122 protein-coding genes and 3 other annotated features (2 of these 125 cut by a window edge) are annotated in these 115,343 nt (G+C 41.8%); of the genes, 21 read left to right on the forward strand and 101 right to left on the reverse strand.

Features of this window, described 5'->3' with window-relative positions; translation table 11 throughout:
- Nucleotides 1-387, forward strand: partial view of an iron-containing alcohol dehydrogenase gene (locus NR125_RS10250; RefSeq protein WP_256815261.1) — the end only. It extends 813 nt beyond the left edge of the window; only the last 387 of its 1,200 coding nucleotides appear in the window; its start codon lies beyond the left edge, outside the window; it ends in the stop codon at nucleotides 385-387.
- Between the two features lie 55 nt (nucleotides 388-442).
- Here the strand turns inward: NR125_RS10250 and NR125_RS10255 are convergent, their stop codons facing one another.
- The 11 genes from NR125_RS10255 to NR125_RS10305 form a co-directional block, all read right to left on the reverse strand.
- Entirely contained in the window at nucleotides 443-577 is a 135-nt protein-coding gene (locus tag NR125_RS10255) for a hypothetical protein (protein WP_019382515.1), read from the reverse strand.
- A gap of 340 nt (nucleotides 578-917) precedes the next feature.
- Nucleotides 918-1,586, reverse strand: a complete 669-nt coding sequence (gene modB / locus NR125_RS10260; RefSeq protein ID WP_009333585.1) for a molybdate ABC transporter permease subunit — start codon at nucleotides 1,584-1,586, stop codon at nucleotides 918-920.
- Between the two features lie 216 nt (nucleotides 1,587-1,802).
- Nucleotides 1,803-2,330 carry a GNAT family N-acetyltransferase gene (locus tag NR125_RS10265; protein ID WP_251174975.1) on the reverse strand — a complete coding sequence of 176 codons (528 nt, stop codon included), beginning with the start codon at nucleotides 2,328-2,330 and terminating at the stop codon, nucleotides 1,803-1,805.
- 158 nt (nucleotides 2,331-2,488) lie between these two features.
- Complete coding sequence (corA, locus tag NR125_RS10270) at nucleotides 2,489-3,445, reverse strand: magnesium/cobalt transporter CorA (protein WP_009333583.1); 957 nt, start codon at nucleotides 3,443-3,445, stop codon at nucleotides 2,489-2,491.
- Between the two features lie 262 nt (nucleotides 3,446-3,707).
- Nucleotides 3,708-3,947, forward strand: a binding site (T-box leader).
- A gap of 88 nt (nucleotides 3,948-4,035) precedes the next feature.
- Nucleotides 4,036-4,479, reverse strand: a complete 444-nt coding sequence (locus NR125_RS10275; RefSeq protein WP_009333582.1) for a GNAT family N-acetyltransferase — start codon at nucleotides 4,477-4,479, stop codon at nucleotides 4,036-4,038.
- Between the two features lie 27 nt (nucleotides 4,480-4,506).
- On the reverse strand, nucleotides 4,507-5,316 hold the full coding sequence (locus NR125_RS10280) for a GNAT family N-acetyltransferase (protein WP_256815265.1): 810 nt from the start codon (nucleotides 5,314-5,316) through the stop codon (nucleotides 4,507-4,509).
- A 17-nt stretch (nucleotides 5,317-5,333) separates the two neighbouring features.
- Entirely contained in the window at nucleotides 5,334-6,275 is a 942-nt protein-coding gene (locus tag NR125_RS10285) for a hypothetical protein (protein WP_009333580.1), read from the reverse strand.
- A gap of 111 nt (nucleotides 6,276-6,386) precedes the next feature.
- The gene (locus NR125_RS10290) at nucleotides 6,387-7,064 is read right to left on the reverse strand and encodes an NAD(P)H-dependent oxidoreductase (protein WP_019382509.1); all 678 of its coding nucleotides are present in this window, start codon (nucleotides 7,062-7,064) and stop codon (nucleotides 6,387-6,389) included.
- Nucleotides 7,065-7,168: 104 nt separating this feature from the next.
- Nucleotides 7,169-7,639, reverse strand: coding sequence for a GNAT family N-acetyltransferase (locus NR125_RS10295; RefSeq protein WP_251264797.1), 471 nt, complete (start codon nucleotides 7,637-7,639; stop codon nucleotides 7,169-7,171).
- Entirely contained in the window at nucleotides 7,639-8,493 is an 855-nt protein-coding gene (locus tag NR125_RS10300; RefSeq protein ID WP_009333577.1) for an alpha/beta fold hydrolase, read from the reverse strand. The genes NR125_RS10295 and NR125_RS10300 overlap by 1 nt, the downstream gene beginning before the upstream one ends.
- 5 nt (nucleotides 8,494-8,498) lie before the next feature.
- Complete coding sequence (locus NR125_RS10305; RefSeq protein ID WP_009333576.1) at nucleotides 8,499-8,900, reverse strand: VOC family protein; 402 nt, start codon at nucleotides 8,898-8,900, stop codon at nucleotides 8,499-8,501.
- 129 nt (nucleotides 8,901-9,029) lie between these two features.
- Between NR125_RS10305 and NR125_RS10310 the strand changes: the two genes are divergently transcribed.
- Entirely contained in the window at nucleotides 9,030-9,659 is a 630-nt protein-coding gene (locus NR125_RS10310) for a flavodoxin family protein (RefSeq protein ID WP_009333575.1), read from the forward strand.
- Nucleotides 9,660-9,715: 56 nt separating this feature from the next.
- On the opposite strand, the gene NR125_RS10315 is transcribed toward NR125_RS10310, so the two are convergent.
- The 7 genes from NR125_RS10315 to NR125_RS10345 all read right to left on the reverse strand — a co-directional run bounded on the left by NR125_RS10315 (nucleotide 9,716) and on the right by NR125_RS10345 (nucleotide 16,552).
- Complete coding sequence (locus NR125_RS10315) at nucleotides 9,716-10,747, reverse strand: STAS domain-containing protein (RefSeq protein WP_009333574.1); 1,032 nt, start codon at nucleotides 10,745-10,747, stop codon at nucleotides 9,716-9,718.
- Nucleotides 10,748-11,001: 254 nt separating this feature from the next.
- Nucleotides 11,002-12,417: a sensor histidine kinase gene (locus NR125_RS10320; RefSeq protein ID WP_256815267.1), complete on the reverse strand. Its 1,416-nt coding sequence runs from the start codon at nucleotides 12,415-12,417 to the stop codon at nucleotides 11,002-11,004.
- On the reverse strand, nucleotides 12,407-13,093 hold the full coding sequence (locus NR125_RS10325; RefSeq protein WP_009333572.1) for a response regulator transcription factor: 687 nt from the start codon (nucleotides 13,091-13,093) through the stop codon (nucleotides 12,407-12,409). Before NR125_RS10325 ends, NR125_RS10320 begins: the two co-directional genes overlap by 11 nt.
- A gap of 71 nt (nucleotides 13,094-13,164) precedes the next feature.
- Nucleotides 13,165-14,178, reverse strand: a complete 1,014-nt coding sequence (locus NR125_RS10330) for a hypothetical protein (protein WP_256815269.1) — start codon at nucleotides 14,176-14,178, stop codon at nucleotides 13,165-13,167.
- Nucleotides 14,179-14,320: 142 nt separating this feature from the next.
- On the reverse strand, nucleotides 14,321-15,691 hold the full coding sequence (locus NR125_RS10335; protein ID WP_256815270.1) for an MATE family efflux transporter: 1,371 nt from the start codon (nucleotides 15,689-15,691) through the stop codon (nucleotides 14,321-14,323).
- Nucleotides 15,692-15,809: 118 nt separating this feature from the next.
- Complete coding sequence (locus tag NR125_RS10340) at nucleotides 15,810-16,136, reverse strand: ArsR/SmtB family transcription factor (protein WP_251174982.1); 327 nt, start codon at nucleotides 16,134-16,136, stop codon at nucleotides 15,810-15,812.
- Nucleotides 16,136-16,552: an SRPBCC family protein gene (locus NR125_RS10345; protein WP_251174983.1), complete on the reverse strand. Its 417-nt coding sequence runs from the start codon at nucleotides 16,550-16,552 to the stop codon at nucleotides 16,136-16,138. The genes NR125_RS10340 and NR125_RS10345 overlap by 1 nt, the downstream gene beginning before the upstream one ends.
- Before the next feature lie 172 nt (nucleotides 16,553-16,724).
- On the opposite strand from NR125_RS10345, the gene NR125_RS10350 reads away from it, so the two are divergent.
- Both NR125_RS10350 and NR125_RS10355 read left to right on the forward strand, forming a co-directional pair.
- The gene (locus NR125_RS10350; RefSeq protein WP_033196598.1) at nucleotides 16,725-17,525 is read left to right on the forward strand and encodes a DUF169 domain-containing protein; all 801 of its coding nucleotides are present in this window, start codon (nucleotides 16,725-16,727) and stop codon (nucleotides 17,523-17,525) included.
- A 99-nt stretch (nucleotides 17,526-17,624) separates the two neighbouring features.
- Nucleotides 17,625-18,227, forward strand: a complete 603-nt coding sequence (locus NR125_RS10355; RefSeq protein ID WP_019382499.1) for a class I SAM-dependent methyltransferase — start codon at nucleotides 17,625-17,627, stop codon at nucleotides 18,225-18,227.
- Between the two features lie 740 nt (nucleotides 18,228-18,967).
- On the opposite strand, the gene NR125_RS10360 is transcribed toward NR125_RS10355, so the two are convergent.
- From NR125_RS10360 to NR125_RS10390, 7 genes are all read right to left on the reverse strand, one after another.
- A complete protein-coding gene (locus NR125_RS10360; RefSeq protein ID WP_256815272.1) occupies nucleotides 18,968-20,140 on the reverse strand; it encodes a phenylacetate--CoA ligase family protein in 1,173 nt (390 codons plus the stop codon).
- Entirely contained in the window at nucleotides 20,140-20,928 is a 789-nt protein-coding gene (locus NR125_RS10365) for an ABC transporter ATP-binding protein (RefSeq protein ID WP_009333564.1), read from the reverse strand. The genes NR125_RS10360 and NR125_RS10365 overlap by 1 nt, the downstream gene beginning before the upstream one ends.
- Before the next feature lie 237 nt (nucleotides 20,929-21,165).
- Nucleotides 21,166-22,344, reverse strand: coding sequence for an ABC transporter substrate-binding protein (locus NR125_RS10370; RefSeq protein WP_251174985.1), 1,179 nt, complete (start codon nucleotides 22,342-22,344; stop codon nucleotides 21,166-21,168).
- Nucleotides 22,345-22,427: 83 nt separating this feature from the next.
- Nucleotides 22,428-23,489, reverse strand: coding sequence for a branched-chain amino acid ABC transporter permease (locus NR125_RS10375; RefSeq protein WP_019382495.1), 1,062 nt, complete (start codon nucleotides 23,487-23,489; stop codon nucleotides 22,428-22,430).
- 4 nt (nucleotides 23,490-23,493) lie between these two features.
- Nucleotides 23,494-24,378 carry a branched-chain amino acid ABC transporter permease gene (locus tag NR125_RS10380; RefSeq protein ID WP_009333561.1) on the reverse strand — a complete coding sequence of 295 codons (885 nt, stop codon included), beginning with the start codon at nucleotides 24,376-24,378 and terminating at the stop codon, nucleotides 23,494-23,496.
- Nucleotides 24,378-26,279, reverse strand: a complete 1,902-nt coding sequence (locus NR125_RS10385; protein WP_192908963.1) for an AMP-binding protein — start codon at nucleotides 26,277-26,279, stop codon at nucleotides 24,378-24,380. The genes NR125_RS10380 and NR125_RS10385 overlap by 1 nt, the downstream gene beginning before the upstream one ends.
- Before the next feature lie 60 nt (nucleotides 26,280-26,339).
- Nucleotides 26,340-27,110: an ABC transporter ATP-binding protein gene (locus tag NR125_RS10390; RefSeq protein WP_009333559.1), complete on the reverse strand. Its 771-nt coding sequence runs from the start codon at nucleotides 27,108-27,110 to the stop codon at nucleotides 26,340-26,342.
- 668 nt (nucleotides 27,111-27,778) lie between these two features.
- Between NR125_RS10390 and NR125_RS10395 the strand changes: the two genes are divergently transcribed.
- Together NR125_RS10395 and NR125_RS10400 are read left to right on the forward strand one after the other, a co-directional pair.
- Complete coding sequence (locus NR125_RS10395) at nucleotides 27,779-28,243, forward strand: hypothetical protein (RefSeq protein ID WP_256815275.1); 465 nt, start codon at nucleotides 27,779-27,781, stop codon at nucleotides 28,241-28,243.
- A 99-nt stretch (nucleotides 28,244-28,342) separates the two neighbouring features.
- The gene (locus NR125_RS10400) at nucleotides 28,343-28,717 is read left to right on the forward strand and encodes a nucleotide excision repair endonuclease (protein ID WP_019382492.1); all 375 of its coding nucleotides are present in this window, start codon (nucleotides 28,343-28,345) and stop codon (nucleotides 28,715-28,717) included.
- A 201-nt stretch (nucleotides 28,718-28,918) separates the two neighbouring features.
- Here the strand turns inward: NR125_RS10400 and pssA are convergent, their stop codons facing one another.
- The 20 genes from pssA to NR125_RS10500 all read right to left on the reverse strand — a co-directional run bounded on the left by pssA (nucleotide 28,919) and on the right by NR125_RS10500 (nucleotide 53,574).
- Nucleotides 28,919-29,614 carry a CDP-diacylglycerol--serine O-phosphatidyltransferase gene (pssA, locus tag NR125_RS10405; RefSeq protein ID WP_009333556.1) on the reverse strand — a complete coding sequence of 232 codons (696 nt, stop codon included), beginning with the start codon at nucleotides 29,612-29,614 and terminating at the stop codon, nucleotides 28,919-28,921.
- A 223-nt stretch (nucleotides 29,615-29,837) separates the two neighbouring features.
- Nucleotides 29,838-30,956 (reverse strand): CaiB/BaiF CoA transferase family protein, encoded by a 1,119-nt coding sequence (locus tag NR125_RS10410; protein ID WP_009333555.1) that lies wholly within the window; start codon nucleotides 30,954-30,956, stop codon nucleotides 29,838-29,840.
- Nucleotides 30,957-30,976: 20 nt separating this feature from the next.
- Nucleotides 30,977-32,545, reverse strand: a complete 1,569-nt coding sequence (locus NR125_RS10415; RefSeq protein WP_256815276.1) for a fatty acid--CoA ligase — start codon at nucleotides 32,543-32,545, stop codon at nucleotides 30,977-30,979.
- 19 nt (nucleotides 32,546-32,564) lie between these two features.
- The gene (locus tag NR125_RS10420) at nucleotides 32,565-33,716 is read right to left on the reverse strand and encodes a thiolase family protein (protein ID WP_009333553.1); all 1,152 of its coding nucleotides are present in this window, start codon (nucleotides 33,714-33,716) and stop codon (nucleotides 32,565-32,567) included.
- Between the two features lie 12 nt (nucleotides 33,717-33,728).
- Nucleotides 33,729-34,874 (reverse strand): acyl-CoA dehydrogenase family protein, encoded by a 1,146-nt coding sequence (locus NR125_RS10425; RefSeq protein WP_256815277.1) that lies wholly within the window; start codon nucleotides 34,872-34,874, stop codon nucleotides 33,729-33,731.
- A 168-nt stretch (nucleotides 34,875-35,042) separates the two neighbouring features.
- Complete coding sequence (locus NR125_RS10430; protein WP_026041760.1) at nucleotides 35,043-35,810, reverse strand: 3-hydroxyacyl-CoA dehydrogenase; 768 nt, start codon at nucleotides 35,808-35,810, stop codon at nucleotides 35,043-35,045.
- 150 nt (nucleotides 35,811-35,960) lie between these two features.
- On the reverse strand, nucleotides 35,961-36,482 hold the full coding sequence (locus NR125_RS10435) for an RNA polymerase sigma factor (RefSeq protein WP_019382486.1): 522 nt from the start codon (nucleotides 36,480-36,482) through the stop codon (nucleotides 35,961-35,963).
- 33 nt (nucleotides 36,483-36,515) lie between these two features.
- Nucleotides 36,516-38,492, reverse strand: a complete 1,977-nt coding sequence (locus tag NR125_RS10440) for a DUF6449 domain-containing protein (RefSeq protein WP_256815278.1) — start codon at nucleotides 38,490-38,492, stop codon at nucleotides 36,516-36,518.
- On the reverse strand, nucleotides 38,446-39,342 hold the full coding sequence (locus NR125_RS10445) for an ABC transporter ATP-binding protein (RefSeq protein ID WP_256815279.1): 897 nt from the start codon (nucleotides 39,340-39,342) through the stop codon (nucleotides 38,446-38,448). Before NR125_RS10445 ends, NR125_RS10440 begins: the two co-directional genes overlap by 47 nt.
- Nucleotides 39,326-39,724: a GntR family transcriptional regulator gene (locus tag NR125_RS10450; RefSeq protein WP_009333547.1), complete on the reverse strand. Its 399-nt coding sequence runs from the start codon at nucleotides 39,722-39,724 to the stop codon at nucleotides 39,326-39,328. Before NR125_RS10450 ends, NR125_RS10445 begins: the two co-directional genes overlap by 17 nt.
- Before the next feature lie 156 nt (nucleotides 39,725-39,880).
- Nucleotides 39,881-41,671, reverse strand: a complete 1,791-nt coding sequence (locus NR125_RS10455; RefSeq protein ID WP_256815280.1) for an L-lactate permease — start codon at nucleotides 41,669-41,671, stop codon at nucleotides 39,881-39,883.
- 255 nt (nucleotides 41,672-41,926) lie between these two features.
- Nucleotides 41,927-42,703 (reverse strand): IclR family transcriptional regulator, encoded by a 777-nt coding sequence (locus NR125_RS10460; protein ID WP_009333545.1) that lies wholly within the window; start codon nucleotides 42,701-42,703, stop codon nucleotides 41,927-41,929.
- A 44-nt stretch (nucleotides 42,704-42,747) separates the two neighbouring features.
- Nucleotides 42,748-43,527 (reverse strand): fumarylacetoacetate hydrolase family protein, encoded by a 780-nt coding sequence (locus tag NR125_RS10465; protein WP_256815281.1) that lies wholly within the window; start codon nucleotides 43,525-43,527, stop codon nucleotides 42,748-42,750.
- An 81-nt stretch (nucleotides 43,528-43,608) separates the two neighbouring features.
- The gene (locus NR125_RS10470) at nucleotides 43,609-45,786 is read right to left on the reverse strand and encodes a malate synthase G (RefSeq protein ID WP_019382482.1); all 2,178 of its coding nucleotides are present in this window, start codon (nucleotides 45,784-45,786) and stop codon (nucleotides 43,609-43,611) included.
- 235 nt (nucleotides 45,787-46,021) lie between these two features.
- Nucleotides 46,022-47,482, reverse strand: coding sequence for an FAD-linked oxidase C-terminal domain-containing protein (locus tag NR125_RS10475; protein WP_256815282.1), 1,461 nt, complete (start codon nucleotides 47,480-47,482; stop codon nucleotides 46,022-46,024).
- On the reverse strand, nucleotides 47,479-48,837 hold the full coding sequence (locus NR125_RS10480; protein ID WP_256815283.1) for a (Fe-S)-binding protein: 1,359 nt from the start codon (nucleotides 48,835-48,837) through the stop codon (nucleotides 47,479-47,481). The genes NR125_RS10475 and NR125_RS10480 overlap by 4 nt, the downstream gene beginning before the upstream one ends.
- Nucleotides 48,838-50,160: an FAD-binding oxidoreductase gene (locus NR125_RS10485; RefSeq protein ID WP_251174988.1), complete on the reverse strand. Its 1,323-nt coding sequence runs from the start codon at nucleotides 50,158-50,160 to the stop codon at nucleotides 48,838-48,840.
- Nucleotides 50,161-50,221: 61 nt separating this feature from the next.
- Nucleotides 50,222-50,914 carry a FadR/GntR family transcriptional regulator gene (locus NR125_RS10490; protein ID WP_019382478.1) on the reverse strand — a complete coding sequence of 231 codons (693 nt, stop codon included), beginning with the start codon at nucleotides 50,912-50,914 and terminating at the stop codon, nucleotides 50,222-50,224.
- Nucleotides 50,915-51,546: 632 nt separating this feature from the next.
- Nucleotides 51,547-52,872, reverse strand: coding sequence for a C40 family peptidase (locus tag NR125_RS10495; protein ID WP_009333538.1), 1,326 nt, complete (start codon nucleotides 52,870-52,872; stop codon nucleotides 51,547-51,549).
- Between the two features lie 342 nt (nucleotides 52,873-53,214).
- Nucleotides 53,215-53,574: a Na-translocating system protein MpsC family protein gene (locus NR125_RS10500; RefSeq protein WP_009333537.1), complete on the reverse strand. Its 360-nt coding sequence runs from the start codon at nucleotides 53,572-53,574 to the stop codon at nucleotides 53,215-53,217.
- A gap of 181 nt (nucleotides 53,575-53,755) precedes the next feature.
- Between NR125_RS10500 and fdhD the strand changes: the two genes are divergently transcribed.
- A complete protein-coding gene (gene fdhD, locus NR125_RS10505) occupies nucleotides 53,756-54,553 on the forward strand; it encodes a formate dehydrogenase accessory sulfurtransferase FdhD (RefSeq protein ID WP_256815284.1) in 798 nt (265 codons plus the stop codon).
- Between the two features lie 198 nt (nucleotides 54,554-54,751).
- Here the strand turns inward: fdhD and NR125_RS10510 are convergent, their stop codons facing one another.
- The 5 genes from NR125_RS10510 to NR125_RS10530 all read right to left on the reverse strand — a co-directional run bounded on the left by NR125_RS10510 (nucleotide 54,752) and on the right by NR125_RS10530 (nucleotide 60,493).
- On the reverse strand, nucleotides 54,752-55,072 hold the full coding sequence (locus NR125_RS10510; protein ID WP_009333535.1) for a hypothetical protein: 321 nt from the start codon (nucleotides 55,070-55,072) through the stop codon (nucleotides 54,752-54,754).
- A 12-nt stretch (nucleotides 55,073-55,084) separates the two neighbouring features.
- On the reverse strand, nucleotides 55,085-55,990 hold the full coding sequence (locus NR125_RS10515) for an HD-GYP domain-containing protein (RefSeq protein WP_256815285.1): 906 nt from the start codon (nucleotides 55,988-55,990) through the stop codon (nucleotides 55,085-55,087).
- A gap of 225 nt (nucleotides 55,991-56,215) precedes the next feature.
- Nucleotides 56,216-56,782: a helical membrane plugin domain-containing protein gene (locus NR125_RS10520; RefSeq protein ID WP_009333533.1), complete on the reverse strand. Its 567-nt coding sequence runs from the start codon at nucleotides 56,780-56,782 to the stop codon at nucleotides 56,216-56,218.
- Complete coding sequence (gene fdhF / locus NR125_RS10525; RefSeq protein WP_256815286.1) at nucleotides 56,775-59,741, reverse strand: formate dehydrogenase subunit alpha; 2,967 nt, start codon at nucleotides 59,739-59,741, stop codon at nucleotides 56,775-56,777. Before fdhF ends, NR125_RS10520 begins: the two co-directional genes overlap by 8 nt.
- Before the next feature lie 158 nt (nucleotides 59,742-59,899).
- Nucleotides 59,900-60,493, reverse strand: coding sequence for a TetR/AcrR family transcriptional regulator (locus NR125_RS10530; RefSeq protein ID WP_019381197.1), 594 nt, complete (start codon nucleotides 60,491-60,493; stop codon nucleotides 59,900-59,902).
- A gap of 89 nt (nucleotides 60,494-60,582) precedes the next feature.
- On the opposite strand from NR125_RS10530, the gene NR125_RS10535 reads away from it, so the two are divergent.
- On the forward strand, nucleotides 60,583-61,140 hold the full coding sequence (locus NR125_RS10535) for a membrane protein (protein ID WP_026041657.1): 558 nt from the start codon (nucleotides 60,583-60,585) through the stop codon (nucleotides 61,138-61,140).
- A gap of 110 nt (nucleotides 61,141-61,250) precedes the next feature.
- On the opposite strand, the gene NR125_RS10540 is transcribed toward NR125_RS10535, so the two are convergent.
- From NR125_RS10540 to NR125_RS10610, 15 genes are all read right to left on the reverse strand, one after another.
- On the reverse strand, nucleotides 61,251-62,609 hold the full coding sequence (locus NR125_RS10540; RefSeq protein ID WP_256815287.1) for an LVIVD repeat-containing protein: 1,359 nt from the start codon (nucleotides 62,607-62,609) through the stop codon (nucleotides 61,251-61,253).
- Nucleotides 62,610-63,102: 493 nt separating this feature from the next.
- Complete coding sequence (locus NR125_RS10545; protein WP_256815288.1) at nucleotides 63,103-63,774, reverse strand: GNAT family N-acetyltransferase; 672 nt, start codon at nucleotides 63,772-63,774, stop codon at nucleotides 63,103-63,105.
- 20 nt (nucleotides 63,775-63,794) lie between these two features.
- Complete coding sequence (locus NR125_RS10550; RefSeq protein WP_256815289.1) at nucleotides 63,795-64,463, reverse strand: GNAT family N-acetyltransferase; 669 nt, start codon at nucleotides 64,461-64,463, stop codon at nucleotides 63,795-63,797.
- 3 nt (nucleotides 64,464-64,466) lie between these two features.
- Nucleotides 64,467-65,342: a carbon-nitrogen hydrolase family protein gene (locus NR125_RS10555; RefSeq protein ID WP_256815290.1), complete on the reverse strand. Its 876-nt coding sequence runs from the start codon at nucleotides 65,340-65,342 to the stop codon at nucleotides 64,467-64,469.
- Nucleotides 65,343-65,468: 126 nt separating this feature from the next.
- Nucleotides 65,469-65,819: a nuclear transport factor 2 family protein gene (locus NR125_RS10560; protein ID WP_251267140.1), complete on the reverse strand. Its 351-nt coding sequence runs from the start codon at nucleotides 65,817-65,819 to the stop codon at nucleotides 65,469-65,471.
- Nucleotides 65,820-65,922: 103 nt separating this feature from the next.
- Nucleotides 65,923-66,378, reverse strand: a complete 456-nt coding sequence (locus tag NR125_RS10565) for a hypothetical protein (protein WP_251174992.1) — start codon at nucleotides 66,376-66,378, stop codon at nucleotides 65,923-65,925.
- Between the two features lie 142 nt (nucleotides 66,379-66,520).
- Nucleotides 66,521-66,661 (reverse strand): hypothetical protein, encoded by a 141-nt coding sequence (locus NR125_RS10570; protein WP_019381191.1) that lies wholly within the window; start codon nucleotides 66,659-66,661, stop codon nucleotides 66,521-66,523.
- 330 nt (nucleotides 66,662-66,991) lie between these two features.
- Nucleotides 66,992-68,368: an N-acetylglucosamine-specific PTS transporter subunit IIBC gene (gene nagE, locus NR125_RS10575; protein ID WP_256815291.1), complete on the reverse strand. Its 1,377-nt coding sequence runs from the start codon at nucleotides 68,366-68,368 to the stop codon at nucleotides 66,992-66,994.
- Between the two features lie 146 nt (nucleotides 68,369-68,514).
- Entirely contained in the window at nucleotides 68,515-69,774 is a 1,260-nt protein-coding gene (locus NR125_RS10580; protein ID WP_256815292.1) for an exo-beta-N-acetylmuramidase NamZ family protein, read from the reverse strand.
- A 188-nt stretch (nucleotides 69,775-69,962) separates the two neighbouring features.
- Nucleotides 69,963-72,077, reverse strand: coding sequence for a glycoside hydrolase family 3 protein (locus NR125_RS10585; RefSeq protein WP_256815293.1), 2,115 nt, complete (start codon nucleotides 72,075-72,077; stop codon nucleotides 69,963-69,965).
- A gap of 69 nt (nucleotides 72,078-72,146) precedes the next feature.
- Nucleotides 72,147-73,886, reverse strand: a complete 1,740-nt coding sequence (locus NR125_RS10590) for a serine hydrolase domain-containing protein (protein ID WP_192908905.1) — start codon at nucleotides 73,884-73,886, stop codon at nucleotides 72,147-72,149.
- A 337-nt stretch (nucleotides 73,887-74,223) separates the two neighbouring features.
- Complete coding sequence (locus NR125_RS10595) at nucleotides 74,224-75,939, reverse strand: ABC transporter ATP-binding protein (protein ID WP_034296753.1); 1,716 nt, start codon at nucleotides 75,937-75,939, stop codon at nucleotides 74,224-74,226.
- Between the two features lie 172 nt (nucleotides 75,940-76,111).
- Nucleotides 76,112-76,555 (reverse strand): threonine/serine exporter family protein, encoded by a 444-nt coding sequence (locus NR125_RS10600; protein ID WP_009333516.1) that lies wholly within the window; start codon nucleotides 76,553-76,555, stop codon nucleotides 76,112-76,114.
- A 29-nt stretch (nucleotides 76,556-76,584) separates the two neighbouring features.
- On the reverse strand, nucleotides 76,585-77,337 hold the full coding sequence (locus NR125_RS10605) for a threonine/serine exporter family protein (RefSeq protein WP_009333515.1): 753 nt from the start codon (nucleotides 77,335-77,337) through the stop codon (nucleotides 76,585-76,587).
- A 200-nt stretch (nucleotides 77,338-77,537) separates the two neighbouring features.
- Entirely contained in the window at nucleotides 77,538-77,861 is a 324-nt protein-coding gene (locus NR125_RS10610; RefSeq protein WP_256815297.1) for a MerR family transcriptional regulator, read from the reverse strand.
- Between the two features lie 182 nt (nucleotides 77,862-78,043).
- On the opposite strand from NR125_RS10610, the gene fbpA reads away from it, so the two are divergent.
- From fbpA to NR125_RS10630, 4 genes are all read left to right on the forward strand, one after another.
- A complete protein-coding gene (fbpA, locus tag NR125_RS10615) occupies nucleotides 78,044-78,208 on the forward strand; it encodes a Fur-regulated basic protein FbpA (protein ID WP_009333513.1) in 165 nt (54 codons plus the stop codon).
- A 13-nt stretch (nucleotides 78,209-78,221) separates the two neighbouring features.
- Nucleotides 78,222-78,359: a hypothetical protein gene (locus NR125_RS10620; RefSeq protein ID WP_019381184.1), complete on the forward strand. Its 138-nt coding sequence runs from the start codon at nucleotides 78,222-78,224 to the stop codon at nucleotides 78,357-78,359.
- A gap of 150 nt (nucleotides 78,360-78,509) precedes the next feature.
- Nucleotides 78,510-78,818 carry a PadR family transcriptional regulator gene (locus NR125_RS10625; protein ID WP_019381183.1) on the forward strand — a complete coding sequence of 103 codons (309 nt, stop codon included), beginning with the start codon at nucleotides 78,510-78,512 and terminating at the stop codon, nucleotides 78,816-78,818.
- Nucleotides 78,819-78,829: 11 nt separating this feature from the next.
- Nucleotides 78,830-80,020: a chromate transporter gene (locus NR125_RS10630; RefSeq protein ID WP_019381182.1), complete on the forward strand. Its 1,191-nt coding sequence runs from the start codon at nucleotides 78,830-78,832 to the stop codon at nucleotides 80,018-80,020.
- 45 nt (nucleotides 80,021-80,065) lie between these two features.
- Here the strand turns inward: NR125_RS10630 and NR125_RS10635 are convergent, their stop codons facing one another.
- The 12 genes from NR125_RS10635 to NR125_RS10690 all read right to left on the reverse strand — a co-directional run bounded on the left by NR125_RS10635 (nucleotide 80,066) and on the right by NR125_RS10690 (nucleotide 90,384).
- Nucleotides 80,066-81,793 (reverse strand): PAS domain-containing sensor histidine kinase, encoded by a 1,728-nt coding sequence (locus NR125_RS10635; protein WP_019381181.1) that lies wholly within the window; start codon nucleotides 81,791-81,793, stop codon nucleotides 80,066-80,068.
- Nucleotides 81,794-81,816: 23 nt separating this feature from the next.
- Nucleotides 81,817-82,269: a GAF domain-containing protein gene (locus tag NR125_RS10640; RefSeq protein WP_009333509.1), complete on the reverse strand. Its 453-nt coding sequence runs from the start codon at nucleotides 82,267-82,269 to the stop codon at nucleotides 81,817-81,819.
- Nucleotides 82,259-82,912, reverse strand: a complete 654-nt coding sequence (locus NR125_RS10645; RefSeq protein ID WP_009333508.1) for a response regulator — start codon at nucleotides 82,910-82,912, stop codon at nucleotides 82,259-82,261. Before NR125_RS10645 ends, NR125_RS10640 begins: the two co-directional genes overlap by 11 nt.
- Nucleotides 82,913-83,089: 177 nt before the next feature.
- Nucleotides 83,090-83,740 carry a sensor histidine kinase gene (locus NR125_RS10650; RefSeq protein WP_009333507.1) on the reverse strand — a complete coding sequence of 217 codons (651 nt, stop codon included), beginning with the start codon at nucleotides 83,738-83,740 and terminating at the stop codon, nucleotides 83,090-83,092.
- 34 nt (nucleotides 83,741-83,774) lie between these two features.
- Nucleotides 83,775-85,283: a nitrate/nitrite transporter gene (locus NR125_RS10655; protein WP_019381179.1), complete on the reverse strand. Its 1,509-nt coding sequence runs from the start codon at nucleotides 85,281-85,283 to the stop codon at nucleotides 83,775-83,777.
- A gap of 5 nt (nucleotides 85,284-85,288) precedes the next feature.
- The gene (locus NR125_RS10660) at nucleotides 85,289-85,564 is read right to left on the reverse strand and encodes a hypothetical protein (RefSeq protein ID WP_009333505.1); all 276 of its coding nucleotides are present in this window, start codon (nucleotides 85,562-85,564) and stop codon (nucleotides 85,289-85,291) included.
- Nucleotides 85,551-85,862, reverse strand: a complete 312-nt coding sequence (locus NR125_RS10665) for a hypothetical protein (protein WP_009333504.1) — start codon at nucleotides 85,860-85,862, stop codon at nucleotides 85,551-85,553. Before NR125_RS10665 ends, NR125_RS10660 begins: the two co-directional genes overlap by 14 nt.
- 5 nt (nucleotides 85,863-85,867) lie before the next feature.
- A complete protein-coding gene (locus tag NR125_RS10670) occupies nucleotides 85,868-86,059 on the reverse strand; it encodes a hypothetical protein (protein ID WP_009333503.1) in 192 nt (63 codons plus the stop codon).
- Nucleotides 86,049-86,573: a Rieske (2Fe-2S) protein gene (locus NR125_RS10675; RefSeq protein ID WP_256815300.1), complete on the reverse strand. Its 525-nt coding sequence runs from the start codon at nucleotides 86,571-86,573 to the stop codon at nucleotides 86,049-86,051. Before NR125_RS10675 ends, NR125_RS10670 begins: the two co-directional genes overlap by 11 nt.
- A gap of 12 nt (nucleotides 86,574-86,585) precedes the next feature.
- On the reverse strand, nucleotides 86,586-87,146 hold the full coding sequence (locus NR125_RS10680) for a 4Fe-4S dicluster domain-containing protein (protein WP_256815301.1): 561 nt from the start codon (nucleotides 87,144-87,146) through the stop codon (nucleotides 86,586-86,588).
- Nucleotides 87,147-89,315, reverse strand: a complete 2,169-nt coding sequence (locus tag NR125_RS10685; RefSeq protein WP_009333498.1) for a molybdopterin oxidoreductase family protein — start codon at nucleotides 89,313-89,315, stop codon at nucleotides 87,147-87,149.
- Entirely contained in the window at nucleotides 89,302-90,384 is a 1,083-nt protein-coding gene (locus NR125_RS10690; RefSeq protein ID WP_009333496.1) for a hypothetical protein, read from the reverse strand. The genes NR125_RS10685 and NR125_RS10690 overlap by 14 nt, the downstream gene beginning before the upstream one ends.
- Before the next feature lie 237 nt (nucleotides 90,385-90,621).
- On the opposite strand from NR125_RS10690, the gene NR125_RS10695 reads away from it, so the two are divergent.
- Together NR125_RS10695 and NR125_RS10700 are read left to right on the forward strand one after the other, a co-directional pair.
- On the forward strand, nucleotides 90,622-90,951 hold the full coding sequence (locus NR125_RS10695; RefSeq protein ID WP_009333494.1) for a hypothetical protein: 330 nt from the start codon (nucleotides 90,622-90,624) through the stop codon (nucleotides 90,949-90,951).
- 35 nt (nucleotides 90,952-90,986) lie between these two features.
- Nucleotides 90,987-91,217 (forward strand): hypothetical protein, encoded by a 231-nt coding sequence (locus tag NR125_RS10700; protein WP_009333492.1) that lies wholly within the window; start codon nucleotides 90,987-90,989, stop codon nucleotides 91,215-91,217.
- 21 nt (nucleotides 91,218-91,238) lie between these two features.
- Here the strand turns inward: NR125_RS10700 and NR125_RS10705 are convergent, their stop codons facing one another.
- On the reverse strand, nucleotides 91,239-91,553 hold the full coding sequence (locus tag NR125_RS10705) for a hypothetical protein (RefSeq protein WP_019381175.1): 315 nt from the start codon (nucleotides 91,551-91,553) through the stop codon (nucleotides 91,239-91,241).
- 159 nt (nucleotides 91,554-91,712) lie between these two features.
- On the opposite strand from NR125_RS10705, the gene NR125_RS10710 reads away from it, so the two are divergent.
- Nucleotides 91,713-92,225, forward strand: a complete 513-nt coding sequence (locus NR125_RS10710; protein ID WP_009333489.1) for a DUF3231 family protein — start codon at nucleotides 91,713-91,715, stop codon at nucleotides 92,223-92,225.
- 69 nt (nucleotides 92,226-92,294) lie between these two features.
- Here NR125_RS10710 and NR125_RS29905 read toward each other — a convergent pair whose 3' ends face one another.
- The gene (locus NR125_RS29905) at nucleotides 92,295-92,489 is read right to left on the reverse strand and encodes a hypothetical protein (protein ID WP_009333487.1); all 195 of its coding nucleotides are present in this window, start codon (nucleotides 92,487-92,489) and stop codon (nucleotides 92,295-92,297) included.
- Between the two features lie 329 nt (nucleotides 92,490-92,818).
- A complete protein-coding gene (locus tag NR125_RS10720) occupies nucleotides 92,819-93,100 on the reverse strand; it encodes a hypothetical protein (protein ID WP_019381172.1) in 282 nt (93 codons plus the stop codon).
- Between the two features lie 226 nt (nucleotides 93,101-93,326).
- On the opposite strand from NR125_RS10720, the gene NR125_RS10725 reads away from it, so the two are divergent.
- A complete protein-coding gene (locus NR125_RS10725; protein ID WP_009333483.1) occupies nucleotides 93,327-93,506 on the forward strand; it encodes a hypothetical protein in 180 nt (59 codons plus the stop codon).
- Between the two features lie 46 nt (nucleotides 93,507-93,552).
- On the opposite strand, the gene NR125_RS10730 is transcribed toward NR125_RS10725, so the two are convergent.
- Nucleotides 93,553-95,676 (reverse strand): peptidoglycan D,D-transpeptidase FtsI family protein, encoded by a 2,124-nt coding sequence (locus NR125_RS10730; RefSeq protein WP_019381171.1) that lies wholly within the window; start codon nucleotides 95,674-95,676, stop codon nucleotides 93,553-93,555.
- 187 nt (nucleotides 95,677-95,863) lie between these two features.
- On the opposite strand from NR125_RS10730, the gene NR125_RS10735 reads away from it, so the two are divergent.
- On the forward strand, nucleotides 95,864-96,325 hold the full coding sequence (locus tag NR125_RS10735) for a DinB family protein (protein WP_009333481.1): 462 nt from the start codon (nucleotides 95,864-95,866) through the stop codon (nucleotides 96,323-96,325).
- Between the two features lie 188 nt (nucleotides 96,326-96,513).
- On the opposite strand, the gene NR125_RS10740 is transcribed toward NR125_RS10735, so the two are convergent.
- The gene (locus NR125_RS10740) at nucleotides 96,514-97,185 is read right to left on the reverse strand and encodes an SOS response-associated peptidase (protein WP_256815318.1); all 672 of its coding nucleotides are present in this window, start codon (nucleotides 97,183-97,185) and stop codon (nucleotides 96,514-96,516) included.
- Nucleotides 97,186-97,286: 101 nt separating this feature from the next.
- Between NR125_RS10740 and NR125_RS10745 the strand changes: the two genes are divergently transcribed.
- Nucleotides 97,287-97,445: a hypothetical protein gene (locus NR125_RS10745; RefSeq protein ID WP_009333479.1), complete on the forward strand. Its 159-nt coding sequence runs from the start codon at nucleotides 97,287-97,289 to the stop codon at nucleotides 97,443-97,445.
- A gap of 28 nt (nucleotides 97,446-97,473) precedes the next feature.
- Here the strand turns inward: NR125_RS10745 and cdaS are convergent, their stop codons facing one another.
- Nucleotides 97,474-98,073, reverse strand: a complete 600-nt coding sequence (gene cdaS, locus NR125_RS10750; protein ID WP_071155159.1) for a sporulation-specific diadenylate cyclase CdaS — start codon at nucleotides 98,071-98,073, stop codon at nucleotides 97,474-97,476.
- A 129-nt stretch (nucleotides 98,074-98,202) separates the two neighbouring features.
- Here cdaS and NR125_RS10755 point away from each other — a divergent pair, with 129 nt between their 5' ends.
- Complete coding sequence (locus NR125_RS10755) at nucleotides 98,203-98,799, forward strand: class I SAM-dependent methyltransferase (RefSeq protein ID WP_071155157.1); 597 nt, start codon at nucleotides 98,203-98,205, stop codon at nucleotides 98,797-98,799.
- A 47-nt stretch (nucleotides 98,800-98,846) separates the two neighbouring features.
- Here the strand turns inward: NR125_RS10755 and NR125_RS10760 are convergent, their stop codons facing one another.
- Entirely contained in the window at nucleotides 98,847-99,581 is a 735-nt protein-coding gene (locus tag NR125_RS10760; protein WP_251157387.1) for a TPM domain-containing protein, read from the reverse strand.
- Nucleotides 99,578-100,156 carry a LemA family protein gene (locus NR125_RS10765; RefSeq protein ID WP_251157388.1) on the reverse strand — a complete coding sequence of 193 codons (579 nt, stop codon included), beginning with the start codon at nucleotides 100,154-100,156 and terminating at the stop codon, nucleotides 99,578-99,580. The genes NR125_RS10760 and NR125_RS10765 overlap by 4 nt, the downstream gene beginning before the upstream one ends.
- Before the next feature lie 59 nt (nucleotides 100,157-100,215).
- Between NR125_RS10765 and NR125_RS10770 the strand changes: the two genes are divergently transcribed.
- Entirely contained in the window at nucleotides 100,216-100,662 is a 447-nt protein-coding gene (locus tag NR125_RS10770) for a hypothetical protein (protein WP_256815303.1), read from the forward strand.
- Between the two features lie 418 nt (nucleotides 100,663-101,080).
- Here the strand turns inward: NR125_RS10770 and NR125_RS10775 are convergent, their stop codons facing one another.
- The 11 genes from NR125_RS10775 to NR125_RS10825 form a co-directional block, all read right to left on the reverse strand.
- Nucleotides 101,081-102,073, reverse strand: a complete 993-nt coding sequence (locus NR125_RS10775) for an aliphatic sulfonate ABC transporter substrate-binding protein (RefSeq protein WP_251157389.1) — start codon at nucleotides 102,071-102,073, stop codon at nucleotides 101,081-101,083.
- Between the two features lie 16 nt (nucleotides 102,074-102,089).
- Entirely contained in the window at nucleotides 102,090-102,845 is a 756-nt protein-coding gene (locus tag NR125_RS10780; protein ID WP_009333473.1) for an ABC transporter permease, read from the reverse strand.
- Nucleotides 102,829-103,617, reverse strand: coding sequence for an ABC transporter ATP-binding protein (locus tag NR125_RS10785; protein ID WP_217027657.1), 789 nt, complete (start codon nucleotides 103,615-103,617; stop codon nucleotides 102,829-102,831). Before NR125_RS10785 ends, NR125_RS10780 begins: the two co-directional genes overlap by 17 nt.
- 156 nt (nucleotides 103,618-103,773) lie before the next feature.
- Nucleotides 103,774-104,559 (reverse strand): tryptophan synthase subunit alpha, encoded by a 786-nt coding sequence (gene trpA, locus NR125_RS10790; protein ID WP_256815307.1) that lies wholly within the window; start codon nucleotides 104,557-104,559, stop codon nucleotides 103,774-103,776.
- Nucleotides 104,556-105,761: a tryptophan synthase subunit beta gene (gene trpB, locus NR125_RS10795; RefSeq protein ID WP_009333470.1), complete on the reverse strand. Its 1,206-nt coding sequence runs from the start codon at nucleotides 105,759-105,761 to the stop codon at nucleotides 104,556-104,558. Before trpB ends, trpA begins: the two co-directional genes overlap by 4 nt.
- Nucleotides 105,758-106,378 carry a phosphoribosylanthranilate isomerase gene (locus NR125_RS10800; RefSeq protein WP_009333469.1) on the reverse strand — a complete coding sequence of 207 codons (621 nt, stop codon included), beginning with the start codon at nucleotides 106,376-106,378 and terminating at the stop codon, nucleotides 105,758-105,760. Before NR125_RS10800 ends, trpB begins: the two co-directional genes overlap by 4 nt.
- The gene (trpC, locus tag NR125_RS10805; RefSeq protein WP_009333468.1) at nucleotides 106,375-107,169 is read right to left on the reverse strand and encodes an indole-3-glycerol phosphate synthase TrpC; all 795 of its coding nucleotides are present in this window, start codon (nucleotides 107,167-107,169) and stop codon (nucleotides 106,375-106,377) included. The genes NR125_RS10800 and trpC overlap by 4 nt, the downstream gene beginning before the upstream one ends.
- A 1-nt stretch (nucleotide 107,170) precedes the next feature.
- The gene (gene trpD, locus NR125_RS10810; protein WP_217027660.1) at nucleotides 107,171-108,196 is read right to left on the reverse strand and encodes an anthranilate phosphoribosyltransferase; all 1,026 of its coding nucleotides are present in this window, start codon (nucleotides 108,194-108,196) and stop codon (nucleotides 107,171-107,173) included.
- Nucleotides 108,168-108,779 carry an anthranilate synthase component II gene (locus NR125_RS10815; protein WP_009333466.1) on the reverse strand — a complete coding sequence of 204 codons (612 nt, stop codon included), beginning with the start codon at nucleotides 108,777-108,779 and terminating at the stop codon, nucleotides 108,168-108,170. Before NR125_RS10815 ends, trpD begins: the two co-directional genes overlap by 29 nt.
- Nucleotides 108,776-110,170, reverse strand: coding sequence for an anthranilate synthase component I (gene trpE, locus NR125_RS10820; RefSeq protein WP_009333465.1), 1,395 nt, complete (start codon nucleotides 110,168-110,170; stop codon nucleotides 108,776-108,778). The genes NR125_RS10815 and trpE overlap by 4 nt, the downstream gene beginning before the upstream one ends.
- Nucleotides 110,171-110,336: 166 nt before the next feature.
- Nucleotides 110,337-110,579 (reverse strand) — a binding site (T-box leader).
- 196 nt (nucleotides 110,580-110,775) lie between these two features.
- Nucleotides 110,776-111,026: a binding site (T-box leader), on the reverse strand.
- 60 nt (nucleotides 111,027-111,086) lie between these two features.
- Nucleotides 111,087-111,725: an MOSC domain-containing protein gene (locus NR125_RS10825; RefSeq protein WP_217027680.1), complete on the reverse strand. Its 639-nt coding sequence runs from the start codon at nucleotides 111,723-111,725 to the stop codon at nucleotides 111,087-111,089.
- Between the two features lie 174 nt (nucleotides 111,726-111,899).
- Here NR125_RS10825 and bcbE point away from each other — a divergent pair, with 174 nt between their 5' ends.
- Nucleotides 111,900-113,159, forward strand: a complete 1,260-nt coding sequence (gene bcbE / locus NR125_RS10830) for a bacillibactin exporter BcbE (protein WP_019381158.1) — start codon at nucleotides 111,900-111,902, stop codon at nucleotides 113,157-113,159.
- A gap of 37 nt (nucleotides 113,160-113,196) precedes the next feature.
- Here the strand turns inward: bcbE and NR125_RS10835 are convergent, their stop codons facing one another.
- The 5 genes from NR125_RS10835 to NR125_RS10850 form a co-directional block, all read right to left on the reverse strand.
- Nucleotides 113,197-113,976: an alpha/beta fold hydrolase gene (locus tag NR125_RS10835; protein WP_217027663.1), complete on the reverse strand. Its 780-nt coding sequence runs from the start codon at nucleotides 113,974-113,976 to the stop codon at nucleotides 113,197-113,199.
- 94 nt (nucleotides 113,977-114,070) lie between these two features.
- The gene (locus NR125_RS10840; protein WP_256815309.1) at nucleotides 114,071-114,196 is read right to left on the reverse strand and encodes a hypothetical protein; all 126 of its coding nucleotides are present in this window, start codon (nucleotides 114,194-114,196) and stop codon (nucleotides 114,071-114,073) included.
- A 281-nt stretch (nucleotides 114,197-114,477) separates the two neighbouring features.
- Nucleotides 114,478-114,561, reverse strand: a complete 84-nt coding sequence (locus tag NR125_RS29910; RefSeq protein ID WP_226280784.1) for a putative holin-like toxin — start codon at nucleotides 114,559-114,561, stop codon at nucleotides 114,478-114,480.
- A gap of 139 nt (nucleotides 114,562-114,700) precedes the next feature.
- Nucleotides 114,701-114,931, reverse strand: coding sequence for a hypothetical protein (locus NR125_RS10845; protein WP_019381156.1), 231 nt, complete (start codon nucleotides 114,929-114,931; stop codon nucleotides 114,701-114,703).
- 113 nt (nucleotides 114,932-115,044) lie between these two features.
- Nucleotides 115,045-115,343 carry the 3' portion of a DUF2935 domain-containing protein gene (locus NR125_RS10850; protein WP_009333459.1) on the reverse strand. 517 nt of this gene lie beyond the right edge of the window, so 299 of the gene's 816 nt are visible here — the last part of the coding sequence; its start codon lies beyond the right edge, outside the window — the gene reads right to left on this strand; the stop codon is at nucleotides 115,045-115,047.

Genomic DNA, 115,343 nt, shown 5'->3' on the forward strand with positions numbered 1-115,343 from the left:
AGGGCCTATGTTGGCAATGTTCATGCTATTGCCCATACACTCGGAGGTTTTTATTCGGTCCCTCACGGTTTGGCAAATGCCGTCATCCTTCCATATGTCCTGGAGCATTATGGAGAGGCAGTATGGGACCCTTTGGCCGAGCTGGCAGTGGCCGCAGGTATCGGCAATGCGTCAGATTCGGCTGAAGAAAATGCTAAAAATTTTATTCTTAGCATAAAATCCCTAAACAGCAGAATGGGGATCCCGCCAAAAGTAAGCGGAATTCAAGACAGGGACATTCCAATCATGGCTGAACGTGCCTTAAAGGAAGCCAATCCCCTGTATCCTGTTCCGAAAATCTTCAGCAGAGATGATATGTTTAGACTGTACCAGCTGATAAAAGATTAAAAAGGGAAATTCCTGTGCCTTTCTTTATTTAAAAATCAATCTGTTAAAAGTTTATTTAAGAAATACCAGTTTCAATATACCTTCTTATAAACTGCCACTCACCAGGAGCACCTTCGCTCTGAAAAAATACATTGGCTGTTAACAGGCTTATCCCTGTGATAATAATGCTTTCGTATATGTATGCAAGCATTTCTCTCTCCCTTAGCTTGGCTATACGATTCAAGGTTCAACAATAAAGAACGAATGGCTCTCTTATGATTAGATATTGCCTTTCAAGCAAAATCAGCTTGTGTGAATGGCGCTAATCTATTCCCAATAGCGCCCTTTCAGGCTGAATTAACAGCAGTCAATGACGCTTATGAATGAGAATAATGCCTTTTGGACTGAATCATCATCAGCCAATGGCGCTTATCACTAGGAATAGTGCTTTTCAGATAGAATACTCATGAACGAGTGGCGCTTATTGATGTGAATTAATCCAATTGCTCACACAAAAAAAGGCGGTTTGCACATGACTGCATTCCGCCTTTCTAGAAACGTTTCTTAATAAAATTCATGAACACAAGCATGGAAGTTGAAATAAGTAATATAATTGAAACCCACATCCAAGCCAGTTCCATATCCCCTGAATCCATAGCAACGTAGATCGCGGTGGGAAGTGTTTGTGTCTTTCCGGGAATATTGCCTGCAAACATTAATGTGGCGCCGAATTCCCCTATTGCCCTGGCAAAGCTTAATATTGCTCCTGTCATAATGGCTTTAGAAGCCAGCGGCATCGTTACATACAGAAAAACCTTTAAATCTGATGCACCATCGACTCTTGAGGCGTCTTCAATCTCATTGTCAATGGATTCAAAACCAGCCCTGGCAGATTGATACATCAGTGGAAATGCTACAACGGCCGCGGCAATGACAGCAGCCCACCACGTAAAAATGACTGGCCCGTTAAACAGCGATTCAATCCCTCGTCCGACGAAAGATTGCTTTCCAAAAACCACAATAAGCAGAAATCCTACAACGGAAGGTGGAAGGACCAATGGCAAAAGCAGCAAAGTATCTATAATTGCCTGGCCTTTAAACGTCCGATTTGCCATCAGTTTTGCAGCTAAAACCCCTATCACTAAAACAGCGAGAAGCGATATAGAGGCAATTTCCAGTGAGAGTTTAACCGGTGACCAAAAGTATTCGGATTGAATCATTTCAGCAGGTAAGAAAAACCGTATTGCTCCATTTAGACATACCTTGTTCAGATTGCATAAATACGTAGAAAAGCTGTTCCGTATCCCGGTTTTTACTCTCTTTTAATACTCCCAGCTGATTGAAAATAATCATATAAACTCCTTTGTAAATAGAAATACATCTGTAAATATAATATACCTTATCATTATAAATGAAAAATTTAGTGAAGCATTCTATTAACTTGAAGTTTTTGTGTCATAAGTCACGTTTAGATTTTTATAATAAATCACTGTCGCCTCCAGATTGCCTTGTTCAGACTGTGCGAAGCCTGGTATGATGCCTGCTTTAAGATATCCTGCTGATTGATAAAGGATATTGGAAACATCACCTTCTCTTGTATCAAGTACAAGCAGGCTTCGGCCCTCCTGTTTCGCTTTATCTTCTGCCGCTTTTAATAACAATCGTCCCAAACCCTTTCTGCGGATGGAGGGGTCAGTCATTAATTTTGCAATCTCCGCACGATGGCTTCCATTTTCTTTCTGGCATAAATGGAGCTGGATTGTTCCGGCAGCTTTTCCATCCATTACAGCTAAAAACAAAACCACATCATTGTTTTTTAATAAATCCTCCCAATATTCCTCTGCCTTAGCTTGATCAAGCGGAGGCAGAAACCCTATTGACGCTCCCTCATTTACCACCTCAATTAATAGTTTGGACAGCTCTTTTTTATATCCTTCAATGGATTTAACCTCGAAAATATCCATACCCGTTCACCCGTTTCTTAATTTTTCTATCCAATCCGCCTCTGGCGAATCTATTACATTAACATTCCATATAAGTAAAAAGTTCTCCTCCCTTCCTCAAAACAAAACCAATAAAAAAAGCTCTGCCAAAAATTTCAGGCAAAGCTTTCATTATGCTTTTATCGAAACCAGCCCTTCTTCTTAAACCACCAAAACATGCCTAAGGCAATAATAAACATTAAAAACAGCGTTTCAAAGTAACCATATTTCCATGTTAATTCCGGCATGTTTTCAAAATTCATTCCGTAAATGCCCGCTATGAAGGTTAATGGCATGAATATGGTGGTTATCACGGTAAGGACTCTCATCACCCGGTTTGTCTGATGGGAGTTGATCGATAAATAACTGTCACGGATATCGGTCGTCAATTCCCTGTTTTCATCAATCATTTCAGTCAATTTCAACAAATGGTCATGAATATCAGCAAAGTATTCGTATCTTTCCTTTACGCCTTTAAGCCTGTGAGAATTAATGACACGGTATATTAAATCCCGCATCGGAATGACTGTATATCTTATCTGCAATAAATGATGACGGATATCAAATAATTTCTCCAATAATTCTTCCATTGTTTCATCATTTGGATTATCTTCAATGAGACTCAAACGATCTTCCAGGTGATAAACGATGGGAAAGTAATTATCCACTATTTTATCAATGATATGATACATGACCAAATAGGGGTCCCATTTATTGATTTTCTTACTCTGGCTCAGCCTTTCCCAAACATCATTCATTTCTTTGGAGAGCTCATGGTGGTACGATACTATGTAATTTGAACCGATGAAAAAGTTGATTTCCTGCTTATCTTCGTTAATATGATTTAAGCTATGGGTGACAAAAAAGCTGTAGTCTTCATAATAATCCATTTTAGGACGCTGGAGTTTAACAACACAATCCTCTATTGCCAGGGGATGAAAATGAAAAGTCTTGTCGAGTTCAGCTGTTTCCTCCTCGTTTGGCTGATCAAAATCAACCCAAAACCACTTATAACTTTCCCACTCTGCTTTCAGCCTCTCAAATGTAATATCTTTCTGCAGTTCATCTTTCTTATTTACAGCTTGTATTCTAATCATGATTGTCTCCTAGTCTTTCCATTCTGTAAACGTATTTTTTCCACTTTTGATAACGATATCCTAATGAGCACTCTTCCAATTGAATATTTATTATTTACCTCTTCACCTTGCACTGTTAAACAAGAAAATACTTTCTTATTCTAGTCAGTCTACTGTAATAATTCGGTAAATACCTCTATATCCGTCTACTTTAACGCTTTTATCCAAAAAAGTAATTTTAATTAACAAAAAATATTTACTTGTCAACTAATTAATTTCAAATAATAAGTCGCTGACGAGAAGAGTAAGACAGGAATGCTTTTCCAAAGAGAGCCGGCATATGGTGAAAGCCGGTGTCCAGTACCTGATCCGAAGATCATCTCTGAGATGCAAAGCTGAAATACAGTAAGCTTTGACGGGTTTTCCACCGTTACATTGGAACGCGTATGATTGTACGTAGCTGAGTGCTACAGTTTTGAACTGCAGAATTAGAGTGTATCGCGAGTATAGACTCGTCCCTTTCTGGGATGGATGCAAAAGCTTCTTTATAAAGAAAAACCAGGCTCTTAAACAGCCTGGTTTTCCTATTCCTTCACCTCAATTCCCGCTGCCTAGTTGAGAGTTTTCACAAACCCGGTACTGTTTGCCTGATACCCTAAACTTAAATAAAAATGATGAGCGTCTTCACGCTCAGTCCTGTTTCCGCTATTTAGTACGATTCCGGCAGCCCCCAATTGTTCTGCAAAATCTTCCACAGCCAGCATCAGCTTCTTGCCTGCACCAATCCCTCTGTAATTACTATCAGTAACTAAAGCAATAACCCGGATATGAATGCCGTCAGTATTGTATAAAAGACCTGTATGGAATCCAGCCATGCCAATAACCTTATCTTTTAGACATGCCACTAATGTGCAGTAATCAGGATGTGAGCCGATGTTATTAAGTCTTGTTTCCATTTGCTCTTGCGATACAGGATAACCCAAGTCTCCCATTAAACGGGCAAGCTTGGGAATATCCTCAATAGCCGTTTTCCTGATATGTATCTTATGCTTCATTTTGCACCTTCCTGCCTTCAAGCGGTTTTATTCCCTTATCCAAATTGCTTTTGTATATCCAATTTTCAAACCTGCTTTTTCCATATTATTCTGGCTTACCGAACCAAACCTTGCCTGACCAGTCAGCAGCTCGGCATTATTTGTAATCGCTTGGCATATTCGGGCTTGAATAAGCGCGCTGTGGACTCCCATGTTTCTGAAAGAAGGCAAAACAGCCGCGGCCGCAAGATTTGCCACCCCTTCTTCCATAAAAATGACACCTATTCCAGCTGGTTCGTTGTTTACAAATGCTAGGTAAAAGGCCCAGTTTTCATTGCCATAAAGCACCTCATTATTTTCAGCTATCCCCTGGCTAAGGAAACCAGGCATGCCAAATCCCTTTGTATATACCTCGCCGAAAAGATCAAATTCCTTTCTTTGTATCCTGCGTATATCAATGCCAGCATGAATGGGAAGATCCACAAGATCTGAAGGCTCCGCAAACAAAGTGGTATGGAAATCACATTGATAAAATCCTTTTTGATGAAGCAGCTTCAGTAAATCTGATGATCCGTTTGATGGTGTGATCTCCAATCGAATTGGGATTCCTTTTCCCTGGTAGAAATCAACTATTTGATCCAGAACTTCTGTATCGGCTTCCTTAAATCCTTTAACGAGATTGAATGATGGACCCGGAATATTCCTGGCAAAAAAAGCGGTTGTCTGGCCAATTCTTTTAATCTCAACGCCCATTGGGTTTTCATCCCGATTTTTAATAGCTGTCAATCTGGATTGCAGCACATCTGTCTCTGCCTGGTCCAGCCTCTCAGCTAAGTCACTTTTCATCACTAGATTCATAATTTTCACCTCATTTATTAAACGTCAAGCCTTCCAAAAGAATGCAATATTTTATATCGCTTAACTGCAAGTATTCCTTTCCAATGATTGCGTGCAATTTGGAATTCATTATCAAATTGTCCCCAGCTCCAGGAAATATCCCATGTTCCTTCATTTGAGATCTGCTCAATATAGAAATCAAGATTATCATCAATTAACGTTCCAAATTTCATAGAAAGAGAATCTTCTGGATGCTCAGCAAAATCCAAGGGAGTGGCTGTATAGCCTAATCCCCAATCTTCTTTTTTCTTCCCGGCAGCTTTGTATGCAAGAGCATTCACTTTCTCAGCCGTATGCTTGAGAGTGTAATTAATTCTGGAATCAAATTCAGTTTCCTGCTTAGACATTAACTTTACCAGCTTCTGAAAATTGTTAATTTCATGCCTATCCATCTCATCAGCTTCCATTATGTAATCAGCTGCATCCTTAATTGTTTCCCACCCTATTTCAGCAGAACTGGTACCAGGTGGTGACCAATGCAATAAGAACCCGGCAAGCTCCGCACTTGGGTTATAAGACCAATTTCCCTGGACATTCTCTGTCCAATGCCACCATGGAGCATGTGGGTACTCGTTGTTTGAAGGCATAACTGATGGCCACATTTTCTTCTCATGCATATAGCTGTGTTCTAAATAATTTACTAGTTTTTGTACAACATTTAACTCGGGTTTTGCTTCAATGTCCATCAAAATTTGTCCGGCCGCCCATGAAGCCATCGGTGAGGAGTAAGGGGACCAGAAATCAGGTTCAATGCCATGGCCAAATCCTCCATCGTCATTCTGAAAAGCTTCAATACATTTTATTACCCCTTCATCATTACGATCCTCAAAATGGTATGACCATAAAGCTGATTCAAGCGGCCTTGCATTTCTTTTAATCCATCTGCCTGTATTCTCAAATCTTTCTTTCGTTATCTTCATAAATTATTTCCTTTCATAATTAGGCGTATTTGATTTCTTATTAGTTTTCTAGCTATAATTTCAATTTCCTTTCTTAAGCAATAAAAAAGGAAAAGAGTCAAAGCTCTTTTCCTAATCAATCCACTTTACAATATCATCGAATGGTCTGCGTGTTTTCGGCCTTGGGTCTTTCACTCTGTACCCAAATGCACACATTACCGACAGCCCGAAGCTTCCTTCTTCAAGCAAACCTTCCTCATTCAGCAGCTTATTCATTTTCTCAATATCGAAACCTTCAATTGGGCAGGAGTCTATGCCAATTTGTGCAGCAGCGGTCATCATATTCCCCAGTGCGATGTAGCTTTGCTTACAGGCCCAATCAAAGAGAGGGCGGTCCCCTTCCAGAAGATCAAAATCAGACTTCTGGAATTCCTCTATCCGCTGCAAATATTTTTCCATCATTTCTTCGGGCATCCCCAGAGTATTTCTAAAATGATCCTGCAGATACTGGGAATCATATTTAGTATCTTTTTTCGTTCTTGCCAGGACTAAAACAAAGTGGCTTGCTTCAGGCAGTTTACCGAATGCTCCCCAGGAGGCATTCTTAATTTTCTCACGGAGCTCCTGATTCTGAACAACCACAAAACGCCATGGTTCAAAGCCAAATGAACTTGGTGACAGACGGCCTGTCTCCAATATAAATCGAAAATCTTCTTCGGGAATTTCTTTATTTGGATCAAATTCCTTTGTCGCATGCCTGAATTGATAGGCATTCAGAATGTCTTCCTTTAAATTTTCCTTTTCACGCAAAACCAAACACTCCTTTTCTGACTGTTCTAATTTTAACGTAACACATTACAGCATAACATTCATGAAATCAGCTTTTAGTTTGCCCTTTTCATTGCCCTCCCTAATCATTTTGGGCTCTGTCTTTGTAAATCCATAGACAGTCTGATCATATCCCGGCAAAGAATTCCATTTTCATGGATATCTTCTTTGTAATGCCGCACAAAAAAATCTCTATCGACCCCAGTGATTCTAAAACCGCATTTTTGGTAAAGAGCCAGCTGCCCGATACTGGAATTCCCCGTACCAATTTCAAGGGTTTTATTTCCACCTTGAAAAGCAAGCTCTATTGCATGCTGAAGAAGTTTTTTGCCGATGCCCTCTCCCTGATATTTTTCACTAACGGCAATATTAACAATCTCACAGGTTCCTGGCCTTGTGGCAAGAAGGATATAAACGCCGACTGCTGCTCCGTTAAGTTCAGCAATATATGTTTCCCCTCGATTTAGATAATCCTCAATAAATTCAATTGAAGGATCTGCCAATAATAGCAGGTTCATAGGAGGGGGCTCTGAATGGCAAATACTTCGAATCTTCATTATGTCCTCCTTTTTATGTCAAGGCTTTCAAAATAATCTTTGAAAATACTTTCTGTTTGTTCTTTCGGATCAAAAACGGAATGTCCTGCCCCTGCAATCAATTCTTCTTTTAATGAAGGGTGATATCTTCTAAATTCCTGCACCTCTTCTTCCTTTATCAGAGTGCCTTTTTCCTCTCCGCGCAATAAAAGGACCGGCCCTTCAATTTGATCCAGCCCATAGGTTAAGTCCAAATCCTCTGAATCCATCTGAAGTTTCATGGGGAGATCTTTATGAACCCTTGCGTGAATTCCATCTTCTTTTTTCACATAGAATTCTTCCTTTCTTTCTGCAAATTCTTCCGGGCTGATTTCCTGATTAGGGGAGATAGCCTGATAAAGCTCCTCCCATGTCTGATGAACTTTATATCTGGCGATTATGTTTTCAACCCATTCCTTTTTCATAACAAAGCTTTTTGCAGGAAAGTCCCCTACCACAAAGCCCTTTATTTTGCCCGGATAATCTACTGCAAACTGCACAGTATTCGGGACTCCCCTGGAAAATGAAATAAAGTGTGCTTTCTCAATTCCGGCGTGCTGGAGAACCGCCTCAATATCACTGGCCAGATGCCGGATTGTAAAGCCGGTCTTCGGAAGGCCGCTGTCCCCGCACCCTCTTAAATCAATTGAAATGACCCGTCTTGGTTTTCCCCATTTTCCTTGAGATAGTTTTTCCCCAATCCACCTGAACATTCTTCCATTTGAAAGGTTCCCATGAATGCATATTACAGGAAGGCTGTCATTCTCGAATGCAGGTATCCATTCCAGATAATGAAGGGTAAAGTCTTCCTCTCTTTCTATAAAATGATGATCCATAGCTGTCATCTCCCCAGTTCATTTTTGATTACCTTTTTTATTTGAGTTTCCCTTTCATGCTTATCGATATATTCAAAATATCCAATTCTATTTCCCCAGGGATCCGAGAATGTTGCCCACTTAACAGGGACTTCTTTCCTCGTATGGATATCAAATGGTGTTATTTTTAATTCTGTGATCAGCCTTTCACGTTCCTGTTCAAGATCAGGCACACCCAGCCTAATTGGACCGCTTCCTATACTGGGAGTTCCCTCAGCTATCTGAAGCCAGCACCCTGTGATGAGTTCCCACTCTGCAAAACCTTCATGCGGAATGAAATCAGGTTGTTTATTAAGTAAAGTTTCGTACCACCACAGTCCCTTTTTCATGTCCAGCACCCTGAATTGAATCGTCATTTCATAGATCATTTCCGTCCTCCCATCCCATTCCAATTTATGTAATTCGTTAAAATCATCACATTTCCTTTATTTTATTGTTTTTGAACCAAAGTAAAGGGAATTAAGAGTATTGGATAATAGAAAGGGAGTTGATTAACCATGACAATTAATGCTTTAGTATTAAACTGTACGCTAAAAAAGAGCAGTGAACCCTCCAATACCGATGCACTTATAGATGAGGTTATTAAATTTTTTGATGAAACGGAAGTGGAAACAGAGGTCATTACAGCTGCAGACTTTAAGATTGGATATGGCATTACTTCTGAAGCTGTGGATCAGGAGGATGAATGGCCGGATATTTTTAAGAAGGTTGAAGAGGCAGATATCCTTATCCTTGGTTCTCCCATCTGGCTTGGCGAGCAAAGCAGCATCACCACTAAAGTGATCGAAAGATTATATGGAGGGAGCAGTCTGACCAATGAAAAAGGGCAGTATATTTATTACAATAAGGTTGGCGGCGTAGTGGTGACTGGCAATGAAGATGGAGCCAAACATGTTTCGCGTTCTGTGCTATATTCACTCTCCCATATGGGATTCACCATACCGCCAAATGTTGACACTTATTGGGTTGGTGAGGCTGGTCCCGGCCCATCCTTCATTGAAGCAAAGGGCTATGAAAATGACTTCACAAGACAGCATGCCAAAATAATGGCCTATAATTTAATCCATTTTGCTAGAATGTTGAAAGCTCATCCGATACCTGCAGAAGGAAATATCGTTAAAGTCTAGTTGCATTAATAAGCAGTAAAAAACCAGCATTGGCCCTAAATGCTGGTTTTTCCTCATTATCTCTTAGGAGAAATCTCCAATCCCAATTGATCCAGTGCGTAGGTGATTCCCTGCTGCAGGATGGAGAAACATGGAATTTGCGTTTCTTTATTTCCGCTCTCTATTATTTGGAGGCTAAGTTCTGGTGAAATCCCGACAAATATGCAGTTGCTGCCCAATAGGGAAGCGGCTCGGACAAATTTCTTCAGGAAATCCAGAGTATATTGATCTACCCCTTTTAATGCAGTTAAGTCCAGTATTAGATACTCAGCTTTATATCGGGGAAGATTCAGTAATGTTCTGTTCAGCAATTCCTCTGCCCGCAGCTCTTCATATCTTCCAACCAAAGGGATGACCAAAATGGAATCGATCACAGGTATAATAGGAGAAGAAATCTCTTTAATGATTTCAGACAATACTCTGGTCTGCTCAGCAATTTCCTTTTCCAGCTCTTTCTGGGCGCTTTGTGTCCGCTCTTTTATCATTGCGCTAATATTCTGGGAAGGTGTAATTTCGGATTCGAAAAATTCGTATTCGGAATACTGGTCCCCCTGGACCTGGCTTTGCCTCACTTTATACCATATATTTGTTTCAAACAGGCCGCTTAACACCCCTGCCCAATGTCCAGGCAAAAAAGTGCCTTCTGTTTTTTTCCTTTGAGCAATATTAATCTTATATTCCCAGCCGCTGTTAACACGTACAATGGCTTTCTTTTCTTCGAGACAGAAGGAAACAATGTCTGTTTTTCCCCAACCAGCAGTTAGATAAATATTGGGCAGATGATTGATAATGTCTTCTTTTTCTTTATTCGATTCCAAATAAAATTTGCTGACAATTTTCCCTGTACGGTACCCTGCTGTTTCCAGCACAAGCTTGGCCGACTCTTCACCAGAGATTTCTTCAATGGAGTCCAGCAGTGTCTTGAAAGCTGTGTTTACCCAAAATACTACCACATCGTCGTTCTCAAATCTAAACGTTGCATCATCCAAATCCCAATCGAATAAAGATCCATTTACATTTATTTCATATTTGGAAGATTTAGTCTCCATCGAATGCCCCCTCATTTTATACTTTCGTTGCTGTCTAGTCATCTATTTAAAGAACATTATTATTCTACCCTCAAGATTATTTCGGAGTCAAAAATGTATATGCTTCTGTTAAACCCTTATTAAATATGAAAAAAACCTTTGAAATATAGCTGCTGAAATTTGCCGCCTGCGAGTCAAAATCCATTCAACTTTTCGCACTTTCTTTTTATTCACCTCCAAAAAAAAGATAGGCAAGCAAGTCTTCCCGCTTATACCTACCCTTCTTCTTCCCACATAATCGTAAATGTACTGCCTTTTGCCGAACTTTCTTTTAGAAATAAATTTGCGTCCAAAGCACCAGCCAGCAGTTTGCTGAATGGAAGCCCCAAGCCAAGCCCTCTTACTTTCAGCTTTTTCTGTTCACCCCTGTAAAAACGCTCAAAAATATAAGGCTGCTCCTCTTCCGCTACTCCTGAACCAGTATCATGAACCTCAATAAATTTCTCACTCAATATAACAGTAATGCTGCCATCTTCATCAATGGCATGATAAGCATTATTCAATAAATTAATCATAATCTGCTGCAGACGGTACGGGTCTGTTGATCTGCAGATGGTTTCAGAGGGCACTTCTACACGATAGTGAAAATGGCCTTTCTGAGCCAGTGCCCATTGCCTTACAATATCCTGCACGAGCTTATTCATATCACAGTTTTCGGGCCTGATAGAAAAAGCACCCGACGAAAGAGAATTAAAATCGAGCAAGTCCTCAATCATTTTCTGCAAACGGCTGACTTCTTTTAAAGAAATATCAAGAAATTCCTCTTTTTCTTCCCCGCTTACAACATCATCACGCACTGCCTGAATTAGACCGCTTATAGATGTGACAGGTGTTTTCAAATCGTGTGTGACCCCAGCCAGCAATTCTGCCCTAAGTTTTTCAAGGTGCATAAGCCGCTCAGTCATTTCTTTAAACGATATGATTAAATTATGAATCTCTTCCTCATTGGCCCTGGCTTTCAGTTCGATTTTATAGTCACCTTCGCTGACCTTCGAGGCAGCTTGAGCCACTTCCTGAATGGGTCTCGAAATTTTCCTGGAAAGAAAATAAATGACACTCCATCCGAGTAGACCCAATCCTGTGAGCATGATAAATAACAAGGAATATTCCTGATTTACATTCGTCAAATCATCTGCGCTTTGGACCACCACGACCCATCCAACCTGGTTATTATCGAATGATATCTCCGACTTAACCGCATACACTGCCTGACCATCCTGTGTCTCCAGTTTTTGGACGTTCTTTTGGTTCTCAAGCAAATCTGCAGGCAAAGTTCCGAGATTGGGACCAGCCTGGTTATTTCTCTGCATACGTCCAGATTTTTTATATAATATCTGGCCATTTAAATCGCTTATAAAAACCTGGGGATCAAACTTAAATTCCAGCAGCTTCGCTCTTTCCTCCAGCATTCTGTTAAAAAATGGATCAAATTCGATGCTGCCGTCCTGCTGTACGACACGCCCCGCTGTTTCATCAGCAACATACTGCAGCAAATTCAGCCGGTTTTCAAGAGTTGTCTGCCTGATCCACCACATAGATCCCGCTGCCAGTATGATAAGTCCGATGACAAGTGTAATAAGATAGCGGGTTGTCCAATAGCGGAGCAGTGTTGTTCTTTTGTTATTTTTCATAAACATGGAATTGGTACCCCATTCCTCTGAGCGTCCTTATTTCACCTTCTGTTTCCGGCCAGTCTGTTAATGCCTGCCGTATCCTCTTTACGGCCAAATCGACAGCACGGTCGCTGCCGTCATAATCCATTCCCCAGACATGTTCAATCAACTGATCCCTGGTAAAAGTTCTGTTAGGCCTTTCAGCCAAAAACAGAAGCAATGATAAATCTCGCGGAGTCAAGCTTATTTCCTTGCCATTCAGAAAAATGGTATGAGCATCAAAATTTATCGTTAAGCTTCCATATTGTATTATATGTTCATCCGTGTACACATTTGCTGATCGCCGTAATACCGCATTCACACGTGCAATAACCTCATCTCCGATAAAAGGCTTTGAAATATAATCATCTGCACCTGTATTCAAGCCCTTCAGCTTGTAATCAATATCCCCCAGCGCTGTAAGCATGATGACAGGACATGCGCTTTTTTCACGAATTTTTTCAAGCACACTCCAGCCATCCATGCCAGGCATCATAATATCCAGGATCACAAGCTGTGGTGAGTGACTGAAAAATTTTTCAAGAGCACTGGTGCCGTCATATGCTGTTAGAACTTCAAACCCTTCTCGCTGCAAATAGGCGCTTAAAACCCTGGAAATAGCCAATTCATCTTCTGCCACAAGGATCTTTTTCATTTTACTTTCCTCCAATATGTTAACTATACAGAAAAATCCCCGGATTTGTACACGGGGATTTTTAAAACTTATTACAAAGAGCCTGAGTCTGTACCTGTTTCAGTTAGACTTTCTTTAGATACGCGCTGCTTCATGCTGCCATCTTTCCCATGCCCATGACTGCCTCTCATTTCCTTCATGCCCAACCCTTTAATATCCATAAAATTTTCTCCGAGTACATCCTGTAATTTAGCACTGTCCTTCTCTTTTATTTCCGAGATAAGTTCTGCTGTTGATTTATTATTGGTGGAAATACCCAAGTCCTTAGCGAGATCAGTCACTTTTTTCTCCCTGACCTCTTGAGCAATTTGCTGAATAAATTTCCCATCTATTGATATGTCCAGTTCCTTCGCTTCTATTTTGACCTTCACGGAAAATACCTCTTGCCAAGCTTCCCTGATATCTTTGCCTTCTATGGAGATTCCCAGCTTTTCAGCCTCTTTTTTTACGGACGCTGTGTATATTTCTTCTGATAAGGTCTGCAAGTCTTTTCCATCAGTAGAAATCCCAAGCTCTTTTGCCTTCTTATTCAAGGAAGCAGCCTGTATTTCTTTCTTAAGAGCATCCAAATCTTTGTCTTCAGTCGATACTCCCAGTTCTTTGGCCTCCTCTTTCAGTTTTGCTGTACCGATTTCTTCATGAAGAGCTTCTGCATCTTTTCCTTCTGTCTTGATGCCCAATTCTGCAGCTTCCTTTTTCAACTTAGCAAGCATTACTTCCTCCATAAGGTCTTCAGTATCTTTTCCATCCGTTTTAATCCCAAGCTCCTTCGCTACTTTCGGAATTTCTTCTTCCCTGATTTCACCAATTAAAGTTTCGGCATCTTTTCCTTCTGTTTTAATGCCGAGCTCTTCAGCCCTTTGAAGGACAAATTCAGAGTCATTAGTAAACCCCCTGCCATAATGTCCAAACCACTTGTTTTTAAATTTCCAGCTTAACTCGCCTTTTTCTGCAGAAGTTACTGTATCAGATGCAAAAGATGTTGTCGCATATCCACCTGCCAATAATAAACCTGCAAGGCTAAAACCAATGATTGTCTTTTTCATTCCTATACCTCCTGAATATTTTCAAGGCCAAGCATTCTTAACCTCGACTTTACTATATCCGGGCAATATGTCAGGTAGATGTCAAAAAAAACTTAACAAATAAAAAAAACCGTCAATGCCGCAATAAACGGCCAGACGGTTTTTAGCCTGCTTCCCGAATTTCTTCATTGATAAATTTCCTCTTCTGGATAAAGATAAGCCTCATTGAAAGACAAACACCTGCAGCAAGAAGCCCGAAGGTAAGGCCAAGCCAATATCCAGTAGCCCCGAGGCTGGTATGATGTGCAAGAACGTAGCCAGCAGGCAGACAAATCAGCCAATAAGCAATCAATGTGATAACAAACGAAATATTCACATCTTTATATCCTCTTAATGCAGCTTGTGCAGTAGCTTGGATGGCATCAGAAATCTGGAAAAACAGGGCGTAAATCAGAAAATGGGCAGTTAAGGCAATAACGGCACCATCAGTAGAATAAAAACCTGCAACTTCATAGCGGAAAAATACGACCAGCAGCCCAGTAAACAAGGCAATCAATACGGCTAAATAGATGCCAAGCCAGCTGTAGGCTTTTGCATCCTTATACCTGCCTGCACCCACTTCAAATCCGACTAACACTGTCTGCGCCATGGAAATGCTGATCGGGATCATATAAAGGAAGGAAACAATGTTTAATGCAGACTGATAAGCGGCAATAGTTGTCACATTGAATTTACTGATTAAGATGGTCACCACTGCAAACATACTCGTTTCAAAAAAGATTGACAATCCCATGGGTACTCCAATCTTTAAGATTTCTTTGCATTTATCCCATGAAAAATCATTAAGACCGCTGAATATCGTATAGTTTGAAAAAGGCTCCTTCGTTTTTATAATAAAAGCAGTCATGACAAGGATGAACCAATAAGTAATAGAAGTTGCATACCCTCCACCTGCTCCTCCCAGTTCAGGAAATCCCCAATAGCCAAATATCAGGACATAATTCAGAAAGAAATTGATTGGAAGCGAACAAAACAAAATCACCATTACAACTCTCGTTTTGCCGAGTGCATAGATGAAAGATCTTAAAACATTAAATATGAATAAAGGAACGATTCCAAAGCTGAGTCCCTCAAGATAGCCCCGAGCCGTTGCTTCCACAGCATTAGTCAGATTCATGCTATCTAGCAGCGGGTCAAGCAAAAATGAACCCAACAGAATGACTGCAAAGGCAATAACAAAGCCCAGAAATATTCCATTTTTTACGATAGAAGTTACTTCCTTGTTCTTTTTCTCTCCAAACGCTTGAGCCGCAATTGGAGATACAGCCATTAAAATTCCGCTGAGCCCGGTAAAAACAGGATTCCAAATGGAGGAGCCTATCGCTACGCCAGCAAGGTCGGAAGCATTATATCTTCCCGACATGATCGTATTAAAAAAGACCATTGCAAACATGCCAAGCTGCGTGATTAAAATGGGAATTAACATGATGGTAATTTGCCTGATCTTCTCCTGTAAAGTAAATGTCTGATACATCCTAAGGACTCCTTCTCAAAATATTAATCATAAATATCATTATATTATATCTTTAAGAATAAAGACCTTACTTTTAGACAAAAGAAAAAAGAGCTGCAGAAGCTCTTTTTTCAGGACATCACTCATTTTCTTCTTCAAGTATATATTTAAGTTTTTGCAGCTTATTATTCCAGAATTGTTCATAATAGGACAGCCATTGCTTCAATTCTGTCAGAGGCTCAGGCTGGAGATGGTAGATTCTTTCTCTGCCTGCCTTTTTCCCTTTTACTAACTCAGCTTCAGAAAGGATCTGAAGATGTTTTGATATGGCGGTACGGCTTATGGGAAAATGAGCACTTATCTCTGAGATCGGGCGTTCTTTTTCAGCCAGCAGCCTCAATACTTCTCTCCTAGTTGGATCGGCGATTGCCTGAAACACATCATGTTTCCTGGCAGAAGCACCCATTATTCCTCAACAACCTTGCCAAGCTTCGCAAGAATTCCAGTCCATCCATGTGACATTCTTTCACGGATAACTGCACTCTCAGCTTGAGCTTTCTCAACCAGTTCATCTGACTGTTTCCAGCCGCCATGTATAAGAGTAAATTCAGTTTTGCCGCCCAAATCTTTCAATAGGAAAGATACAAACCATCCATCTGTATCCCATTTAAAAGAAAGCCGGTTGGGCTCATCCAGTTCTGTGACCTTACACGGGGACGGACCAAATGGGGACTGAATATGAAATTCATAGCCCAGCTCAGCCTTAAAATCATTTGGCATAAACCACGCTTCGATCCCCTCCGAAGTAGAGACTGTCTTCCAAACTTTTTCAATCGGGGCACTAAGTATAACTGTTTGTTTAATATCCTGAAGTGTTTCCATTTACATACTCTCCTTTAATTATAAAATACAACCTTTTGGTTTCATTTAAATCATATACAACCTTTTGGTTTCATGTCAACTGGAATATTATGATGTTTTCTAAAATAAAGCCTAAATATGCAGGTTAATCCATATAATTTACAGAATTAATCTAATATCTAAAGGAGGGATCATGATGCAGGAAACGATTCAAGCCCAAAAACTTTCTGATCTGGAAACTGCGATTCTTACATATGTGAGACCCGATACTTTTCCGCTGGCTATAAGAGTTTTGAAAAAAGAGGAGGAATTGCCTGTCAGGGTAAAACGTCCGGCAAGAGACTTTGGCAAAACATTCAGCATCTGTCAGGGTGTGACAATGTCTAGAAGATATGGCTGGTCCATTGCCATGGGCAAAGAAGACTTATCATGCCCAATTGCCAAAATCGCTTTTGGATTTGAAGAGGAACTCGACTATTACTCAAAAGGCAGCTTAACAGATGGCATGTATACTAAAACCTGTGACCTTGGCGCCTTAACCGAAGCGGCAGTTCCTAAATTTTCAAAAGAGGAAGCCGGAACTGTATTAATGGCTCCTCTTGGGAGAGCAGCATTTGAACCGGAAGTAATCACTGTTTATGGTAATTCAGCCCAAGTCATGAGAATGGTTGCGGCTGCCCTCTATCATACGGGCGGTGAAATTACATCCACTTTTACGGCTAGAGCTGACTGTGCCGATATCGTTATTAAGACCATAAAAACCGGTAAGCCGCAAGTGATCCTGCCATGCTATGGAGATCGGGTTTTCGGGCAGACACATGATCACGAAATGGCCTTTACCATTCCTTTTTCCATGGCAGATGAGTTTGCTGAGGGATTACAGCAAACCCACAAAGGCGGTGTGCGCTACCCAGTTCCAACCTACCTTCAGTATGAGGCAAAGTATCCGGACACGTATGAGAAGCTTAACGAGATGTTCGACAGCCTCCCCTGATTATTTGATGCTGGTGCCCCTAAGAGAGGTACCGGCTTGTTTCATTTTAGGATAAGAGTAAAATAGAAAAAGACAGCTATTATGAAAAGAGTGAATTTTTTGAGCAGCTTATTCCCACCCCTATATGATTTGGCCATGCAGCCTCTAGAAAAAAGAAAATTCCGGAAAATCAGAAGTGAAATTCTTTCCATGGTGGACGGCCGGGTACTCGAAGTTGGTGCCGGCACAGGCATTAACTTCCCTTTGTACAAAAATGCGGATCAGGTCGATGCCATTGAACCAAACCAGGCAATGATTGAAAAATCTATTTCTCGCAAAAATGCGGCCGCAGTACCTATCCATATCCACCGGCAGTCAGCTGAAGATCTTGAATTTGCGGACAAAACTTTTGATTCAGCAGTTGCCACTCTTGTTTTCTGCACGATACCAAATCCTGACAAAGCGCTAGCGGAGATCAGACGAGTATGTAAGCCAAAGGCAAAAATACTATTCTTTGAGCATGTTAAAATGGAGCAGCCCGCTCTGGCATTTGCCCAGGAAGCCCTGAATCCTCTATGGAAACGAATTTGTGACGGCTGCCACCTAAACCGTGATACACTTCTGTCTATTCAGAAATCCGGCATGAAGGTTACGAATGTGGCTTCCTATTATAAAGGATTGTTTCTGGTAATGGAGTGTGAGAATAGCGATGGCAGCCTTTAATGTTTAATTAGCGGCATCATTGGGGATTGCTACTCTATCTTTGTTGTTGGCAGCTGAGTAGCTACCGTTTTTTCCCTCTTAACATTTTCGGCTTTAATCCGGCTGGTTAACTATCAGTTTCTTCCTCCCCTCTACATTTTCGGCGTTAATCCAGTCGATTAACTACCAGTTTCCTCCTCCCCTCCACATTTTCGGCCTTAATCCAGTCGATTAACTACCCTTTTCCTCCTCCCCTCCACATTTTCGGCGTTAATCCAGTCGATTAACTACCATTTTCCTCTCCCCTACCACATTTTCGGCCTTAATCCGGCTGATTAACTATCAGTTTCTTCCTCCCCTCTACATTTTCGGCCTTAATCCGGCTGGTTAACTATCTGTTTCTTCCTCCCCTCTACATTTTCGGCGTTAATCCAGTCGATTAATTACCATTTTCCTCCTCCCCTCTACATTTTCGGCGTTAATCCAGTCGATTAACTCCCCTTTTCCTCCTCCCCTCCACATTTTCGGCGTTAATCCAGTCGATTAACTACCAGTTTCCTCTTCACAACCACATTTTCGGCGTTCATCCGGCTGGTTAACTACCATTTTCCTCTCCCCTAGCGCATTTTCGTCATTAATGTGAAAGATTTACTCCCATTCTCTTATTCATGATCCACTTTCGCCTTTATTCATAGTTCAAAATTAGAAATCCTTTTCAGTTCTCCATAAAAAAGAAGGCCGATTCAATCAGCCTCCTTTGACTACACCTTCTTTAATTCGTAATTCCGGTTATCCACCAGCTTCTTATCATCCTTTTTAATTGAGCCTGCCGCTGTTAATTTCAGGATTGGCTTGACCCGGATCACATCCTGAATTTTTGCTGAAAGCTCAGATTCCAAGCCTTCCTCAGACTCTATGAAAATGGTAAGCTGATCCTGCCCGTTCTCATTTGTGACAACAGCCTGGAAAATCGAATACCCTGCTTCATTCAAGATCTTTGCAAGCTGTTTTTCTCTTACAAACATTCCTTTTACCTTTACACCATCACTAACACGCCCCAGCACTCCTGCAATCCTTTTTCCTTCGTACCCTTTAACCCAGCGGGAGAGGTCGCCCGTGCCAAAGCGGATGAGCGGGTAGCTCTTATCAAATAGAGTGACAACCACTTCCCCTTCTCCATCTGAAACCTCCCATCCAGTCTGCGGGTCACAGATTTGCACGATGGCAGAATCAGTTATTCTCAACCCCGGGCCCTGCTTGTCTTCAAAAGCAATACATCCGCAATCCGCAGTCCCATAGCCTTCATATACCGAAATTCCATTGTCTTCACACCTTTTCCGCATTTGTTCAGTCAGCATTTCAGCAGTAAAGAAAGCTTTGTTCAAGACAACATCATTTCCCATCTTCCATCCCTTTTCTTCAAGGGCATCAAGTAAAAGGCTAAAGAAGCTGGGAGTTCCCACATAGCCGGTTACCCTGGTATCCTTCATGATCTGAATCTGCAGTTCCCGATTCCCGGTTCCAGCCGGGATGACAGTTGCTCCTAACTCTCGGAGTGCCGAGTCAAACATAAAGCCTGCCGGTGAAAGATGATAGGAAAATGTATTCTGAACAATATCATTACTGTTAAAACCAGCTGCCCTGAGAGCTTCTGAGAAACGCCAAAAATCCTTCTCGGTGGTTTGCGGATCATAAATTGGTCCTGGTGACATAAAGATTCGTGCCATCTCATTAGGCTTTACAGCTGAAAGGCTTCCGAAGGGCTGATCTGCAGATTGCAGTTCCGGCAATCGGTCTTTTTTAAGCACGGGAATTTTTTGTAAATCCTTTAGAGATAGAATGTCACTTGGAGAAATATGTGCCTCATCAAGCTGACTTTTAAAGCCTCTTGCATTGTCATAGGCATGCTGGATCACTTCCTTCAGCTTTTCCACTACAGCCACCTCTTTCTTCTTTTATAAGATTTAATATCTTTATAGCTTTTCCGTCCCTTATCCCCCATTCCCAGGTAAAATTCACGCACATCCTGATTGGAAAGGAGCCGGTCCACCGTTCCATCCATCACAATCCGGCCGTTTTCCATGATGTATCCATAATCGGCAATCGATAAGGCAACATTGGCATTTTGTTCAACTACCAATATCGTGGTCCCCTCTTCTTCATTGATTTTTTTTATGATCCCGAAAATCTCTTTTACTAATAGTGGGGCCAGTCCTAATGAAGGTTCATCAAGAAGCAGCACCTTTGGCTTTGCCATGATCCCCCTGCCAATGGCCAGCATTTGCTGCTCTCCTCCTGACAGATAGCCGGCCTGCCTGTGCTTCAGCATTTCAAGCTTTGGAAAATAATGATAGACTTTTTGAATATCACTTTTAATATTCTTCCGGTCTTTCCTGGTATGTGCACCCGCAATCAGGTTATCTTCCACAGATAGGTGCTTGAATACGCGCCTTCCTTCCATGCACTGAAAAATGCCTTTCTTTACGATGGTTTCAGCATCGCTTACATCAATGCGCTCCCCATACAGCTCGATAAATCCGTCTGTTACTTCACCATTCTCACTTTTCAACAGTCCGGAAATGGCTTTAAGGGTAGTCGTTTTCCCGGCGCCATTACTGCCTAGCAACGCAACTATTTTCCCTTTGGGCACCACCATTGACATCCCCTTTAGTACAAGGATGACCTTATCGTACATCACTTCGACATTGTTTATTGTCAGCATTCATCTGTCCTCCCAGCTTTATAAACTCTCTCTCTATTTATTCGTTCCAAGGTCAAGTTCTGAATTATTTGTTGTTTGCTGGTTTTCTCGGTTTATTTGCAAAATCTGAGATTTGTTTGCGGATTCAAATCGTTTGTTTGCCAAATTTCGAGTTTATTTGCCAAGTTCACAATCTAGTAATGATCCAAGCCTTTAAAAGTTAACAGGAGGCGGGTATAAAACCTCGCCCCCACCATTTTAGTAGCCGATATAATCAGTGAACACTTCAAACTGGCCGTTTTTGACTTCTGCCAATCGAATTTGGTTTGTACCAGCATGATTGTCAGGTGAAAATGTAACTGGGGCAGCTAGACCGCCAAGATCAAGATTTGAGATTTTCTCAAGGCCAGATCGGATCCCTTCGCCTGAAGTCGGGTCTTCAGCAAGTTTTAGGCCTTCAACCATAATTTTTGCGGAAACCCATCCCTGGATAAATTTCTGGTTTTTGTCTTCCAGCTTTTCTCCCTTACTTTCTACGAACTTCTTGATTTCTTCCATTCCAGGAAGATCTTCATAAGGGAATGCATGTGTGACAACCCCGATAAATCCTTCAGCCGCATCGCCCGCAATTGGAAGCAAGCCTTCTCCGGTAGCCCAGTTTAAACCGATGAATTTTGTATCAAGGCCAAGCTTTTTAGCATCTTTGAGAATCGTTGCGGTTGCCCCCCAAGTTTGGTTGATAATCGCATAATCAGGATTTTTCTTTTCCATGTTCAGTAATTGGGAGGTTGCATCAAGTGTTTTCAGGTCAACTATTTGCTCATCAACAATTTCAATGCCATTTTCCTGTGCATAATTTTTGGCATCTTCAATTGGGGATTTTCCAAAAGCCGTATCGTTGTAAATTAAGGCAACAGTAGGTGTGCCGCCAGTGTGATTGTCTTTTATCCATTTCAGTACAGATCTTGCCTGGTCGGAGTAAGAAGCGGCGGCCAGGAAATTATATGGACTTTCGTCAATATTTTTTAGATTCTCTGAGTATGAAGCCGAGATGAATGGAAGCTTGTCGGCTGCCACCTGCTGGCGAAGAGCTTCTGTGTCACCTGTTCCCCATCCTAAAATAGCCGATACTTTATCCTTTGATTTTAATTTCTGATAAAGTTTTTGAGCTTCAGGAATTTTATAAGCATAGTCATCACCGATTAATTCGAGCTTATAGCCATTGATCTCCTCACCTGCAATGGATTCAAAAAATGCTTTTTCACCTTCTGCATATGGTGTTCCTACATCACCGGTACCGCCCGTTAGGTCAAAGATACCGCCGATTTTGACAGTGCCTTTCTTGTCACCGGATGCTCCCTCGCTGCCTCCTGAACAGCCAGCAAGCATTCCAGCCATTAATGTTGCTGCCAATAAACCTTTCCACACCTTCTTCATAATGTTCCCCCTCATTTTTACCTCTTTTTTATAAAAATTTGAAAGTTTTGCTTTCAAAATTTTCAGAAATTATTACCCGGGAATTAATAAGAAAACGGCCACAGCTTAAAGTAGTCTTTAATATTCTTCCATATTTTTGCGAGCCCCTGCGGTTCATAAATCAGGAATAAGATAATCACGAGGCCAAATACCACCTCTTTCATTCCTATTAAGACTGCAGATAAGTCTGGGAAAACCCCGCTCATCATTTCTACACCTGACCTGAGGACAACCGGAAGCAGTGTAATAAAAACGGCTCCGTAAATCGACCCGAATACACTCCCTAAACCGCCTACCAGTATGATTGCCAAGTATTCAATGGACACTGTGATGCTGTAAAGCTCGGGACTTACAACCATCGTATAGTGACCCAGTAAAGCTCCGGCGATGCCGACGAAAAAGGAACTAACAATAAATGCCAATACCTTATACTTAAACAAATCGATTCCCATAACTTCTGCAGCGACATCACGGTCACGGACTGCTATGAATGCCCTGCCGACCCGCGATCGGAAGAGGTTTAAGGTAAAGGCGGCTGTAATAATCAGCACCGTAAACATCAGATAATAATAGCTCCGCTCACTGTAAAAGACAAAACTGCCAAGTTCAGGCCTGGATAGGACCATTCCGGCTGTTCCGCCAGTCAGCGCATCCCAGCGGGAAATAACAAACAGGATGATTACCTGTGCTGCCAGGGTGGCAATGGCTAGATATAATCCTTTTAGCCTTAAGGAAGGCAATCCGAATAGTCCGCCTACAATCGCCGTCACAATGCCGGCTGTCGGCATAGCAATCCAGAAGCTTAACCCCAGCTTTGCTGTCAGAATGGCCGATGTATAACCGCCTACCCCCAGAAAGGCGCCTACCCCTATGGAAATCTGGCCGGTAAAACCCGTCAGGATGTTCAAACCAATAGCACCAATCGCGGCAATTCCGCAAAGCGTAGCCAGTCCAATAATATAATCGGATGCCAACATCGGGAATACTGCAAATACAGCCAGAAGAATGAAGACACGCATCCTTACTCTGGTTATTTTCCAGATAGCCATATCTTGTTTATAATTCACATGGAATTCTCCACAATCCATTACAAAAGGATTTCTCACTCGGCTACACCCTCTCGATTTCTTTTTTTCCGAACAAACCATATGGCTTGAACATAAGGATAAATACGAGGATGACAAACGGCATAACCTCTTTCAGACCGCCACCAACCAATGGATCCAGATATCCCCCGGTCAGGCTCTCAAGAATGCCGATAATCAGTCCGCCGATGATGGCCCCTGGGATACTGTCAAGTCCCCCAAGGATGGCAACCGGAAGTACCTTTAACCCGATCGCTGAAAGGGATGCATTAACACCATTTATGTTCCCGAGAAGGATGCCTCCAACTGCTGAAACAATGGCAGCAATCGCCCAGGCAACTGCGAAAATCATTTTTACGCTGATTCCCATCGACATCGCTGCCTGCTGATCATCTGCGGTTGCCCTCATCGCAATTCCCAGCTTCGAATATTTGAAAAATAGAGTGAAAATGATTAGCATAGCCACAACGATTAAAAGTGACCATAAATAGACGGGCGCAATGACAATTTCACCCAGATTAACAGGCTGCTCTGAGAAGATTTTTGGAAACACACGTGTTTCATGGCCCCAAATAATATGGACAATCCCGGCAAGAACACTCGATAAACCGATCGTCGCCATTATCATGGATATGACCGGCTCTCCGATAAACGGCCTCAGAACAATCCGTTCAATGACAAATCCCAAAACGGCACTGAACATAAGCGCAATTAAAAGGGCTGCTATAAACGGGATGTTGTAGGCTGTAATAAGCGTTAAACATACATACGTTCCAATTAAAAGGAACTCACCCTGTGCAAAGTTGATGGCGTCACTGGATTTATAAATAAGCACAAAGCCCAATGCCACAAGTGCATAAACACTTCCTACCACGATTCCTGTTACAAGCATCTGCAAGAAAAAAGTCATTAAGCTGCCCCCTCTCCTTCATCCATAAAAATGACTTGAAGCGTTGTTTGGATGGTTTGTTCCATGCCGTCACGATATTTGATCGTACCATTTACACGTATTTTTTTGTCCTCTGTATAAAGCCCGTCGATCAATGCCTGATATTTTTTAGCAACAAATTGCCTGCGGACTTTCTTTGTTCTTGTAAGCTCTTCATCATCGGCATCCAGTTCTTTATATAGAAGTACGAATTTCTTAACCCGGGCTTTTTCAGGCAGGGTCTGGTTGATTTCCTGCACCTGTTTTTCGATTAATTCCAGCACTTCAGGTTTGGAAGATAAATCGGTATACGTGGTATAGCTGATTTGATTTTTCTCGGCCCAGCGCCCTACATTTTTCATATCAATATTGATCATGGCAACCACATATGGGCGATCCTTCCCGATTGCTACCGCTTCCTGTATGAACGAGCTGAATTTAAGCTTATTCTCGATAAATTGCGGGGAGAACATCTCACCTGTATCAAGACGGATGACATCTTTAATCCTGTCAATGATATACAAATGCCCTTCCTTATCCAGCCTCCCTGCATCCCCTGTATGCAGCCAGCCTTCCTGTATGGTTTCGATTGTGCTTTTCTCGTTTTTGTAGTACCCTTTGCACACACTCGAGCTCCTGATCAGAATTTCCCCTTCATCAGAAATTTTCACTTCTGTTCCCGGAATAGGAATTCCGACACTATCAAGCTTAATGTCGCCATCCCTGTGCACAATGGATATGCCGGCAACTTCTGTCTGCCCGTAAATGCTTTTTACATTGACTCCAATACTGTGAAAGAATTCAAATACATCCGGGCCCAAAGGAGCACCACCGGTATAAGCACGCTTGATCTTCAAAAGTCCAAAGTGATCGCGAATTGCACTGAACATCACATAATCAGCAATTTTATAAAGAGCCTTCGTACCTGCGCTGACAGGTTTATTCCCAAAATGGGCTTTAGCTACCTTCTCGCCTATCGGCTTGCACCAGTTATATATCTTTCTTTTCAGCCAGCCGCTATCCTGAATTCTGACCTGAAAGCGCGACACCATATCTTCATAGATTCTTGGCGGCGAAAACATAACCTGTGGCCCAATTTCCCGCAGATCTTCCAAAACGGTTGCAGGCTCTTCAGGGAAATTAATTGTCATTCCATTGTATAAGCCCATCGCAAGGGTCATCATCTGCTCCCCGATCCAGGCAAGCGGAAGGAATGAAACATATTCATCTTTGTCCGTCAGCGGATCAATGTCTGACAAATTTTTAGCCATATCCAGCAGATTCCGGTAGGTAAGCATCGTTCCTTTCGGATTGCCTGTCGTTCCTGAAGTATATGATAAAATCGCCACGTCATCTGCAGTGCCTTTATCAACTTCCTGCGAAAATAAATCAGGCTGCTCTGAGTGACAGCTTTGTCCCATTTGCAGAACCTCTTCAAATTCAAACAGGAAATCCTCCCGATAACTTCTCATGCCCCGTGAATCATAATAAATAATCGTTCTGACTTTAGGAATGGAGTCTTTAATCTCCATCAGCTTATCCACTTGCTCCTGATCTTCCGCAACTATTATAGTTGCGTCACAATTATCAATAATGTAACTAAGTTCTGCAGATAAGGATTCCTGATAGATTCCAACTGAAATGCCGCCCAAGCTTTGCACAGCAAGCTCACTGATTACCCATTCAGGTCTGTTATCGCCGATAATGGCTAGCTTATCCTCCCTTTTTAGTCCTAAAGAGGCCAATCCCAAGCTGAAATTCTTAACTTTCTCCAAGAACGCTTCATACGTTATCTCATTCCAAATTCCAAATTCTTTTTCTCTTAAAGCAACTTGTGACCCATTTATGTATGCCCTTTCAATAAGCAGCTGCGGAAATGTCATGCTCAAAAGAATCTCTCCCCCCTACAAAACTATTAATCTACCGTTTAGACGAATCATCTTTTATACGGCATTCTCCTCTCCCAGATAAGCTTCTATGACTCTAGGATTATTCTGAATCTCTTCAGGCGTCCCGTAACCAATCAGCTTACCAAAATCAAGAACTGCAATGTGATCGGATAAATCCATTACAACCCCCATGTCGTGTTCAATTAATATAATAGTTGTATTCATTTCTTCATGAATGTCGATAATGTATCTGGCCATGTCCTCTTTTTCCTCACTATTCATGCCTGCCATCGGCTCATCCAGAAGAAGGATGTCAGGTTCCAGTGCCAGAGCCCTGCCGGTTTCGACTCTTTTCTGCAATCCATACGAAAGGGTACCCACGGGAGTATTGCGGATATCCTCAATTTCAAGAAAATCGATCACCTGCTCAACTTTTTTCCGATGTTCAATTTCCTCTCTTTGCGCCTTTCCCCAATAAAATCCTCCTGCAAGGAGTCCGGTTTTCATTCTCACATGCCTGCCAAGCATCAGATTGTCCAAAACAGATAAATGCGGAAAAAGTTCGATGTTCTGGAATGCCCTAGCAATGCCCATACTGGCTCTTTTGTGAGGTTTATAGCGGGTGATATCTTCCCCCTTGAAATGGATGGAACCAGATGAAGGCTTGTATAGTCCGCTAATGCAATTCAGCATACTTGTCTTCCCTGCGCCATTTGGCCCAATAAGTGAAAAAATCTCTCCTTCCTGCACTTCATATGAGACGTTGTCAAGCGCCACTACGCCTCCAAACCTCAAAGTAGCATCTTTAATCTCTAATATCCCCAACTTGCTAACCCCCTTTATTTCGAAACACAAAATATTTTTTATAAAATTATGAATAGTTTTAATATTCTTTACATATTTATTTTCTCCTTTTTATATTTAAAATATTTTTTAGCCCTTAGCTATTTTTCATTTTTATGTGAAATGGAATATTGATATGACAATTTCCTTATGTGTAAGTATTTTTCACTATAAGCTAAGTAATAATTATGAGGGAAACTCTTTATGTAAAAAGAACGAAAAAAAGCTAACACAGATGTGCTCAGCTTAGGAATTCACCCGTTCAATGTTAATTTTTATTAGAATATACCATTTTGGTTTACTATAATCAGGAAAAAAACACGATTAACTTCTTAAAGTGCCGTTAACCAGGCTTAGCTGAAAGTGTGCTGGAAAGCCGCTGTGCATATGAAAGTTTGGTCTCGAGCAACCTTTACCCTCCATGAAGGCTGCTGAGGCCCCGCTTTTGGATTACTAGTTAAATCACAAATTAATTACCTTGCAGATTTTCTTGAAATGTATCTGCTGCCACGTTTTTGCATCATACTGCCGCATGGCAGTTTGCAAACAAATCCATTCATTTCTTTATTTTCTTATTGGCTGGTGATTAAAAAAGTGCCGCTTACATAACAATGCTAGTAAACCGAAATTAATTAAAAGGAGAATCTGACTTGATCTGTTTGTGTGAAGAGCTTTCCTTATCCTATTGCGGCCTGGACGGAAAAATAGCCATTTTAGAAGATAAACATACTGTTTTAAAAAACTTTGGTCTAAACGATGGAAGCTGGCTGAACTTGTGGAATATTGACTGCAGACTCCTGACTATGTTTTATCAATCCCTGGATGCGCATTATGACTGGTTTATTGTCGTCTATGATTATGAAAAGTTCTGTTCAGACAGAGAAATAAAAGAAGCGATAATCTGGCATGAAATTGGACATATTACCTATCCTGCTGGAAAGAATATAATTTGTACAGATACTGAAGTTCAATGTGATCGGGTTGCTATTGATTACGGCCAGAAGGAAGGAATCAAAAAGATTTTGGATCTTACCCTTAAAATGGCACGCTCGCTTAATAATGAAGTGCTGCTGAATATGACAAAAGAAAGACAAAAACAATTACACATCATATAAGGAGCTTCTGCGGCAAGGCAGGATCCAATGATACTTTTTAATGTAGATTACATATGAAATTTATGGTACTCTTTAATCTTAGAATAGGAAGTGATGATATTGATAAAAATTGAAATCCCTCAGCCTGATCTCGTAATTACAAGAAGCAGGCAAACGGGACAGGCAGGAGAAAGTGACCTTAGCAGTGTCTATGGTTTCACAGATTATCATAAAATACCAAGAGACAAGGGCGGCATGATTCTGTTTTTCGATGCGAATGAAGATCTGCTATTTGTAGGGAAGGCACGAAAATTAAGGCAGCGCGTGAAAAAACATTTTGAAGATAATGTTTCTCCAATAAAAAATCATCGCGATGATATCTATAAAATTGCGGTCATTTACGTGGAAGACAGCATGGAGCGCGAAATTTATGAAACTTATATCATTAATACCCTTCATGCAAAATTTAATATAGACAAGGTATTTTACAAATAAAAAAGGCCATCCCGGCCTTTTTTTATTTGTAAAAAAGTATAACTTTGAACTCTGATAACTGTTTGCGCAAGCAGCCTGCCTCCTCGAGGTGAGGCCCCAGGGCGTCAGCATAAACATCACACGACCGAAAGCAACAGCTTTTGGGAGGGTGGCGGTCTAAGTCTGCGTTCCTTCGCGGGCAAGGCGCTTCCGCATTTCTAATTAATCGATTTCTTTTTTGTTTTTACCTTTAATGAATCGGTATGTCAAATACGCTATGTAAAGCGGAATCGCAATATAAATTAAATCGGGAAATGGTCCATAGGAGCCCTTATAAATAACGTACAGAACACTTCCAAGAAAAATGGTAACAATCGTCCCGTATTTTGGAAGAGGAACTTCCTTAAAGCTGGGAATCCGAATTCTGCTTACCATCAGAAAGCATAGTGCTGTGAACACAACAGTTGTAATGATATTGGGAATACGGTCACCAAAAAGGGTCAGTATGGCCATTATCCCTCCTGCTGCTGTTATTGGAACTCCTATAAAATAATTTAATGAGGACTTTGGGGGACTAATATTGAATCGGGCAAGCCGATATGCCCCGAATAGAGGAAAAAGACCTGAAACGATTAATCCAAGGATTCCAAATTGAAAAAAGTATGTATAAAAGACCAAAAATGAAGGGGCAACCCCAAATGTAACAATATCTGCCAGTGAATCAAGTTCTTTTCCAAGCGTACTATCCGCTTTCAGCATTCTTGCCAGCCTGCCGTCCATGCTATCAAGCATCATGCCGATTAAAATTAATATTGCTGCATTTTTAAATTCGCCATTGGCAGCCATTCCGATTGAAAGAAAACCGCAATATAAGTTACCCAAAGTGACCATATTGGGAATTGTTTTAATAAAACGCACTAGTGACCATCACACTCCAAAAATAGAAAAAAGTTTATTTTATTATATATTCCCTTTCATTATACCATTTAATCTTCTTTAAAGCCCTCCTCTTTCATAGAAACATTCGCCGCCAAAAAAGAAAGAGCCATAATCCATCATATGGATTTAGGGCTCTTCATGAATTCATAAGTTACAGATCGGCTATCTGAAAGACAAGTTCGCCGACTTTTATTTAGAATATTTATTTTGCTGTCAGAGCTTTAACATTCTCCGCTGACATTCCAGCAATATTGCTTAAAACTTCCTCATTATGTTCTCCCAGTTTTGGAGGGCCAGTCAATGCTGAGTCAATTCCTCCATGCATTTTAACTAAAGGGTAATTCCCGTCTTGTTCATAAATCTCCTTAAAAAGTTGAAAGTCTTTTAATTCACCCGTCTCCAATACCGGAGTCAGGCAGCAATCAACTCTTTGCCCGAATTCAGTCCACTCTTTTAATGTCCTGCTTTTAAATAATTCGGTCATCTCCAAATATACAGGATTATTGCCAGAAGCACGGGAGAAATGGGAATCAATCCAATCCTCCCTGCCGGCACTCTTGCAGAAGTTAATCCAAAACTTCGGCTCTAATGCAGCAAGAGCAGCAAACCTCGCATCCTTTGTTTCATAAATAGAGTAGGCGACGATCTCCCCGCTTAGTACCGATAGCCCATTTGAATAACCCGTTTCGTTTTCAATCAGCAAATGGTTTCCCATGATGGAAGCCATCACTTCAGCAATGGAAATGCAGTGATGCCCGCCATTTCCGGAAATCCTGCTGGAAAGCAGGGCTGCCAGTATCCTTTCACTCGCGGCCATTCCTCCCATAAAGTCCGCTATTGTATTGGACGGGTGAACAGGACGGCCGCTGCGGTCCTTCAGCTGGGAAAGGGCGCCGCTTACTGCCATATAGTTTAAATCATGGCTGCCTAAATATTGATAGTCTTCATTGCCCCCGTAGCCTGTAAGGGAGCAATAAACGATAGCAGGCTTGTGTCTTTTTACAGTCTCATAATCAAGTCCGAGCTTTTTCATGACCCCTGGCCGAAAGCTTTCCAGCACGGCATGACTTTCAGAAATCAGCTTTAGGGCTGCATTTCTTCCATCCTCACTCTTCAGATTGAGTGTAATGCTTTTTTTACCGCGGTTGTTGGCGGCAAACACGGCTCCTGTACCCTCTATTTTAATATCCAGCTGCCTTGCGGGGTCACCAGTCAAGGATTCAACCTTAATCACTTCAGCTCCAAGCTCTGCAAGTCTCTGGGAAGCAAACGGACCGGGGAGATAATTGGAAAAATCAATTACTCTAATGCCTTTTAACATCATGCATCCCTTTCTTCCGGCTAAATTTTTCCGTCAGCGAACAGATCCTCCAGCTGCTTTCTGAGCATAAACTTTTGAATCTTGCCGCTCGCATTCCTTGGCAGAGCTTCACAGAATACGTATTTTCTCGGCCGCTTATAATTAGCAAGTTCATCACTATTCCTGCACAGTTCATCCAGCTCATTTTCAGATAGTGCCGGATCTTTTTTAACTACAAATGCTGTGACCGTCTCACCCCAGCGGTCATCAGGCTGGCCGATCACTGCCACATCCAGTACGCCATTATGCGTATATAAAATATCTTCCACTTCCCTAGGGTAAATGTTTTCACCGCCGCTAATGATCATATCATCGACTCTGTCTTTAACGTACAAGTAGCCTTCGTCATCCAGATATCCTATGTCACCTGAATGGTACCAGCCCCCATGCATGGCAAGATCGTTTGCCTCATCCCGATTAAAATAACCACTCATCATGCATGGACCTTTTACGATGATTTCACCTGTTTCCCCTGTCGGCACCACATCCTCAGGATCTGATGGACCATTTTCATTCGGCCTTACAATCCTAATCTCATGATTTAAACATGCCTGCCCGGCAGACCCTGCTTTCCGGATTTGATCATTTTCAGATAAAAACGTAATCGCTGGCCCCATCTCGGTCATTCCATATGCCTGTACGAGGGATATGCCTAATTTTTCCCGGCAGGCATAAACAAGTGCCGGAGCCATTGGAGCTGCTCCATACAATCCCAGCTTCAGGCTTTCCAGGTTATAATGGCTTAAGTTTTCCTGCAGCAGCATATTCCACATGGTAGGTGCTGCAAAAAACTTTGTAATCTTCTCATCTGAGATTAACTGTAATACTTCTTTTGCATCAAAGTGATGGAGGATGGTATTTTTTGCCCCCACATGCACCCTTGGCAAAAAGGCACAGTGAAGCTCTGCACAGTGGAACATTGGTGCAGTCACGAGACCATTGTCACTGCTTTCAAGCTTTGTGGCTCCTATTACGATTAAACTTTGTTCAGCCATATCCCGGTGCCTGTGGACAACTCCTTTTGGCCTTCCCGTGGTACCGCTTGTGTACATGATCGCGTATAAGTCATTTTCGTCCATTTCTATTTCAATTTCATCGTGTGATGCTGCATCCACTTTTTCCCGATAGGATGAAGCATATCCGGGTGCCTTGTCATCAATGTACCAAAAGGCTGTATGCGGAAAACGTTTAGCAATTGGGGTAATGCCGGATTCCAGCATTTGTTCAAATAACACTACTTTTGGCTCTGCATCCTGAAGGATATAAGCAACTTCTTCTGACATCAGCCTAAAGTTGATCGGATTAAAAATGGCGCCGATTTTTGCACATGCAAAAAATGCTGTTGCAAGCTCCTCAGTATTAAAAAGGTAGGTTGAAACCCTGTCACCCTTCCTGACTCCCTCATTCATTAAGGCATTCGCCAATTTATTGATCTCAAGGCTCCATTCCTTATAGGTAAGACGCAGATTTTTTCTGACATCATACAGGGCTTCTTTATTCGGAAATTTTCCGGCAGTTAGATCGAAAATTCTTCCAATAGTAGTAGTCATTTTCATTCCTCCCCATTCTTCAGTCTAAACGTTCAATAATAGTCGCATTTGCCATACCAAGGCCTTCACACATGGTCTGAAGTCCATAGCGCCCCCCTGTTCTTTCTAGTTCATGCATCATGGTGACCATCAGCCGTGCACCGCTGCCTCCCAAAGGATGGCCGAGTGCAATGGCTCCGCCGTTTGGGTTAAGCTTTGCAGGGTCGGCTCCAGTTTCTTTCAGCCAGGCAAGCGGAACAGGAGCGAACGCTTCGTTCACTTCAAACACATCGATGTCCTCAATAGCCAGTCCAGCATTCTTTAACACTTTCTCGGTTGCAGGTATCGGTCCAGTCAGCATTAAAGTAGGATCAGAGCCAACTGCTGTGCGGGAAAGTATCCTGAATCTCGGCTTCATTCCAAGCTCCTCTGCTTTATCGCGTGACATAATTAATAGTGCTGCGGCTCCATCACTGATTTGACTTGAATTTCCTGCATGAATGACCCCATTCTCCTTAAAAACAGCCCTTAAACTTCCAAGTGCTTCCAGCGACGTTTCCTTTCTGGGGCCAGAGTCCTCCGAAACCGTCATGAGCTGTCCATCAGGCAATTTCACATTTAATGGTGCAATCTCTCTCTCAAAACGTCCTTCGTCCTGGGCTTTTAAAGCCTTTTGGTGGCTCTCTAATGAATAGCGATCAAGTTCTTCTCTTGTAAAACCATATTTTTCAGCAATGCGTTCAGCTGATAAGCCCTGGTGGATGATTTCATGTTTGTCTGTCAGTTTTTCACTGAATCCTACCCCCTGATAACTGGAGCCGATTGGGACACGGGACATGCTTTCGACACCGCCTGCGATAACAATTTCCATATCTCCCGCCAAAACCGCCTGAGCTGCAAAATGGACAGCCTGCTGGCTGGAGCCGCATTGACGGTCAATGGTGGTACCTGGCACTTCAATCGGAAACCCTGCGATCAAAGCTGCGACCCTTGCAATATCCCCTGTTTGTTCGCCTATTTGCGAGACACATCCAAGAATGACATCATCAATAATTTGCGGATCTATACCTGCACGTTCGACAAGTGCCATTAGTGCTTCAGCAGCCAGATCATCCGCCCTGATATCTTTTAAAAAGCCGTTTTTTCTTCCTACCGGCGTTCTGACACCTTCGACGATGACAGCTTCACGCATGTTTACTCCTCCTTATAAACCCATGTTCTTCGCAATAATGGTTTTCATGATTTCATTTGTACCTGCATATATGCTGGCAACCGGTATATCCCTGTATCTCCTTGCAATCTCGTATTCTTCCATATAGCCATAGCCGCCATGAAGCTGCATGCATTCTGCGGCAATATTCCGGGCATTTTCTGTAAGCTTCCATTTCGCCATGGAGACTTTTGTAACTACATCTTTGCCTGCCATATGTTCTGTGATCAATTGATCAAGGAACGACCTTCCCATCTCTATATCTGTTGCCATTTCGGCAATCTTAAATTGAGTGTTTTGAAATTGGCTGACCGGTCTTCCGAATGCCTCGCGATTCTTAACATAATTCATTGTTAAATTAAGCATTTCCTCTGCAGCCACCTGTGCAGCGATTGCTACGACAAGTCTTTCCTGCTGCAGCTTTTCCATCAAATAAAGAAAACCTTTCCCTTCTTCTCCAATCAGATTTTCTTTCGGAACCTTACAATCTTCAAAAATTAACTCTGCCGTATCCTGACAGTGAAGTCCGACCTTTTTTAATTTTCTTCCCCTTGTAAACCCCTTGGCTTCCCTCTCGACCGCAAGCAAGCTTACTCCTTTATGCCGGGGAACTGCATTGGGATTGGTTTTACAGGCAATGATGATTAAATCGGAATGAATTCCATTGGTTATAAAGGTCTTTTCGCCATTCACTATGTAATGGTCCCCTTCAAGTCTTGCTGTCGTTCTGATGCCGGCTAAATCAGATCCGGCGCCAGGTTCAGTCATTGCGATAGCAGTAATGATTTCTCCTGCCGCACACTTTGGCAGCCACCTTTCCTTTTGCTCATCTGTTCCATAAGCAGTAATATACGGAACAACGATATCATTGTGAAGCCCAATTCCCACCATGCCTGAGCCAACACGTTCAAGTTCTTCATTGATGACTACTGAGAAGCCCCAATCAACGCTGCTTCCGCCATATTTTTCTTCAATATCAGGGCATAAAAAACCCTGCTCCCCCATCTTGTACCAAAAATCCCGGGGTATGATCCTGTCCTCTTCCCATTTGTCATAATTCGGATAGGCTTCCTTCTCTAAAAACTTACGCAGTGATTGCCGAAAAATTTCATGCTCTTCCTGTATGTATGAAGCAGCCATATTATGATCCTCCGAATCTAAAATTTTTTTGACATAACACAAAGTACTATTCCTTACCTTTGAAAAGGCTTACATTTATATTGTACAATAATTATCGATATTTTTAGAACATTAAAATAATTTTTCAAAAAAAGAACCTATTCTATGCAGAAAGGGCAGGTTCTCTATTTACTTAGGCTGCATACGGATGCCGCCATCCAGACGGATCGTTTCTCCATTCAGCATCGGATTCACTAAAATACTCTCAGCCAGCCTGGCATACTCCTCAGGATATCCCAGTCTTGAAGGAAAGGGCACCATTTTCCCCAATGAATCCCTTGCCTCATCAGGCAGTGAATCAAACATAGGTGTATTAAACAATCCAGGGGCAATCGTCATAACACGAATCCCATAATCCGCCAGCTCTCTGGCAATTGGCAAGGTCATGGCAACCACACCGCCTTTCGATGCACTATATGCAGCCTGGCCAATTTGTCCTTCAAAGGCTGCTACGGAAGCAGTGTTAATAATGACGCCTCTTTCATCTTGATCATTCGGATCATTCTTTGCCATTTGTTCAGCAGCCAGGCGAATGACATTAAAAGTCCCGACCAGATTAATCGTTATGACCTTTTGGAACATATCCAGTGTGTGGACTCCCTTTCTGCCAAGCAGCTTGGCGGCAATTCCGATGCCGGCGCAGTTAACGGCAGTATTAAAGCTGCCAAATTTTTCAGAAGCGAATGCAATTGCTCCCTGCACGTCTTCTTCTTTTGTTACATCCGTTTTAAAAAAATAAACATTCCCTCCCAGTTCCTTGATAAGATGGCTTGCCCGATCTTCCGCCAAATCTGCAATAAGAACTTTTCCGCCGCATCCGGCTATTTTTCTCACAGTCGCCTCGCCAAGCCCTGAGGCGCCGCCAGTGATTATGGCCCTGCAATCTTTCAATTCCATAGTGAACCTCCTTTTATTAATCAGGTTTTCTATGAAGACATTTCCATTAAGAATGGAGATTTTCCTGCTGACTTGCCGAATTCCCTGCTGATTATTTATCAATTCCTTGTAATTGCACAAAAAAACAGCTCCTTTTCAGAAGCTGTTTTTCTATGCCAAATACCGATCGCCAAGAATTTCTCTAAGGTGCTGCCTGACCCGATACAATTTAGTTTTGACAGTATTTGGGTTGAGATGGAGAATGTCCGCTATTTCTTTCTCTTTCAGCCCGTGCTTTGTTTTAAGCAGGAAAACCCTTTTCTGTTCATAGGAGAGGGAATCCACATAAGCGTATATCTGCTCCTCAAGCAAATTAACTTCTGCTTCCTGCCCAGCATCAATAAATTTACTTTCCATGCAGTTTTCAAAATCAAAAGAATCCTGTATTCTCTCATTTGTCCTTCTTTCTTTCCGGACAAAATCAATCGCAGTTCTAGTTGCAATCGAGGATAACCAGGCCCCCAGCTTTTCCTGATCATCAATGCTGTCCATTTTTTTATATGCTTTGAGCAGGGATTCCTGCACAACATCCTGTGCAAGATAATGATCCCGAGTTATATTATAAGCAATATGATAGAGCCGTTTATTGTAGAGCCTGCAGATCTCTCTCATATCCATTGAAGGTTTAATCACTTTAATCCCCCTCTCCTATAGGTTTCTAACCTTTTATTGAAGCCGTTCTTTTATAAAGGCTGGAACTGTTTTTTCCGTGAAGCTTTTAATATCAATTGTCCTTTGCTCATCAAAATAGAACGCAATAATATAGTCTCCATCCACGAATCCTTCTGAATTCTTCAAGCTGCTTTCAATTTGTTCCTTATCCGTTAATTTGACGGCAGATTTGCTATCTCTCATTTCTTCAAAAACTTCTTCATACGAGTACCCTGCTGCAAAGTTGATATCGATATCCTTCGCTTTTGCAGCCAAAGCATAAGAGATATCATTGCTGTTCACTCTTGCTTCATTCAGCAGTGACTTTTCTTCCAGCCATTTCTCAAATCTTGAATAAGAAGGATACCAGGGCATATAAGCTTTATTGCTGTCATTATAAAAAATCTCAATGTGCGCATATGGCTCGTCACTTCCCTGGAGTTCTTCAAAGGAAGCAGAATCAACTTCTTCAGTTAATATCTCAATAGCCTCTTTTAGATCTTTATCGTCTGTAATGACCGCCCGCTTCGTAACTGGGCCAGTTGGAGTAATCGTCAATTTCGTTGCAGCATCTGCTGAAACCTGATAAATTTCATTTGTTGCCTTTTTATATTCATCTGATTCATAAATCAGCTTAAGAAATGGCTTGTATTCCTTTTTATTAATCCTGTAATCACGGATTAGCTTTTCACCATTCTTCAGTTCATACACGATAAAAACTGAATCGCGGCCCGGAATCTCCGCAAGCCTGTTTTCATCCTTTACAATCGTCTCATGAAATCTTCTGACCAAATCAATATTCTCGTATTCTTTCAAATATAAGGGTTCCTCAGTATCGATATCACTATAAAGGTAAAAACTCTCGCTTAAATGAACCCGCTCAATCTCATTGCCCCGTGGTATGCTTTTTTCATATTGAGTAAAGTCAAATTGGAATAAGGCGAATAAAGCCGCCATTAAAGCTGTGTATGCCAGCAATCCTTTCATATTAATGGTCACACGCCATGATTTTTGCAGAACCATTTCGGCAGCCGCATATCCAATCAATGCTCCAAACACGTAGCCAGCTATAAGCCAGCTCATGCCGCCGCGCATCTCACCGAAATATCCTCCCCCTAAAAGCATCGTGCAAAAAGTTACACCATATTTAAAGATGGGTTTTGTAATCGGAAAAACCAGGGCATGGGAGACAGCCTCCATCCTTCTCCTTTTATAGATCTGCAAACCAAGACAATACAGAGACAAAATAAGAAAAAGATAAATAACAGCCTCTGCGCTTGAGGGAGTGCGCATGTTCATCTGAGTTAGTGCAATTAAGGGAGAAAACTTCTCAAATTTGCTTGCCATATAATATTGGTCTGGATAGCCAAATAAATAGAATGGCAAATTAATAGAAACTAAAATGATCAGGCCTACAGGGAGCAAGAGGAAAATATACGTTAAGGCACCTTGAACGGCGGATAATCCCGTCAGCATTCCCACAGAAACTCCTGCCAGGTAAATCACAATATTAAACAAAAGGGTGATGCCCACCCAATTGAATATCTCCCCAATTGAATAGAACTCCTGCAAATTCATGGGCTGGTACAGTATCAGAACTATCAAAGCAATGAGTAAAACCGGCGAAATTAATAGCATGATGCCAGTTAAAGCATACTGATGAAAAATGGATGCCCGCTTGACTGGGAGACTGTGCATTAAATCGCTATATTGTTTTACCTGTGTGTATCTGAATAAGAACACTGACAAGATCACCGGCACTGATATATTAAAAATAAACTGGATTTGGAAGTTGTGTTGAAACAGATTGTCAATGTCCAGAAATTTCCGCTGTTCCTCTGAAGAATTCATTATTATATCAAGTGGAATAGCGAAGAACAGACCGAGAAAATATACAATGGAAACCCAGCCTACACTTCTGAAAATCGTTTTTAAAATTTCCCTTTTAACCAAGGATGTTCTGGACTGCATATCCAATATCCCCCATTTCATAGATGAAGATCTCCTCTAATGTAAGGGGAAGCATATCGAAAATCACAGGCTTAAATTGTTCTACATATGATGATATTTCCTTCGCATCTCCCTTTACAATGCAGATCATAATGCTGCCTCTTTTTTCTTTATGAAGGATTTTCAGCGGATCGAAAATGGCTGGTACAGATCCTTTAAAAGCCACTTGAATCTTATGTGTATCTGTTTTAAGGTCATCCAGATCTTTTTCCAGGATCATACGCCCTTTATGCATGATGCCAATAAAATCACATAAATCTTCCACTTCACGCAGGTTATGAGAGGAAATAAGGATGGTCATTTCTCTTTCGGCAACCTCATCTATAAGCAGGCTTTTCACTTTTTTTCTCATGACCGGGTCCAGCCCATCCATAGGCTCATCCAAAATTAAAACTTCCGGCCTGGCAGACAAAGCCAGGATAAAAGCAGCCTGCCTCTGAATGCCTTTTGAAAATCTGTGAATCTTTTTATGTGTGTCCATTTCAAAAATAGCAGCAAGTTCTTCAAAGCGGCCGTCATCCCATCTGCTGTAAATATTTTGATAAAATTGTGCCATTTGCTTAACTGTATATTGAGGCAGAAAATAGGGATGGTCCTGAATAAAAAAGATCCTTTCCTTAATTACCGGATTTTCGAAGACCGGCTGGCCGTCAATGGCAACATACCCCTCATCCTCCACATAGATGCCTGCCAAAAGCTTCAAGAGCGTTGTTTTTCCGGCTCCATTGGAACCAAGCAAGCCGTATATGGACCCTTTATTGACTTCGATGGAGACATTTTCAACAGCCTCCATCTCCTCGAATGATTTACGTACATTACGGATTTTGATCATCTTCTATCCCTCCCCCTATAGCTGCTTCTAATTCCTGAATCATATTAAATAATTCATCTTTTGTAATTCCAAGATATATAGCTTCTGATAAAAGCTTTGAAAGTTCACTTTTCACTTTTTCTATTTTTTCTCTGTTCAGATTGGGAGTTGCTGGACTGACAAAACTGCCCTTCCCCTTTATAGAATAAATATAGCCCTGAGATTCTAGTTCCCTGTATGCCTTTTGAATCGTATTGGGATTGATTGTCAGCTGATGGGCCAGCGTTCGAACGGAAGGCAGCTGTTCATCTGCTGTTAAGACCTCGGTGATGATCAGCTCTTTAAGCCGCTCAACCAGCTGTTCATATATAGGCTTTCGGCTCCTTACGTCCAATTCAAACATGTTTACCCTCCCATCTGTACGTAGTGTACTATCATTCATAGTACAGTTAATACAGTTAGATTATATTACAAGTAATTGGAAAAGAGAAGAGGAAATTTAAATTTTTATAAAAAGAAAAAACTGGCTCAGCCAAAGGGCTAAACCAGTTATAATTAATTATTTAGCTGATTTCACATTCACCGGAGGCGGAGGCAAAATCATGTTGGAACGTCTATTGTTTGTTGCGATAATATAAACAGCTGCGAATGCGATGCCAACCGCAATGAAGGATCCGAGATTGAAGATCCCTTTTTGCGAATACCATACAATCGAGTAGCCCACTGACCCAGCCAGCAAGGCATAATAGAAGAATGGGAAAAGGGTTTTCCGAATGACAGTGCCTTCTTTTCCGACAAGACCAACAACAGCTGATGCAGCAACTACGTTATGGACACAAATCATGTTTCCAGCTGCTCCGCCGACTGCCTGAAGAGCTACAATCCAGGTTGCATCCACTCCAATCTGTGAACCAACATCATATTGGAATAGAGAAAACATCATATTACTGACAGTATTACTTCCCGCGATAAAAGCACCCATGCCTCCTATAAACGTTGCAAAGAACGGCCAGAATTCCCCTGCAAGTGCTGCAGCACCGTTTGCAAGTTCGATCGGCATCTGATTATAGCCTGCCTCTCCCCCGCCGGTATTGATGAAAACCTGTACCATCGGAACAGTGAAAATTAATGCGGTTGAAGCAGCAACGGTTGTTTTTCCTGAATCTGCCCAGGCTTTTTTGTATGAACCAGAATTCATTCCATGAATAAAATAGGTGATAACGGATACAAGAATAAAAATGGTCCCCGGCAAATACAGCGGCTGGAAACTTGAGGTGATGCCGGAATCGAAAATGTTTTCAAACTTAACCGTCCAGGCCTGGAGCCACTCCAGGAATGGAAGCGATTTCAATCTGGACAATACTAAGAACAGGCCAACTAAAACATAAGGAGTCCAGGCACGCAGCATGCTCATGCTTCCGCTTTTGTGGGCAACTGCTTTGATTTCAAGTTTACCAGTCCACTCCGGATCCCACTTGGATTTCTCTTCAAAATCCCAAACCTGATCCTTAGGAGGCATAAGAAATCCTTTTTTTGCCGCAACAACAACAATTGCTAAACCAGTTAATCCTCCAACCATAGACGGGAATTCAGGTCCAAGAACATTGGCAACAATTACATAAGGGATTGTCATGGCAAAAGATGCGAACAGGGCAAACTTCCAAATCTTTATCCCTTCTGTAAACGATTTGTTCTTGCCAAAGAATCTTGTCATTAAAGCTACTACAAATAAAGGAATTAATGTGCCTGCAATCATATGGAGAATAGCTACTTGTCCGGCAATTTGCGTTACCAGGCCAAGCAGATTATCTGTAAGGCTCGCATTGCCAGATAAACCGGACTGCACACCAACGAGCATCGGAGTGCCTACTGCACCGAATGAAACTGGTGTGCTTTGAATAACCATCCCGGCAATTACAGCTGCCATAGCCGGGAAGCCCAGACCCACTAATAGCGGTACAGCTACTGCTGCAGGAGTCCCAAACCCGGATGCGCCTTCAATGAAAGAACCGAATAGCCAGGCAATGATAATCACTTGAATTCTGCGGTCAGGAGAGATATCGGTAAATCCCTGGCGGATGGTCTTTAAGCCGCCGCTTTCCTGCAGAGTATTCAGAAGCAGTATTGCACCAAAAATAATGTATAGGAGTGTTCCGGCGACAACCAGGCCATTAATGGATGCAGCCGCCACTTTTGCACCCGACACCTTCCAGACAAATAGCGCCAGGACAACAGCTACAAGGTACGAGATGGGCATGGCCTTACTTGCCGGCCATCTTAGTCCGACAAGGAATACTGCAACTGCAATAATTGGCAATAATGATAATAAAGCTAACATTCCAGTACTCATTACTTACTTTTCCCCCTTTTGTTTTGTAATAGCGAACAATAATTGCACTTTGTTGCGGACTGCAAAACATGTTATATAACTATAATTGTTTTGTTATACAACAATGAATCAAGCTTATTTTTATTATACAAACATTTTTCATAATTTCAATAATATTTGGAAAATTTAATCTATGCATTTACACAAAAATATTTGTATGTATATACAAAAAAATTAGCCCAATATATCTTTTTATCAAGATATATTGGGCTAATCCTAACTTATCCGGCTGACATGTCCGAGCCGGGCGGAAATCCCTTGTCCGGTTTTTACCATTATAGACTTTAATGCATCAAGGCGATCACTAGTCATCCGCATTGTCGGGCCTGAGATACTGACTGCAGCAATAACTTTGCCGAGGTGGTCAAAAATAGGAACGGCAACACAAGTAATCCCATATTCATTTTCTTCCAGATCAAGGGCATATCCATTTTGCCTGACCTGCCCCAATTCTTTCATAAATTCATCTTTATCCGTTATGGTTTTATTTGTATGGACCGGCATCCCTTTTCTTTCAAGGATATCAAAAACAACGCTTGAAGGCAGATGAGCCAGAATGGCTTTTCCGACAGAAGTGCAATGCATCGGAGCTCGTTTGCCAACTTTAGAATGCATCCTTAAAGTCTCATTGCCCTCAAGCTTTTCGATGTACACAACCTCTCCCTGGTCGTAGACGACCAAATGAATGACTTCATTTGTTTCATTTTCCAGCTCCTGAAGAAAAGGTCTTGCCTCTGCACGCAAATCGATCGATTCAAGCAGTTTTGAACTGATCTCCAGGAATTTATACCCTAATTTGTACTTGCCGGTTTCGCTATCCTGCTCTATATATCCGTACTGAACAAGAGTAGAGAGGATACGATAAACAGAGCTTTTATTGATATCAATCTGATTGGCAATTTCCGTTACGCCAAGACCGCTTTTTTTCAGGCTGATCAATGTAATAATATCCAGTGCCCTGCTGACGGACTTGACCATGTTTTCTCTTTCCACAATACTCACCTCTGGTGCAAAAACCGAAATCCATTACAAATAGATTATACCGTTTTTGCGCTTTCACGTGCCACTGCAAAGGTATTCCGCAGCGTTCCAATCTCTTTGATCTCACATTCGATAACATCGCCTGACCTAACCATTTCAGCCCCAACAGGGCTTCCTGTAAGGATTACGTCACCTGGCATCAGCGTCATGACATTAGTCAGGTAGGAAATCATTTTTCGAATTGGGATAATCATTAATTCTGTGCTGCTGCTCTGCTTCTCTGAGCCGTTTAATTTAGCCTCAACTTTAACCTGAAATGGATCCAGGTCTGTTTCGATAACCGGACCAAGCGGAGTAAATGTGTCAAAGGATTTGCCAATTGTCCAATGTCCATCATTATGGAAGAATTGCGGTGCAGTAACATCATTCCCAACTGTGTAGCCAAAAACATAATCAAGCACATCTGACTCTGCTACATTTTTAGCTTCCCTGCCAATGACCACTGCCAGTTCTGATTCAAATTTCACCTCTTCAATGCCTTCAGGAATGATAATATCCTCATCAGGCCCTATAACAGATGATACAGGCTTAAAAAAGAATACAGGGATTTCCGGGAGTGTCTCAGGCAAATCTGATTTCACTGACACATAGTTAGCTCCAATACCAATAATCTGATTTGGAACCAGCGGAGCAAGCTGCTTAACTTCATCCTGCGAAAAGCTCTGGCCAGTATACTCCCAATCTCCGAAAATATCACCTTTAATTTCTTTAAATATGCCCCCCTCTGCTACTCCTGTATGTACTGCCCCTTTAACTTCATATCTAGTAAATTTCATCTTTTTCCCTCTCCCCTCAATTACTTTAAGTCTGCAGACCTTTAGAAAAACAGGGCACATGCATGCCCTGTTCTAAAACTATTACTGTTTAACAGCATACCTGGACTTAGCTTCAAGACGGCGGCGGTGCAAAATAGGTTCTGTATAGCCATTTGGCTGATCATAACCTTCAAAAACGAGGTCACATGCTGCCTGGAATGCAACTGATTGATCAAAGTCAGCAGCCATTGGGCGGTATGCTGGATCTCCACTATTTTGTTCATCCACAACTTTAGCCATTTTCTTAAGTGTCTCAAGCACTTGCTCCTTCGTGCAGATTCCATGGTGCAGCCAATTCGCAACATGCTGGCTTGATATTCTTAATGTCGCACGGTCCTCCATTAAACCAATATTATTGATATCAGGAACTTTGGAACAGCCGATGCCCTGCTCAACCCAGCGGACAACATATCCCAGGATACCCTGTGCGTTGTTATCCAGTTCTTCTTGAACTTCCCCTGGAGTCCATTGCGGATTTTCAGCAACCGGAATCTGCAGGATTTCATCACGAAGGTCCGAAATTTCTTCCAGCAGCTGGTTTTGTACCTTTTGAACTTCCACCTGATGATAGTGTAAAGCATGAAGGGTTGCAGCAGTTGGAGAAGGTACCCAGGCTGTATTGGCTCCAGCGTTCAGATGGCCGATTTTCTGCTCCATCATATCAGCCATCATATCAGGCATAGCCCACATACCTTTTCCAATCTGCGCACGGCCTTGGAAGCCTGTTTCAAGGCCTGTATTGACATTGGATTTTTCATAGCCTTTTAGCCAAGCTGTTGCCTTCATGTCATTCTTGCGGATCATTGGGCCAGCTTCCATGGAAGTATGCATCTCATCCCCAGTCCGGTCCAGGAACCCAGTGTTTATGAAGACGATGCGCTCCTTTACTTCACGAATGCAGGCTGCCAGGTTCAAAGATGTACGGCGCTCTTCATCCATTACACCAATTTTAAGTGTATTCCGCTCAAGTCCGAGCAGATCTTCTGTCCGGTCAAACAACTCGTTTGCAAAAGCAACTTCCTTGGAACCGTGCATCTTTGGCTTAACGATATAAATGGAACCTTCTGATGAGTTTTGGTATGGGCCATTTCCAAGCAATGTATGCTTGCCAATCAGGCTGGTAATTACCGTATCCAGAATACCTTCCTGTACTTCATTTCCATCCGCATCTAAAATCGCATTAATGGACATTAAATGTCCGACATTCCTGACAAACATTAATGAGCGTCCAGATAATGAGAACTTCTCTCCATCTGGAGAAACATACGAACGGTCGGGATTTAATGTACGTGTCATTGATTTAGCACCCTTTGTAAAGGCGGCGGAAAGGTCTCCCTTCATTAAACCAAGCCAGTTGCGGTACACAAGGACCTTGTCTTCAGCATCAACTGCTGTTACTGAGTCTTCACAATCCATAATTGTGGTAATTGCAGCTTCAAGCAAAACATCCTTTACTCCGGCATCATCCGTTTTTCCAATTGGGTGGCTTCTGTCAATTTGAATTTCAAAATAAAGGCCATTATTCTTTAGAAGTACCGCAGAAGGCTGATCCTGCTCTCCCTGGTATCCGGCAAACTTTGCTTCTTCTTTTAGATTTGCAGTTTCGCCATTGTTAAGTACAACAGACAGCTTATCGTCTTCCACTTTATATTGAACAGCGTCTTTGTGAGAACCTCTTGACAAAGGAACGGTTTGATCAAGGAATTCCCTGGCAAACGCAATAACCTTTTCTCCCCTTACAGGATTATATCCGCCATCTCTATTTGCCCCGTTTTCTTCACTGATTGCATCTGTGCCGTAAAGTGCATCATATAAGCTTCCCCACCGGGCATTTGCTGCATTAATCGCATAACGCCCGTTATTAACTGGAACGACCAATTGCGGTCCAGCCTTCACAGCTACTTCATCATCCACGTTTTCCGTAGTAATCTTAAAATCTTCGGTCTTTGGCTCAAGATAGCCGATCTCTTCTAAAAAAGACTTATAGCTATTAAAATCAAAATCTTGATTTTCTCTGTGCCAATTGTTCAGCTTATGCTGAATTTCATCCCGCTTCGCCAGCAATGCTTTATTTTTAGGTGTCAGATCATTTATAAGCGCTTCCAAACCTGGCCAAAATTGTTCCTGATCCACTCCGCTTCCCGGCAGAGCCTCGGAATTGATAAATTCATAAAGCTCTCTTGCAACTTGCAGGCTTCCTGTTTTTACATAGTTTCCCATATTCATTTCCTCCTTTGGTTGCTGCTTTTACCATTTCTAATTTTAATGCGGCTGCCGATCCTTGTTTCTTATTACGAAACGGCGTTTCTAACTTTCTCTTAAAAAAATAATAGCATGTTTCCAAATGGATTTTCAATAATTTTCACACAACTTTATTCTTCTAATTGATAAGGCTGAATTTAGTTTTTCAACATTCGGTAACTGCCCAGCCTTCTATTGAAGGCTGGGTATTCTGTTATGAAATTGCCTGGGCCTTCATCTCTTTTTTGATTTCAGCACATCTGCTCGGCGATGGGAACAGTTTTCCAGCATTCAGCAGATTATGAGGATTAAAGACTTCCCGGATATCTGTCTGGGCAGCAATTTCTTCTTCTGTGAAAACAAATCGCATTTCTTCCCGCTTTTCAATGCCGACTCCATGTTCTCCAGTTATGGTCCCTCCAACATCGGCGCAGACTTTTAGGCACTGGCTTCCAGCTTCAAGTGCTTTCTCTGATTCTCCTGGTATCCTTGCGTCAAATAGGACAAGAGGATGCAGGTTTCCATCTCCCGCATGAAAAATATTAGCAATCCTTAATCCCGATTCACTGCTAATCTGATTGATTCTGCTTAAAACTTCAGGCAGTTTGCTTCGAGGAATGACCCCATCCTGAACCAGATAATCGGGAGAAATGGCTCCCATGGCACCAAAGCCTGTCTTACGGTTCGCCCACCATCTTGCTCTTTCCTCTTCACTTCCTGCCGCACGGACTTCACGGACATTCCTCTTTCTGCAAACCTCAAGGATTTGGTCGATCTGTTCCTCAATTCCCGCTGCAATTCCATCCACTTCAATTAAAAGAACTGCTTCTATATCTTTTGGATGGCCTACCGGAAAAGCTGCAGCTTCCACACCTTCAATAGCAGTCTTATCCATCATTTCAAGAGCTGCTGGTACAATACCCGCAGATATTATATCTGATACTGCCTGGCTCCCATCTTCAACCCGATCGAAGTAGGCGAGGACAGTCTGCTTTCCTTCAGGGTTTTTCAGTACCCTCACAGTTATTTTTGTTACAATTCCAAGGGTCCCTTCAGAACCTGTAATCAGACCCAGTAAATCATATCCGGGAGCATCGGGAATACCGTCCTTGCCAATTTCCACTATCTCACCATTAGGCATGACCACTTCAAGTCCAAGAATATGGTTTGTAGTAACTCCGTACTTCAGACAATGTGCACCGCCGGCATTTTCTGCAACATTTCCGCCAATTGTACAGCAGTACTGGCTGGATGGATCCGGTGCGTAATAATAGCCTTTATCGGATATTGAATTTGTGAGTTTCAGATTTACAAACCCAGGCTCCACAACGGCGCGGCGGTTTTCAAGATCAACGCTAATAAGTTTTTTCATCCTAACCATACTGATTATTATTTCTCCATTAAGAGGTATGGCTCCTCCGCTCAGCCCCGTACCTGCCCCCCTGGCCAGGAAGGGAAGATTGTTTTCCGAGCAGTACGTGACAATCTCCGACACTTCTTGTGTATTCTTTGGAAAAACGACTGCCCTTGGCAAGTGCTTATGGATCGTAAAGCCGTCACAGTCATAAGCAACAAGATCTTCTTTCTGGTAAAGAATGGAACGGGAACCTCCCACAAATTCAGCCAAATTTAAGATGTGTTGGTCCTGTGATTTAACCCGATCTTTCGTTCTCACTCTTTTCCCTCCTTCACACGGTCTTCCTTTTGGTAAGCCCAGTCAAGAAGCTGGACAGTATGGACAATTTTCTGATTCCTGCCGTATTTTTGAACTCCCATGGCCATTTGAAGCATACAGCCGGGATTTCCCATTGAGATCATTTCCACATCATCTGGAACATTTTCCATCTTGCTTTCAAGGACCGCATTGGCCATTTCCGGATTGGTAATATTGTATATTCCTGCACTGCCGCAGCAGCGGTCTGAATTAGGCATGTGTACCATCTCAACACCAGGAATATCAAGGAGAATATCACGCGGCTGCTGCCGGATTCCCTGACCATGTGCTAAATGGCAGGCATCATGGTAAGTAATTCTGGTTTTCATTTCTGCCTTTGGTTTTTCATAGCCTGTTTCATGAAGAAATTTTGAAATATCCTCTACCTTTTCAGAGAACTCTTCCGCTTTTGCATGCATTTCAGGGTCTTCCTTAAATAATTCTGCGTATTCCTTCATCATGCACCCGCATCCGGCTGCATTAACAATCACTTTATCAAAGTCTTTGAATGCTTCCATATTCTGCTTCGCCAGCTTCCTGCCCATATCACGGTCTCCCGCGTGAACATGCAGGGCTCCGCAGCATGTTTGGTTTTGGGGAATGACGACATCATTTCCATTTCGGTTCAGTACATTTATGGTGGATTCATTAATATCACTGAACATGACATCCATTACACAGCCGGTCAGCATCGCAACTTCCTGCTTTGTCTCCCCTTTTGCTTTGATTACTTTTACGTCTTTATATTTCTTTTTTACAGGCTCTTTCACTTCAGGCATGATGGATTCCATATCGGCAAGGTGCTGCGGCATAATATTGATTAATTTGGTTTTCCGGACTGCTTTTTGCATGCCGCTTTTTTGGTAGAATTTCAGAAGGCCGCCCAGCGTATTTAAGCGATTCTGGTGAGGGAAAAGGTCATGAAGAAAAAACTTGCTGATGGCTCCTTTCACACCAGTTAATGGCATTGCCTGCCGAATCTGGCCGCGTGCTTCCTCAATCAAACCGCCAACATCGACATCAGCTGGGCATGCAGTTGTACAGGCACGGCAATCCAGACATTGAAATACCGGGTCCATGAATTGCTCATTTACTTGAAGCTTCCCTTCAGCCACAGATTTGATCAGGTGTACACGCCCCCTTGGAGAATGCTGTTCCTGACCTGTCTGTTCATATGTCGGGCATGATTCCAGACACATGCCGCAATGGACACAGTCAGCCCATTTCTTTTCATCTGGCGGATCGCTCCATAAATAGTTTCCCAATCCCGAGGTACATGGCGGCTCTTGCTTTAAATCGAGTTCACGGACACTCATTTATATCCCTCCTATGAATCTGTTTGGGCTTACTGTTTTATTTGGGTCGACTTTTGTTTTAATCCCCTGAAGCAAAAAGAAATGAGAAGGTTTATTTCCCCAAACATCCACTTTTTTCCGAAGCTCAAATGGCAGGTGCTTTGCAACCGCATATCCCCCTGCTCTTTCAGCGATCTGCCTTACATGTAAAGCGGCATCGGCGACATCTGGCTCTGCTCCTCTAATGGTCACTTGGCTCAATCCATGGCCCAGACCTCCGTGTGATTCGACTTTCACATTGAATTTATCTTGAAGCAGTTCAGTATCCTTTAATATTCTCACCGCGTCGAGATTAACAGTTCCAACCTTAAAGGAGGCTTCTGTTTGAATTAGCAATTCCTTGTCTGCCCCATTCGGAATATGCCTGTAAAAGCGATCCCAAAACAAATCCGCTTTTTCCTTGGAGCTTATACTCAATTTCGCATCTTTCGGCAGCATATTTCCCACAAAAATTTCCTGATAACGTACAGAGCTTTCAACATCTTCAAAACTCATAGCTATCGTGTAAGAGTTTATTCCGCTGAGTCTATCTGAAAGTGCCGGATTCAGCAGTTCAAGCGAAACTGGTTCAATCATAGAATCCAAAACCTTCACTGCAAACGCCTTTATATCCTCCAGATTTCCGGCTGGAAACGAAACGAGAACCAGACTCTCACATTTAGGGATTGGGCGAAGCTTTAAGGTAATTTCAGAAATCACACCAAGTGTGCCCATCGATCCTATAAACAATTTATTCATATCATAGCCGGCAACATTTTTTACGACTCTGCCACCCGAACGTATTACCTTTCCATCCGGATAAACAGTCCTTAATCCAATAACTGCATCACGGGCTGAACCGTAGCCCAACCTTTTGGGTCCGCTTTCATTTGCTGCAATGATTCCGCCTATTGTGGCATTTTCGGGCCAAAAAGGATCGAGAGATATCTTTTGATTATGTTTGGCCAGATAATCCTGAAGGTCTTTAAAGCGAGTTCCGGATCTTACTGTTACTGTCATATCACCAGGTGTGTGTTCCACAATCCCTGTATATTTTTCAAGTGATAAAAGAAAATCCGCTTTTTCATTTAACCCTCCGAATCCACGTTTTGTGCCACCGCCCATAATGTTGATGGTTAGACCATTCAAATCTGCATGCTTAATTGCCGCTGCAATCTCATCTTCTGTTTCCGGTAATATAATCATTTCTCCTGAGTTGCCAAATGGGCTTGAAACTTCATTTTTAATTATCTGGTCTTCTCTAAAATAAGTTTTTAAAGCACTTATCGATTCTGCTGCAATCAACATATCCACCCCGTTTGTTTCGTAATAGCAAACAACGTTTCTGATAAATTTCAAAAAAACATTAACGTTCTTGCAGGATACTCATTTGCAAAAGTTTCTCAACCAGCTCTAAATGTTCAATCATATTCTTATGCGCCTGATCCGGCTGCTTATTTTTAATAGACAAATAGATACCCAGATGCTGCTCTTCAATCTTTTTTGCGATATCATCCCTTGTTTGAAGATAATGATGGAAATCGATCATGGATTTTTTCAGTGTTTCAGATATAAATTGCACAAATTGGATAAGTATATCATTGCCTGCTGCATGGGCAATCGCCATATGAAACTGATAATCCTCCTCCCATCCATGGATGGCTGCATCGGAAATCAGCTTATTCATCTTCGCCAAATCCGCTTCAGACCGATTTGCGGCTGCCATTTCAGCGAGACCTGTCTCAACCATTTTTCTTGCCTGGAATAACTCATGGATATCTTTTATATCCGGGTGCAAATGTGGATTATTAAACAGTTTAGAAGAATCAAAGCGGGTTATGTAAGTGCCTTCTCCTTGCTTTACCTGCACAATCCCCTTGCCCTGCAAAGAGGTTAGCGCGTCTCTGACAGCTGACCGTCCAACACCAAATAGTTCACACAACTCCCTTACAGAAGGAAGCTTATCCCCAGGTTTAAAGGAACCTTTTGCAATCATGTCTTGAATTTGCTCAGCAGCAACCTCAGAAATTTTGCGCGTTGAGATCTTTTTTACATTCATTCTTACGCCTCCTCCCTTTGCAGACATCACATATCTGATAAGTTAATTGTTATTTACTATTTAAGCACGCTTAATTGTAATAATCAATAAAATATTTAGAATTTAATAAAAATTATTTTATCTTGATGGGCGGGATGAGTTTGATTGCTGGAGAACTTCGGATTTTTGAGGAGATGGAGTCTCAAACTTGAGGTATCTTTAAACTCAGTTTGAGGTAGTTTAGTAAACTGGGTCCGGACTTGATGGCACTTTGGACTCTGGTAGAGAGGATTCTGTTTTTTGGCTCCGAACCTGAGTCTACTTCAGATTCTGGTTGAGCTCATCCTGAAATGTGAGTCCGAACCTAGTACAACTTCCGGACTATGGTTGAGGATATCACTATTTTGGGTCCAAACCAGAGCCTACTTCAGACTTTGGTTGAGCTCATCCTGGAATTTGAGTCCGAACCTAGTGCAACTTCGGACTCTGGTTGAGGTTATCCCGTATTTTGGGTCCGAACCAGTCAAGTTATTGCAAGCAGCACGGCCCAAAAAAATATAAATCCCCAACTCTGATTTGGTAATAATCTAAAAGTGAGTTCAACATAAAAAACCTGACTTCCACGTTTTAACATGGAAGTCAGGTTAATTTTACTATTCTATAACGCGTACAACTCGTCCATTAAACTTAGTTTTCCAATAGCCACTGGACATGTTTGCAACCGCAACACCCGTTGAGCTTTGTGAACCGATGAATTTACCGCCGCCGAGGTAAATGCCTACATGGCCATCCCTTTTATAAGTATCAAAGAAAACAAGATCTCCAGCTCTCATTTCGCTTGCTGAAACCTGGCGCCCGCCAAATTTAAGAGAATCTGTGCTGGCTCCAACACTAATTCCAGCCTGGGAGAATGCCCAATGCACAAAACCTGAGCAATCAAATCTTCCATTGGCTATATCATAAGCATTTCTGCCGCCGCCAAAAACATAAACAGAATTACCGATATATTTATTGCCTGCAGTTGTAACAATGCTAATTGCGCTTCCGCCCTTGACGCTTGGCTTAGGAGCAGAGTTGCTGGATCCTTTTGTTTTCTGTGCAGCAGTTTTTTGCTCTTTGACAGATGATGAACCTGTTGGTGCAGAAGTCACTGAAGCCGAACCTGCTGATGATGAAGTCGATGCAGCTGTCTGTACTACTGGCGCTGTTTGCGCCACAATGCTTTGTTCGATTTGAGCAATCATAGAAGCATATTTAACATCTTCGCTTTGCAGCTTTGCCTTCTTATCTGCAATTGAATTTTCTTTATCTTTTAACTGCTGGATTAATGAGCTATTTTGCTGCTTTTGCTCCTCCATGATAGACTGCATGCCTTTTAATTCGGTCATCATGCTGGTTAATCCCGCTAACTCTTCTTCCACTGCAGCCTTCTTTTCTTCAAATGCCTTTTTATCCTGTTCCTGTTCTTCCAGTAATTGTTTGTCTGCCTGAACAAATGTGGTTACTGCTCCGACACGGTCAACAAAGTCACTGAAACTGGACGCACCAAGAAGAACATCTAAATATGCCACTGTTCCGCCGCTTTCCTGAAAAGATTGTGCACGCTGTTTTAGGATAGCGCTTCTCTTTTCGATTCTTTCCTCAATGATAGCCATTTCTGCCTTCAATTGATCTACTTCGGATTTAGTGCTGGCAATTTTAGTTTGAGTTTCAGCTATTAATTTATTATTATCTTCAATCGCCTTTTCAACTTTACTAATTTTATTATTTAATTCAGCGATTTCTTTAAGTACACTTACCAATTCCTTATCCGCTTCAGCCAGTGTGGCCTGCAAGCTGGAACGCTGCTGCTGTATTTGGCTTTTTTGGTTTTCGAGCTTATTGATTGATTCAGCATTTACACCTGGGATTGAAAAAGCACTTCCAAGCCCAAGGATAATAGTTGTATTTAAAACGATGAGCCTTTTTCTCAAAGTCATTACCCTGCTTTCTAATATGTACTTGGTCATTTATTGGCCGTAAGAATATAAAACTATTTATCTATGTATATTTTGTTAAGCGATTACAATAAATATCTCTAGTAAATTTGTCTTTCCATGGAGGATTATACCATCCTTATTTGACAGACTTGTTATAGAAATATTACAAAAATATTTCAAACGTGACATTAAACCCCTTTTTTCGCCATCCTTATATGACATAATTCCCTATTTTACTCAGAGAAGATATCCAACAACAGTTGTGTGCTGTATTCCGGAAAGAATAAAAAAAGACTGGAATCCGGATTCTATCTTCCAGATTTCAGTCTTTAATGAATACTTTTAATCCATAAACTTGCTTTGGATATCCTGATCGAACACAAATACCGACATTCCAAAATCCCGTTCGATATCTATATCCACAAACAGGTCAATTAGTCTTGCCTGCAAAAATTCTTCCATTTCAGCCGGCCGGTTCTTTTTATACATCTCCTTGACCATTTCTGTTCTGGCAGCCCGAAGCATTTGTTTCCCTTCGTCTGCACTAGCTATGAATTTTTCCACAGGAGATAAATTACCTTCCATTTCACATATAGCCCAATGTTTGCAGAAAGTTGTCCTAACTTTGCTAGGTCCTTTGCCCATATGTTTTTTTCGGAAGGAGCGCACTAAATTACTGAATTCAGCTTCATACTTGTTCATATTCCAACCCTCATTAACCTATTTTCATGTATAATCCCAATTATACATGTCCAATGCAGGTTTCACTTTAATAAGTTAATCAATTAATACAATTATTGTCAAACTAAACAATCTAAATTTCTTGTTTAACTGAATTATATGCTACTATTTTGTTAGTTGAAAGGTTCTAGGAGGAAGAATTATGGATATTCTAAGCAGCAGAAAAATTGTCAGATTTCAGAATGGAGTTCTGCAGGATGCAGAAGATTCAATTGTTTCCGAACACCCTCTCACAATTCATCTAAATGGAGAAGAGTTCGCAACAATGGTCTGCAGCCCAGAGAATATTCGGGAATTAACAATCGGCTTTTTGGCTTCTGAAGGCTTCATCAGGAGTATTGACGAAATCAAGGATATACAAATAGATGAAAGCAAAGGATTTGCATATGTGGAGTTACATACCCAAACTTCAACAGCAAGCCATGAGTTCCACTCCAAACGGTTTATTGGTTCATGCTGCGGGAAAAGCAGGCAATTTTATTTTCACAATGATGCCAGGACAGCCAGAACTTCTACATCAAAGCTGACCTTGTCTCCCAGCCACTGCATCTCATTTATGAAACAGCTGCAGGAAGGCAGTCTGACTTTTCAAGAAACCGGAGGAGTACATAATGCCGCCTTATTTTCTGCAGATGAAGTGATTGTCAGCAGAACAGATATTGGCCGGCATAATGCTCTAGATAAAATCCTTGGGTATTGCATTGAAAACAGGATTCCTGTAAGAGATAAAGTTATTGCATTCAGCGGCAGAATCTCTTCGGAAGTTCTTCTAAAAGCCTCCAAAATCGGAGTAGGCATAATTCTATCAAAATCAGCTCCGACTGATCTGGCCATAAAACTGGCAGAGGATCTTAATATCACAGCCGTTGGCTTTATACGCGGTCAGTCTTTTAATGTTTATTCTCATCCTGAAAGGATCGTTTCAGGGGAGGAAGATTAATAAAAAGAGGTATCCTCTTTCTCTTCATCAAAATGTTCTATTTTTAAGCTCATTTTTTTTGCATATAGGTTAAAATCTTGATTTTACAGATTACTAAACCTAAATATAAAGCTAAAAGGCTAGTAGTTATAAATAGATATGTTTTAGTAATGCCATGAAAAAAAGCAAGTCAACGCTTTTGCTTTGACTTGCTAACTATTAAAACATAGGATGTGGAGGGTCTATCCCCAGAACCGTTTCACCATCTACGGTTAACCAAATGTAATAATGGTCAATTTCCGTTTTCAAGACTTTCTCTATCTTTGCAATCAAACTTTCCTGCAATTCGAATGACAATCTTGCTGTTTCTTCTCCTAATTCATAATTTTGAAGTCCCATTAAATCAGCTATATATCTAGCTTGTTCATACGATACTTCTACATATTTATCATATTCAGGTAAATATGCTGCCTCTGATGTCTTTGCGTTGAATACAAACAATAACATCAAACTTACTAGAACAAATGCTGTTTTCTTCATTTTTGTTCCCCCTTACATTTTTACTAATTTGTCTTTTATTTTAAAAAATGTATCAACGATATCTGGATTGTACATGGTTCCCCGATTTTTTCTAAGTTCATCTATTGCTTCAAGTACGCTTCTGCCTTTCTGGTAAACCCGATCAGTAGTCATGGCATCAAATGAGTCTACAACAGAAATAATTGCTGCTTCTATTACAATTTCATCCCCTTTAAGTCCTTTGGGATATCCAGTGCCATCATATCTTTCATGATGCTGCTCCACCACTTCGCCTGCTTCTATTAAACTCGGCAAACCTGTCTCTTGCAGTATTTCTCTTCCAAACGTAGAATGCTGCTTCATTAATTCCCACTCATCAGAGGTTAATTTACCTGGTTTTTGAAGAATCTCTACTGGCACCTTCACTTTTCCTATGTCATGCAAAAATGCAGCAAGATTAAGTTTTAAAATTTGCCGGGAATTTAAATCAAGTGCGTCTGCCATGAGCATTGACATTTTTGTAATTCTATCGCAATGATCGCTTGTATATCCATCTTTCTCTTCGATTGATATGACCAAATCTCTTAATTCATTTGTCACTCTGCTATAGTAGTGAAAAACTGGATTAGATGTTACATATAAAAATTCAGATTGACCTATTGATTGAAAAATATGATGTTCAGTTACTGGGCATCTTTGAAACGAATCACCAGCTCTGAGTGTTTTTTCCCCATTAGAATCTTTTAAAAGAAGTTTACCTGAAAGCAAATGAAGATATTCTAGCGTTTCACCGCCTTCTAACGGTTCCAGTCCCCACCTGGCATCAGGTTCCAGCTTATGATAAATAACCTCTGTCCCGTCCCCCGAAGCAATCAGGGAGATTTGCAAGCCTTTCATGTGGACTGTTTCAATGAAACTATCTTCATTTATAATGCCCACTTTATTACCCTCTTTCTTATACTTCGCAAATGATGTATGTATTGGGTGGCAAATTAATAAACTTTCCTATATTGCCATTCTAGTACATGATTTTCCATTTTTCCACAAAAATTTTGCTATTAAATTGATATTAAAGAGAATATTGACAATATTTAAGGCTATTTGCCTGATTTTATCATTTCCAATAAAAAACCAGTGACCTTAAATGGGGTCACCGGCTTGTTGTCATTCTCTTTTGTTAGGAGGAACATCTCTTTCGTTTTTCTCCATTTTGTGTATTTTCTGGTCTTCTGGAAGCTGGGTGTTCCTTTCCATGGCGCTTGTATCTTCTCCCATCCCTTTTAGGAAAGTAATCAGAAGTGTAACCGCACGATTGACTTCTGGATCTTTTAATGCCTTTACCAGTTCAAAGTAGCTTGTTTTTTCATCCGTTTCTTTTTGTTCCGCCACCCTGGCAATACCGGAATTTAATTTTAACAGCAAGGGTTCAAGCTGCTGAACATTAATGGTGCCAAGAGTTCCAACCATGAGAAGCAGGTTTTTGATTGTATTGGTAGCTTCCGGTTTATCCACTGCTTTAACAAGGACATTTAATACTTTATCTCCCTGTCCAAATAAGCCATTTAATAATGAAAGAACTCCCCGATCATGCATATGTCCTACTGCTTTCAGTAGCTCAAGAATGGAATCCTTATTATCTATCAGGGCATTCTCCACTTCTTCCAGGTCCTTTTTGCGTTTATCCTCTGGGCTTAATTCAAAACGCTTGATGTTATTAATTGCTTTAGCCATGCTGCTTCCGCTCCTTTTTCACCATTTCTCCCGGGAAAATATAATCTTTTCTTGCCCATTTCTTTTGCACGTTTACACCTATCTGCGGCTGCGGATTGCCATAGCGGTGATTAATTCTTGGAAGCGGGTTGCTTCCTTCTTCACTCAGGATTTCAAGCTTTACCTTCGTTTCCTTATATGCTGGTGTATCGGTATCCTTGTCGGCATAGCTGCTTGTTAATAAATTTATGGCGGCATCGCCCCTATCATTCATAGGAAGGTAAACTTCCTTTCCTTTAACCCTATCCGTTATATGGCACTTTACTTTCACATTGCCATATGGCGATGTCAAACGAACAAGTGTACCATCCTTCACCCCTCGTTCTTCGGCTAATTCAGGTGATACCTCCAGGAAAACTTCCGGTGTTTTCAAGCTGATTCCTTTTGACTTGTAGGTCATATTACCTTCATGGAAGTGCTCCAGAAGACGCCCATTATTGACATGAATATCATATTCCATTGGGTATTCAAGAGCAGGAGTCCAATCTACCGGAAAAAGTCTTGCCTTGCCATCCGGGAAAGGAAAGCCTTCCGTATAGAGGAGAGGACTGTCCGTTCCATCTTCAGCCACGGGCCATTGCAGACTATTGTATCCTTCCAATCTATCATAAGTAACTCCTGCGTATAATGGCATAAGTCCAGCTGCCTCGTCCATTACTTCGCTTGGGTGCGTATATGTCCAGCCTGCTCCCAGCCGATTTGCAACTTCAATGATAATCTGCCAATCCGGCTTCGAATCCCCAAGCGGCTCGAACGCCTGGTAAAGACGCTGAATTCTCCTCTCTGTGTTAGTAAATGTTCCTTCCTTTTCCAAACTTGGACTTGCAGGAAGCACCACATCCGCAAACTCAGCTGTACGGGAAAGGAAAATGTCCTGTACCACAAAGAAATCAAGCTTCTCAAAAGCAGCCTGCACATAATTAATATTTGAATCCACAAGTCCCATATCTTCACCCTTCAGATACATCGCTTTCAGCTGGCCTTCATGAATCCCTTCTACCATTTCGTGATTATTCAGTCCGGCCTTTTCCGGAAGCTTTACTCCCCATGCATCTTCAAACTTCTTTCTCACATCAGGGTCTGAAACCTTCTGATACCCAGGCAAATTATCGGGGCTGCTTCCAAAATCACCTGCCCCCTGCACATTGTTGTGGCCCCTTAAAGGATACGCACCTGCACCAGGTTTAGCGTAATTTCCTGTTACAAGAAGCAGATTTGATATGGCTGTACTTGTATCACTGCCTCCAAGATGCTGTGTGACACCCATTGCCCATAAAGCAGAAACACTATTGGCTTCATGAATCATTTTCGCCATTTTGATTAAATTGTCTTTGGAAATCCCGGTCGTTTCTTCTGCAAATTCCAGCGTATATTTCTCCAGGTTTGATACAAATTCTTCAAGTCCATTTACTTTTTCCTGCAGAAACTTCTCATCCGCCCATCCCTGGTCGATAATGTATTTGGTAATGGCAGAAAGCCAGACCATATCCGTACCTGCACGAGGACGCACAAACAGATCAGACCGCTCTGCCATTTCATGTTCCCTTAAGTCAGCCACAATTACTTTTTGGCCGTTAAGCTTCTGGGATCGTTTCACCCTGGTAGAAAGAACCGGATGGGATTCAGACGTATTGGAACCAATAATCAGCACTAATTCGGAGTTTTTAATATCTTCGATTGAACCAGCATCCCCTCCATATCCCACAGTTCGAAATAACCCTACAGTTGCAGGGGTCTGGCAATATCTTGAACAGTTATCGATATTATTTGTCCCTATGACTGCCCTGCCAAGTTTCTGCATTAAATACGATTCCTCATTGGTACATTTAGATGATGTAATAAAGCTCAATGCATCTGGGCCATGCTGTTCTTTAATTTCCGAGAATTTTCGTGTAATCAGTTCCAATGCTTCGTCCCATTCTGCTTCACGGAATGAATCGCCTTCCCTGATTAGCGGCTTCGTTAATCGTTCCTCACTATTCACAAAGTCCCAGCCAAATTTCCCTTTTACACATGTAGAAATTCCATTGGCAGGTGCTTCTGCCTGAGGCTCCACCTTCAGTATTTCACGGCCCTTTGTCCATACATCAAAGCTGCAGCCGACACCGCAATATGTACAGACTGTTTTGGTCTTTTTAATTTTCTCTTCCCGCATAGCTGCTTCCATATCAGATATAGCCAGAATGGACCCATATCCTGTTTCAACATTTTTAGTGATTTCAATCATTGGACGAAGAGTGTCTTTGGCAATTCCAGTCAGAAATCCGGCTTCCCCCTCCATTCCTTTTTCCATCATGGCATTACATGGACAAACCGTAGAACAGTGTCCACAGGATACGCAGGAGGACTCGTTAATGGGCACATCGTTATCCCAGATAACCCTTGGTCTCTCCCGCTCCCAATCAATGGTAAGGGTTTCAGTAACCTGGACGTCCTGACAGGCTTCCACACATCTTCCGCAAAGAATGCACTGATCGGGATCGTATCTGTAAAATGGATGAGATTCATCCTTTTCATAAGGTTTTTGATCAAACGGGATGCTTTGGTGATTGATTTTCATCGCCTTAACCGTATTATGTATTTCACATCCCCCGTTGTTATAATCACAAACCGTACAATACAATTCATGATTAAAGAGAATCTTATCCATGGCAATGGTCTGCGCCTGTTTTACATCAGGATCCACAGTATCAATTACGTCTCCATCTTTAATTTTTGTGGAGCACGAACGTACAAGTTCTCCATTGACAGAAACAATGCAGGTATCACAGGTCTCTATTGCTCCAAGGCTCGGATGGAAGCAAACCTGAGGAATTTCAATCGAACTATCGTTTAATAATTGCAAAACGGTTTGATCCTGCTTTGCCTTCATTTCTATACCATTTATCTTTATATTGAGAGATGCTGGCAACTCAATCATCCTTTCAATGAATCGGTTTCTTAGGTTTTCACTACCCTTGCAAGAAAAAGTTAAACGTTTAGTTAATGATATTGGCAGATAACTCCAGGCATTCTAACAAAAATAGATTTTAATGGACACAAAAAAAACGGCTGTAAATTCAGCCGCCTTTAACACATTTATTTTTCCAGCAATGACAACAAATGATTTCTAAGAATCGCTTTCATTTTTTCTTCATTAAATTGATCTGGTTTCATTACTGCATGGAGGGCGAGGCCATCAATAAGGGCATGCAGACGACCTGCTTCTTCCTCAATTTTCATTTCAGTTCCGGACAGTCCTAATTTAACTAGTCCCTCAATGATGTTTCTGATGCCTGTCTTCATTTCTTCGTATACACGGCTGCTAAGTTCAGAAAGATGCGGGTCTACTAAAGCCTTTATATTAAATGCTATCCAGACTTCCATTTCCAATCGCCGTTCTTCATCTAGAGGAAGTAATTCCCCCAGCACGAGAATCATATTTTCGAAATGATCATCTGTAAAAGCCGCATTCTGAATTCGTGTTTTCACCCTTTCTGATACTAAGTTCATTGAATACGCCAACAGTTCATTTTGATTTGAAAAATAATGGCGCAAAGACCCAGCAGATAGACCTGCTTCCTCCGCAACTTTACGAACAGAAGCACCTTCAATACCCTCTTTTTTAATCACCCGCCATGCTGCTTTTCCTAAAATATGCTTTTGCTCTTCATGGTTAACTTTTTTTGGCATAATTATATTATACCACCTATTGCTTTTTTAACACAGTTGTATTACAATATTTTTATAGTACAACTGTGTTAAAAAGGGATGTGGAAAATCTGATTGGCTGGCTAATTATCGCATGTGAAATTGGTTTTTGGATTTTTGTTGCTGCAGGTTTAACAGCAAGATATATAGTAAAGAAAAAATCATTAGGTGGTTTCCTTCTGCTTTGTACCCCGCTAATTGATTTAATTCTAATTGCAGCAACGACCATTGATTTGCACAGTGGAACAGAGGCAACCATTTTCCATGGCTTTGCAGCAATTTATATTGGCGTAACCGTAGCCTATGGAAAACCTATGATTCAATGGGCAGACGAAAGATTTGCCTTTAAGTTCGGAAATGGACCAAAACCTGAAAAGCCAGCAAAATACGGCAAAGAACATGCAAGGAGAGAGAGAAACGGATGGTATAGGCATCTTCTCGCATGGATAATTGGTTTGGTTTTATTAATGGCTATGATCCTTTTTATTGACAATCCCCAGCAAACGGAGAGTCTCAAAGGATTAGCAGGAATATGGACATTGGTTCTTGCAATCGATTTTGCCATCAGCTTCAGCTATACTGTTTGGCCGAGAAAAATGAAAGCTGAAAACTCAAAAATAACTCTGTAGTTTCACAAAACCTGCTTCTTGTCAGGTCAAAAGTTTATCATTATAACCGTCCTTTTTTAGGAGATATCAAAAAACAGGAGCCTTCTTCGGGGACTCCTGTTTTTTAATTATTATTGGCTGCCGTTTTTCTGCAGAACTTTCAATCCAGATCCCATATCGGATGCAAGTACATAATTGCGATCTACGAATACACCCCAAATGTTAGATTTGCTTGGAATATAGACACCAATTTCTTCCGGATTCGACGGGTCTGTAATATCAACTGTCCTTACACCCCCTGCATAATGTGAGAGATACAATGTGTTCCCCTGAACCTTTGGATCATGGACCGTCGCTCCTCCAGGAATCTTCTCAGTGAAGTCGGTTCTAAAAGTGCTTAGAAGCTTTGGATCTGTCTTATCTTTGATATCATAAATCATTGTGTAGCCATAGGCACTCTCAAAGCCCTCTCTGGTTGGACCAAATACCTCCCTTGTCTCTATAAGGACATTTCCTCCTTTAGCTAAATCCATCGAATGGGCGGCTCCCTGAACATCATTGGCGAAATCCGTCCTGCCCAGATAAACTGGATTTTTGGCATCGCTAATATCAAGTATGATTGTTCCTAAATCCCAGTACGAAAGGAAAGCTGTTTTCCCAGTTCCATCTGTTTTGACGCTATGAGCAAACGCTGCCCTTTGAATTCCTTCTTCATCAGTCCAATTATATCCATCATAATTATCATCGTTCACTTCAGATATATAATTGCGCGGATTAAATTCATAAATTGTTTCAGGCGTTGAGGGATTTGTAACGTCTACAATATTAACATCCATTTTATCACCATGAGAATACAGATCTGCATAGCAATTTGCAGTCAGCACATAAACATTATTACCTTGAACGGTTAGGTAAAGTTCATGTGTTCCCCGTGCCCCCGATGTATCTTCCCAAAATCCCAATTCCTTTGGTTCCCGAGGGTTTGTTACATCGTATAATACAAATCCTCCTTTTGCATTTGGGTTGGTTCGATCTACCTTTTGAACGCTGACTGCAGCCAAATCACCTTTAAAGTGCTTCGTATTAACAGTTTTTACAATTACTTTTTCCTGCCATGTCCCTGGGATATGAGCAAATGACGACACTTCTACTGGATTTGAAGGCTTTTTCATATCAAATACACGCACTCCGCCTTCACCCCCATTTTTGGTATGTGTGCCTACATAGGCAAAGCCTTTATGCGCATAAACATCACCCGATGAATTTTGTACTCCCTCTTTTACTTCTTTTAGTGGAACAGACGCTACTTCTTGAAGATTACCTGTATTTTTGCTGCCATCAAGCAATGGAACAGCTAATTCAACACCTGCCAGACTATCACCTTTTTCAATACCTCCGCTGAATTCATCATGTGCAAATGCTGTTGGGCCACCAGCGGATAGGACAAGAGCTCCGGCTAAAGCAGTTTTAATTAAGATTTTCTTCTTCAAATTTATTCCCCCTAATATAATTTAGCTATGTAGTCGGTACGCTAAGTTTAAGTGTCCCGAAATACTGCATTTTTTATATTAAAGAAAATTCAGAATTTTTAATATCAGAAAATTTTCCTATATTTTCTACAATATATGACTGATTCTCTTCCATCCTATATAACTAGTGAACATAATGGAATATGATATTTACACTAATTTGACCAGTCTTTGCGTATTTCTTTTGCCCCCCCAAAAAAAGAAAACACCTTCCAATGGAAGATGCCTGAATAAATTTATCTCCTGCTTTTCAGCTTTCTTTTTACAGCCGGAACAACATATTTTTTCACTAATGAAGCACCGTTTTTTACAATGAATGCTTTTATTAATCTTTTCAATGCCATGAAAGGATCCCTCTTTTCGGTTTGAACATTACTTTATATTCTTTACCTTTTTAGTATGTCCGTTAAACATTGAATGCAAAAAAGCCCTTGAGGCAAGGGCTTTCTGCTGATTATAAAGGAAGCAGGGATATTTTCTCTTTTTCTTTCAGCTGTTCAATCATTCCATACCACTCCTGCGGTTTAGCCGATAGAACAGCGTAATATTCTGAAAGGAAATTAATAACCAAGCCAGAAGGAATCTCTGTGATTTCTTCATCTGCTGGCATGAAGCAAAAATCAAGTCCCTTAACTGCTTCCCCATCATTTTTCCAAGAAGGATGAAGATATGGGAAATCAAGCTTCTTATAGCCCATATGAGACAAAACCTCCCGGCGGACGAATGGGTTCATTGGCTTGGCACCGCCAAATTCATGGTCTTCAATTCCATAAGGATCATAAATTTCTGCAAACATGCCAAATAGCTCTTTACCGTTTTGGCCGGCAAGCTCGTCAAGATCCTTGGATCGATTTCGTGCAAGGAAACGGCCAAGGCTTAGGCCCTGACGGCCAATGATGGTAAAATCAGTCATGGCAATATTCCATTGCGGATAGTAGCGATATTCGGTAGCACCCACCACATCACCTTCATGAACAGCCGCAAATACACGAATTACAGAATCTTCAAGAGGTTCCTTCCATAATTCAAACTCCAGTACTTCTTCAGGAGGAAAGACTTCTTTCATCAACTCATGCATTTTAACAAAAAGAGGATCATGAATACTCGTAATTCTGATATATTCCAATGTACTATCTCCTTTGCCGCTTATACCTTAAATGGATTGTTCCATACCATTAAGGCACCGTAATTAAGTGACTCCTCATCTTCTAAATAATTTTCTGCAACAGTAAGCGGAGTTCGGCCGCACCTCAGCAAAAATGTTATAACCGGATCTTTCTTCTTCCCCTCGATCAATTGCTGAAGATATTCCTGGGCAGTCAATTCATGGGCGAATTTATGGTAGCCAGGCATCCGCCCCCCTCCAAGCAAGCGATCGAGACCTAAGCTAATGACAACCTGATACATAGCCTGCATCATTAATTTGCCCAGCCCAAGTTTTCGGAACTTGGGTCGGACACTTATATCAACAATATATAATGTTTTGCCTTGAGGATTATGATTGCGAATATAGCCGCTGTCGGTTATTTCTTCCCATGTATGCTCCGGGTGGGAAGTATCAAAATCAACAATCAGCCCAGTTAAAGACCCTGCTAATACTCCTTCAATCTCGATGCAAAGTGCACCATCCTGAAAGAGCTCCACATGGTTAGTTAATTGCTCCTTATTCCACCATAAATCTGAAGGAAAAGGGGGCGGAAAGCATTCAGCCTGAATGTCAATTAATTGATCAAAATCCGCTTTAGTATAATTCCTGATTACAGCAGGCACCGGCTTATCCCCATCAAACACATAAAATTCGCTTCTATATGCCATTTTTCATCCTTCGATATTTTCTTTTTCCCAGTCGACATACAAATCCGTTCTGCGGTCGCGCCAAGTCGTAACAGAACCGCGTTCTCGGACTTCATATAAAAGGCTAAGGTCAAGGTCGGCAGTCACAATCATATCGTCATTCAACTCGCCTTCCACCATAATCCCTTTTGGCGGAAATGGAATATCATTCGGTGTAATGACAGCTGCCTGGCCGAAATTGGCACGCATAAAGTCGACAGTAGGCAGGGAACCAATTGTTCCTGTGACCACAACATATACCTGATTCTCAATAGCTCTTGCATGGCTTGTATAGCGGACACGGTGGAAACCATGCCGGTCGTCCGTGCAGGAAGGACAGAAAATAACATCTGCTCCTTTTGCTTTTGCCATACGGACGATTTCCGGAAACTCAATATCATAGCATGTCAGGATGGCTATTCTGCCTTTATCTGTATCAAATACACGGAGGCCTTCGCCAGGTGACATATTCCACTCATGGACTTCAGTAGGAGTGATATGCAGTTTAGCCTGCTCTTCAATCCGCCCATCCGGATAAAATAAATGAGCCACATTATAAAGGCGGCCATCTCTGTTAATAACTTGTGTACCGCCAATAATATGCATTTTTGTATCTTTAGCAAAATCGGAAAATAGCATTTTATACTGTTCTGTAAAACCAGGCAATTCATTTATCGTCAGACTTGTTCCCTGCTCGCTTCCAATGGACAAAAGCTGTGTGGTAAAAAATTCAGGAAATAAGACAAACTCCGATCCGAACTCCTGGGCAGTTTTAATGTAATGCTCACATTGCCCGGCAAACTCTTCAAACGAACGAATGGTGTGCAGATGATACTGCACAGCAGATACACGAATTTTCAATGTACTCCCCCTCATCAGAAAATGTATAGATGAGTATCACTCTATCTTTTAAAAATTATCAATGATTTTCCTGCATAGCACAATACTTTTTTAATCGGAATACGAAATTTTTTAATTAACACTATTTTATTTTACAAACCAGACTTTTTGAATTTTATCTTCTTCAATTTCATACATTGCTATTGCATAAATAGACTGACCGTTTGCCCTTCCAGTAACATATTCATAATCAATAACTATATTTCCTTTTGCCATTCTGGAAATCAGCTCAGCATGCTGATTTGGATTGTTTTTAAAAAGCTGGCTGTACCTCTCCCTCATCTTTTCTTTTCCTCTATACATAACCTCGTCCCCAGGGAATGTCATAACTGTTACATCATCACTATATACTGCTAAAAATTCATCAATGTTCTGCCGGTTATAAGCATCAAGCTGCTGCTGAGCAATCCTTCCTGTTTTTTCTTCCAATTGGGACACCATCTTTCCATCGTTTTTCTTTCTATCCTAAGGTTTTATAGCATGCCGGTCTAGTTTTGTGCCATAAAAAAAGCATTACCCGTAAAAGTAATGCCTTAAGTCTCTATTTTAATAATTTGCTTAATCCTGATATAAGCCCAATACCTTTTTTAAAATCATTGTTTGCTGCATTAAGTACTTTTAAATATAGGCTTAAAAGGGAAGCGTTTTGTTTCTTTAATTCAGCTACCTCTTTTCGAGTTGTTTTTAATTCGGATCTTATTGCCTCCATTTCTTTTTGCAAGGAAACAAGTTCTCTATTTTCGATGTCTGGAATCTCTTCGATAGCTGCTCCATCTTTATCTTCAGGCGGCTTTTGAGAGATTTCCCCGACCAGTCCCATTAGGGAATCATCCTTCAATATCTTATTGGCCATTTTAAATAAAGATCCGAAATTGATATTATTTTCATCCTTCAGTAAATTTGCTGCCAGTTTTTCTACAGCCTCGGAATTATACCGATTCTTATTGCTTGCCGTTTTTTCAGATGAATTCTGCTGTTCTGGTTTATTTTCCTCCATTTTTATCCCGTCCTTCTTCGTTTTCACTCACTATTCTATGAAACTGCAGTATATTTGGAATGGACAAACATACAGGATTAAAAGATTTTATTTTTTCATACGAAAAACCCTGGAAATATACCAGGGTTTCTGTAATTTTTCTTTAAGCGTCATTTGCAGAGCATCCCAAAAGGCTGCAAATTGCCTCCACGATGGCACCTTCTGCTGAAGGTACAAGAATGCTTGCCAAAAGTAATACAACGGCTAAAAGAATGACAATTAACACCGTTAATGGTTCTACCATGATGATATCCCCCCTTTAAAGTCATTTAGCAAGGGAACCCTTACGTAGACATGTTATGTTTAAAATTTGGACATGCTTAAACTACTATCCTATACTGAGAAAAAAGGGCGCTTGTCCATGGGGGATAACACTTAAATTTGAAAAAATGTCCATCCTATAAATTTAATTTTTTACTGTAAAGCTATTAAAATTATGATTTGCAGAGATCATTAAAACTTAATTACTATATGAGAAAGCATATATTTCATCAGTTTCTAAGGGAATTGAGGCACCCTTGTAAAACTATATGTAACAAAAGCTGGCCCCCGTGACAGCGAGCCAGCTTTTCATTTACTTCTTTTTCAATTCATTTGCCAGAAATTCAACATCCGTTCCAACAATAACCTGCAGACTGGTTTTGCTGAGCTTTATTACCCCTTTTGCCCCCAGCTGTTTTAAACGCCCTTCATCAACCATAGCTATATCTTTCACCTTTAAACGAAGGCGGGTTACACAATTATCGATTTCTTCAAGATTTTCTCTGCCGCCCAGAGCCTCCAGATAAGCATCTGCAGCTTCAGCATAGTCGCCTTTTAGAGCGGAATTCCCTGCAAATTCACCTGCAATTTCATCTTCCCTTCCCGGCGTTTTTAAATCCAGTTTCTTAATGAGGAAATAGAAAACCACAAAATACAGAAGGCCATAAAGGAGACCTATTCCCGCAAGCAGCACTGGCTTCTGGGCAATGCCGAAGTTTAGAAAATAATCCAGGGCACCTGCTGAAAACCCGAACCCATGATGAATATCCAACAAATAGGAGATGGACATAGCCAAACCTGTTAAAATAGCATGAATAAAATATAGTACCGGTGATAAGAACATAAATAAGAATTCTATCGGCTCTGTAATACCGGTCAGGAAGGAAGTAAATGCGAGGCCTGCCATCGCCCCTGCCACCGCTTTCCTTCTTTCCTTTTTAGCAGCTGCAACCATGGCAAAAGCAGCGCCCGGCAGACCAAACATCATGATCGGGAAGAATCCAGTCATGAAAATCCCTGCAGATGGATCTTTTGCAATGAATCGCCATAAGTCTCCTTTAATGACATCCCCGGCTGCATTAGTAAACTCACCAAACTCAAACCAGACAAGCGTGTTCAATATATGATGGAGCCCAACCGGAATTAATAATCGGTTGAGGAATCCGAAGACTCCAACACCCGCGGCACCTGCACCAATAATCCAATCGCCCACACTGTTAATGCCTGCCTGGACCGGCGGCCATACATACCCGAACAAAAATGCAATGACAATCATAACAAGTGATGTGATAATGGGCACGAACCGTTTTCCTCCAAAGAAACCAAGCCATTCCGGCAGCCTAATATCATGATATTTATTGTATAATAGCCCTGCAATAATACCGGAAATGATTCCCCCAAAAACACCCATATTGACCGTTTCGTTTATCGCCGCGGCACCTTCAGTCAGCACAAAATAACCCACTGCACCGGCTAGGGCAGCGGCCCCGCTGCCATCCTTAGAAAAACCGATGGCAATCCCGATGGCAAACAATAGAGCCAAATGTCCAAACACAGCATTCCCGGCTGCAGATATAAACGGAATGCCTAAAAGGTCATCCTGTCCCAGCCTAAGCAAAAGTGCAGCAGCAGGCATGACTGCAATCGGCAGCATTAAAGACTTGCCAATCTTTTGTAAAAACCCCAACATTTTTACACACCTCTTTCTGCATGGATTATTACATAATATGAACAGGCTTTATAATTCAGTACCAGACACCATCAGTATTATGCCGACCCGCCATATAATAAAAAAAGAACCTGGGGCATTTTGCCGCCAAGTTCTTTCCTGCGAGTTTAATAGAGTAAATATTCTTCACGTGTCTTATTGAATTGTTTTAATTCTTTCTGCCATTTGGAGGAGATTTCTTCAACTGGCTTCCCTTCCTCAATGTCTTCACGGACCCAGCCATTGCCCATCAGATTGTCAAAGAATGAAATTCCTGCACTGTTTTCGGCACGGAATTCGAAGTCTTCCGGATACATATCATGGATCGCCTTCACGATATGAAGTCCGGTCTCGACAGGCTTGAATGCATCGCGATGTGTAACATGAATTTGAATCCCATGTGAAAGCTTTCCTGCATGCTTAGAGAAGCTTGGTGTAAACGAAGCAGCTCTGAAGGTTACCCCCGGAAGATTAAGACTGTTCAAATGTCCAGCCAAATCATCAGCGTTGATAAATGGAGCACCAATTAATTCAAACGGCTTCGTTGTTCCGCGTCCCTCAGAAACATTCGTCCCTTCAATCAATGCAGCTCCCGGATATACTAAAGCAGTTTCTAAAGTGGGCATATTAGGGGACGGCATGACAAACGGAAGGCTGGTGTCATCATAATACATTTCCCGCTTCCAGCCATTCATTTTGACAACAGTTAACTCTGCACCAATTTCGAACTCTTCATTGAATAATTCGGCCAGTTCACCTACTGTCATCCCATGCCGGAGCGGGATCGAATAATTCCCCACAAATGAGGAATACTTCATATCAAGCACAGGTCCTTCAACCTTTGTTCCACCTTGGGGATTTGGCCTGTCCAGCACGATTAAAGGAATATTGTTTTCTTTTGCTGCTTCCATTGCATATGCCATTGTATAAATATACGTGTAGAAACGTGTTCCTACATCCTGGATATCAAACAGGAGCACATCGATATTTTCCAGCATTTCAGGTGTAGGCTTCTTGGTTTTTCCGTATAAGCTGTAAACAGGAAGCCCTGTCTTTTCATCGATATAATACTCAACATATTCTCCCGCCTGTGCACTTCCGCGGACTCCATGTTCCGGGCCATATAAAGCTGTTAACTCCACATCGGGATCATTGTGCAGAATATCGACAATGCTGTTTAAATTCTGGTCTACCCCAGTCGGGTTTGTGATTAAGCCCACTCTTTTCCCCTCTATGAGATCCCTCTTATCATTTAAAAGAACTTCAACTCCAAGTTCGAATTTCTTTTTCTTGCCTTTTCCTTTGCCATTGCCGTTATCTGCAAGCACAACAGTTAAAGAAGAGAGTACGAGAATCATTGTCAAAAACCCCATAAACCATTTCTTCATATATTTTTCCCTCCTTGATCAGAAAAGCGGAAGCTCCTTGCCCATCCCCTACATCTTGGTGGGGAAGGGGGTGGAGCTAGAAAGTTTCTAAAATTCCAACGATAAAAATTCTACTAATATTAAGAATGAAGGCACAGGCAAAACCCTAGGCTGCCTGTACCCCTTCCTATTTAAAAATAGCAGTGTGCCTAATAGCTCAATCCATGGCCAAATTCAAATAAAACACTGCCATCTGGACCCGGAATTGTTACAGGCAATTTACCTGAAGGATTAACCTGGCCAAAAACAACACCTGCAGATGCATCAAAGCTTGCCGTCCTGAATCCGTATTGCGCAATGTAGGCATCAACTTCCGGATAAGCCATGATGTCATATGGGTTACGGATGCCAACCGAAATGACTGGAGCTTCTGACTCAGCAATGATGGAATTAACCATTTTCATCTGAGCGCTGTCCGGTGAGCGGCCTGATACATTAAACGTATAGGAGCCCACAATAACAGCACTGGCATTCCTGATTAGCTGCTTCTGCTCTTCCGTTAATGCATAGCTTGAGGTTTGGATGACCGTTGTGTTTGCATGAAACTTGCTGATTGCGTTCTTTAAGTCTGCAATATACGTATTGCCGACAACGACTATATTATCTTCAGGAGATAATTGCAGCGGCAATGCATCTCTTTCATTTTTAACCAATGTGACTGAACGTTCAGCTGCTTCTTTTTCTATTTGTTTATGTTCTTCTGATCCAACAATCTGAAGTGCGTTTGCAATTTTTTCATCGATCGGCTGTGGTGTCTCTTCTTTAATAATTCCTCGCTTTATTTTCAAAGTTAAAATTCGTTCAACTGATGATTCAATGCGTTTTTCTGATATTTCTCCATTCTCCACAGCATTCACTAGCCCTTCTGCAACTTCTTGAAGCCCAACAGGCATTAGCACAATATCTGTTCCAGCTTTTACTGCTCGAATGGCCGCGTCAACTGGTCCAAAATGTTCGGCAATGGCATTCATATTCATCGCGTCTGTTGTAATAACACCATCATAGCCCATTTCTTCCCTCATAAGTTCTGTCAGCACTTTATGGGAAAGAGTGGCCGGAACTGCAATTTCCTCACCAGTTTTTTTCGAGATTGCTTTTGTATCATCAATCTTAGGGAAGGTAACATGTGCTGTCATGATCGCATCAATCCCTGCTTCCATTCCCTTTTGGAAAGGATACAATTCAACTTCTTTTAGACGTTCTTTGTCATGTGGTACTTCAGGCAATCCAAGATGGGAGTCTACTGCTGTATCTCCATGTCCGGGAAAGTGCTTTGCTGTAGCGGCAACACCTGCTGATTGCAATCCTTCGGTATAAGCAACACCCATGTCAGCGACAAGCTGCGGGTCCTCACCAAATGAACGAACGCCAATTACCGGATTGTCGGGATTATTATTTACATCCATAACAGGTGCAAAGTTCATATTTATGCCAAGTGATGCCAGTTCCTCTCCAATCGCCTTGCCGACCTTTCGGGAAATTTCTTCAGAACGGGCAGCTCCTAACGCCATATTGCCAGGCATGTCTGTTCCTGATTGAAGACGTGTTACAATTCCGCCTTCCTGGTCAATCGTCATTAATAAGCCGAATTTATCTGCAGCTTTCTGATAGTCGGAAACCAGTGTGGCTGTCTGTTCTGTTGTCACCACATTTTCACGGAATAATATGACCCCGCCAAGATGATAATCTTTTACCAGCTTCTCAATTTCCGGCAGCATTTCAGTGACATTTTTCCCCTTCCAGGTGCGGAAATCAGGCATCAGCATCTGGCCGACCTTTTCTTCAATAGACATGTTTTTCACTGCTCGGCTAATGAGATCATACCGTTTCCCATGCTCCTTAATGATTTTCACTTTAAAAGCTGGCTTGCCCTTGCTGTGCTTTTTGCCGTCAGGTTTTATTTGAAGTGCAATACGGTCCTTATATACTCCGTCCGTTACACTGATGAAGGTTTTTCCTGGCTTCCCCATTAAGGTGATATTCCCCGCCTGATCAACTGCTGCAACATTTTTATTTGAAGATTTCCATTTCACACCATCTGAAATTCCCATGAAATGTCCTTCTTTATAGACATGAAGCGCCTTTAATTTAAATGCTTCTCCACTAATTTCCGTACTGACATCAGGCACATTCTGAAGGATGATTAAATCCTTTGCTGCACTTTCTGCAGAGGCTTGTTTCAAGGTTCCTCCGATCCATAACTGCGAAACGGCAAGTGTAATTGCGAGAAGGGAAATGAACATTATTTTACGGGCTTTAACCATTTCTTCCACCGTCCTTACTGCATTTATTTCATATGCTCTTAAGCTTACTTTTCACTAAAAAATCGAATGCTAGTAATTTCTTTTTTTCCACCCGTTTCCTGAGAAGGCAGGCGTCACTTTTTTGCCATCTGAAAGTCTGAGTTTTACATTATCAACATACCAGCCTCTGCCATTTACTGTACTGTCTGTCTGGTATCGGAATCGAATGTGGGAGGTTCCTTCAGGAATCGTTAGTTTTTCGTTTTTCCAATCGATGCTGCTGCCTGTTAATGGCTGTGCCGCCTGTGTCCAATTGACGCCATCCTCTGATACCTCTACAAAGGCCATATCCGCATTGGTTTCAGTTCTGTACCAGGTATCAAACGACAGGACCGCCTCTTCATTGAGATCCACTTTAGCCGTTAAATTGTGCTGAATTTTATCTCCATATCCTGAGAACCAGGCATCTCCTTTTCCAGGGATTGCAACAGGAATGGAATCTGCTACCTGTCTTGCAAATGCTCGCCTTGCAATATTCGTTGTAACCGTATTTCTTGATGGATGGACGCGATTTGTTAAGAGAATAGCAATCGTGCCATTATTCCGGTTTATTACAATAGATGTACCAGTGTACCCTGTATGCCCAAGCGAAGTTCCCTCTGATAAGGCATCCATGAACCATCCCTGACCAAGCTCCCAGCCAAGGCCATGATCATTTCCAGGAAATTGAGGAATCTGGTTTTGAATCAGCATTTTCACTGTCTCTTCCTTTAAAATCCGCTTGCCGCCATAACGCCCGTCATTCACATACATATGGGCAAGTTTAGCAAGATCGGATGCAGTGGAAAAGACACCTGCATGTCCGGCAACGCCATTAAGGGACCAGGCATTTTCATCATGAACCTCCCCCCAGACAAGGCCCCTGCCGATAGCAGGCTGGTATTCCGTTGCCGCAATCCGGTGTTTCAAAGATTCAGGAGGATTATACATCGTATCCTTCATACCGAGGGGTTTGGTTATGCGTTTTTTCACAAACTCATCCAGGCTTTGTCCTGACAGGCGTTCGATTATTGCGCCGAGCGTAATCATATTCAAATCGCTGTATGTATACGCTTCACCCGGTTCATTGGCCAATGGATGTTTAAAAACGATTTGCATCCGATCGTCTCTGCTGCTCCCTTGTGAATATAAAGGAATCCATGCAGTAAATCCTGAAGTATGTGTCATCAGCTGGCGAATCGTTACATTTTCCTTGCCGTTTTCAGCAAACTCGGGGATATATTTCGCAACCGGATCATCCAGTTGAAAGCGGCCATCATCATACAATATCATCGCAGCAGTAGTTGTGAAAATTTTACTGATTGAAGCCAGATCAAAGATTGTATCTTCCGTCATTTCAATCGGATTCTGCGCTTCAGTAAATTTATCATCCGTATAACGGTAGGAATATCCGTATGCGTCTTGTTTGACAATATGGCCCCGCCTTGCGACAAAAGTGACAGCACCAGGCATGACTCCTTCTGAAATCATACCTTCCATCAGCGGATCGATTTCATTGAGCGGCTGATGAACCATTCCAGCTCCCGCCGCTGAACCTGGATGAAGAATAGGAGAAATCGGCCCAGGGCGATCCCATGAAAAAATCGGATGACTTTTGTATTTCACCTCTTTATGATCCTTCCTTTCCATTGTTGGCTTAACTCCTTCCGCGCTTTGCGCAGATGCCGGATATGCTGCCGGAATAAAGAGTGATGTGCTAAGTGCTGCTGATAGCGCAATAAGCTTGGTTTTATGTTTCATACTGCCTCCTTTAATTTTATGAACTTTCATCAGCCAATAACCTCCTTTATGTTTGAAAGGGTTTACATACTGTAAGATTAATAGAGTTAGAGTATAGTTGTCTATACCACATAAGTCCTGTTCTAGTTAAAAACTTCCATATATTTAATTAAATCGATAGTTCTTTTTGACTGTTCTGAAAATTATGCATTTCATTGATTGACTCCATGATTTGTTTGCAGATTTCCCAAATTTCATTTGTAAAAATGAAAGCTTGTTTGCTAGTTTTCTACTATTCTTTAATTTTTTCCAGGTTTGTTTGATGAAACAGTATTTTTGCAGAAGTCTCCATTTAGACAAAAAAGCAGAATCCATTACGGATTCTGCTTTATCTTTGGAATTGCACATTATGGAGGCCTGCGAAGATCCCGCCCTGTTCTATTAACTCATCATGTGTACCTTCTTCGGCTATGCCGTCTTCTGTGACAACCACCACTCTGTCTGCATTTCGAATGGTTGCAAGCCTGTGGGCAATCACAAGTGTAGTGCGGTTTACGGCAAGCTCATTCAACGCAGTTTGAATAATCTGTTCGGTTTCTGTATCCAATGCCGAAGTTGCTTCATCCAAAATCAAAATCGGCGGATTTTTCAGGAACATTCTTGCAATGGCAATTCTTTGTTTTTGTCCGCCAGACAGCTTTAATCCCCGTTCCCCAATTTGAGTTTCATAGCCATCCGGAAGAGATGCAATGAAGTCCTGCAGGTGGGCTTTTTGAGCTGCGTCCGCAATCTGCTCGTCTGTTGCCCCAAGCATTCCGTAAGCTATATTTTCTTTCAGGGTACCGGTAAACAGGAAGACATCCTGCTGAACAATGCCGATTTGCGATCTCAGTGATTTTTTCGTCATGTCCCTGATATCCATGCCATCGATCTTAATGCTTCCGCTATTTACATCATAAAAGCGTGGAATCAGAGAACAAATCGTTGTCTTTCCGGCACCTGAAGGTCCAACAAAAGCAACTGTTTCACCTGCTTTTATTTGAAGGTCAATCCCCTGAAGCACCGATTTATGCTTGTCATAACTAAATGCTACATCTTGAAAGCGGATATCACCCCTTAAGGATTCAACCTCAATGGCATCTTTTGCATCCTCAATCTCTGGCTCAGTATCAATAATTTCCAAAAAGCGTTTGAAACCAGCCATTCCTTTTGGATACAGTTCCATCAGGGCGCTAATTTTATCAATCGGTTTTAAAAGTACATTCACATAAAGCACAAATCCGACCAATTCTCCATATGATAGCTGCCCGTTGAAGCTCAGCCAGGAACCGTACACTAGAACAATCAGCGTAACTAATCTGGTCAGCATATAAACTCCGGAAGCACTAAAGCTCATAATTTTATATGCTGCAAGCTTGGCAAGACGGAATCTGCCATTGTTTTCTCTAAATCTTTTAATTTCATAGCTTTCATTTGTAAAAGACTGAACCACACGCACTCCAGATACACTATCCTCAACCTGGGCGTTCACATCAGCAATTTCACCGTACATCCTTTTCCATGCTTTGTTCATTTTAATATTGCAAAATGTAATCAGCCATACAAGAAAGGGAAGAACAAATATCGTTATAAGAGCGAGCTTCACATTGATCGTCAGCATAATCCAGAAGGCACCCGCAAACGTCATGACCGCAATGAATAAATCCTCGGGGCCATGATGAGCGAGCTCTCCGATATCCATAAGATCATTTGTCACCCGGCTCATGATATGCCCTGTTTTGGTATTATCAAAGAAGCGGAAAGACTGCCTTTGAACGTGCTGAAAAAGCTGCTGCCGCATATCTGTTTCGATATTGATGCCCAGCTTGTGGCCCCAATAGTTAACAACAAACTGCAGAAGTGTGCTGGTCAAATAAAGAGCAAGCAGGCCGGCACTTACAGAAACAATCATGGACCAATTCCCGCTTGGAAGCAGGCTGTCGATAAACCACTGAACCGCAAGCGGAAAGCCCAATTCAAGAATTGCCACGAATACCGCCGAACTAAAATCAAGAATGAATAGGCGCTTATGTGGCCTATAGTAGCTAAAAAACCGTCGGATCATCATAATCTCCTTTTTCTGAAAAAATCAAACATAATAGGATTATAAATTCACCAGGAATATATTACAAGAAAAACCCGTCCCTATTTATTTCCTGAAACGAGTCTGATAGTTAGAGGTTATATTACGGCTTAATTCCTAAGAAAGGCCGATGTAATCGTACTTCGCAGTTATTTTAGATTCTTGATTTAAACTGAACTTTACGGATCATTTGATTGATTACCTCTGAAATGACAAGTCCTACTGCGATTGCCCCTGATATCATGAATGCTTTCGCAGCCAGCTGAATTGCCGTATTATAATCATTTTCAACAAAATTCCGCATTGCATTATAAGCAATCCCCCCTGGGACCAATGGAATGATGCCGGCAACACTGAATATAATAATAGGTGTTTTATACATTTTGGCAAAAATCTGGCTGATCACTGCAATGGTAAAAGCAGCGATTAATGATGAAATGACAGCATCATACTGCCAATTGACAAGCCAAATATAAACAAACCAGCCGACCATCCCGACAAACCCGCATTTCAACAGTGATTTTTTCGGAGCGTTGAAAAGCACTCCGAACCCTGCTGAAGCAATAAAGCTTGTAATCATATGTGTCAACATAAACATACGCATATTCCTCCGCTAATGCATTTCATTTAGAAAGTGAATACAAGAGCAATCCCAGCTCCAATGGCAAATGCCGTCAAAAAGGCCTCAGCCCCTTTTGACAGACCAGAAACAAGGTGCCCGGCCATTAAGTCCCTGACTGCATTTGTTATCAGCAGCCCCGGAACGAGCGGCATGACTGAACCGATGATGATCTTATCAAGTTCTGTTCCCGCTCCTGTGTACACAAAGAAATAGGCGATAAGGCCAATTAATAATGAAGCAATAAATTCAGAGAAAAATTTAATCTGGACCACTCTATGTACGTATATAAAAGAAACAAAACCAAGACCGCCTGCAATCATGGCTGGAATAAAATCTGTCCAGCTTCCAAGGAACATAATTAAAAAGCACCCGCTTGCAATGGAGGCTGCAAGAATCTGCTGATAAACAGGGAAAGTATAGTCGGCACTTTCAATTTCCTTCAGCCTTGCCAAGGCTCCCTTTCCATCCAGTTCACCGCTGCTGATCCTGCGTGAAACTCCGTTCACTAATGTTACTTTATACAAATCCGTTGACCGTTCTGAAATCCGAATCAGCTTTGCCGGTTCAGTTCCATCCGTTGAAAATATGATTCCGGTTGGAGTCACATAGCTATGGGAGTGCGGTATACCCAGGGAGGCTGCAATCCTGGTCATTGTATCCTCTACCCGATAGGTTTCTGCACCGCCCTGAAGCATGATTTTCCCGGCAAGCAAGCAGATCTCTATTACTTCTATTGTTGGAGGAAATTCTTTCCCCATTCTTTCACCTGCTTTACAGATCAAAATTTAAAACCTTCATATATAGGGTTACATCTTAACGGAAATGGTAAACGAAAGAAAGACCTTTTGTCTAAAATTTATATAAAAATGTTTCGTAAACTCCGGCAGCTTATTCTAAAAGGCAGAATTAAAGCTGAATAAAAAAAGCGATTATCCCTTGCAGAATAATCACTTTCCCATTATTTCCTCCGGATTCCAAACTGCGCATTAAGCTGACCCTGAATCATTTTTGAACGTGATGCCTGATCGTCTTTTTTCTTTTTTCTCTTTAATTCCGAGCGGATTTCTTCCGTTCGGACTCCCTCCTCCCTTTTGTTGGCTATGTCGATGAGCGTCTCTACATCGCTAAAAGAATATTTCCTGCTCCCGCGTTCTGATCTTTCAGGGAAAATCAATTTCCTCTCTTCGTAATACCGTATCTGCCGTTCACTAAGTCCTGTCAGTTCGCTGACCGTCCCAATCGAAATGACTTTTCTGGTTTTGTAGGATGATTCACTTTCCAATCATGTCACCTCAATCTAACCATTTTCTTTCATTATACTAATCTTTTAATCATTTTCATCAATCCTGTCAGAAAATCTAACAATACAGCAAAAACAATGTAAGAAAACTTAACATAATAAATGAATATGAGCTAAATTTCTTTTAAAATAAAAAAAACATTAAAGGAAAGGGGAGATAGTGAATGCAATATTTACGGAAGGCGATTGAGAAAAAACGGCAATATCTAATCGGCCTGCTGGTCAAATCTGGAAGCGAATATCAGCATTCTGAACCTGCTCTGCAAAAGCTGACCTTAACAGAACTTGAGGTAATATTTAAAAAACACAGCAATCGAAACCGTTATTAATCAGGGGGCCCGTATGGAAACTAAAAATACAATAGATTTGGCGAGAAGAATTATTGAACTCGATTTACTGCGTGATCAGCTATGGGAAAGTTTAACGGCAGCTGCCGGTGATTATGCTTATGAAATTTTAAGAAATGAACAAAATAGTTAATACTGGAACGCTTGGAAGAGCGTTCTTTTTTATGTCTATGTTAAAGTTTTGTAAATTTATAATTCCCCCTTTTTTTGTCCTCATTATTTTGGTATCATCCTATCATCGGATTCCGATATCGGTTTTCGAAATTAATAAGGAGGCATTTGCTTGGAAGATAAAATATTGCGTAAGCTGTTCCTGGGGTTTATTCAAATCCATATACTTCACCATGCAAAGGAACATCCTGTTTTCGGCGCTTGGATGGTGGAAGAGCTGAAAGAGCATGGATATAGCATCAGTTCCGGAACATTGTATCCTATCCTGCATTCGATGGAATCAGACGGGCTGCTTCATCAGGAGAAGAAAAATGTAGATGGCCGAATCCGAAAATATTATACTGCAACAGAAAAAGGAATTTCGGTGCTGGAGGAAGCCAGAAAAAAAGCTTATGAGCTTTTTAAAGAGATTAAAGACTAAAGGAGATGCATATGAACAAAAACAGAACTGGCTTAAAATCTTTACTGGAAATATTAATGGTTTCAACAAGGCTTGGACTTACCTCTTTCGGGGGACCTGTAGCTCATCTCGGCTATTTTCACGATGAGTATGTCCGCAGAAGAAAATGGATGGATGAGAAAAGCTACGCAGACTTAGTTGCACTTTGTCAGTTCCTGCCCGGACCGGCAAGCAGCCAGGTTGGCATTGGCGTTGGTGTCATGAGGGCCGGAGTAGCCGGCGGCATTATGGCTTTCCTTGGTTTCACATTGCCATCTGTTATTGCTCTGATTATTTTTGCCATTCTTCTTCAAGGCATTAATCCTGCGGAAGCCGGCTGGATCCATGGACTCAAAATTGTCGCGGTGGCTGTAGTGGCTCATGCGGTTTTGGGAATGGCACAAAAACTTGTACCTGACCTGCCGCGAAAAACGCTGGCACTGTTCGCGATTATCGTCACACTTTTATGGCAGACAGCCATCACTCAGATAGCGGTCATCCTTATTTCTGGATTTATTGGATTTTTACTCTACAAGAAGCATGCAGATAACAGCGAAGCCCGTATGGATTTCCCCATTTCAAAAGGGTTTGCGATTGGCTGTTTAGTGTTGTTTTTCGCCCTTTTAATAATTCTTCCAATTTTAAGGGAGTTAACCGCATTGGATTGGGTTGCTCTTTTTGACAGCTTTTATCGCTCCGGATCTCTGGTTTTCGGGGGCGGCCATGTTGTCCTTCCTTTGCTGGAACGTGAATTTGTCCCAACAGGCTGGCTAAGTGAAGAAGCTTTTCTGGCTGGCTACGGTGCAGCCCAAGCAGTGCCAGGGCCGTTATTTACTTTTGCTGCCTATCTTGGGGCAGTGATGAATGGCTGGCAAGGCGGTTTGCTTGCAACGGCCGCGATCTTCCTGCCTGCCTTTCTGCTGATATTAGGCACCCTCCCATTTTGGGACACACTTCGCCGCAATCCTAACATAAAGGGTGCATTAATGGGTGTAAATGCTGCAGTTGTCGGCATTTTAATCGCTGCCTTTTATCATCCAATTTGGACCAGCAGCATCCTGGAGCCGGCTGATTTTGCCTTTGCAGCAGTACTATTCAGCATGCTTGTTTATTGGAAGCTGCCGCCATGGATTATTGTTGTGACAGGTGCCATCGGCGGAACGATATTAGGATCAATATTTTAGAAACGCATCTAATGAGAAAAGCTGCCTGGATTAGGCAGCTTTTTTCTATAGCGGTATTTCAAGTACAATTCTTGTCCCTTTAGCTTCTGCTGAATAAACATTTATGGAACCGCCTGCAGCTTTTGCTCGTTCTTCCATGCTAAAAAGACCAACTCCTCTGGAGACTTCATTAACATTGAACCCTATGCCTTTATCTTCAATGACTATACGGATTTCTTCTTCCATCTGCCTGATTGTGACTGCTGCCTCATCTGTTTCAGCATATTTCCTTATGTTTGTCAGGGCTTCCTGAATGATCCTGTAGATGGTGATTTCTTTATTAGAACTAAGACGGGTAGCCAAGTAGCAATCAAAATGGACGTTGATATTGTGATGTTCTGAAAATCGGACCAGGTAGGATCGAATCGCTGGTATCAGACCAAGATCATCAAGCACAGAAGGACGCAGTTCCCATGAAAGGTCTCTCAGCTCCTCAATGACTTCAGCAGCCTCATCCTGCATCTGATCAAGCAGCGGGTGGCTTATTTCCGCCTGAAGCCTATTAATGGTAATCAGATGGCTGTACAAATTCTGTCCTATTCCGTCATGAAGCTCACGAGACAATCTTTTCCGTTCATCCTCTTGAACCTCTATGATCCTGGTCATCATTTTTTGCAGCTCTTCTTCTGCATTTTTTCTTTGCGTGACTTCATGGCGAATGGCAAGATGCTGATAAGGTTTCCCTTTTTCATTAAGGAATGGGACGATGGTGGTATCCACCCAATAATGTGTGCCATCCTTGGCTCTGTTCTTGATCTCTCCTTTCCATACCTGTCCGGAAGAAATTGTCTTCCACAAATCTCTGAAATATTCTTTAGAATGGTAACCTGAGTTGATAATTTTATGATCCTGTCCAAGCAATTCTTCCCGTGAATATTTTGAGATGCTGCAGAATTGATCATTTACATAAGTAATGGTGCCTTTCTGATCTGTAATTGCCACAATGGATGAAGCATCCAGGGCAAATTTTAAATCAATCAGCTCGTTTACGGAATTTTTCAGTTCCTCCACAACACGCTTATATTCAGTTATTTCATTCCGGATCGCCAGGTATTTATATGGCTTTCCTTTGTCATCAATGAAGGGAACGATGGTGGTATCCACCCAATAATAAGTTCCGTCTTTAGCTTTGTTTTTAATTTCCCCGCGCCAGACTTCCCCGCTCGAAATAGTTTCCCAAAGGTTCTGCATAAAGTCTTTGGAATGGTAGGATGAGTTGATAATTCTATGATCTTTACCAACCAGCTCATACGCAGAATATTTCGACACCTCACAGAACTTTTCATTCACATACGTAATTTTTCCTTTTTTGTCTGTAAAGGCCACAATTGTTGATTCATCCAGGGCAAATTGCAGATCAACCAATTCCTTTAATGAATATGATTGCTGCTTTTTTAATCGTGAACGGTCTTTGACTGAATGAAAGACGATTAAATAATAGGTTTCTTCTCCTTGCATGAAAGAATTAATTCTATAAAAGATTGAAAATACCTGACCATTACGATGCCGGCCATATTGGTGTACCACTTTGCCCTCTTCAGTTTCATGCAGAGTGATCTCAGGGAGCAGTTCCTTCAGGCTCTTCCCCTGCAGTTCATTTACCCTATATCCAAATTGCTCTTGCGCCTGCTCATTCGCATAGGAGATGACCCCAAATCTATTAACAAGAATCGTTGCATCACTGGAATCAGGAGCAATCTCTCTCTTTTTCGGCAACTGATTATTCCTGTCCATTTACGTTCCTCCAGTTGCATTTTTTAACCATTCAGCTTTAGTTCAAGTGTCCTCGCTGCATTCCTTGCAGTGTTTTGCTTGTTTTCATTTATAGGCTGACCTGACCGGTTCCCGATCAAGAAGACCCCTTTAGGGATTCCTTTAAAATGAATGGGAACAGCATATGCATACTTCAGGGCTTCAGCAAGCATAATCGGGTATTCCAATGCCTTTCCAGCAACATATTCCGGGAAGTTTTCTACGTACATCGGCCTGCCGGTTGAAATTACCTTTCCTGCAATGCCTTTGCCGTACCTTACTGTAATCCGCTTATATTTTTCGTTGCTATTTCCTGCAGCATAATGCCATCTTACATCCGGGCCATCTGTATTTTGCAGTGCCAATCCGACAAAATCACAGTCCAGCTCTGTCAGCACCTTTTCACAAGCCTGATCAATAAGTGCGCTTCCCCCCGGGCTGCAACCCTTATATTCCATAACCAAGCAGCCCTTTCTTTAAAGCATACGCTACTAGTTCCGGCCTGGTTTTCATCTGAAGTTTTTCCATTAAATTACCTTTATGGGTTTCAACTGTCTTTACACTAATCACAAGCTGTTCAGCAATATCCTTATTGGAAAACCCTTTGGCTATTAAAGTAAGAACCTCTTTCTCCCTGTCAGACAACAGGTTGAATGTATCGGTGTTCCCCTGCTTTACACTTCCGATATATTCTTCCATCAGCCTTTTAGTTGCAGACGGATGCAAATAGGCATTCCCGCTTGCAACAGACCGGATTGCTGCGAGCAGTTCATCATGAGGAGCACTTTTTAAAATACATCCGGACGCACCCGCTTGGATCGCTCTGAATAAGTACTCTTCATCATCATGCATGGTCAAAATCAGGATCTGTATTTCCGGTTTTAATTTTTTCAATTCTGACGTTGCCGACATGCCATCTTTTCCATGGGGCATGCTCAAATCCATTACTACCACATCAGGCTTTAATTCAAGAGCCTGCTGAATCCCCTCGTTGCCTTCCGAAGCTTCACCGACCACCTGCATATCTTCATGGTTATTTAAAAGCATTTTCAAACCCATTCTGACTACCGCGTGGTCGTCGCAAAGTAAAATATTGATCAACCTTGCTCCCCCTTTACCATTTGTCCGCACGAGAAAAGCACAAGCGCCTTGCCTGCCCGAGGGGGCAGGCTGCTTGCGCCGGACAGTTCTCGAAGTACAAAGCAACAATTCCAGTGCTAAAAATCTTTTATAGGCAACAAGGGAGCCGCTTTGCGAAGCCCCTTGTTAAGTATAATCTTAGTATAACGGAAGGCTGATATCTATTGTAGTCCCTTCACCGATTTTGGAGCTGATGACGCACTTGCCGCTGATTAAACACATTCTTTCAATCATGGCAGCAAGACCAGACGATTTTTGCATTCCAGCATTAACATCAAAGCCCTTCCCCTTGTCTTCAATGTTTATAGAAAGCTGTCCCGGTTTCCATTGCAGGAAGATGGCTGCACTCATTGTGTCAGCATACCTGGCTATGTTTGCCAGAGCTTCCTGGCAAACTCGGAACAAAGTAATGCTTTCTCTTTCATTGATTTGGACTTCCATCCCCTCATTTTGAAGATCCACTGTTATTCCATATGTGGAAGTGTATAATTTCAGATAACTTTTCAGCGCCGGCAGCAGGCCGAGGGTTCCCAGAGCAGGGGGATGCAATTCCACAGCCAGTAGCCTGATTTCCTGAATCGTTTTTTCCATCATTTGCGCCATATCTCCAATATAGCCTTTCATCTCGGGCTGATCGACCGCAGTTTGAATGAACTGCATGCCTGTATATAAGCTGTAGAGCGTCTGCCCGACCCCTTCATGAAGCTCCAGGGCGATGCGCTTGATCTCATCTTCCTGAGATTGAATAATATAGGAACTGATATTTTTCTTTGCTGGCTGGATCTCCATTTCACCCCTCCTCCTTACGACTTTATTTTTGCTTTTACTTTGCTTTTTTTACCCGATGGCTGGAAATGTCACTAAACATGCCCGCATATTGGACTACATCTCCAGCATCATTTTTAATAGCACTAATGGTAAGCCATTGGAGATATTCTTCTCCGTCTTTGCGGCAATTCCATATTTCCCCTTGCCAGAATCCATTTTTTTCGATTGAAGTCCATAAGTCCTGATAAAAGCCCTTAGTCTGCTTCCCTGATTTAAGGATATTCGGATTTTTGCCGACTACTTCTTCTTCCTTGTAACCGGTTATTTCTGTGAAAGCAGGGTTTACAGAGATTATTTTACCGCCCTTATCCGTTACCAGAATTCCTTCAATTGTATGATCAATCACCTGGCTCGCAATTTCCATTTTACCTTGGAAGTACATCCAGACAACCAGAATCAGGCTGGCAAGCGCCACTTCTGACAATGCCATAAAGCCAATCGCATAATGGCCGGTGATATTAAATAACAGGGTCAGGATCAGCGGCGGAAAAAACCCTCCCAGGCCGCCCATTGCGGAAACAATTCCGTTTACGATACCCGCCTGCTGCTGGAAGTACATAGGCACCAGCTTAAAGATAACACCATTCCCAATTCCCGCTGATAGAGCAATGCTTAAGCATCCAAATGTATACCATGTAATTGACGGAGATAATGATAGAATTACTGCAGAGATGGTATATACTCCAAAGACAAACATTAGAAGAATTAAAGAATGGAAACGGTCTGCAAGCCATCCGCCAATCGGTCTCATGGCAGTTGCAAGGACGATGAATCCGGCTGTCCTTAATCCCGCATCCACTTTATCGAGTTCAAAATGAGCAACTAAGAAATTTGGAAGATAAATGGTAAACGCAACAAATGATCCGAAAGTAATGAAATAGAATAAGCTCAAGAGCCACAGCTTTTCATTTTTATATACGCCTTTAATCTGTTCCAGAAGCGGAGTCTGCACTTTAACTTCTTTTTTATCACCAAGCAAGAAGTTTGCTGCAATGAAGATTCCGAGCAGGACAAGATAGATTTGTACGGTTAGGGACCATCCAAACTTTGTGGCAACAACCGGAGCCGCAAATGCGGTTATGGCTGTTCCAAGATTACCTGCCCCGTATATTCCATTTACAAACCCATGGCGCTCCTTTGGATAATACTTTGGAAGAGATGTAACACCGACAGAAAACACCGCTCCTCCAAGACCGAGGAATAATCCCCCGATCAGTAAATCAGTAATGGAATCAGCTATACTGATATAATAGACTGGAAATAATAATAGAATAAAGCTCAGCATAAAGATTATTCTTGCGCCAAACTGATTAGCATAATACCCCAGAGGAATGCGCAGCAGCGATCCAAGGATTACCGGAACTGCTGTTACAAGGGCTAGCTTGTCGGCTGGAATACTGATATCTTCCTTAATAAACGGCATAAGGGAGGATATCAGCACCCAAACCATAAACCCGGCTACTAAGTTTAACGTCTGCAAAGGCAGCTGTATTTTTCTGATCATTGTGTTCACACTCTCTTCTTTATTACATATTTTAATCCGGCTTCCTGATCAAAAGCAGCCCACCTGCTATCAGATGCTTCCACAGAGGAAGTCAGCGGGACTGCAAAAAAATTCATGTGGTCAAAATAAATACGCAAATGTGTTCCATCCGGACAGAGCCCGGTTTTTATTATTTCTTTGTGAACAAAAGGGGCTTTGTCATTTCCCTTTTCATCTAAAATTGCCACCTGCACATTTTGCCGGACAAAGCGGTCCAAATCTTCTTTTTTAATGAGTTCCACAGCTGCCGCACCCTCTTTTTGCAGGGTAAATATACATTTGATAACCCTGCAGATATTTCCAGAATGTTTCACTTGCATGTTCTTCTATGAATTCAATGGTTTCTTCTTCTGATTGCCATTTGCTCATCCCTTTTATCTCTGCTACAACAATGTTCATGCCGTCATGAGATTTCTCATCCAAATACCAGTTCAGGCGGACTCCCTTGAATAGTTCGGAAAGGAGCTGATCCACTTCTGGAGCAAAATCCCCGGATTGTTCTCTTACAAAACAAAAATCAAGATATGTCTCACTGTTCATAAAAATCACGCCCTCATGTTAATCGTCTTTTTATAAGCGAATACAGCCAAGGGAAAAAGAACAATATTCAGTCCGCCGAAAATCAGTACATTTACATAGTTTTCGTAATAGTATTGGTGGACCATATATTGGGTAAAGACAATATTCATCATTAATATCGCGGCCAAAATGATGACACCCAGGTAGCTACGCTTCATAACGTTTCACCCTCACTGCAAAGATTGCTCCATTCTCCACCTTAACCTGGATTTCCGGAAGCGGCCTTCTTGGCGGTCCCGCAGTTGGCGAACCAGTCTCCACATCGAACTTGCCGTGGTGGCAAGGGCAGATCATTTCACCTTGCTCCTTCACCCAAAATACCGGACAGCGCAAATGTGTGCACGCATTCTGATAGGCGACATATTTGTTCTCTGATAAGCGGATTAAAATGGCGTCATCATGATCCCCAGGAAACTTGAACTCCACTGCATCACCGATTGGCAGCTTGTTTACTTCAGTTATTTTCTTATGAGGATATTCTTTTTCGCCAAGCCCCATTAATTCTTTGGCAGCAACTGCCCCCCAGGGAAGGGAGGAAACCGCAAATACACCGGCGGCACCAACCAAAGTTTTCATGAACCCGCGTCTATCCAGTTTTCTTTCGTTATTCCGTTCGATATTATGCGTATAATTATCTTCATTAAAGGGAATCTTGTTATTCTTATCAGACATCCCTAATCCCTCCTAAAACAGCTTTGTAATCCCCTGCAGGATTCCCGGCAGATTTACCTTAACGTTTGTTTCGCCTTCTAGGTATGGCATGCTTGTTACCCATTTGCCGTTATCAAGGTTAAATTGCTTCTTCTTGTTTTCAATTTCTTCATCTGTCAGCCATTGCAGCGTGTGGGATGGACATACACTCGCACACATAGGAGGAATTCCATCTTTAGTACGGTCAATACATAGGTCGCATTTGTACATTAAGTTCTGCTCTTGATCAAATTTTGGTATGCCATATGGGCAGGCAATTGTGCAGTTCTGGCAGCCAATACACTTTTCCACCAGTGCAGATAACACAGCGCCTGTCTCATGAATTTGAATAGCCTGGGCCGGACAGCTTCGGGCACATGCCGGATTTTCACAGTGAAGGCACATGAGAGGCATCGTCTGCCGGTTCACAAGAGGATTTACATCATACACATAATTTCTGTTGCGCTCCTCATGCCCCCCGCATTGTGTACATGCTGCCAGACAAGAACGGCATCCTATACAGTTTTCAAGTTCTAAATACAGCCTCTTCTTCATTTATTGCACCTTCTTTAATTCGACTTTTTCCAGCTGTGCAGCACATGCCTTGAACTCAGGCATTCGGGAAATAGGATCTAATGCTGCAATTGTTAATAGATTAATAGAATCCTCATGTCCAAAATGGTATGGAACAAAGACGGTATCCTTGCGGATGGCTTCCGTAATTTTGACTTTATAGATGGCCTCGCCTCTTCTGGTAAATAAACGGACCCTTTCTTCATGTTCCATATTATATTTTGATGCTGTTTCCGGATGGATCTCCACAAATGGTTCAGGGCACATATCATGAAGGAATGGAATTCTTCTAGTCTGATTACCGGATAGGTAATGGTAAACCACCCGGCCAGTTGTTAAACGGAGCGGATATTTTTCACATGGTTCTTCCGCTGGCGGACGGTATGGAAGTGCGCATATTTTTGCTTTGCCGTCCGGATGATAAAATTTCTTATCAAGGAACATATGTGGTGTCCCTTCATCCTTTTCATTTTTGCATGGCCAGAAAACTCCATCCTGCTTGTCGATTTTATCCCAGGTAGCTCCATAGTAATCAGCATAGCCGCCCTTGGTAGCCAGCCTGAACTCATCTGCAACATCTCGTGCCGTTTTTAGGTGAGAAAAGTATTTTCCTTTTCCTAAACGTTCAGCCAGCTCCACTTGTATTTGCCAGTCCGGCTTCGATTCCCCAACAGGTTCCTGGGCTTTATTGATTTTAATAATTCGGCCTTCAATATTCGTTACTGTTCCTTCATCTTCTGACCATGTGACTGCAGGAAGAACAACATCTGCAAATTCTGCCGATTCAGAAAGGTAGAAATCGGAGCATACCATGAAATCCAGAGCCTTAAATGCTTTCCTGACAAAATTTTGATTTGGTGCAGATACAGCAGGATTGGAACATAGAAGGTATAAACCGCGAATCGTTTTTTGCTCCATCAGCTCAATCATTTCATAAGCAGATACACCAGGCTGCGGCATTTCTTCAGGTGTAATTCCCCAAACACTGCATACTTCTTCAACATGTTTCGGGTTAGTAATTTTTCGGTAGCCTGGAAGCAAATCCGATTTCTGTCCATGCTCTCTTCCGCCCTGTCCATTGCCCTGACCGGTGAATGTGGCTACGCCGGCTTTCGGACGGCCAATCTTTCCAGTAACAAGCGCCATATTGGTGTAGGCGGAAACATTATCAACACCCTTATGCTGCTGTTCAACACCTCGTGCAAACATGACAACTGCATTTGGAGCTTTTCCGAATATTTCTGCAGCACGAATGATTTTTTCCTCCGCCACACCAGTCAGCATACTTGTATATTCAGGTGTGAAATCCTTTACAAGTTCCTTTGTTTCTTCAAATCCGTTGGTATGTTTATTAATAAACTCTTCATCTATATAGCCCATTTCAATCAATTGATTAACAATTCCGTTTGCAAGTGCAAGGTCTGTTCCGGGCTGCAGGTCGAGATGAAGGTCAGCTCTTCTGGCAATTGGCGTTTCCCGTGGATCGACTACAATGATATAACCGCCTCTTTCCTGAACGTTCCAAATGCGGAACATGGAAGTTGGATGGCATTCAGCTGTATTGCTTCCAGCGATAAACAGGCAATCTGTTTCATGAATATCTGTCCAAGGCAATGTTGACCCTCTATCAACTCCGAAAGAACGGAGGAAACCGCCGGCAGCGCTTGACATACAGAAACGTCCGTTATAGTCAATATATCGCGTTGCAAGAGCAACACGGGCAAATTTACCTGTCAAATAACATTTTTCATTTGTCATTGATACCCCGCTGAAGACGGAGAGTGAATCTTTTCCGAATTCTGTTTGAAGCTCTTTAAATTTTTTTGCAATTAAATCGTATGCTTCATCCCAGCTTGCTTCACGGAACCCTTCTGTGGTTCCTTTCAACGAAGCATCATCCCGGATCAGCGGTTTCAGCAGGCGGTCCTTGTGGTTGGTCTGCTGGTAGGCGGTAACCCCTTTAGGGCACATTTTCCCGACCGTAACCGGCCAGTCATACCGGGGCTCGACCCCAATGATTTTATTTGTCTGTGTATTAACCCTCAAGTTCATTCCGCATTGCATGCCGCAATAGCTGCAATGTGTTTTGATCAATTTTTCATTCGGATGGTTTAGATTCTCAATTTCTTTAAAAAACTTATCCCTTTGCATTCTGGTTTGCCTCCTTGACCTTCACTTCATGAGTGGGGAATCCGGAAAATTGTGCAATCCGGTATTTCCTTCTGCAAGGGAGGCACATTTCTGCAAGATGATGTCCTTCCTTTGCTTTAAATTCAATATCGTTCACGCCGAGTACATCGACGACATCTTTTGATTGTTCTGATGAAACAAACTGATCTCCGCACACCTTGCATTCCTTCATGCCCTGTTCGGCATAATGTTCTCTGTAGTTTCTTGCCAAAACACTCATTGGGCGGAAAGGAATATGTGCAAGCTTTCCAAATGGCAGGTAAATCAGTGTAATGATGACTGACCACTGATGGATCAATGACATTGCCGGCTGTCCTGCACCGTGTAAAAAGAGATTCATAAAGGTTAAAGCCAACCCTGTGATGCTGACTAGAAGCAGCATATAAAGAGGCATGAAATCATATAGGAATTTCTGCTCTGCTCTTGCCTGCATATTTTTCAGACGGCGGTACAGCGCCATGCAAACTCCAGCGATTACCATTACTGCTGTAATATTCAGCGCGTTATAAGAAATGGTGGCAACGATGCCATCCGCAGGGACAGTCATTACCTTCATGCCCATTGCAATAATGTTGTAATGGCCATTGTCATCCATCGTAAAATACATCCATCCGAAAACGAGAGGGAATGTAACGAAGCAGGATAAAATGCAGCCCCAGCCGATCATCACGTGCTGAGTCCATCGGTAAATTCCCCTATTCCAGATAAAATTGTAGGTTGCAAGATGCTCAACAGACGTTTTTGGCGTTGACTTTCTAAATAGCAGCTTCAATCCTTTTTTCAGGATAAGCTTTGTTGGCGGCCTTTCGCCCCAGGCAATAAACCTATAGAAAAACCCTCCAATAAACACAATCGTTCCGACCATATATCCGTACAGGTTTAAATCCACATGTGTAAACATTCTAGTGCCAATAAAAGAAAGAATTGCTAATGCTGTAACAGATAAAAACATCGACTTGGCAAAATGAGATGCAAACGCATTGTTTAATGTGTTTCCTGTTTTTTGATTGACTGCAGCTTTTGCCTGCATATTAACTCCTCCTCATTCACAAACAATTACCTTAACCTTATTGTAAAAGCGGGAGGACTTTTTCAATATCGGGGAACTTCCCCATTAGAGGGGGGAAATTCCCCTATCTTTAAGAAAGGATATTAAATGAGCATGTTGCTGAAGACAATGCACAAAAAAAAGACCTTTTCAAAGGTCTTGCGAAAATATTGAAACTTTTTCCAAATTCATGCGTATTTCTAAATAGGAGGCGGAATAATGAAAAAAAATATATTTATAATGTTCATTACACTAGCAGCAGAAACTTTAATTACCCTGCTCGCTTCACGTGCCTTTTCAATCCGATTCATCGAAATCATGTTTTTTTCAGGTGTGGTTTTTACAGCTTTAACTGTATGGTTTTCGAGCAGCGGCGGTATGGTTACGAGGTTTATGGACAGCACCGCAAGTGCCATGACTGGATTCATATCTAAAAGGGAGGAATTCAGCTTCAGACCGAATTATGCTGTTCTCGGTTCGGTTATCTTTTTACTTATTGGTCTTGTTTTCTTTATCTTACTGTTAACAAATATTATTCCTCCAATTTAGGCATTATGGTACAATCTTGAAAAGGAGTTGGTCATATGGCTAAATCAGCTGCGAAAAAGTTAAGGGAAAAAGCAGTACGTGAGGGAAAAAGAAACCCTGAATGCAATCGAAGCCCATTTGCACATGCGGACATGCGCACAAGAAAAACAAAAACCAAAAAAGAACAATTATACAGGAGCAAATATAAGAACCGTTATTCTGATGAAAACAGAAGAGACGGTTCTTTTTTTATGTATTATCTTTTCAAAAGCAGCCAGTCCGATTAAAGACCAGCTGCATTTTTTAGATTATAATATTCCCATCCCTTCTATATGTCTCCGCGCTTTGTCATCACCCAGATCATAAATCATTTTATATATGCCTTCCATGGATGCATCATATTCATCATTTTTTGATTCTTTGTGGTATTCCAGGAAAGGGACATGTGCACGGGCAAATGTTTTAAGATCTGCATCATAATTCTCATTAATATAATCATTTAACTGAGCTAATTCTTCATCTGTTGCAAAAATTTTAAACTGCCATTCGGCTGCTTCAACTGGTTCTGTGTAAATCTGCGCATTTTCAATATCTATATAATATGTTTTTTTTGTTTGGTCCATGTTTTTCATCTCCTCTATCTTTTATACGATATTTACCACATACTGAGGAAGTTTAACCATTTAATATTCAATGACATTTTAAGACGCTAGTTGGGCATGATATAGCTGTGCATTATAAGGAAGGTGGCACAAAAAATGAATCTTTTCAGGAGGTATACAATGGGTATTTTAAGCGGAAATCCAAAGGACGAGCCTTTGCATTATGGCGAGGTTTATAGCACATGGTCTTACTTGCTGGCAGGAAAGGGAATGACCTCTGCCTACCAAACGATGCTTAGCCACTCTGGGGATGGGGACTTGAAGAAAATGCTTGAAGAAGCCATCCGCCTCTGCAAGCAGGAAGAGGAACAAATTGAGGCGATGTTAAAGGAAAACGGGATCGGTCTTCCCCCCGCACCACCTGATAGACCTGATGCTTGTGTAAATGATATCCCTCCAGGTGCCCGATTCATGGATCCTGAAGTAGCTGCAAAGTTAGCAGGAGACCTGGCAGCAGGATTGGTTGGCTGCAGTACAATCATGGGCCAATGTATCCGTGAAGATATCGCAGGCATGTTTGGCCAATTTCATACTCAGAAAGCAGCTTTAGGTGTTAAGGTTCTTCGAATGAATAAAGAAAAAGGCTGGCTTATTCCTCCGCCGCTACATCTTCACAAATCGGATAATTGCTAAGGATTTGCTGGAGAGATGTCCATATGTAAAAAGAGAGCAGAGTCCATTGTCTGCTCTCTTTCCTAAAGGTTATTTCTTAAAACTTGGGCTCAGTTCACTCCATACATCAAACAAGATGCCGTCCGGGTCAGAAGATACAAAATTCCTGCCAGGATGCCCGCGATTTTCGATAGCTCCTGTATTCACTTCCTTCTCAAAAAGTTCCCGATGCAAGTTTTCGAGCTCTGTTATTCCATTGAGTTCAAAGGTTAAACAAAATCGCAATCTTCCGTCAGAACCCTTAAAATTAAGACTTTCCTCTTTGAGGTGTTTCCAAAAGGAAAAAGCTTTGGCTTGCCATATTGATTATGGCCATTTTTCCCTTTTCATCCCTAAAACTTTTTGCTGCTCCAAGATTCTCTGTGTACCAGTTTAAAGAATCCATTACATTTCTGACAGGTATGTGACTATTCCCACTCTTAAGAGCTTTTGACTCATAAATGCCCCTCCTCCAAACAAATTCTCTATTTTTGTAAATTCTATCCAAACGCGTATTAATTCCTTTTTAAAAATAAAAAAACCTTAGTCCGGAATGTGACTAAGGCTCATGTAACTTACTCAGAGTATTTGCTTTCACTGGAATCAGGGGAGACCATACCGCCGGCACCGCTGGAATTGATATCAGGTTCTGCTCCTTCAGGCTGAGATGGCAGCACTTTGTTTTTCTTTTGATTGGGTAGACCTGAGTGCTCCTTTAGATATTGATCATTTTCCATAATCGTTACCACTTTAAATCCTGTTCCTTCGAGCTGGTTCTTCAATTGATCAAATACCTTTGTCTGAGTATTATTCATTTCCTGATCATCATACTGAAGCTCTACATTTATTGTTTTCATGTCAGGACCTCCTTTTTAAGCTATTTTCCCGAATGCCTTTTCATTAAACTACACAGAACCTTTAAAAAAGCAGAAGTTTATTTCAGAAATAATAGGTTATTTAAGAAAATAACCAGGACATTGTTCGGTCCAAAAAATACATGGCTGATTTTCCCATAAATATCATTATCATTTCAATCCTGAATATAAATAAATTGTATGCCGATCAGACGAAAGGAGCAGAGGCATGTGGTTCTGGATTCTGGTAATCTTCATCCCTATTATTATCCTCGCTATTTTGGAAGAAACGATTCAATTTGCGGTGAATCGTAAGGTCTTCGGAAAAAGCGGCAAACCGGTTTTAATTAAACAAAAACTGCATCACTTAAAAAATAAATTCAAGTATAAAAAAAGCCATTCCCAATAAGGAAAGGCTTTTTTGTCCAGCAAGTATTGGCCGCTAAAACTCATATTTAATTAGATTCTTCTGTTTCAGAATCTTCTTCTGCCGACTGTTCCTGTCCGGACATCCGCTTCTTTTTCAGCTCAAAATAGGCATCTAATACTTTTCTGCCAATTTCATAATTGGCTGTATGTCCGCTTCTTCCCTGGTATGCCCATGGAACAATGACAGACATGGCGATTTCTGGATTATTATGGGGTGCATAGGCAACAAGGCTCAAGTTCATAACATCTATTAATGCATCTCCCTTTTTTTTGAGAGGGCCGTCATAAAATGCTTCCGCTGTACCTGTTTTTCCTGCTGGAGAATATGGCGCATCTGCGAACCTTCGATAAGCAGTCCCTTCAGGATGCTGCATCACCTGTCTTAATCCTTCTTTGACAGTGTTTAGTTCTCTATCACTTACATCTATCGTATTTAAGACAGTTGGCTGAATATCCTTCCAGATCCGGCCAAGCTCCTCCTGCTCTGTGGCGGGCTCACGGATTTCTTTTACAAGGCGCGGCTGGATACGATAGCCGCCATTTGCAATCGTTGATATATATTGCGCCATTTGCATCGGAGTGTAGGTATCATACTGTCCGATTGCAAGGTCTAATAGAAATCCCGGCAAGCGAAGCGGTCCTTCATAGCCTATCGCCTCATTCGGCAAATCGATGCCAGTTCTGACTCCGAGGCCAAATTGGCCGAATGACTCTCTCATGTCTTCAAATGCATTAGGGTTTTTAAATCCCAGAGGCTGATCATAAGCATACCGCGCATCCGCAATTTCAATTGCTGTTTTGAACATATATACGTTTGAGGATATACGCAAAGCCCTTGTTTCGTTCATGATTGCCTGAAAGTTAAACCACGATTTTTTCACCTGTGGTGTACCTGCAATTTTCATTGGTGCATCTAAAAATGCAGTCCCGGGTGAAATTGCACCGGTTTTATATCCTGTTAAAACGGTTGCCCCTTTTACAGAGGATCCCACATTATAAGAAGAGGCAATCGTACCCAGCGCATAATCCTGCAGAACCGTTTTGCCATCATCATCTTTGTCTATCATTTTCCCTGCCATCGTCAGAACTTCGCCAGTATGCGGATTCATTAGGACGACAAACGCACGATCCATTAAATATGTTCCCCGAGTCCTTTTTGCAGCCCAAATTTCCTCTTCCAATATTTTTTCCACAGCCTTCTGCAGATCCATATCAATCGTCAGAACAAGATCCTTGCCTCTTTGGCCCTGAGAAACCAGTTCACTTCCGAGAATTTCTCCTTTTTTAGTAATAAGCTTTTCCTTTGATTTTTGGCCATGCAGAACATCCTCATATTGCATTTCGAGATAGCTCTTACCTACGCGTTCATTTCTGCTGTAGTCCCTGGCCAGAAAATAATCCAGCCTTTCCTGCGGCAGCCCTTCGTTTGTATCTGTAACCTTCCCCAGGACTGTCTGGAGCGTACTGTCAAAAGCATAAGTTCGATCCCAGTCAGTAGTTGTATTGACCCCTGGAAGATATTGAAGGTTCTCGCTTACCGCAGCATATTCTTTACTTGATACATCCTCATTTTTGACTATTTGCGGCGTCATGGCATAACCGCTCGTAAATTCCCGGAAGATTGCCCGCACTTCCAGATCCTGCTTGCTCAGCTGTTTCAGATCTTCGTCTGTAATTCTCTTAAGCTGCATCTCATAAATTTGCTTATCATCCAATTTGTTCTCTTTAAACAGCTTCCATTCCTTATCAGTTATTTTATCCCGGACAGCATCAGGATTTTTTAGAATCCAATGATCCTTCTTATCTCGTTCCGTCACTTTATCCGTCTTTTTATCAATCAGAATGGCCAGCCGCTCTGCCACCTGAAGCATTTCTTTCTGTTTGGCATTCCGATTTGTATACGTAATCGCACTCTTCGGAATATTATCCACAATAACCTGATGGTTCCTGTCAAGCATCCTTCCCCTTGGAACGGGATTAGCTACGATGACATCTTCCGTCCTGTCCACTTCTTTTTTGTAGGTCTCACCATTTACAATCTGGACAACGCCAAGTCTTAAGATTAGTACTGAAAACAAAACAAAAACAGCAAAAAACAATAAATTGACCCTAAAAGGCACATGGCTTTTCTTTTTCTTCTTTTTCCCCATGTACGAATCTCCCCCCTTATGAACACTATGTCTGTATAATAGAGATTCTTCCAAATCTTCCCCTGTTAAATAATTCCACGGTTTTTGTAAAATCCCTGCCAGTCCAAAACATATTTTGAAATATAAAGGTATTTAAAGAGGTTAAGTGGAAATGTTAATCTGATAATTTTTTTAGGAGGTCTTTAATATGGAAAGAGCACAAAAATTTCTGAACTATTTTTTATCTCACAGAAAGGTGACTAATGAGCTAATCAAGAAGATTGATGAAAATAACTATGACTACAAACCAACTGAAACAAGCATGGCGGCCGGCAAGCTTGTAACTCATATGCTTACTTCTTTTTATATGTTTTCCAAAACAGTAAAAGAAGGCAGCCCTGCAGTGTTTGGCGAGAAATTCGAAGAAATTGCCCCAAACCTTTCTGAAGCCGCTGAAAACTACACAGAAAAAACCATTGAGATCATTTCATCATTAACAAATGATGAGTTAGAAAGAACGATTGATATGTCACGGATATTTGGAATGGAATTTACCGGCATCCAGCTGCTGCAGCTTGCAATGGATCATGAAATTCATCATAAAGGAAATTTGTTTGTCTACGTACGTGAAATGGGCCATACGGAGCTTCCGATGTTTGTGAGCAGATGATAAGAAAAGCGGAAGCGCCTTCGAAACAAGCCAAAGCGCTTGTTACTGCGAAGACATCCAAGGAAGCTTTCCCTTGGCGCTCACCCCCGGCACCTCGAGAAGGTAGGCGCTTTAGCTAGACAGTTCTCAAAGTTAAAAGTTATAATTTCTTATCATTTTGAAAAAACGGACGCGTCGCCGCGTCCGTTTTAAAAACTATTAAGGGGAGAAATTAATTCTGCCAGCTCATTTTTTGGTGAATTCACTTTATTTGATACCGGATACTTATCCATTTTTTCAGCCGGATAAGGTTCAAGCAATGACTTCAGGTATTCAGTGTCATTAAAACGAGGATTAAGCCAATCCTCAAAATCGCTTTCCTTTAATATCACCGGCATTCGGTCATGAACATCTTCGGTTACTTCATTTGGCCCCGTTGTAATAATTGTACAGCTCGTTAGAGGATTTTCTCCTTTATGCCATGAATCCCAAATGCCTGCAAAGGCAAACGGCTTATCATCTTTCATAATGAACCGGTACGGCTGTTTACCTTCTTCGGTTTTCTTCCATTCATAAAAGCCATCTGCAAGGATTAAGCACCTTTTGCTTTTAAAAGGAGCTTTAAAGCTGGGTTTCGAGTCGATGCCTTCCGCTCTTGCGTTTATCATTTTGTAAGCAATTTTTTCGTCTTTAGCCCAGTAGGGGACCAGTCCCCATTTCATCTGTCTGCCGATCCGCTGTTTACCATCTCCAATGATGGTTAAGATATTCTGGCTTGGCGCGATATTATATCTGGGTAAAACCTCTCCGTCTGCATATTCAAATTCAAACAGCAGCTGAAGTTTTTCGATGGTTTCTGTTAGTGTAAACCGGCCGCACAATATAATCACCTCTTTTAAGTCAATAGCAATATAATGTTCATCTATTCCCGGATATAGCGCATATTAAAACTGTCAGCTATTTTTACAGGGAGGAATGAAATATGACAAAACAAGGCAGACAAAATGCAAATCAAACGAGAGCCCAAATTGAAAAACAGGATAAACGAAACGATGTTGAACTGGGAAGCGAGTTTCAGGCAGGAAATGATAAATCTCAAAGCCAGAAAAAAAGCGGAAAGCAAATTAATAAGAAGTCATAATGACAAATCCCCCATTTTAGGGGGATTTTCATGTCCTGATTGTATACAGCTGTCCTTCCACTGCAAAAGAAATACGGCCTGTTTCCTCTGAAACTACAATAGCAACAGCATCTGATTTTTCCGTAAGTCCCATTGCCGCTCTATGCCTTGTCCCAAATTTTTTCCCCTCAATGGTTTTATTGGCAAGAGGCAGGATGTTGCCTGCAGAAATAATGGTATCTTCTTTTATTAGAATACCCCCGTCATGCAATGGGTTTCCAGGATAAAAAATGGTTTCGAGCAAAGTGCTGCTTACTTTTGCTCCAATAGGAGTCCCATTATGAAGGTAATCGCCTATAGGCAGCCTTCTCTCCACAACAATAAGCCCGCCATGCCTTTTTTCCGATAAATGCTGGGCGGCCAATGATAAGCTCGAATATTCCTTGGTATACGGCGATAAATATGACTGAAGATAATATGTCGAAGCAATTGTGTGAGCCTCCGTTACCGCCCTCTGCAAGTTCTCGAAATCAGATAAAATACAGCAGCTGAAGTCCTCTAGCGTTTTGGAAATAGAATGAATCTGACTGTCGATATTGTCAATATACCGGTTTAAATCTTTTCGGTATTGATCTTCGCCATAAATCACCGGACTTCCTCCAATCTTAATTCATATTAGTACCTTTTCCAGTTAAAAATTATTTATCCATTTTACGGAATAGGTTTAGGACCGCTTTAAAGGGACTAAATATAAGTATTAAGCAACGAGGTGAGGGACATGTTCGATATATTAGCAAAACAATTTCAGAAACCCGCAGGATTACTTGGGAAGCTTGCTGGAAAAATCATGTATTTTGAGAACCGCAAGATTAACAAATGGACAATACAGCAATTAAAGATTAATCGCAGGGACTCTATTTTAGAAGTAGGCTTTGGCCCTGGCTACAGCATCAGACATATAATGGATCACTTCCGCCATGCAGAAACGGATGGAGTTGATGTATCCGAAGATATGAAGGCTTCAGCAGCCAAACTGAATGATGAGTATATTCGTCAGGGAAAGGTCAGATTGTTCGTAAAAGATATACACGATTACTTCCCTGATAAAACGTATAATAAGATATTTTCAGTAAACAATTATCCTTTATGGACAAAACCAAGAGAGTCTCTTCAGCATCTCTATGGGATGCTTGAGGAAGACGGAATAATTGCCATCACCGTCCAGCCAAGAGAAGAAGGAGCAGATGACACCATTGCCAAAAATCTCGGACAGGTGATCAAAACTGATATGGAAGCGGCAGGTTTCCATTCTATTTCCATTTCTTATAAAGAAGCCCGCCCCGTATTAACCGTTTGTGTAACTGCAATTAAATAATAATAAAAGAGAGCGGGAGATTGCTGCTCCCGCTCTTTTTCAATTTATCACCAGCCTCGGCTGGCTCCTCCTCCGCCGGAAGAACCGCCTCCCCCTCCCCGGGGACCGCCACCGCCACTTCCACCTCTTGAGAGAATGGAAAGGATGGCGTAAGAAAAGGCTCCTCCAAAAAATTTAATGTCCAGAAATAATAATCCAACAACAATTAAAATTATCAGCCAGGAGGGTATGCCAATGCCTCTATCCTGTGTTCCGGCATCAGCATAATTGCCGCCTAAATTCACTTCTTCCCCGGCAGCTTCCTGTACAAGCACCTTATAGGTTTCAATTACAGCTCTGTTAGGCTGGCCATCCTGGAGATATGGAAGGGTGACGTCATCCAGAATCCTGCCTGCTTTTCCATCGGGAATTTGGCCTTCAAGCCCATAACCAACCTCAATCCGCACCTTCCGATCCTCCATGGCCACAACCAAGAGAACACCATTATTCTCTGCGGCACTGCCTATGCCATAAGACCGGAAAGCTTCATTAGCATATTCTTCAATCGGTCTGTCTCCAGTAGTTCCAACAGTTAACACTGCAACCTGTGCAGATGTCTTATCTTCCAATTGCCTCCCCAGGTTATTCAATTCAGTTTTTTCCTGGTCATTCAGAATCTCCGCAAAATCCTGGACATAAATATCTCCAGCAGGCTGCGGTATGGATTCATCTGCATGGACTGGGATTGCCCCCATTATTAAATTTGCGAAAAGAAGGGCCAAAGAGACCCAGCGGATGATCATTCCCCATTGCCTCCAAAGTCAACATCAGGTGCTTCGTTCGCCAGCGGATCCGCCCTAAAATACTCTTTTTCATCAAAGCCGGTTATCCCTGCAACAATTGCACCCGGGAACCTTTTTACTTGTTTGTTATATACGGCAACCTGGTCGTTATAATCCTTTCGGGCAACCGAAATCCGATTTTCTGTGCCCGCAAGCTCGTCCATTAATTGGGTAAACTGCTTATCCGCTTTTAAATTTGGATAGTTCTCCACCACTACAAGCAGACGGCTCAAAGCGCTTGACAGCTCGGCGTTTGCAGCTGCTTCCTCTTCAGGGGACCCCGCTCCCGCCAATCTCGCACGAGCATCTGATATAGCCTGAATTGTCTCCTTCTCGTGAGCAGCATATCCCTTTACTGTATTTACCAGATTAGGAATCAAATCCAGCCTTCTCTGCAGCTGGTTCTCAATTTGAGAATAAGCCTGATCCACATTTTCCTCAGCACTTACAAACCTGTTATAACTGGACATCAGCATCATGCATGCTATGACTACTGCCGCAATAACGGCAATTAAGACTCCCATACCTTTTTTCATTTGCGTCACTCCTGTTTCTAAGTTGTTTTGTCACTTGCATGGTATTTTTCCTTTTTGGGGTGAAAGTTAAACCTGGAGATTGGTTTGCTGATGTTGTTAAGCTCGCGCGGATTTGGATGATTTACGCGCGGGTGGGCTCCTTCTGCGCGGGGGCACGTTTTCTTGCGCGGGCTGGCTTCAGTTTTGCGCGGGATTATTACTTTTGTGCGCGGATTTGGATGATTTACGCGCGGCCGGGCTCCTTCTGCGCGGGGGGCACGTTTTTTTGCGCGGGTTTCCTTTTGTTTGGCGCGGGATTATTACTTTTGTGCGCGGATTTGGATGATTTACGCGCGACCGGGCTCCTTCTGCGCGGGGGGCACGTTTTTTTGCGCGGGCTGGCTTCTGTTTGCGCGCGATTATTACTTTTGTGCGCGGATTTGGATGATTTACGCGCGGGTGGGCTCCTTTTCTGCGCGGGGGCACGTTTTTTTGCGCGGGCTTCCTTCTGTTTTGTGCGGGATTAATACTTTTGTGCGCGGATTTGGATGATTTACGCGCGGGTGGGCTCCTTCTGCGCGGGGGGCACGTTTTATACGTGGCAGGCTTCAGGTTCGGGCGGATACATTACTTTAAAGCGCGAATTCTTGTAGGTTTCGTGAATATGACTTTTTACAATATCAAGAGTAATCGCGTAAATATCTTTCATTATTGCTTCATGTCTGACTTATATTGCGTCTACAGGACAGGTTATTGCACTGATCTTTTAATTTTTTGCGCTATCACAACGTTTATGCGTTTAACTTACCCATAATCGCGTCATCCAGCAGGTTATTCGAGCCTCCGTGTCTCTTTTTCGCGCTGTCCCCTTTTCAAAATTACACCAAACAATCCCTATAATACAACAAAAACCCGGAACCCATTCGGGCCCCGGTTCAAGTATGATTATTTAATAAAATTGTTCGCAATCAGTTCACTGAATTCAGGTTTATCTTTCAGGAATTTTAAAGTGTAGGATGAATCTGCAAATTCCTGGATGGTGTCTGCATCAACATCGTAAGTGAACCCGATTCTTTCCCAGGCACGGTCTACGACTTCTTTTTCCAGTTCCTGGCCAGTCACTTCTTTAATGTCTTTGATAGTAATTGCTTTTGCTTCTTCAGGATTTTCTTCGATAAATTTAACTGCATCTTTATGTGCATCAACGATTTTCTGTACTTTTTCCGGGCTGTTCTTCACAGCATCACCAGTAGCAACCAATACTGATGCCGGAAGTGTTTCACCGAAGGATACTTCATCCCAGCCAATTACGACTTCAGCGTTTGTTTCCTGTTCAATGACCGCTGCCCATGGTTCGGGAGCAACTGCAATATCGACTTTACCTGTTTTCAGCATACTTGCATATTGTGCAGGGTTGCCTGTCAAATGCTTCATGGTACCTCCAATGCGAGCTGAAGTGATGCCGGCTTCTTCAAGATATGTCTCATACTGGACATCATGTGTACAGCCCACGCCAGGTGTAATAAACGTTTTTCCCTGGAAGTCTTCAAGTGAGTTAATTTCTACTCCTTCTCTGGCAAGGACAACTGTTCCGCCAGTTGAGGCACCGGCGATAATTTTAACATCAGCTCCGGTTGAGAAGTTGTTCATTGCTGGTCCGGGTCCTACTAGTCCTGCATCAATATCGCCTGTTTTCAAGGCAGTCATGAATGAACCGCCTTCAGCAAACGTCTTATATTCTACCTTAGTACCATCGCCAAGCTGTTTCTCAAAATAGCCTTGATCTTTCGCAACCATTGCTGGCACATGATTGATATTCGGGAAATAGCCGATGACAATCTTGTCTTCTCCTCCGCTGCTCTTCTCAGATGATCCGCATCCGGCAAGCAGCCCGGTGAAAGTAAATAATATAGCAACCCAAAAAATAGCCTTTTTCATTTATACCCCTCCAAAATTAAGACTCAAGTCCCCATTTTTTTATGACTGATTTTTCAATGCGCTGGAATATAAACTGGTCAACAATCATTCCGATAGCTCCAATAATAATCATGACACCGATTACGATGTCCATTCTTCCAAAGTCTGAAGCATATCGAAGTGTGTAGCCCAATCCTGGTCCTGTGCTTAAAAGCTCACCGGCCATCAATGCACGCCAGGCAAATGCCCAGGCAAGTCGTGAACCAGTGACAACGTATGGAATGGATGCCGGAAAGATGACTCTTGTGAATAAGTCAATTCCATTCGCTCCCATAGTCTGAGCTGCCTTGATATATAATGGTGAAACATTTTTTATGCCTGTTCGCATGTTCAGAGCCATTACAAATGTACCGCCAAGTATGGTTACAAAAATAACAGCCTTTTCATTTAATCCAAACCACATAATCGCGATCGGCAGCCAGACGATGCTGGGAACACTTTGCAAGGCAAGGATGACTGCACCCAGTGTTTCATCAGCTGTTTTGGATTTTCCAAGGAGAATGCCAATCAATGTGCCAATGACAAGGCTGATAGCCAGACCGACTGCGAGCCTCTTAAAACTGGCGATTAAATCATAAATGAGAGTTTTATCCTGAAACCCTTCAACAAGAGCACTGAATACACTGGAAAGGGAAGGGAAAATCAGAGGATGCCAAAGTTCAAGCCGTGACCCAATCTCCCAAAATGCAATGATGGCTGCAAAAAATATAATCCTTTTAATGGCTGTTTGCATATTGGAGTTCCTCACTTACAACTTTATCAATTTCCTTCTTCAGGTATTTCATAATGTGGTCTTCAATCTCGAGCATTTCTTTTTTGTGTTCTTCACGGGGTCTGGGTATATCAACCGTTATATCCTGTAAAATGATTCCCGGCTTTGTTCCCATAACAATGATTCGATCTGACAGTTTAATAGATTCTGAGATGCTATGAGTAACAAAAAGAATGGTTTTCTTCGTCTCAGTCCAAATGTTTTCCAGCTGTCCGTGCAGACGCGAACGGGTCTGTTCATCAAGAGCTCCGAATGGTTCATCCATTAAGAGTGTTTCCGGGTTCATCGCAAGTGCTCTCGCGATTGCCACCCTCTGCTGCATTCCTCCAGAAAGTTCATGAGGATAATGGGATATATATTTTCCCAGCTGAACCATTTGCAGATACTTAAGTGCTGTTTCCTCTGCATCTTTCTTCTTCATTTCTTTTTTCAGCGGAAACGTGACATTTTCCATGACTGTCAGCCAAGGGAATAAGGCTGCCTGCTGGAACACCATTCCCCTGTCTTTTCCGGGCTTTGTTATGGCTTTTCCATCGATTTGAATGTAGCCTGAAGTTGTTTTAGTCAGCCCTGCGACGATTGAAAGAAGTGTTGACTTTCCGCATCCTGAAGGGCCTAAAATTGATACAAACTGGCCTTTCTCAATGGATAAATTAATATCTTTCAAGACGTCAACAGGACGATTTTCTTTATCGCTATATTGTTTATTCACATCGTTTATCTCAATGAACATTTTAAAAATCACCTATTCCTATAAATCTCATTAATTTACTCGGATTACTTGTAATTATAAAGTATTCACCTTGCATGTCAACCATTACAATAAATATTTTTAAAATTGGGCTTAATCAAATAAAAAGCCTCCTCCATCAAGGAGAAAGCTATTGTTTCACAATTTAATTTCTTCTATTTTAGATGAAGCGATCAGCTCTTCAACCTTTGCTAACTCACCGCTTTGAAAAAGTTCTATGATCTTGCTTCCAACGATTACCCCGTCACAATGCTGATTCATTTCTTTTACATGCTCTGGTTCAGAAATTCCGAAGCCGGCCAATACTGGTATCGGACTTACATCTCTAACCTTCTCCAAATGCTTTCCAAGCTCATCTTTAAATTCTTTTCTTGCCCCAGTGATGCCATTAACCGTTACAGCGTATAGGAAGCCTTTCCCTTTAGCTGCAATCGCCTCTATGCGCTCCAATGGACTGGTTAAGGTCACAAGGCGGATAATTTCGATTCCAGATCTTTCTGCAATTGGTGCAATGATCTCCTCTTCCTCTGCAGGAAGATCAGGTAATATTAAGCCGTCTACCCCTGACCTGGAGGCATCAGAAATAAAGTTGCCAATGCCATAGGCGATGATCGGATTCATGTATGTCATAAAGATCAGCGGGATGTGAACAATAGGCCGGATTTCCGCAATTTTAGCTAAGACCCCTCTAAGGGTTGTTCCGGCTTCTAATGCTCGAATGCCAGCCTGCTGGATGACTGGGCCATCTGCAACCGGATCCGAAAACGGAATCCCAATTTCAATGGCAGTTGCTCCCGCTTTTTCAAGGAATGTGATTTTCTCGGCCAGTGTCTCTAAGCCTCCGTCCCCAGCCATTATATATGGCACAAATGCTTTTTCTTTGTTTTGCTTAAGGCTCTGAAAAACTTTTTCAACCCGGTTCATTGTCCTTTCCCTCCTAATCTTGCTCTTACAGTTTCTACATCTTTATCGCCTCTGCCAGATAAACAGATGACAAGGCCTTCGTCTTTTTTCATTTGCGGTGCAAGCTTTAATGCATAGGCTACGGCATGGGAGCTTTCCAGCGCAGGGATAATGCCTTCCAGTTTGCATAAAAGCTTTAATGCATCAAGCGCCTCATCGTCTGTAATGGATTCATACTCGGCTCTTCCGCTGTCTTTCAGATAGCTGTGTTCCGGCCCAACTCCTGGATAATCAAGGCCAGCTGAGATGGAATGAGCCTCCTGAATTTGACCGTGTTCGTCCTGCAGCAAATACATTAATGCTCCATGAAGAACTCCAGGAGTTCCTTTTGTTAAAGAAGCAGCGTGCTTATCTGTATCTGTACCCAAACCAGCTGCTTCAACCCCAACCATGCGGACCGTATCATCTTTAATGAAAGGATAAAACATGCCCATTGAATTGCTTCCGCCTCCAATGCAAGCCACAACTGCATCAGGGAGTTTACCTTCTTTTTCAAGGTATTGCTTCTTCGTCTCATTTCCGATAACACTCTGAAAATCCCGTACAATCATAGGAAAAGGATGTGGTCCCATCACAGAACCAAGGATGTAATGTGTATCCTCGACATTTGTCACCCAGTAGCGGAGTGCTTCGTTGACTGCATCTTTTAAGGTGGCACTTCCCGATTGTACCCCTACAACCTTCGCTCCAAGCAGTTCCATTCTGAATACGTTCAGCTGCTGTCTCCTGATGTCCTCTTCACCCATAAAAATAATGCATTCAAGATTTAAAAGCGCACATGCAGTTGCTGTTGCGACTCCATGCTGCCCTGCACCCGTTTCAGCTACTATTTTTCTTTTTCCCATTCGCAGCGCCAATAGAGCCTGGCCCAGTGAGTTGTTTATTTTATGGGCACCTGTATGATTCAAATCTTCTCTTTTAAGATAGACCTTCGCACCGCCGGCATAATTTGTGAGGTTCTCAGCAAAATAAAGAGGAGTTTCCCGTCCGACATAGTCTTTCAGCAAAGCCTTCAGTTCTTTCTGAAAACTTTCATCGGCTTGAGCTTTCTTATACTCCTCTTCCAATTCAAGAATGGCCTGCATAAGTGTCTCCGGCACATACCTTCCTCCAAAATCCCCGAAATGACCTCGTTCATCAGGCAATGTATAAGCTGTGTTCATTTTACTTCCTCCCTCTCCACACATTTAGCGTTTTCTATGAATCTTTTTATTTTCTCCGGATCTTTCTTCCCTTCAGTCTCAACCCCGCTGCTTACATCAACCATATAAGGATTGGCTGCTTTAATTCCTTCCCCCACATTTTCAGGTTTGAGCCCCCCAGCAAGGATCATTTTTTTGTCCTGCAATGGTTTATTTAAAATCGACCAATCAAAAGATACCCCGTTGCCCCCCCGATATTTTCCTTTCGGACTATCAAGAAGAATGTATTCGCATGAAAATTCGTCTAATTGAGATAAATCATCTGGTGAACCTACACTCAAAGCTTTTATAACCGGAAGAGAAAATGAGCTGCAAAATTCCGGCGTTTCATCTCCGTGCAGCTGAATGACATTGATCCCTGAAACATTTGCTATTTCTTCAATGGTCGCTTTCGTTTCATTTACAAACACTCCGACTTTTAAAACTTCTCCGGGAAGCTCTCTGATTATCTCCCCTGCTGCCTCAGGATTAATTTTTCTTTTGCTTTCTGCAAAAACAAATCCCAGGGCATCAGCCCCGTTTTCAATAGCAAAAAGTGCCGTGCTGATATCCCTGATTCCGCAAATCTTCACCTTCATTGTCTGACAGCCCCCTGCAAAGGAATCTTCATGGCCTTCAAAAGCCCTTCCAGATTATCTGCTTTCATGAATGCTTCTCCGACAAGAATGGCGTTTGCTCCTGCTGCAATTACACGCCGCACATCGTCTTCCGACTTAATCCCGCTTTCACTGATCAGGAATTTTCCCGCATTCTTTATTAGCGGGGCAAGTTTTTCTGTTACACCAAGGTCTACTTCGAAAGTTTTTAAATTTCGGTTGTTGACTCCGATCAGCTGTGCACCGGTTCTTAGAGCTATTTCCAGTTCTTCTTCATTATGAACCTCCATTAATACCTCAAGGCCTTCACTTTCAGCAAAATCGAAAAGCTCTTGAAGCCGTTCAGCTTCCATCGCAGCAGCAATGAGTAAAATTAGGTTTGCCCCTGATGCTTTTGCTTTTAATACTTGCACCTCGTCTATAATGAAGTCTTTGCAAAGGATAGGCAGGTCGACTGTCTCTCTGACAGCTGACAGATCAGCGAAGCTGCCTTTAAAAAACCTATTGTCTGTTAAAACGGAAATGGCATCGGCACCATACTTTTTATAAAATAATGCCTGATCTTTCGGATTTTGTCCGGTATTTATATCACCTTTTGAAGGTGAGGCTCTTTTGAATTCCGCAATCACAGCCAGTTCACTGCCTGATGCAAGCTTGTTAATAAAGGAGCGTTTATACATGGTTTCTCCTATTTGAAAATATTCCTTTTCCTTCTGCAGTACGATGACTTCTTTTCTTTTTTCAGCCAGTATTTGATCTAGAATTGTTCCCATCTTATATCACCTCTTTATGGACGCTTTTACTTGCTTCAATTAACCTATGCAGTTTTTCTAATGCAGCACCTGAATCTATGCTTTCTTTGGCTAAATTTATCCCGCCATGAATTGTTTCTGCCTTGCCTCCTGTAAAGATGCCAATCCCGGCGTTAAGAAGGACCGTGTCTCTTCTTGCTCCCTTCTCCCCCTTTAGGACACTTAGGAGTATTTCAGCATTTTCCCTGGAATCTCCGCCTCTGATCGCATCATTGCTGCTAACCGATAGGCCAACTTCCTCTGGATGAAGAACCTTTTTCGTTACCTTGCCGTTATTAAGAATGGCCAGGTGATTTTCCCCCTGTAAGGATGCTTCATCCATAAACCCTGCACCATTTAAAACAACTGCCCGTTTTCTTCCCAAAGCTTTTAACACCTCTGCAAACATTTCAATATAATCTCTCCGGTAGATCCCGAGAAGCTGATGATCAAGTTCAACCGGATTGGTTAAAGGTCCTATTAAATTGAAAGTTGTAGGTATTCTCAGGTCCCTGCGTACTTTCATGATTCTTTTAATATTCGGATGGACATGAGGTGCGAATAGAAAGGCTATCCCAATTTCCTCCAGAATTTCCTCCGTGCGCTCAGGCGAGTGATCCAAGTTTATTCCCAAATGTTCCAGTACATCGGCACTGCCTGTTTTGCTGGATACACTTCTATTGCCATGCTTGGCAACAGAAATTCCTGCTCCTGCAATCACAAAGGCCGAAGTAGAACTGATATTAAAGCTGCTTGAACCATCTCCTCCTGTACCGCAATTATCCAAAACATTAGGAATTTTCTTGCTAAATGTAAGGGATTTATCCCGCATTGCTTTTACGATGCCTGCAATTTCTTCAACTGTTTCCCCTTTTGTTTTAAGGCTCACCATAAATGCCGCAATCTCACTGTCCGTCACATCATTGGCAAATAAATTGTCCATCGCTTCCTTCATTTCTGCCTCTGTTAATGACTCGCGATCAGATAACCTCTGCAGTATAGTTTTCATCGTTTTTCTCCCTCCCGATAGTTTGTAAAAAGTTTTCCAAAATCTTTTTTCCAAGGCCTGTTCCTACAGACTCCGGATGGAATTGCAAACCGTATAAAGGATAATCTTCATGCTTGATTGCCATTATTTCATTATCATCCATTGATCTTGCCAAAACCTTAAAACTGCCAGGCAATGTTCCCGACTTAATTATTAAGGAATGATAACGCATGATATGGATCGGCTGCGGCATGTATTGAAACAGCTGTGATCCGTTATGCTTCAGATTAGACACCTTGCCATGCATAATTCTCTTGGCTTTTTCAATCTTTGCCCCAAAGGCATAGCCGATTGCCTGATGGCCAAGGCAAATGCCCAGGATAGGGAGCTTCCTGTAAAATTGCTGAATAACTTCAACAATAACTCCAGCTTGTTCAGGCCGTCCCGGTCCAGGTGATAGAACAATGGCTTCAGGATTTAATTTTTCAATATCTTCGATTGTTATTTGATCATTCCTTACAACTTTAATTTCTTGTCCCAGTTCACCCAGATACTGATAAAGGTTAAATGTAAATGAATCATAATTATCAATCAGCAGAATCATTTTTTGTCCTCCAAAAATGCTTTTAATTTATGAAGTGTTTCGTCGTACTCTTTTTCTGGAATCGAATCATGCACGATGCCTGCCCCAGCTTGTATATAAGCGAATCCATCTTTTATTACCATGGTTCTGATTGCCAGGGCGAAATCCATATTGCCGTTTCCGGAAAAATAGCCGACTGCCCCTGAGTAAATTCCTCTTTTCACTGCTTCCAGTTCATTGATGATTTCCATTGCTCTAATTTTGGGTGCACCTGAAACCGTTCCGGCAGGGAGACACGCTATTAAGGCATCAATCGCTGTGTGAGGACTTTTCAGCTTGCCGCCCACTTCGGATACAAGGTGCATGACATGCTTATATCTCTCAATGACCATGTTTTTTTCTATAGTTACCGATCCAAATTCGCATACACGGCCGAGATCATTTCTGCCTAGATCGAGCAGCATCCTGTGTTCGGCAAGCTCCTTTTCATCTTCTATCAGGTCCCTTTCAAGCTGTAAGTCTTCCTCTTCTGTCTTGCCTCTTGGCCTTGTTCCTGCAATAGGGTTAGTAATTACTTTGTTTCCAGTTGCTTTTATAAGACTTTCAGGCGATGCCCCTGCAACCGCATATTCTTCAAAATCAAGATAGTACATGTATGGGGAGGGATTTTGCACTCTTAACTTCCGGTAAAATGCGAAAGGATCTCCAGTCAATTCTGCTTTTAACCGCTGAGAAAGCACTACCTGAAAAATGTCTCCCTCTTCAATATAGGCCTTGGCCCTTTTTACTTTTTCAACGAAGTCTTCTTTAGATATGGAAGCTTTGAAAGCCGACAGCGATGCTTCTTCCGATTGGGATGCCGCAGCCCCCTTTTGGATTTCGGCCTTTCTTTTCTGCAATCTTTCACGTAGCTGAGATTCATCGGTTGCTGCCAATAAAGACATGGCTACCAGAAATACCTTTTGCTCCAGATGATCAAAAACGGCCACTTCCTCAAAAAACATAAGGTGAACATCTGGTACATTCAGCTCATCATGAGGGATCACCCCGATATCTTCGTATTGCCTGATGACATCATAGCCTGCATATCCAACAGCTCCTCCACAAAATGGGAACTGTTCAATGGGGTGAGCCTTTTCCTCGGGCATCAGCCTTCTTAATACATCAAGCGGCTTTTCATTAAAAACTTCTATTTTCCCCTCCGCAGTAACAGCCGTCCGAGATGCTTCCCCTTTTAGTTCCATCACCGGGTCCGCCCCAATAAAGGAATACCTTCCCGACTTTTCATGCTTTAGCGAGCTTTCAAGCAGAAATTTTTTTCTCCCGCTCATTCTCTGGTAGATCAAAATAGGTGTTAATGTGTCCCCCTCAAGCTCTTCGATGATATAAGGACCTTCCAAAATCGTTTTCAATATATTTCTCCTCCAGTTCTTTCGGATTCAGATAAGCGCAAGCGCCCTGATCACCCCTGACACTTTGAGGGAGCAGGCGATGGAGCCAGACAGGTATCTGACTTCAGAATTTTTACTTAACTATAAATAAAAAAGTCCCCTATACACACAGACAGAATCTGCGGGTATAGAGGACGTGTCTTGTGAACGTGGTGCCACCTCTTTTTAGAGCAGCATGCTGCTCCCTTTTTCGGGTACGGAAACATATCGATACCCTATCCTTTTAACGGTGGAAATCCGTGCTTCCCTACTTTCTTTCAGGAAGCCTCTCGCAAGTCCATTCGAATGACTTACCGTACCGGGCTCTCACCTTACCCCGGCTCTCTTGAACGGACTCCATCAATCTACTCCTCTTGCTCAGCGATTTAAAGTAATAAAGTTAAAGAAAAGCGGAAGCGCCTTGCCACCCCCGACAAGCACAAGACGAGCCTCCCGGAAAGGCGTTCTTTGCCTTTTTAGGGGATTGGCTTGTGAACTCGAGGGGGTAGGCTGCTTGCGCTAGACAGTTATTTAAGTTCAAAAATTCTATATTTTTTCTGAACTAAATAAAAAAGGGCCTCCCGTCTAAAAAGGACGAGAGACCCGTGGTGCCACCTTCATTAGCTGATACATCAGCTCACTTAACAGATATCAAAACTAAAACCGTTTGAATATCTGTCCCTTGTAACGATGAGACCGTTCGCCAAAGCCTACTGCTTAAAAAGGTTCGGTTTGGAGGCTCGAAAGTCCATTCACTGCTGTTTCCACACTGATTTGCACCAACCATCAGCTCTCTTTAGCTTCCACTGCAGCTACTACTCTTTGTCATTGCCGATCGATATATTGCTTATTATACTATTCCGATAAATGAAAAATGTCAAGGATATTTTTCATTTTTTTATAATAGAGCTTTTTCCAGCTTTTCTCTCCAGACAGCTGCAAGTGCCTCAATCTGCAGGAGTTCTTCAATTGCTTTACGGTTTTTGCGGTCATGGAACATGATAAAATTTCCTTGCAGAACCGATACCTTTTCCTGCTTTCTTTCTTCGAGCTTAAGAACGCTGCCTGCTGTTACAGTTCCTTCCTTCAGCACTCTGAAAAAGTAGCCTGTAAAGCATGTTTCAACAATTCTGCTTAAAAGCCGATCTTCTTCGTTATGCTTTGATATGGTTGAACATGGAATGCGGCCCTGTGTTATTTGGATAACAGATTCACCAAGCGAAAAGGTATCACCTATAAAAACTTCCTTTTCCAGCATATTACCCGCACAAATATTTTCACCAAATGCCGGGGGACAGAATGTCTTTTTAAATTCTTTTTCCCATATCCCGTAATGTTCGAACGGGTATAGGCAAACTGCCCGGTCGGGGCCGCCATGAAAATCAGTGTTTGCCACTCCATCCCCCAGGAAACCATCCTTCGTTAAGAACGCACTTTCAATTTTTTCTTTGCCTATTCCCGATATTTCCTCACGGTTTTTCCAGCTGTGCTTTTTCGGTTTCCCTATGCTTAAACTAATAATTTCTTTCACATTTATCCCCTCGCCAGATTCGCTTTTCTATATATTTTAACGCTTTCCTTTTAGTAAATCGAAACATATTTTTCCAGAATTTAAATTTTCCCATAAAAAGACAGAGGTTTTTCTAGTTAGTTTTCCTGCAATTAGCTCATATTAAGACTAGTTTGATTAACGAAAAGGAAGGTCAGAAATATGGAGCATGTTGAAAATTTACAATCTGTAAATTCCAAAGCTAAAAAGAAGTCAGGTGATGATGTTCATAACCAAAAATGGGCCATTCTTTCACTTTCTTCAATTCCTCTCGTTATGACACTTGGGAATTCCATGCTGATTCCTGTTCTGCCGGCGATGGAAAATAAACTAAATATTTCTGCATTCCAATCCAGCATGATTATTACCGTTTATAGTATTGTAGCCATTATTTTGATTCCAATCGCAGGCTTTTTATCGGATCATATCGGCCGTAAAAAAGTCATTATACCAAGTCTGTTCATTGCAGGAATTGGCGGGCTGATCTCCGGATGGGCGGCATGGAAAATGGCGGATGCTTATTGGATCATATTAGCTGGGAGGGCATTGCAGGGTGTTGGGGCAGCTGGTGCGGCACCAATTGTTATGCCTTTAGTAGGGGATATGTTTAAAAATGATGATGATGTCAGCAGTTCCCTTGGACTTATTGAAACTTCCAATACTTTTGGAAAAGTTCTATCGCCTATACTTGGAGCATTTCTTGCAGGGTTTATATGGTTTTTACCGTTTTTTTCGTTTCCGGTTTTTTGTACGATTTCAATCCTGCTGGTTTTCTTTCTTGTAAAAACGCCAAATAAAAGAGAAGAGCCGCTTCCTCTAAAGAAATTTTGGAGCAATATCAAGGATACCTTTAAAAACAACGGAAAATGGCTATATGCTATTTTCTTAATAGGTGCCATTCTTATGTTTGTGCTTTTTGGGATACTTTTTTATTTATCTGATGTGCTTGAAAAGACATACGATATTAAAGATGTTAAAAAAGGGCTTCTCCTAGCTGTCCCGCTTGGCGCACTATGCCTTTCCTCCTATCTGACAGGAAAAAAAATAAAAGAAAATAAAATACTGATGAAGTGGATCATATTTTTAGGCTCAGTGCTTGTGGCAGCTGCCACTGCAATCTTAAGCTTTTCAAACAACATGTGGTTTATGATCAGCATGTTCCTGTTTGCCGGAATTGGCATAGGCGTTGCATTGCCTTCGTTGGATGCACTGATTACCGAAGGAATTGCAAAAGAAGAACGTGGAACCATTACTTCTTTATACAGTTCAATGAGGTTTATAGGCGTTGCCGGAGGCCCGCCGGCCATTGCCATTCTGATGAAGCATTCTGATCAAGGGCTTTTTTATATATTAAGCGGGATAACCATTCTTGCTGCCCTAGCAGCCATTATAGCAATCAAACCTGACGCAAATGAGGGCTAAAAAAAATCCGTATCGTGCAATGACGATACGGATTTTTTTATTTAAAATGCTGCTGTACAAAACCAGTTACAACCTGGTTGAAAAGCTGCCACTTTTTGGTTGGCGCCTGGTGGGAAACACCTTTGATTATTGCCGCCTGAAAGCTGACATATCTCCTATAGCTCCTAATATGCTGATTAACAAAATCTCTTGATCCATATATCAGGAGAAGGGGGACACTCAAGTTCCTCAGGCGATCCGTGCATGAATAGTGGAGCGACCTATCGTAAAATAGAAACCACATAGTATGATTCGCCTTTTTCATGTGTTCCAGAATATCTTTTCTGACTTTTGGATCATTTGTGTGACTTGCTGCTATTACATACCGCAGAAAACCCGGAAAATGTTTCACGAAATACATTCCCAATATATGCTCATATTTGAAAGTTTCTGATAAAACCTCTGGAAATCCGCCAGATAGTATGACACCAAGTGTCCTTTCAGGAAAAGAAAGAGCAAATTCCTGAGCAATTATGCCTCCAGAGGAATAACCCAGGATAACGGCTTTTTCAATTTCCAAGTGGTCTAATACAGCTTTAACCTCTTCTGCATAGCCCTGAATGGTTACTGTTTTCTCGGGACCGATGGTATCTCCATTCCCGCTTAAATCAGGAAAAACAACCTGAAAATGCTCAGCCAGCAGGCCTTGATAATAAAATACCTTTCTCCCCATGGCAGGCGGATGTATAAAGATTATCGGTACTCCTTTTCCCATCGTTTCATAAAATATCTTTGTATCCTCATAAATACATGCTGGCACAAGAATCGTCCTTTCCATTCACAAAACATAGATGGCTCAAAAGCCTCCTGTTCCATATAAAAATGGGACAGTTTTAGTCTGCCCCATCTCGGTCAATTCTTTATTTCCAACATCAGTTAGGTCTTGTCTTCTTAGCTTTTTTGCTTTGCTGATCAAGCTCTTTTGAGAACTCCATATCGTTTATGCTCTTGTTTGTGCTCTGCAATCCAGATTTAGTCTTAATATTGCGTTTTGTCATGTTAATCCTCCTTTAAAGTACTGCCATTATAGTATGGCACATTAGGATTCGAATCATTATGGATTTTCAGCTGGAATCTGCATATACTATAAGTAATCATGCGATTATGCTTATTTCCGTGACTTTCTGAACCGTATATGATATTCTTGAATTAAGAATATGAATAAAAAAAACGACCGCAGGTGTTGCCGCACCCACGGTCATTCGCAATAGTCGTTCCCTTAGGGGATCGGCCTGTCAAAGACATAGACCTCTCCCTCAATTGTCAGATCAAGGGAGGTCTATTTTTTATGGTTAAAAGTCATGACAGCAATGATCAGACTAGAAAAGGAAATCATCATCATGATCGATTCGAAAACTGTCAAAAGGCATCACCCCCTTTCATACGGGGCTAGCCGACCACCCTTGAGAAACTCCCATTGCTTCTTTATTATAACACATCCTTGTCCATTTAGTCGAACATGTGTTCTATTTCAAGAAAATTGATTCTTCTTTCCTATTTTTTCAAGTTTCACTATCTTTATCGCCTGCAGATTTCCTTTGTAGATATCCACGAAGAAAACCCATTTCTTTATTAAGCAAATACTCCATTTCCTCCATCTGCTGCTTAGCAATTAACTGCGGACTGCCTGTCCATTCAGCACTGTGGATAAAATAATAATTCTTTATTCTTTTAAAAATGATGACCGCTTCAGGAAAACAGTCAAACAATCCCTTTACCTGATTTCTCCGCATGTAACTCCATCTTACCAGTTTCATGATATCAGCCTTTTTATACTCTTTTTACCCAGAAAACACTGACGCATGTTCTTAATGCAAAAAAAACTGCCAAATTGGCAGCATTGAATTTATTCTTTAAGCCTCGGCTTTGCCGGATCACATTTCGGTTTTTCAGACTGAGTGGACTCAGCAAGCTTTGACAGGTAATAGCATTCTTCACGGTACATGTGATCAGCCATTAAAGCTGCAAATGTCCCCAATGCCTCTTTGCTCAATTCAAGCTCCTCAATTTCATTGAGAAAGTTCATAAACAAAGATATTTCAAGTGCAACATCGCTGTTGAACTTTTGAAGTGCCGGGAACGACTCAACATTCGTCCGAAGGAAGCCGGACATTTCAACCGCCTTTAAATAGAATGCTTCAAAAT

Source organism: Cytobacillus sp. Bac17 (genome assembly GCF_024519925.1).
Classification (GTDB): Bacteria; Bacillota; Bacilli; order Bacillales; family Cytobacillaceae; genus Cytobacillus; species Cytobacillus pseudoceanisediminis.

What these genes read in the sequence shown, in the direction of transcription:
- NR125_RS10295 (WP_251264797.1), bottom strand. Translation starts at nt 7,639, where the DNA reads ATGAAGATTCGAAGTATTTGCCATTCAGAGCCCCCTCCTATGAACCTG.
- NR125_RS10280 (WP_256815265.1), bottom strand. Translation starts at nt 5,316, where the DNA reads ATGAATCTAGTGATGAAAAGTGACTTAGCTGAGAGGCTGGACCAGGCA.
- NR125_RS10690 (WP_009333496.1), bottom strand. Translation starts at nt 90,384, where the DNA reads ATGCAGGCAAAAGCTGCAGTCAATCAAAAAACAGGAAACACATTAAAC.
- NR125_RS10705 (WP_019381175.1), bottom strand. Translation starts at nt 91,553, where the DNA reads ATGGACCAAACAAAAAAAACATATTATATAGATATTGAAAATGCGCAG.
- NR125_RS10530 (WP_019381197.1), bottom strand. Translation starts at nt 60,493, where the DNA reads ATGCCAAAAAAAGTTAACCATGAAGAGCAAAAGCATATTTTAGGAAAA.
- NR125_RS10655 (WP_019381179.1), bottom strand. Translation starts at nt 85,283, where the DNA reads ATGATCAGAAAAATACAGCTGCCTTTGCAGACGTTAAACTTAGTAGCC.
- fdhF (WP_256815286.1), bottom strand. Translation starts at nt 59,741, where the DNA reads ATGATTGAGTTGCCAGCATCTCTCAATATAAAGATAAATGGTATAGAA.
- fdhD (WP_256815284.1), top strand. Translation starts at nt 53,756, where the DNA reads ATGGATATTCTAAGCAGCAGAAAAATTGTCAGATTTCAGAATGGAGTT.
- NR125_RS10335 (WP_256815270.1), bottom strand. Translation starts at nt 15,691, where the DNA reads ATGTATCAGACATTTACTTTACAGGAGAAGATCAGGCAAATTACCATC.
- NR125_RS10815 (WP_009333466.1), bottom strand. Translation starts at nt 108,779, where the DNA reads ATGATTCTGCTGATTGATAATTATGATTCATTTACATTTAACCTTTAT.
- NR125_RS10675 (WP_256815300.1), bottom strand. Translation starts at nt 86,573, where the DNA reads ATGTCTGATAAGAATAACAAGATTCCCTTTAATGAAGATAATTATACG.
- NR125_RS10315 (WP_009333574.1), bottom strand. Translation starts at nt 10,747, where the DNA reads ATGGAGACTAAATCTTCCAAATATGAAATAAATGTAAATGGATCTTTA.
- NR125_RS10725 (WP_009333483.1), top strand. Translation starts at nt 93,327, where the DNA reads ATGTGGTTCTGGATTCTGGTAATCTTCATCCCTATTATTATCCTCGCT.
- NR125_RS10710 (WP_009333489.1), top strand. Translation starts at nt 91,713, where the DNA reads ATGGGTATTTTAAGCGGAAATCCAAAGGACGAGCCTTTGCATTATGGC.
- NR125_RS10585 (WP_256815293.1), bottom strand. Translation starts at nt 72,077, where the DNA reads ATGGTTAAAGCCCGTAAAATAATGTTCATTTCCCTTCTCGCAATTACA.
- NR125_RS10285 (WP_009333580.1), bottom strand. Translation starts at nt 6,275, where the DNA reads ATGAAGATAACGAAAGAAAGATTTGAGAATACAGGCAGATGGATTAAA.
- NR125_RS10845 (WP_019381156.1), bottom strand. Translation starts at nt 114,931, where the DNA reads ATGCGGAGAAATCAGGTAAAGGGATTGTTTGACTGTTTTCCTGAAGCG.
- NR125_RS10720 (WP_019381172.1), bottom strand. Translation starts at nt 93,100, where the DNA reads ATGAAAACAATAAATGTAGAGCTTCAGTATGATGATCAGGAAATGAAT.
- NR125_RS10520 (WP_009333533.1), bottom strand. Translation starts at nt 56,782, where the DNA reads ATGGCTAAAGCAATTAATAACATCAAGCGTTTTGAATTAAGCCCAGAG.
- NR125_RS10500 (WP_009333537.1), bottom strand. Translation starts at nt 53,574, where the DNA reads ATGAACAAGTATGAAGCTGAATTCAGTAATTTAGTGCGCTCCTTCCGA.
- bcbE (WP_019381158.1), top strand. Translation starts at nt 111,900, where the DNA reads ATGGAGCATGTTGAAAATTTACAATCTGTAAATTCCAAAGCTAAAAAG.
- corA (WP_009333583.1), bottom strand. Translation starts at nt 3,445, where the DNA reads ATGATTAGAATACAAGCTGTAAATAAGAAAGATGAACTGCAGAAAGAT.
- NR125_RS10495 (WP_009333538.1), bottom strand. Translation starts at nt 52,872, where the DNA reads ATGACTTTGAGAAAAAGGCTCATCGTTTTAAATACAACTATTATCCTT.
- NR125_RS10320 (WP_256815267.1), bottom strand. Translation starts at nt 12,417, where the DNA reads ATGAAAAATAACAAAAGAACAACACTGCTCCGCTATTGGACAACCCGC.
- NR125_RS10550 (WP_256815289.1), bottom strand. Translation starts at nt 64,463, where the DNA reads ATGGCATATAGAAGCGAATTTTATGTGTTTGATGGGGATAAGCCGGTG.
- NR125_RS10305 (WP_009333576.1), bottom strand. Translation starts at nt 8,900, where the DNA reads ATGATCTATGAAATGACGATTCAATTCAGGGTGCTGGACATGAAAAAG.
- NR125_RS10765 (WP_251157388.1), bottom strand. Translation starts at nt 100,156, where the DNA reads ATGAAAAAAGGTATGGGAGTCTTAATTGCCGTTATTGCGGCAGTAGTC.
- NR125_RS10635 (WP_019381181.1), bottom strand. Translation starts at nt 81,793, where the DNA reads ATGGACAGGAATAATCAGTTGCCGAAAAAGAGAGAGATTGCTCCTGAT.
- NR125_RS10685 (WP_009333498.1), bottom strand. Translation starts at nt 89,315, where the DNA reads ATGCAAAGGGATAAGTTTTTTAAAGAAATTGAGAATCTAAACCATCCG.
- trpC (WP_009333468.1), bottom strand. Translation starts at nt 107,169, where the DNA reads ATGGGAACAATTCTAGATCAAATACTGGCTGAAAAAAGAAAAGAAGTC.
- NR125_RS10455 (WP_256815280.1), bottom strand. Translation starts at nt 41,671, where the DNA reads ATGAGTACTGGAATGTTAGCTTTATTATCATTATTGCCAATTATTGCA.
- NR125_RS10565 (WP_251174992.1), bottom strand. Translation starts at nt 66,378, where the DNA reads ATGGAGGAAAATAAACCAGAACAGCAGAATTCATCTGAAAAAACGGCA.
- NR125_RS10345 (WP_251174983.1), bottom strand. Translation starts at nt 16,552, where the DNA reads ATGGAAACACTTCAGGATATTAAACAAACAGTTATACTTAGTGCCCCG.
- NR125_RS10780 (WP_009333473.1), bottom strand. Translation starts at nt 102,845, where the DNA reads ATGCAAACAGCCATTAAAAGGATTATATTTTTTGCAGCCATCATTGCA.
- NR125_RS10580 (WP_256815292.1), bottom strand. Translation starts at nt 69,774, where the DNA reads ATGAAGAAATGGTTTATGGGGTTTTTGACAATGATTCTCGTACTCTCT.
- NR125_RS10275 (WP_009333582.1), bottom strand. Translation starts at nt 4,479, where the DNA reads ATGAAGCATAAGATACATATCAGGAAAACGGCTATTGAGGATATTCCC.
- NR125_RS10630 (WP_019381182.1), top strand. Translation starts at nt 78,830, where the DNA reads ATGAACAAAAACAGAACTGGCTTAAAATCTTTACTGGAAATATTAATG.
- NR125_RS10835 (WP_217027663.1), bottom strand. Translation starts at nt 113,976, where the DNA reads ATGGAAAGGACGATTCTTGTGCCAGCATGTATTTATGAGGATACAAAG.
- NR125_RS10480 (WP_256815283.1), bottom strand. Translation starts at nt 48,837, where the DNA reads ATGAGTGTCCGTGAACTCGATTTAAAGCAAGAGCCGCCATGTACCTCG.
- NR125_RS10465 (WP_256815281.1), bottom strand. Translation starts at nt 43,527, where the DNA reads ATGAAATTTACTAGATATGAAGTTAAAGGGGCAGTACATACAGGAGTA.
- NR125_RS10420 (WP_009333553.1), bottom strand. Translation starts at nt 33,716, where the DNA reads ATGCGTGAAGCTGTCATCGTCGAAGGTGTCAGAACGCCGGTAGGAAGA.
- NR125_RS10620 (WP_019381184.1), top strand. Translation starts at nt 78,222, where the DNA reads ATGGAAACTAAAAATACAATAGATTTGGCGAGAAGAATTATTGAACTC.
- NR125_RS10800 (WP_009333469.1), bottom strand. Translation starts at nt 106,378, where the DNA reads ATGAAGGTGAAGATTTGCGGAATCAGGGATATCAGCACGGCACTTTTT.
- NR125_RS10695 (WP_009333494.1), top strand. Translation starts at nt 90,622, where the DNA reads ATGAAAAAAAATATATTTATAATGTTCATTACACTAGCAGCAGAAACT.
- NR125_RS10680 (WP_256815301.1), bottom strand. Translation starts at nt 87,146, where the DNA reads ATGAAGAAGAGGCTGTATTTAGAACTTGAAAACTGTATAGGATGCCGT.
- NR125_RS10265 (WP_251174975.1), bottom strand. Translation starts at nt 2,330, where the DNA reads ATGGATATTTTCGAGGTTAAATCCATTGAAGGATATAAAAAAGAGCTG.
- NR125_RS10745 (WP_009333479.1), top strand. Translation starts at nt 97,287, where the DNA reads ATGACAAAACAAGGCAGACAAAATGCAAATCAAACGAGAGCCCAAATT.
- NR125_RS10470 (WP_019382482.1), bottom strand. Translation starts at nt 45,786, where the DNA reads ATGGGAAACTATGTAAAAACAGGAAGCCTGCAAGTTGCAAGAGAGCTT.
- NR125_RS10730 (WP_019381171.1), bottom strand. Translation starts at nt 95,676, where the DNA reads ATGGGGAAAAAGAAGAAAAAGAAAAGCCATGTGCCTTTTAGGGTCAAT.
- NR125_RS10775 (WP_251157389.1), bottom strand. Translation starts at nt 102,073, where the DNA reads ATGAAAAAGGCTATTTTTTGGGTTGCTATATTATTTACTTTCACCGGG.
- NR125_RS10340 (WP_251174982.1), bottom strand. Translation starts at nt 16,136, where the DNA reads ATGGGTGCTTCTGCCAGGAAACATGATGTGTTTCAGGCAATCGCCGAT.
- NR125_RS10670 (WP_009333503.1), bottom strand. Translation starts at nt 86,059, where the DNA reads ATGAAGCGTAGCTACCTGGGTGTCATCATTTTGGCCGCGATATTAATG.
- modB (WP_009333585.1), bottom strand. Translation starts at nt 1,586, where the DNA reads ATGATTCAATCCGAATACTTTTGGTCACCGGTTAAACTCTCACTGGAA.
- NR125_RS10425 (WP_256815277.1), bottom strand. Translation starts at nt 34,874, where the DNA reads ATGGCTGCTTCATACATACAGGAAGAGCATGAAATTTTTCGGCAATCA.
- nagE (WP_256815291.1), bottom strand. Translation starts at nt 68,368, where the DNA reads ATGTTGGGGTTTTTACAAAAGATTGGCAAGTCTTTAATGCTGCCGATT.
- NR125_RS10490 (WP_019382478.1), bottom strand. Translation starts at nt 50,914, where the DNA reads ATGAATGTAAAAAAGATCTCAACGCGCAAAATTTCTGAGGTTGCTGCT.
- NR125_RS10430 (WP_026041760.1), bottom strand. Translation starts at nt 35,810, where the DNA reads ATGGAATTGAAAGATTGCAGGGCCATAATCACTGGCGGCGCCTCAGGG.
- NR125_RS10325 (WP_009333572.1), bottom strand. Translation starts at nt 13,093, where the DNA reads ATGAAAAAGATCCTTGTGGCAGAAGATGAATTGGCTATTTCCAGGGTT.
- NR125_RS10640 (WP_009333509.1), bottom strand. Translation starts at nt 82,269, where the DNA reads ATGGAATATAAGGGTTGCAGCCCGGGGGGAAGCGCACTTATTGATCAG.
- NR125_RS10300 (WP_009333577.1), bottom strand. Translation starts at nt 8,493, where the DNA reads ATGGATCATCATTTTATAGAAAGAGAGGAAGACTTTACCCTTCATTAT.
- NR125_RS10380 (WP_009333561.1), bottom strand. Translation starts at nt 24,378, where the DNA reads ATGACTTTTTTCTTGCAGATGCTTGTAACAGGAATCGTGGTAGGAAGT.
- NR125_RS10735 (WP_009333481.1), top strand. Translation starts at nt 95,864, where the DNA reads ATGGAAAGAGCACAAAAATTTCTGAACTATTTTTTATCTCACAGAAAG.
- NR125_RS10760 (WP_251157387.1), bottom strand. Translation starts at nt 99,581, where the DNA reads ATGATCATCCGCTGGGTCTCTTTGGCCCTTCTTTTCGCAAATTTAATA.
- NR125_RS10440 (WP_256815278.1), bottom strand. Translation starts at nt 38,492, where the DNA reads ATGAAATGGGGGATATTGGATATGCAGTCCAGAACATCCTTGGTTAAA.
- NR125_RS10445 (WP_256815279.1), bottom strand. Translation starts at nt 39,342, where the DNA reads ATGATCAAAATCCGTAATGTACGTAAATCATTCGAGGAGATGGAGGCT.
- NR125_RS10385 (WP_192908963.1), bottom strand. Translation starts at nt 26,279, where the DNA reads ATGACATTTCCGCAGCTGCTTATTGAAAGGGCATACATAAATGGGTCA.
- trpA (WP_256815307.1), bottom strand. Translation starts at nt 104,559, where the DNA reads ATGAACCGGGTTGAAAAAGTTTTTCAGAGCCTTAAGCAAAACAAAGAA.
- NR125_RS10570 (WP_019381191.1), bottom strand. Translation starts at nt 66,661, where the DNA reads ATGGTAGAACCATTAACGGTGTTAATTGTCATTCTTTTAGCCGTTGTA.
- NR125_RS10410 (WP_009333555.1), bottom strand. Translation starts at nt 30,956, where the DNA reads ATGTTAAAAGGCATTAGAGTAATTGATTTTTCCAATTATCTCCCCGGT.
- trpD (WP_217027660.1), bottom strand. Translation starts at nt 108,196, where the DNA reads ATGAAAACTATACTGCAGAGGTTATCTGATCGCGAGTCATTAACAGAG.
- NR125_RS10595 (WP_034296753.1), bottom strand. Translation starts at nt 75,939, where the DNA reads ATGATCCGACGGTTTTTTAGCTACTATAGGCCACATAAGCGCCTATTC.
- NR125_RS10510 (WP_009333535.1), bottom strand. Translation starts at nt 55,072, where the DNA reads ATGAAGAAAACAGCATTTGTTCTAGTAAGTTTGATGTTATTGTTTGTA.
- NR125_RS10700 (WP_009333492.1), top strand. Translation starts at nt 90,987, where the DNA reads ATGGCTAAATCAGCTGCGAAAAAGTTAAGGGAAAAAGCAGTACGTGAG.
- NR125_RS10605 (WP_009333515.1), bottom strand. Translation starts at nt 77,337, where the DNA reads ATGGGGAAAGAATTTCCTCCAACAATAGAAGTAATAGAGATCTGCTTG.
- NR125_RS10350 (WP_033196598.1), top strand. Translation starts at nt 16,725, where the DNA reads ATGATGCAGGAAACGATTCAAGCCCAAAAACTTTCTGATCTGGAAACT.
- NR125_RS10310 (WP_009333575.1), top strand. Translation starts at nt 9,030, where the DNA reads ATGACAATTAATGCTTTAGTATTAAACTGTACGCTAAAAAAGAGCAGT.
- NR125_RS10785 (WP_217027657.1), bottom strand. Translation starts at nt 103,617, where the DNA reads ATGTTCATTGAGATAAACGATGTGAATAAACAATATAGCGATAAAGAA.
- NR125_RS10665 (WP_009333504.1), bottom strand. Translation starts at nt 85,862, where the DNA reads ATGAACAGTGAGACATATCTTGATTTTTGTTTTGTAAGAGAACAATCC.
- NR125_RS10330 (WP_256815269.1), bottom strand. Translation starts at nt 14,178, where the DNA reads ATGAAAAAGACAATCATTGGTTTTAGCCTTGCAGGTTTATTATTGGCA.
- NR125_RS10450 (WP_009333547.1), bottom strand. Translation starts at nt 39,724, where the DNA reads ATGTTTGAATTGGACGTAAGGAGCCGAAAGCCTATATATGAACAGCTG.
- NR125_RS10755 (WP_071155157.1), top strand. Translation starts at nt 98,203, where the DNA reads ATGTTCGATATATTAGCAAAACAATTTCAGAAACCCGCAGGATTACTT.
- NR125_RS10415 (WP_256815276.1), bottom strand. Translation starts at nt 32,545, where the DNA reads ATGACTACTACTATTGGAAGAATTTTCGATCTAACTGCCGGAAAATTT.
- NR125_RS10650 (WP_009333507.1), bottom strand. Translation starts at nt 83,740, where the DNA reads ATGGAGATCCAGCCAGCAAAGAAAAATATCAGTTCCTATATTATTCAA.
- NR125_RS10365 (WP_009333564.1), bottom strand. Translation starts at nt 20,928, where the DNA reads ATGCTGACAATAAACAATGTCGAAGTGATGTACGATAAGGTCATCCTT.
- NR125_RS10840 (WP_256815309.1), bottom strand. Translation starts at nt 114,196, where the DNA reads ATGACAAAACGCAATATTAAGACTAAATCTGGATTGCAGAGCACAAAC.
- NR125_RS10255 (WP_019382515.1), bottom strand. Translation starts at nt 577, where the DNA reads ATGCTTGCATACATATACGAAAGCATTATTATCACAGGGATAAGCCTG.
- NR125_RS10600 (WP_009333516.1), bottom strand. Translation starts at nt 76,555, where the DNA reads ATGTTTATGTTGACACATATGATTACAAGCTTTATTGCTTCAGCAGGG.
- NR125_RS10590 (WP_192908905.1), bottom strand. Translation starts at nt 73,886, where the DNA reads ATGAAAGTTCATAAAATTAAAGGAGGCAGTATGAAACATAAAACCAAG.
- trpB (WP_009333470.1), bottom strand. Translation starts at nt 105,761, where the DNA reads ATGAACACAGCTTATACATTGCCTGATGAACGAGGTCATTTCGGGGAT.
- fbpA (WP_009333513.1), top strand. Translation starts at nt 78,044, where the DNA reads ATGCAATATTTACGGAAGGCGATTGAGAAAAAACGGCAATATCTAATC.
- NR125_RS10370 (WP_251174985.1), bottom strand. Translation starts at nt 22,344, where the DNA reads ATGAAGAAGGTGTGGAAAGGTTTATTGGCAGCAACATTAATGGCTGGA.